Genomic DNA, 114480 nt, shown 5'->3' with positions numbered 1-114480 from the left:
AAGGAGCTGCCCTCGGGTAAAGACCCCGAGCAGTTCGCCCTGCACCCCAACGACCGCTGGCTGTACGTGTCCAATGAGGACGACGCGTTGGTGACGGTGATCGACACCGTCACCGACAAGGTGCTCGGGCAGATCGACGTCGGTATCGAACCCGAAGGCATGGCGGTGAGCCCCGACGGCAAGTGGGCTGTCAACACCAGTGAAACCACCAACATGCTGCACTGGATCGACACAAGCAAGCAGACCCTGGCCGACAGCACCCTGGTCGACCAGCGGCCGCGTTTCGTCGAGTTCAACAAGGACGGTTCGCGGTTATGGGCCTCGGCGGAAATCGGTGGCACGGTGACCATCCTCGACGTGGCCACCCGCCAGGTGCTGAAAACCCTGAACTTCCAGATCAAGGGCGTTCACCCGGACAAGGTCCAGCCGGTGGGCATCAAGCTCAGCTCCGATGGCAAGTACGCCTTCGTCGCCCTGGGCCCGGCCAACCATGTGGCGGTGATTGATGCCAAGACTTACGAGGTACTCGACTACCTGCTGGTCGGGCGGCGGGTCTGGCAGCTGGCGTTCACCCCGGACCAGCGCCAGTTGCTGGCCACCAACGGGGTCAGCGGCGACGTTTCGGTGATCGACGCAAAGAACCTCAAGGTGCTCAAGTCGGTGAAGGTCGGGCGCTACCCCTGGGGCGTGGTGGTAACACCATGAACGCCCTGGACGTCAGTGATGTGAGCTTCGCCTACGACTCGCGCGAAGCGCTCAAGCAGGTGGGTTTCAGCCTGGCGCCCGGGCGCTTCGCAGCGCTGCTGGGCCCCAACGGTGCCGGCAAGTCGACCTTGATCGCCCTGCTTACCCGGCTGTACGACTTGCAGCACGGCGACATCCGCGTGTGCGGCTGCTCGCTGCGTAATGCCGCACGCCCGGCGTTACGCCAGCTGGGCGTGGTGTTTCAGCAAAGCACCCTGGACCTGGACCTGAGCGTGGAACAGAACCTGCGCTACCACGCCGCGCTGCATGGCCTGTCGCGGCGTCAGAGCACCCTGCGGGTCGAAGCCGAACTGGCCCGCCAGGGCCTTGGCGAACGCCGCCGCGATCGTGTACGCGAGCTGAACATCGGCCATCGGCGCCGGGTGGAAATTGCCCGCGCGCTGCTGCATGAACCGCGCCTGCTGCTGCTCGACGAAGCCAGCGTCGGCCTCGACCCGGCTAGCCGCCTGGCGCTCAACCAGCACCTGCGCCGGTTGTGCCGCGAGCAGCAGCTCAGTGTGCTGTGGGCCACCCACCTGCTGGACGAAGTACAGCCCAGCGATGACCTGCTTATTCTGCATCAGGGGCGCCTGGTGGCCAGTGGCACCGCCGATGCGCTAAGCCTGGAGCACGGCGGCGACCTTGACAACGCCTTTGCCCGCCTGACCAGCGCCCACTCAGGAGCCAACGCCCGATGAACGCCTACTGGCAATGTTTCAACGGCATCATGCTGCGCGAATGGCTGCGCTTCGTGTTGCAGCGCACACGCCTGCTCAGTGCCCTGGTGCGCCCGCTGCTGTGGTTGCTGGTGTTCGCCGCCGGGTTTCGCGCGGCGCTGGGCATTGCCATCATCGAGCCCTACGACACCTATATCCCCTACGAGGTGTACATCATTCCGGGCCTGGCCTGCATGATCTTGCTGTTCAACGGCATGCAAGGGTCACTGTCGATGGTCTATGACCGGGAGATGGGCAGTATGCGCGTGCTACTGACCAGCCCATTGCCGCGGCCGTTCCTGCTGGGCAGCAAGCTATTGGCGACGTCGTTGATTTCCCTGCTGCAAGTCTATGCCTTCCTCGCCATCGCCTGGCTCTACGGCGTGCAGCCACCGGCTGCAGGCTTGCTGCTGGCGCTGCCGGCATTGCTGCTGGTGGCGTTCATGCTCAGCGCCCTGGGGCTGTTGCTGTCGAACGCGATCCGCCAGCTGGAGAACTTTGCCGGGGTGATGAATTTCGTGATTTTCCCGCTGTTTTTCCTGTCTTCGGCGTTGTACCCGCTGTGGAAGATGCGCGAGGCCAGCCAGTGGTTGTACTGGCTGTGTGCTGTGAACCCGTTCACCCATGCCGTGGAACTGGTGCGGTTTGCGCTTTATGAGCGGCTGAACCTGCTGGCGCTGGCGGTGTGCCTGGGGTTGACCGCATTGTTTACCCTGCTGGCGATACTTACCTTCAACCCCCAGCATGCGGCGCTGCGCAAGCCCCGCTGAACAGCCACAATCCCATTGTTCAGCAGGGAACCTGTGGGAGCGGGCACGCCCGCTCCCACAGCGTCGCGTGCGCATCGCCCCAGGCGCCCGTCATCTACTACTTTAGTACTGCCTTTGCTGGCTAATCGTCGCATTCACAACGCACCGCCACTGGCATGTAATGGGCCTATAACAAAAAGGATAAAATCATGCCACGTGCCCTGCGCCGTTTGTTGGCTGCCCTTTCGCTGAGCCTGTCGCTGGGCGTCGCCCACGCCGACACCACCCCACTGTTTTCCGCCGAAGGCTACCGCGCCACCCTCTATCGCAGCCCGACCCCGCAACAGGTCGAAGGCGGCCAGGTCATCGACACCGCCACGCTGCAACGCCTGCTGGCCCAGACGCCCAGGCCGGTGCTGGTTGACGTCTATCGCCGGCAATGGCTGCAAGGCCGTTTCATCGAAGACGAACCACACAGCAACCTGCCCGGCAGCGTATGGCTGGCCAACACCGGCGACGGCGAACTGAGCCCGGCCTGGCAGGACTACTTCGTGCGTAACCTGCAAAAAGCCACTGCCGGGCACCCGGAGCAACCGCTGGTCTTCTACTGCCGCTCCGATTGCTGGTTAAGCTGGAACGCGGTAAAACGCGCAAAAGCCCTGGGCTATGACAACCTGTACTGGTACCGCGACGGCGTGGACGCCTGGCAGCAGGCCAACCTGCCGCTGCAGCCGGCGCAACCCGTGCCCTTCCCCTGAAACACTTGCCTGCGAACGCGTGCCCATCCAATAAAAACAAGGTGAAAAGGCCATGTACAAAATTCTGATTGCCGACGATCACCCCCTGTTTCGCGAAGCCATCCACAACGTCATCAGCGATGGTTTTCAAGGCAGCGAGGTCATGGAGACGGCCGACCTGGACAGCGCCCTGGCATTGACCCAGGCGCACGATGACCTCGACCTGATCCTGCTCGACCTGAACATGCCCGGCATGCACGGGCTCAATGGCCTGATCACCCTGCGCAACGAGGCGCCGACCACCCCGGTAGTGATCGTTTCAGCCGAGCAGGAAAAGCAGATCGTGTTGCAGGCCATCACCTACGGTGCCGTGGGCTTCATCACCAAGTCCTCGCCACGCTCACAGATGATCGAGGCGATCGAGCAAATCCTCAATGGCAATGTCTACCTGCCACCGGACATCATCCGCGCGCAGAAAAGCAGCACCGGCCGGCGCCACAACGATACCCCGAGCTTTCCGCCGGAAATGCTCCAGGCCTTGACCCGCAAGCAGCTGCTGGTGCTTGAGCGCATGACCAAGGGCGAATCGAACAAGCAGATCGCCTACACGCTGGATATCGCCGAAACCACGGTCAAGGCCCATGTCTCGGCGATACTGCGCAAACTCAATGTGCATAACCGGGTGCAGGCGATCCTGAGTGCCGGCGATATCGATTTTGCTGATTACTTGCGCCGCTGACCTGTTCCGTCCTCTTCGCGGGTGAACCCGCTCCCACAGAAGCCCGCGGAGAGGCCAGCGGCTATGTCATGCTGCTGGCCAGTAAGTGGCTCATCGCAGTCTTGAGCTTCATCGGCCGCACCGGTTTGTGCATCAGGGTATGGCCCAGCTCGCGGATCTGCTGCTTGAGGTCGTTGCTGTAGTTGGCGGTGATCATCAGCGCCGGCAGCGGCCGGGCGCGGCGGGCATTGATCCGCGCCACGGCGTCGACACCATTGCAGTCGTTGTCCAGGTGGTAATCGGCAATCAGCAGGTCGGCCTCGGCGTGGTAATTGTCCACCTGGCGCGCCAGGTCTTCCTCCGACAGCGCCGTGACCACCTGGCAGCCCCAGCCCTCCAGCAAGGTGCGCATGCCGGCGCAGATCGCCGCATCGTTATCCAGCACCCACACCCGCGCCCCACGCAGGCGTTCGAGCATCGGCTCGCAGATCACCTGGCTGGGGTGGGCCTTGGGCGCGGTGGCGCTCAGCGGCACTTCGACGGCGAACACCGAGCCTTTGCCGAGCCATGAGCGCACCCGGACACGGTGGCCGAGAATACCGGCGATCTTTTCCACGATCGCCAGGCCCAGGCCCAACCCGCGGTCCTGGTCCGGGCGCTGGACATCACCGCGCTTGAACTCCAGGAACATTTCTTCCAGGTGCTCTTCGGCAATGCCGATACCGCTGTCCCACACCTCGATCCGCAGGCCGCCACGCTGGCGCCGACAGCCCAGCACCACGCGGCCACTGCGGGTGTAGCGAATGGCGTTGCTAAGCAGGTTGCGCAAGATGCGCGCCAGCAGCTGGATGTCACTGCGCACCACCGCCGAACAGCCCACAAAATGCAGTTCAAGCCCTTCGCTGCGCGCCACCTGGGCGTATTCGGCGGCAAGGTTGTCCATCAGTTCGCTGAGGGCGAACGGGGCGACATCGGCCTTGATCACGCCGGCATCGAGTTTGGAAATATCCACCAGGGTGCCCAGCAGGTTTTCCACATCCTCCAGCGAGTTGCTGACATTTCGCACCAGGTGGGCACTGTCTTGCGGCTCGCGGCGCTCAAGCAGCGCGCTGGTGAACAGCCGCGCCGCATTCAGCGGTTGCAGCAGGTCGTGGCTGACTGCAGCGAGGAATTTGGTTTTCGACAGGTTGGCCTGTTCGGCCTCGCGCTTGGCCTCGCGCAGGCGCGACTCGGCCCGGCTGCGCTCCTCGATCTCACGTAGCAACTGGTCGTTGAGACTGGTCAGTTCAGCGGTGCGTTCGCGCACCCGTTGCTCCAGGTGTTGATAGGCCTGGTGCAGCGCCTGGGCGGTATTGCGGCGCTCGGTGATGTCGCGGATCAATACGAAGATGCCCACCACGTCGCCATTGGCCAGGCGGTTCGGTACGTAGGAGCGCAGCATGTAGCGCTCCTGGCCATTGATGTTGGTTTCGGCAAATTCGAAAGTGACGCTCTCCCCCGCTAACGCCCGCGCCACATAGCCTTCCAGCCGCTGGTAATGCTGCTCGCTGTGGGCTTCTCGCAAGCTCTGGCCCAGCATTACGCCGTGCGGCCAGCAATACCACTCTTCATAAACCTTGTTGGTGAATTCGTAGACCAGATCGGCATTCAGGTAAGCGATCAGCGCCGGGACATTGTCGGTAATCAGGCGAATCTGGTGCTGGTGGGCGGTCTCGGCCCGCTGTCGGGCCTCACTGAGCAGGCGGTTGACCGCCTTGAGCTCAGCCATGGCCTGGTTCAGGGCATCGGTGCGTTCACGCACCTGCTCGGCCAGCACCACCGAATGCTGGAACGCCGCATAGGGGTCGTTGCCCCGCGTTACCCCCGACTCGATGCGTTCAATCAACGCACCGTTGATCCGCTGCAGCTTATGGTTTTCGTGCTGCAACCGGCTGACCTCGGCCTGCAGTTCAGCGCCCGACAGGAGGCCGGTTGCGGGCAATGGCGACCCCGGTGAAGGTCTGGTTGATATGCATGCCATTGAACTGTTCTCCGTAGGTGTTGAAGCCGATCACCCGCTGCTCGCGCAAGAACGCACCCACCGGCTCCAGGCCGTGATGGGCTTCCAGCTCCAGGCGCCGCAGAAAGCAATCGCAACCGATGGTCAGCAGCGGCGGGCCAAGCCGCTGCTGCAAACCGTCGAACAGCTGGTGCAGGTTCGGTAACAGCGGGCCCGGGGTCATGGCTGTGAGCACGATGCCGTTTTCTACCGCGCAGTAGAAACTCAAGCTCAGGTCCGGGTGCACTTGCTGGATCGCCCGCACGTAATACTGATCATGAATGCGCACCGCCAGCGGATGTGCGGCAAATACCCGGTAGTCGAGCGCAGCCACGGGCACGCCGATGTGCCGGGCGTACTCCTGCGCAGCAGGCTCGGCATTCAGCTCGTAGACCCGACGCTGGGCGCTGTCGCCGCCGGTTACTACCAGTTTTTCCTGCCGTGGCAGGATGTGGTGGGTGGTGAACACTTCGAAATCGAGCCAGGTATTCACCAGCACCACCACTGCAGCACCGGTGTGAAACGCGCCACCGAAGTACACATGGGTGCGCGTCAGGTAGTTGTCGTCGCCGGCCGAACCGCCGAAATGCGGGATGTCCCCCAGCGCCGCGCTGAGGGCGGCGAGCACCATTTCCTCCCGGCTGGACAGGCCGTCGAGCAGGGTCAGGGCAAAGCTGTGGCCCTTGATGGGTGCCAGGGTGTTGCTGCGGCAAGTACCGACCAGGCGCTCGACCATCTGCTGCGCGTCGATCAGGCTGAAGTGCTCCATCTCATCGATGAGCTCGGTGGCGATGGAGAAATGCCGGTGATCAAAGCCCACCGCCGTGACGCAATTGCGGCCGTAGCCCAGCGGTGTGATTTCGCCGGCGCTGGTGCAGCCGACCAGGCGGATGCCGCCGAAATCCTGTTCCAACGCTTCGCCTAAAGCCTGCAAGTCGTATTCGGCGGAACAAAAGAACAACACGAAACCCAGGTGCGGGTGCAGCAACTGCCGCGCCAGGTCCTGGGCGGCCAGCCGTGCATCGGTGGCCTGGGACATGGCACTGACCACACCGTCGTTTTGAGCCTGCTGCATCGTGGTCTCCGGCGCGGGTGGCTGAGGGGTCAGTGTACGAAGGTGGGCAAAGGGGACGAATGCTACTTGGGTAGTGGGTGGGCGGTCCCATGGGCGTAATGGCCCCCATCATTTAGGGCCGCCTTGCGGCCCATCGCCGGCAAGCCAGCTCCCACAGGTACGGTGCAGGTCTCAAGCTTTGCGCGGTCTCTGTGGGAGCTGGCTTGCCGGCGATGGGCTGCGCAGCAGCCCCAGGGATTCACCAGGTCAACACCGCACCCACCGCAAAGGTATCGGTGTCTTCGTTCTGCGCACTGGTGTCATGCCCGTCGATGGAAAACTGGTTGTACTCGGCCACCAGCTTGAGGTTGTCGTTGACATCATGGAACAGCGCCACGCCACGGGTCTCGTAGTCCGCCCCGCTGCCCACCGCGCCATTGCCATCGTCCTTGGTCTTGCCATACGACAGCGCCACGCGGTTCTTGCCGAACTTGTAGGAACCCTGCAGCAGGTAGCCGTCACTGTCCACGTTGCGCAAAACCGGTTCGCCCGCGTTGTTGGTAAAGAACGGGTTGATGCCCTTTGCCTGGAACCCCGAGCCGGTCAGCGACCACCCCCCCATCTTGGCCTGCACGCCATAGCCGACACCTTTGGAGGTAACAGTCTCCACCGTCGAATCGGTGTTGTCGGAGGTCTGGTAACTGCCGTTGACCCAGCTGTAGATCTGCGCCCCGCCCAGGTCGAACTGGTAGGTGACCTCGCTTTCGGTGCGCGGGTTTTCCTGGTATGCCTTGCCGGTCGGGCTGCTGTCGTTGGTGTCTACCGGGTCCATGATGCCCACCGCCACCCGCAGGCCGTCCATCACCGGGGTGCGGTAGGTGATCTGCGAGGTGGGGAACGGGTACGGGTAACCACTGCCGATGTTGCCGAACGACACCCCGCCGCCGTCCACCAGCCCCAGCGTGTCGCTGACCTGGCCATAACCGGCCAGCAGCTCGTCCAGCAGGATGTTGGAGCGGGCGAACAACCCGAAGTCCTTGCCGATCAGCACCTCGCCCCATTCAGGGTTGGCCACGGTGCCGTAGAACTGGCGCACGTCGATGGCGGTGTCGGTGCCATTGGTTTCACTGTCGTTGATGGTTACCCAGAACGAGGCACGCGCGCCGAGCTTGAGGTCATCCACCTGCTTGCCCATGTTGAAGCCGAGGTAGTTGGGCAAGAAGCCCATTTTCACCCGCGACTGGCGGCGGTCGAACTGTTCGCCCTCACGGTCGACCTTGCTGTTGACGTAGAAAGCGTTGATGTAACCGTCGGTGGAAAACGTTGTCTGGTCCTTGTCGTACAGCATGATCTCGGCCTCGGCGACGCCGCTCAGGCCCAGGGCAGAAAAGCTGGCGATGGCGGCTGCGAGGAAACGAGGCGGCAGGTGCTTATTGTTGTTGTGCATGGCGCGCTCCAAACGGGGACTGGATGTCGGAGGCGATTATCGGAAGTGGCCAAATGGCCAGATACGCTGCTTTGGGGCGAGCGGGTAGCGGCCTTGGGCTGGCGAATGCGGCGTGATGATTTGGTCGCGGTACCGGGTCTGGCCAGGAGGCAAGACTTAGGGTGTACGCATGGATAGCAGGCCGGTATCAGTACAACTGTACGAACTGGGGCCGCCTTGCGGCCCATCGCCGGCAAGCCAGCTCCCACAAGATCACCACCGGCCCTGAGACCTGTGCAGTACCTGTGGGAGCTGGCTTGCCGGCGATGGGCTGCGTAGCAGCCCCATTGATACCGATTGCGCTGACCACTGGCTTCAGGAAGCAAGCGCCTGCGAACGCTGGCGCACGGGCATCTCATAACGGTGCGGTTGCTGCCAGGCCAGCCGTGCCTGCACGTCCACCGCGGCGTCCATCACCTTCTGTGCCCAGTTTTGATCCTTAGGGCACACCACCACCACGCGAAAACCGTGGTCGACGCCTTCCAGCCGCACACCTTCGGAATCATCGACATGCAGGTCGATATCGAACGCCGAGGGCAACTTCGAGGGCGAATGCTCAAGGCCGTTCTGGGCCAGGATATGCTGGTGCCGGTCACTGTTGACCACACCATCGACATGGATGCCATAAAGCATCAGCCAGCGCCGAATGTAGGCCGGGGTGCGCCCCGACGAGGTATAGATCCAGATGCTGCAGCCCTGGCGGCGCAGGTCGCGGATCAGCGAGCGCGTGCCACTGCGCAGGGGCTCGCCCAACCAGCGATGGACGAAACCTGGCAACTTGCTGTCTTCGGCGGCAGCGTGCTCGGGCAGGCAGGCGAGCGTGTCGTCGATATCGAACGAAATACGCACCTGGCCACGCTTGAGCCTGCGTTCGATGGCTTGCCGACCGCGTGCGAACATGGAGTAACGTTGCATCAGCGTCGCCCCTCACAGACAGGCACGGGCGTGCCGCTGAGGAAGAACTTGCCGGGCTCAGGCGCCTTCTCTTCAAGGAAAGCGGCGTACTTTTTCTTGATCTTGGGTAGTTCGTACAAAGCCTTTACACCGTGTTTAGCGGAGTTGCGTATGACCGAGGACGGGTTGAAGTAACCCTCGGCGTTGTCCAGCGACAGCACGAAAGGCGGCAAGCCGGCACGCATCAGCAGGTAGCTGACGATGAGCGAACCTGTGCGGTTGTTGCCTTCGATGAACAGCTGCGGCTTGCTGAGGATACGTACATAAACACCGGCTGCCCGCTTCCAGATCGAATCGCTGCGGTACGAGCAGTACCAGTTGTACAAGTCCTTGATGCCACCTTCGACGTTGTTGAAAAAGTGAGCCTCGGTTGCAGCGAGATGCGGGGCATATTCCAGGCGACGGGCCGGGTCGCTACCGCACAGCACGGTGGCATTGATTTCCAGCATCAGGTTCAGCTGCTGCAGGTCGAAGAGGTCGATACCGCGTGCGACATACTCGTCAATCAGGGCATAGCCTTCAAGTACGTTCAGCAGCACCTCGTCGGTAAACGGATCCCGCGGTTCGGTGAAATGCCGGCTGAGTTCGGCAAAGCGGCCTTGCACCTCGCGCAGTGCGCGCTCTACCGCTGAAAGATCAAGACGACGTATCGCTCGCATTGGAAATCCCGGGTAACACTTTAACGGAAGGTAACGCGGCTGGGTGCTGCAACCTCCCTGGCTGCAACACCCGTCCACCTTGGACATGCCTGACTCAGCTGAACTTGCCGCTGATGTAGTCGCTGGTCAGCTGTTCACGCGGGTTCTGGAAAATCTGCGCCGTAGGGCCCATCTCGACCAGGTAGCCGGTGCGAGAACCCTGGGAAATATCGACCGAGAAGAACGCCGTGGTGTCGGCCACACGAATCGCCTGCTGCATGTTGTGGGTCACCAGGGCGATGGTGTAGTCCTTCTTCAGCTCGACCATCAGCTCTTCCACGCGACGGGTGGCAATCGGGTCGAGTGCCGAGCAGGGCTCGTCCAGCAGCAGCACTTCTGGCTCGGTGGCAATGGCGCGGGCAATGCACAGACGCTGCTGCTGGCCGCCGGACAGCGACAGGCCACTGACCTTGAGCTTGTCCTTCACTTCGTCCCACAGCGCGGCACCTTGCAAGGCGTGCTTGACGCGGTCACCCAGGTCGCCCTTGTAGCGGTTAAGGCGCAGGCCGAAGGCGACGTTGTCGAAGATGCTCATCGAGAACGGGTTGGGCTGCTGGAACACCATGCCGATGTAGCGGCGCACGACCACCGGGTCAACGCCCTTGCCGTAGACATCCTGGCCCAGGAAGTGCACATGGCCTTCGAAACGGAAGCCCTTCACCAGGTCGTTCATGCGGTTGAGGCTACGCAGCACGGTACTCTTGCCGCACCCCGATGGCCCGATGAAGCCGGTGATCTCGTTCTTCCTGATCGGCACATGGCTGTCACGCACGGCCATGAAGTTGCCGTAGAAAATCTTGTCCAGCTTGCAGTCCATGACGATCGGGGTTGCTTCGCTGACCATGGGAGCGGCTCTTTGCGCAGTGGATACGTTCAAGTTGGATGCTCCCTTTCTCAATACTTGGGCTTGCCGAAGACTCGGCTCAGAATGTTGATTACCAGCACGATCATTACCAGCACCAGCGAGGCCGCCCAGGCGAGCTCGAGCTGGTTGTCGAACGGCATGCCGGAGAAGTTGTAAATCAGTACGGCGAGCGAGGCCGTAGGGTTCATGACCGCCAGGCTGCCGTCATGGTAGATCCAGTAGTTGCTGAACAGCGCGGTGAACAGCAGTGGCGCGGTTTCGCCAGCGGCGCGGGCCACGGCCAGCATCACGCCGGTGAGGATGGCCGGCAGGCCGGTGGGCAAGACGATCTTCCAGATCACCTGGGCACGGGTGCAGCCCATGCCGTAGGCGGCGTCTTTCATGATCTTGGGCACCATCTTCATCGACTCTTCAGCGGTCAGCACCACGATCGGCAGCATCAGTACTGCCAGGGCCACACCGCCAGCCGGCGCCGAGTAGGTACCGGTGGTCATCACCACCAGGGCGTAGGCAAACACCCCGGCCAGGATCGACGGCAGGCCGGTGAGCATCTTGGCGGCAAAGCGCGCGGCGTTGGCCAGCTTGCTGTCGGGGCCAAGTTCGGCCAGGAACACCGCGGCCAGGATACCGACCGGTACCGCGATGGCGGCGGCAATACCGACCATTACGAAGGTACCGGCCATGGCGTTACCAAAACCACCGCCCATTTCGAAGCCGGTCGGCGGCAGCTCGGTGAACACTTCCAGGCTAAGGCGTGCACCGCCGCGGGTAATCAGCATGTACAGCACGGAAATCAACGGCACGCTGGCCACCAGTGCCGCCAGCCATGCCAGGGTGGTCAACACCAGGCTGCGCAGGGCCCGGCCTTCCAGCTTGCGTTGCAGGCTGGGCAAAGCGGCTACAGGGGTGGTCAAGTCAGTCATTGTTTGTTACCCCGCTGAGCGTAGAGCATGATCATCGAGCCAAGTACGTTCACCAGCAGGGTGATGAACATCAGTACCAGTGCCGCATACATCAGCACTTCGACCTCGTTCGGGCCGGCTTCCGGGAAGTTCAGCGCCAGCAGCGCCGCCAGGGTGTTGGCCGGGGCGAACAAGGAAAGGGAAATGGTGTTGGCGTTGCCGACCAGCATGGCCAGCGCCATGGTTTCACCCAATGCACGGCCCAGGCCCAGCACCAGCGAACCAAAGATGCCGGTAGCCGCGGATGGCACCATCACCTTGAGGATGGCTTCCCAGTGGGTAGTGCCCATGCCGTAGGCAGCCTGTTTGGTTTTCATCGGTACGCTGGTCAGCGCATCCTGGGAAACGGCCGCGATGGTCGGCAGGATCATGATCGCCAGTACCAGCGCAGCAGGCAGCAGGCCAGGGCCGCTCAGGGAGGTGCCGAAAAACGGGATCCAGCCCAGCTCGCTGTTCAACCAGGCGGTCAGCGGGCGAATCGCCGGGATGACCACATAGATGCCCCACAGGCCGTAGACCACACTGGGGATGGCGGCGAGGAGTTCGACGATGGTGCGAAACACCGCGGCGAGCTTGGCAGGGAGGAAATCCTGGGTCAGAAAAATGGCCATGCTGACGCCGAAGAAACCGGCAATCAACAGGGCGATGAATGCACTGTAAAGCGTGCCCCAGATTGCTGGCAGAATACCGTACTTGCCTTGGTTGACATCCCATACGCTGCCGAACAGCACGTCAAAGCCGTGCTTTTCGATGCCGGGCAGTGCCTTGCGGCCGACTTCGTAGACCAGCGCGACGACCAGCGCCAGCACCAGCACCACACCGATACGTGCAAGCGCACGGAAGGTGCGATCGACCAGAAAGTCTTTCGCAGACGGTGGCTGGCACGCGGAGTCGGGGTTATCCGGTATGGCAAAAGGTGTGTTCATTGGCGAGTTCCGGGACAAGGGACAAACACCCCCGGCATGGCTTCATGCCGATACCGGGAGCGCCTGGGTATTACTGGATGTTGGCGGACGCTTTACGCACCTGGTCGACTACCGACGCAGGCAGCGGGATGTAACCCATCGAGTCGGCGATGGTCTGGCCTTTGGTCAGGCTGTACTCGACCATTTCGCGCATGGCCTTGGCTTTTTCCGGGTTGCCGTTGTCCTTGCGGAAGATCATCCAGGTGTAGGAAGTGATCGGGTAGGACTTGGCACCGTCCGGGTCAGGCAGCCAGGCCACCAGGTTTTCCGGCATGTTCACCGCAGCCAGTGCTTCGGCACCGCTCTCTGCGTTTGGCACGACGTATTGGCCAGCCTTGTTCTGCAGCACGGCGAAGTCGACCTTGGCCAGCTTGGCGAAACCGTACTCGATGTAGCCGATGGCGCCCGGGGTCTGGCGGACGGTGGCGGTTACGCCATCGTTCTTCGGCGACTTGATGAACTTGTCGGTGGCCGGCCAGTTGACGGTGTTGCCCTCACCCAGCCCTTGCTTGAAGTCGGCGTTGATGGCCGACAGGTGCTTGGTGAAGACCGCAGTGGTACCGCTGGAGTCTGCACGCACGACCACGGTGATCGGGGTAGCTGGCAGTTTCAGCTCAGGGTTGGCCGCGGCGATTTGCGGGTCGTTCCACTGGGTGATCTTGCCCAGGAAGATGTTGGAGTACACCTCGCGCGGCAGCTTCAGCCCTTTAGGGTTGCCCGGCAGATTGTAGGCCAGGACGATTTCACCGGCGGTCATTGGCAGCAACTGCACGCCTTCGCCAACCTTGGCAATGTCTGCTTCGCTCATGGCCGAGTCGCTGGCGGCGAAGTCGACGGTCTTGTTCAGGAAGTCCTGAACGCCCGCCCCGCTGCCCTTGGACTGGTAGTCAACGGTGACGCCAGCAGTGTTCTTGCTGAAGTCCTTGAACCAGGTCAGGTAGATCGGTGCAGGGAAGCTGGCGCCGGAACCTGTCAGGCGAACGTTTTCTGCAGCAAAGGCTGCCGAAGTGGCGCAAAGGGAGACCGCAACGGCGAGTGCAGCAGACTTCATCAGGCGTTTCATCAAAAAGTGCTCCTTGTGATGGCCGGCACACTTTGCATCAGCTGTGTTACAGCTTTGTGACTGTTGAGTGGCAGGCCGCACGGTAGAGCTTTTTGCCTGTGCCATGACGCACAGACAAGCAGAAGCGCAAGGCCGAGCACATAGAGGCGAGTTAGGAAGACAGGGGTTTGTCGAAAGAAGAGGCCGAAGCCCGCGCCTGGGCCACCGTCAACAAACAGTGAAGCGCTGCGTGAACAAGGTTGAGGGCGCGATGCCTGGCACCGGCTGCGCCGGTGTTCGCGGGTGAACCCGCTCCCACAGGGGATGGTGTCGCATTCAAGACTGGCGTGATGCCTGTGCTATCAGCCGCCTTGTTCACAGAACTTGAAGCTTGCACGATCAGTGTGGGAGCGGGTTCACCCGCGAACACCGGCGTAGCCGGTGCCATCAATAAAGATATTCCGTCCCTTACCTGGGCTTCACCAGATCAGCCAATACCGACAATACCCGCTTCATCGCCTTCCTGGCCGAGGTTGCGGCATGCGCACTCGAACTCGGCCTGGGCCCGTGTGGAAAAGTTGAGGCTCAAGCGCATCTTTTCTTGTGTGTCGTAAAGGTCATAACCCTCCCCCAGTGCGGCCGGAAAGCCAAGGCGCCGAGGGTAAACCTCTCTGTTTATTGGCACTGCAGGAACCACAACGAAGCGCGTCTGCATGATCATCCCTCTTCGGCAGTGCTTAAGTATTAGTACTGCTATGCCAAAGCATCAAGATGACTCATGCAATATTTTGGTACGGCTATTGGTATTTGCGAGCACCTGATCCCCGTTGCCCCACCAACCCAGCAAGAGATGCAGGCGCCCTATCAACAGTGATCGACGGTTACAGCGTGAACGACAGCGCCTGGGAAAGGAACCTGGCGCTAACCTGATGGCCTGTTTCATTCAGGTCGAACGGCTGGCACATGGCCCCCGTGGTCACGACATCACCTGCCTTCAAGGTCTGGCCACGTTCGGCAGCATGGGCATAAAGGTGGGCCAGCGACACCAGCGGGTCGGTCGCCGCATCGCCAGACAAGCCACGTGCGCGCAATTCGCCATCTACGTACACCTCGGTGGTCTCGGCCAGGTCGGCAAGCAAGGGTACATTGATGCCTGCCCCGAGGCTGTTGCCCACTACCAGGGCTTCGAAGCCCACGTTGTCCGCCACGAAGCTTGGCCAGCCGACGCTTTTGCGATCGACGAAGCGTGAGCGCACCACTTCGAAGGTGACGCAGGTAGCGCGGATATCCTCGCTGGCCGGCCGCCGTCCGGCTTGCGGGGGGATATCACGGTCAAGCACGAAGGCGATCTCGCATCCGATGGTCACCGGCGTCACGGCCGGCAGTTCGATGTGTACACCATCAGCGTGGCAGCGCTTTGCTTCCAACTGGCCGATCAGCGGCCGGGACAAATTGGCCGCACGCATGCCGGCGGGGCTGCCAACACCCAGCTTCCACCCCGCACGCTGGCCAGCGGCGGCGGCGAAGAACTGATCCTGGCTGTCATAGCCTTGTTTCAAGGTTTCGGGCCTGAGGCTGGCAGGCAGTTCCGTCAGCAAGTCACCGCTGCGCCAGTGCTGCAGCAACAGGGCCGCGGTACGTTGGGGTACGAAAAGCGAACTGTTCATCAAGACCTCATGGAAATGGGCGATGCCGGGCAACAGATGCTAGGGCCTGGAATTGATAAGGATAAATATATTGTCATGATGCCTGGCATCACAAATTGTTATTAACTTGCCTTACGCAATCCACTTGTAGGAGCGGCCTTGCGTCGCGATGGGGCGCGTAGCGGCCCCAGGATCTTAGCAACACATTCAGATCGTCGGGGCCGCTCTGCGGCCCGATCGCGACACAAGGCCGCTCCTACACCGCTGCTACGTAGGTCAACTGTCAGCAGAAATCGGCTGCTTCAGCAGCAATACATAAGCCATCGCCGCCACCGCCGCCACCGCAGCACTGATCAGGAACGCCGAGGCAAACGACCCGGTCTGCTGGATGCTGAACCCGGTCACGATCGGTGCTACAGAGCCTGCCAGGTAGCCACCGAAGTTCTGGATCGAGCCAAACGAGGCCACGCGCTGGCTATCGACCACGGTGTTGGCAATCATCCAGGCGGTCGAGCTGGCCATGTTTACGCTGAACAGCGCGCAGCACAGCAGCGCAACGCTGAGCATCAAGCCGCTGCCGAACGACAGCGGAACGGTAAATGCCGCCGCCGCGAACAACGCACTCACCACTACCCGCTTGCGGCTACCCAACACGCTGGCGCCGTTCTTCACCAGGCGGTCGCAGATGCGGCCCGCGACAATGGTGCCCAACGCGCCGAATACGTACGCCAGCGAAACCACCCAGGCCGTCTGGTACAGGCTCAAGCCATGTTCGCGCTCGAAGTAGCCCGGCAGCCAGGTCAGGTGCAGCCACAGCATGTAGATCACCCCCATGAAGCCCAGTACGGCGCCCCAGGTGCTCTTGTGGCGAAACAGCTCGGCCCACGCCGCCAGTTGTGCCCGCAGGCTCGGCCTGGCGCTTGCCACCGGCTGTTTATGAGCCTGGGTCGCCAACAGTTGCTCACGCTCCTCGGCAGGCAGTTCGGCCAGGTAACGCGCCTTGCTTTTGTAGAAGGCAAACCAGCAGGCGGCGACCAGGATGCCGAACACCCCGGTGACAATGAACATGCCGCGCCAGCCCCAGGTGATCATCAGCAGGGTCAACAACGGTGGCGCCAGGCACGGCCCGATGCAGGTCGAGGACAGCACGATGCCCGTCGGTGTGCCGCGCTTTTCGGCCTCGAACCACTCCGCCAGCGCTTTCGCTGCCGACGGGAACATCGGTGCTTCGCCAATCCCCAGCACCACCCGCAACCCGATGAATGCGGAAAAGCTGTTGATCAGGCCGGAGGCTGTCTGCGCCACCGACCAACCCAGCAGCGCCGCCCCCAGCGAGATCTTGCTGCCCAGGCGGTCGATGATCATGCCCAGCGGCAGCTGCGAGAAGGCATACGCCAAGGAAAACGCCGACAGCAAAATGCCCATCTGTGACGGCGTGATGCCCATGTCGCGCTGGATCGAGGTATTGGCGATCGACAGCGCACTGCGGTCGACGTAATTGATGATGCCGATCACCAGCAACAGGCTGACGGTGATGACCTGGTACTTTTTGAACGGGTTGGAGCTGGCGACCGCTTCCCCTGTGGGGGCAAGCTCGGCTTGCGCGTACTTGGTATTCATGGGCGTTCACTTTTGTTGTTATTGATTGAGCAGCGGATTGGCGCCTTACATCGACGCTTCAAGCAACCACTGGTAGTCCTCGGCAGACGCCTCACGCGGGTTGGTCCGATGGCTGTGATCGGCCAACGCGCCCTGGATTATGCGTGGGAACTGCTCCTCGCTGACACCCAGTTCGCGCAGGCCGGTCGGCAGGCCCAACGCGCGGGTCATGTCGCGAATGGCCTGTTCGATCTGACTTTCGTCTGCCAGCCCCATCGCCTGCGCGATACGCGCCATCTTGTGCTCGTTCAGCACGGTGTCGGCCTTGCGGTTGAAGGTGATTACAGCAGGCAGGAAAATCGCGTTGAGGGTGCCATGGTGCAGGCGCGGGTTGATCCCGCCCAAGGCATGGCTAAGGCTGTGCACACAGCCCAGGCCCTTCTGGAAGGCCAGCGCACCTTGCAGCGAAGCGCTCATCATGTTGATACGCCCATCGAGGTTCTGCGGGTCTCGGGTCGCGCTTTCGATGAAGCGCCAGGCGCGCCACAGGCCGTCCAGGGCGATGCCGTCGGCAGGTGGGTTGAACGCAGGCGCCATGAAGGTTTCCAGGCAGTGGGCAATCGCATCCATGCCGGTGGCCGCAGTCAGTTGCGCTGGCAAACCAAGGGTCAGCGCCGGGTCGCAGATGGCGGCCTTGGGCACCACATGGGGCGAGATCACACCCACCTTGCGCCCGTCGTCAAGAATCAGAATGGCGCCTCGCCCTACTTCGCTGCCCGTCCCGGCGGTGGTTGGCACAGCAATCACCGGCGCGGTTGCCGGCGTGATTCGCGCCAGGCCGCCCTCGATCACCGCAAAGCTTTTCAATGGCCCATCGTGCCTGGCACACACGGCCACACCTTTGGCCAGGTCGATCGCCGAGCCGCCGCCAATGGCGATGATGCCGTCACAACCACACTCCTTGAACATGGCCACCGCTTCACGCACCGCGTTCTCGTTGGGGTTGGGTGGCGTACCGTCGTAGATCGGCAGCTGCGCAGTGCTGTCGGCGAAGGTGTTCAACGCCGTATCGACGATACCGGCAGCGCGCACGCCACGGTCGGTCACGATCAAAGGCCTGGTTATACCAATGCGCTCGCACTCGGCAGGCAAGAGGGCAATGGCGCCGATATCGAATTGGATCTGGGTGATGTAGTTGATCAGGGACATAAGGCTCAGCAGGCTCCTGGCATTGTTGTTCTGGGCGGTTCAGCCGCACTGGATGCGACACCGTGCAGCGCCAGTATAGGAATGCGCGCCTGGCCATGGTATTGAGAACAATCCATAGCGGTATAACCAGAGCGCATAGCCGATGACCCCATCACTTAACTCGATCATGTCCAGGCTGCACGCCCGCCACCTGCGCCTGCTCATCGAGCTGGACGAGCACCGCTCGCTGCTGGGTGCAGCAGGCAGCGTCGGGCTTACCCAGCCCGGTGCCAGCAAGGCGCTGCAGGAAATCGAAACCACCTTCGGCACGGTGCTGTTCAACCGCACCAACCGCGGGCTGGAGCCCACTGCCGCGGGGCACTGCGCCATCCGCTACGCGCGCGTGGTGCAAACCGATATTTCCAACCTGCGCCATGATCTGGATGCCATCCTGCGCGGTGTGGGCGGCCGGCTGGCGGTGGGCGCCATCATGGGCGCTGTGCCATTGCTGATGCGGGCTGTATCACAGCTGGCCAGTATCCAGCCGCAGATGTCGTTCGAGATCATCGAAGACACCAGCCAGTCGCTGCTGGCACAGATCGAAAGCGGCCGGCTGGACATTGCCCTGTGTCGCACCAGCGTCAGCAATACGCCGCAGCTGTTTGCCAGCACCTTTGTCCAGGATGAGACGCTGGCGGTCATCGCCAATGTCGACCACCCGCTCAAACACGCCCAAACCGTCAGCCTTGCCGAATTGGCCGAAAGCCGCTGGATCGTATACCGGGCCAACATGCCAATGCGCGTGCAACTGGAGCGCGAGTTCCACGATGCCGGGCTGCGGTTCCCGCTGCACCTGGTTGAAACCACCTCGATCCTGGCAACCTTGTCGCTGCTGCAGGACCGCCCCGACTTCGTGGCGTTGGTGTCGATTGACGTGGCCCGGCAATGCGCGATGAACCAGCAAGTGCGCATGCTGCCCCTGGCCATGGGCTCGGTCAGCGACCCCTACGAGCTGGTCACCCGCAAAGGCAGCCAGACGACGCCGGCCATGGACACACTCACCCAACTGCTGTTGCAAGGCGGACAGCACAACAACAGTTAGTTGTGTTTTCAGGCAGGAACAGCCCATCGCAGGCATCTAAAAGCCTGATTTTACTGGACTAAAACATTGGCACAGCAGCTGCAATGCAAGGTCATCCGACTGCATTCGAGCTGCTCATGCCTGACTTGACCGTATCTGCCACTTACGAAATCCGCCCACCGGCGGCGCACATCATTCGCGACGACGCCGAAGCGTTGGCCGTCGCTCATCAAGTCGCCGGGCTGCTGCGCGAGGGCGCCGCCGAACGCGACCGCAACCGCGAAGTACCCGCCGACATCGTCGACGCGTTTTCCAACAGCGGGCTGTGGGGCATCACCGTGCCACGGGCCTATGGTGGCGCCGAGGTGTCGTTCGCCACACTCGCCCGGGTGATCGCCATCGTCTCCGCTGCCGACCCTTCGCTTGGGCAAATTCCGCAAAACCACTACTGCCTGCTCGAAGACATCCGCCTGCAAGGCAGCCCGCAACAGCAACGCTACTTCTACGACCTGGTACTGCAGGGCCATCGCTTCGCCAATGCCCTGTCGGAAACCGGCGGCAAGACTGTGCAGGACATTCGCACGCGCCTGGTCGCCGAAGGTGACGGCTACCGCATCGACGGGCGCAAGGGCTACTGCACCGGCTCGTTGTACGCCCATTGGCTGGGCGTGCTGGCGCTGGACGAGCAGGACCGTGCCCAGCTGGCCTTCGTCCAGCGCGGCAGCGCCGGGCTGGTGATTGTCGACGACTGGAGCAGCATGGGCCAGCGCACCACCTCCAGCGGCACTGTGCTGCTCGACGGCCTGCGGGTGCCGGCGTTCAACCTGTTCCCCAGCTACCGCTCCTACGAAAGCCCGACCCTCGCCGGGCCTTTCGCCCAGTTGACCACCGCAGCCATCGACGCCGGCATCGGCCGCGCAGCGCTGGACGACACCATTGCCTTCGTGCGCGAACATGCCCGGCCGTGGATCGATGCCCAGGTCGACAAGGCCAGCGAAGACCCGCTGACCATCATCCAGGTCGGCTCGCTGGAAATTCGCCAGGAGGCCGCCGAGGCACTGCTCGAACGTGCAGGCCAGGCCCTGGATGCGGCAAGGCCCGCACCGAACGAAGAAAACGTGGCCCTGGCTTCGATTGCGGTGGCCAAGGCCAAGGTACTGACCACCGAGGCCGCCATCGAGGCCAGCAACCGCCTGTTCGAACTGGGCGGCACGCGCTCGTCGCTGACCCGCCACAACTTCGACCGCCACTGGCGCAACGCCCGCGTGCACACCCTGCACGACCCGGTCCGCTGGAAGTACCACCTGGTCGGCAACTGGGCACTGAACGGCATCAAGCCGCCTCGCCACGACTGGAACTGAGGCCACGCCAATGAACGACCTGCTGACCAACGTCGACTGGGCGGAAATCGCCCAGGCCTGCCTTGAAACACTGAGCATGCTGGGCGCCGCGCTGGGCTTTACCGTGCTGTTTGGCCTGCCCCTTGGCGTACTGCTGTACCTGACCGGGCAGCGCCAGTTGCTGGCGCACGGCCCGCTGTACCGAAGCCTGTCGGTGGTGGTCAACGTGCTGCGCTCGCTGCCGTTCATCATCCTGCTGATCGTGCTGATTCCGCTGACCACCCTGTTGACCGGCACCTCGCTGGGGGTGAAGGGCACCATCCCACCGCTGGTGGTCGGCTGCACGCCGTTCTTTGCGCGGCTGGTTGAAACCGCCCTGCGCGAGGTGGACCGCGGCCTGGTCGAGGCCAGCCAGGCCATGGGTGGCAGCATCGCGCAGATCATCCGCTACACCCTGCTGCCCGAAGCGCGCACCGGGCTGATCGCGGCGGTCACCGTCACTGCCATCGTGCTGGTCGACTACACCGCCATGGCCGGGGTGATCGGCGGTGGCGGCCTGGGCGACCTGGCGATCCGCTTTGGCTACCAACGCTTCCAGACCGATGTGATGGTGGTCACCGTGCTGCTGTTGATCCTGCTGGTGCAGGCGCTGCAGATGAGCGGTGACCGCCTGGTAAGGCATTTCACCCGCCGCTGAGCCCCTACTCTTCTCAGGTACCGACCATGAAAAAGACCCTCACTGCCCTCGCCGCTTTCCTCGCCTTCAGTGCCCAGGCCGCCGAACACCTGGTGGTCGGCGCTACGCCGGTACCGCATGCGGAAATCCTCGAATTCGTCAAACCGGCCCTGGCCAAACAAGGGGTCGACCTGGACATCAAGGTGTTCAACGACTTCATCCAGCCCAACCTGCAACTGGCGCAGAAGAACCTCGACGCCAACTACTACCAGTACCGGCCATTTCTGAACGACTTCAACAAAACCCGGCACACCGACCTGGTACCCGTGGTGGGCGTGCACATCGAACCGTTCGGCGCCTACTCGGCCAAGTACACGAACCTGGCAGAGCTGCCCGATGGTGCCAGCGTCGCCATCCCCAACGACCCGGTCAACACTGGCCGTGCCCTGGTGCTGCTGGCGGAGGCCGGGCTGCTCAAGCTGAAGGACCCGGCCAACCCGCAGTCCACCCAGCGCGACATCACCGACAACCCCCGCCACCTGAAAATCCGCGAACTGGAGGGCGCCATGCTGGCCCGCTCGGTGAAACAGGTCGACCTCGCCTTCGTCTTCGCCAACTACGCCCTGGAGGCCGGCATCGATACCAACAGCGCGCTGATCGTGGAAAAAGGCAAGGACCTGTACGTGGAATACCTGGTCGCCCGCCCCGACAACCTGCAGGACCCCGGTATCCAGAAGCTGGCCAAGGCGCTCAATTCGCCTGAAGTGCGCAACTTCATCCTGACCCGTTACAAAGGCCAGATCGCCCCTGGCTTCTGACCCCTGACGCCCTCTGGTGACAGAGGGCATGGAACCCGAACATGAGCCGTTACCAGCAGCAAATCCAGCCAACCGATGCGCAGCTGTGCCTGCGCGGCATCCACAAACACTACGGCGCGGTCAGTGCGCTGGACAATATCGACCTGCAGGTACGCCGTGGCGAGGTGTTCGGCATTATCGGCCGCAGCGGTGCGGGCAAATCCTCGCTGCTGCGCCTGCTCAATCGCCTGGAAGCCCCCAGCGCCGGCCAGGTACTGATCGACGGCCAGGACATCGCCGGGCTGCACGGCAAGCCCTTGCACGCGCTGCGGCGCAAGGTGGCGATGATCTTCCAGCACTTCAACCTGCTGGCCAACAGCACCGTGGCCGAGAACATCGAGTTGCCGATGCGCATGGCCGGGGTGCCGGAGGCACAGCGCAGCGCCCGGGTCGAGGAACTGTTGCGCCTGGTCGGCCTGGCCGGCCGTGGCGGCGCTTACCCCGCACAACTGTCCGGTGGCCAGAAGCAGCGCGTGGGCATTGCCCGGGCACTGGTGCTGGAGCCACAGATTCTGTTGTGCGACGAAGCCACGTCGGCGCTGGACCCGGAAAGCACCCAGGCGATCCTCGACCTGCTGCGCAGCATCAACCAGCGGCTGGGCCTGACCATCGTCCTGATCACCCACGAAATGCAGGTAATCCGCGACCTGTGCGACCGTGTAGCCGTGCTGGAACAAGGCCGCATCGTCGAAACCGGCGCGGTGTGGGAAGTGTTCGGCAACCCCCGGCACGCCGTCAGCCGCATTCTGCTCAGCGAGGCCGCCCCGGCCGCACAGGCCAGCACTGCCGGCAAGCGCTACCTGGACTTGCACTACACCGGCGGCAAAGGGCTGAAGCCCGACCTGACGGCCATCGGTGCCGCACTGGGCGATGGGGTGAGCCTGTTCTCGGCCTCGATCGCGCCGATCCAGGGGCGGTTTCTTGGGCAACTGCGCCTGGCCATCGCCAGTGCGACGCCGGATGACGAGCTGTTGCGCCAGGCCAGGCTGCTGGCAGACCGCGCCGAGTGGGCCTGAGTGAAACGCGCGACTACACCGGCAGCTCGGTGGTCAGCTTGATCTTTTCCATCGGCACTTCGGTCTTCACGTTCTGCACCACGCTCAGGCTGGTCAGGTGCTTGATCTGGAAGCGTCTATAGGCTTCCAGGTCTGCCGCCACCACCCGCAACAGCAAGTCGCAATCGCCCGCCATCACATGGCACTCCACCACTTCAGGCAACTGCCGCACGGCCTCGACAAACTCGTCGGTGGTGTCCTGGTCCTGGCGCTTGAGCCACACCCGCACAAACAGGGTGAGGCCCAACGCTACCTTGGCCGGGTCAACCAGTGCCACGTAGCGCTCGATCACCCCAGCCTCCTCCAACAAGCGCACCCGACGCAGGCACGGCGAAGCAGATAACCCCACCTGCTTGGCCAGCTCCTGGTTCTGCAACCTGCCGTCGCGCTGCAGCGCGCGCAGGATGCGCCGATCGATGGCATCGAGCTTGATTGGCATTGATAAACCTCTATTTCGATATTATCGGCAGCAGATGCCAAATGGTCTGCGCATCAGTGCAACTACGCAAGCCAATTCCAGCGCCAGATTGGAATAATTTACCTCCACTGGAGGTGACCATGAATACCCATGAACCTGTACTGAACGATCCCCCCACCACCCTGCCGCAAAGCGAACCGCGCCGCGGCGCCGTTGCCGCATTGCCGGCGCTGCTGGGGTTCATCCCTTTTGCCCTTGTCCTCGGCGCGCAGGTCGGGCCGCTGTTCGGCGAGCTGCGCAGCTATGGCTTTGACATCGCCTGCGCCGCAGTCTTCCTGGTGCTGCTCAAGGGTATGTGGAGGGGCGTACACGCAGCCCTGGCCTGGCTGTTCAGCCTGATCACTGCCGCACTGTTCTACCTGCTGATTCCCGGTGGCTGGTACGTACTCGCGGGTACCGTGGCCGGCCTGGTGACCGCTTACCTGTGGGCCAAGCCATGCATGGCTGTGGACACCAACCTGACCCGTGCGCTGGGCTTTTTACTGCTGCGCAACGGCACCCTGGGACCGCAGCTGACCCAGGTACTGAACGCCGCGCCCGGCTGCGTGCTGATTGCCGTGATCGCACCCAAGTTCGTTTCCGGGCACCCGGCCGACCTGATTGCGCTGGGGCTTACGGTGTACGCAGCTACGCGGTTTTCCCTCTTGCCGGTGGTGGTGTTTGCCATCGTGATGACGGGGGTGCTGCGCCTGTTGTTGCCGGCATGATCCGCTGCGGCACCTACACTCCATTGACCCAAATCAAGCCCTCGCGCCGGGTTCGCGCGACGATGGCTGCAAGCAAGGAATGACTCAAGCACCGCCAGGCGCACAGTGCACAACCCTCGAACACTGTGCGCGGCCTTGGACAAGGAGCCCCACATGAACCCGCTGAAACACATACTGGTAGCCACCGACCTGTCCCCCCATGCCCGCAACGCAGCGGAGCGCGCTGCCTACCTGAGCAACGCGCAGCAGGCCTCACTGGACCTGCTCTACGTTGCCAACCCGGCGCCCTTCGAACGCCTCAAGCAGTTGGTGGCGCCTGATGACGACCTGCTGAAGCGCGTGCTGGCTAGCGCCGGCGAGAAAACTCGCGCACTGGCAGCCCTGCTGTTCCAGCGCTATGACATTTCCGCGGGCGTGCAGGTTGCCAGCGGCTCGGTGATCACGGAAATCAACCGGTTGGTGCAGGACAAACGCAGCGACCTGCTGGTGTGCGGCGCCAAGGGCCAGAGCGTGGCGCGGCGCCTGCTGCTGGGTTCGACCGTGCAGAAAATGCTCAACCACATGCCTTGCCCTTTGCTGGTGGTCAAGCCGGCCCCTCGTGACGCCTATCGGACCGTGCTGGTGCCAGTCGACTTCTCACCCGTTTCGCTGCGCGCCATCAAACTGGCCAAGGCCATTGCCCCACAGGCCGAAATCATTCTGCTGCATGTGTACGAAGCCCCGTTCGAAGGCAGCGTGCGCTTTGCCCATATCGACCACGACACGCTCACCCATTACCGCAATGTCATCCGCAAGGATGCAGCGGCGCAACTCGCTGCGTTGAGTGAGGCTGCCGGTATGGCCGATGCACGGCAGATCCTGGTGCACGGTGACCCTGGCTGGCGCATTGCCGAACAGGAACAGGAGCTGGAGTGCGACCTGATCGTAGTCGGCAAGCAGGGTGCCAGCGCGCTGGAGGAGCTGTTGGTCGGCAGCGTTACCAAGCATGTACTGAACGAATCGCAGTGTGATGTGCTGGTGACCCCATAGGCTGCAGGAGGGCTGAGCACCGCTACTCCAGGTACTGCTGCAGTGCCCGCGTCAGCCCGTCGAATACCTGCACAACCCGCCTTACCCGGCGCAAATCATGGTGCATGGCAACCCAGATATCGACGCGGAAAGCCACTTCACCCGGCAGCACCTGCACCAGCCCGTGCTGCCTGGCCAACTGATTGGCACATACGCCAATACCGAGCCCCGCCCTAAGCGCTGCAAACTGGGCCAGATGGCAGTCGGTGCGGACAACGCTGCTCGCCAGGCTGCAGGCAAGGCCCTGCTGCCCCAGAAACGCAAGCTCTGTCAGGTTTCGGTCTGGCCCAATCAGCGGGTAGCGGCCCAGGTCATCGAGACTGCGCGGGGTGCCTTTCGCAAGCAATGCTTCGGTTGCGTACAGCCCCACCCGCAGGTCCCCCACATGCCGCGTAACGACCGTCGCCTCGGTGGGCCGACGAATGCGCACTGCTACATCGGCCTCCTGCAACGCCAGGTCTTCCATGCGATTTGAAACGCTAAGCTCCAACGCCAACCCGGGGCTCGCTTCGCGCAGCGCTCGCAGCATTGGCGGCAGCACCTCGACACCCAGCAGCTGGCTGGCAGTGACCCGTACGGTGCCGCCGGCCTCACTGGCCTGGGCGGAAGCCGCGCGGGCGAAGGCTTCGGCGGCCAGCGCCATGGACTCGGCATGGGCGACCAGATCCCTGGCCGTGTCGGTCGGCATCAACCCTGCTGGCGACCGGACAAACAGGCTGGTACCGACGCTGTGCTCCAACGCGTCGATCCGGCGCCGCGCCGTAGCCTGGGCGATCCCCAGCGCACGGGCGGCGGCAGAAAGGCTGCCAGTTCGAAGGACGGCGAGGAAAACCCGCTGGGTCTCCCACTGTAGTTGCGGGGCGTTCATACATTTCCTATGAGCAGGTAGGTAGCTTTGATCAGTTTCAATCAAGCAGGATCTACCGCATCCTTTACCGAACCTGCTCCATCAATCAAGCGCCCCAGGCGTGAACAAGGAAGAAAACAACCATGCAACTTGCCGGTGAGTGCCGCTGCGGCGCTGTTACCTACCACTCCACAACCACGCTGCAGGCGGCGGTGTATGCCTGCCATTGCCAGCATTGCCAGGCATGGAGCGGCAGCAGCTTTGCCCTGCACGCCCTGCTACCAGAAGACGCGTTCACGCTGAACGGCCCCATGGTCGAATATCAGTACGAGCAGATGGGGCAGCAATCGCGGCACTACCTGTGCGCGACCTGCCACACCCGCATCTACAACACCACCTCGGCCGCACCCGGGCTGTGGGTACTCAGGGCTGGCACACTGCATGAACGCGCTGCGTTGCAGCCTGTTGCGCATATCTGGGTCAGGCACAAGCAACCTTGGCTGGCTTTGCCTGCCGGTATACCGGCCTGGGAAGAAAGCCCTACTGCTGAAGCATTCGCGGCTGCCTTAGGCGGGCATCGCACGTAAATTCGCTATATAGTTTTATATACAGCGAACTTTGAAAGACTAGATAATGCCGTGATGTACGCCCAACTCGATGTGCCGACCACTGCCAACCCTCAAGCTGACGCCACGCACGGCGCACTGCATCACGCCTTGGGCAACCCCGGTATCCGGCGCAAGAATCACAAACTGATCCTGAAGGCTGCCAGCGAAGCGTTTGCCGTCACCGGCTTTACCGCTACCCATTCGCACGATATTGCCGCGCGCGCCGGGTTGCCCAAGGCCAATATCTATTACTACTTCCAGACAAAAGAGAATTTGTACGTCCAGGTGCTGATGAGCTTCATCGAGCCGCTGGTGAGGGCTTCGGCAGCATTGCGAAAAAGCGACGACCCGATAGTGGGCCTGCGGGCCTATATCAAGGCCCGCATTCGCATCATTCGGGAGCACCCTTCCAGCGCCGCCGCGTTCAGCCAGGAGTTGCTCTCAGGCGGCAAACGCCTACCTGAGGTTTGCAAGAACATGCTTCAGGAGGAAGCCAGGCGCAACGTCGCCTGCCTGCGCAACTGGATCGATGATGGCCGATTGGCGCCCTGTGACCCCGAGCACCTGATGATTTTCATATGGTCGGCAACGCGCACCTACACCAATCTGGCCTGGCAAATGTCGCAGCTCAGAGGCGTGGCTGTACCTGGCAAGTCGGACTTTGATCACGCCACCCGCACGGTCACCCAGATGGTGCTGGGCGGTGTCGTGCCGGTAAAGCAAACGGCTGTTACCCCGTCCTGAAACTTGGCTTGGTGGGCCCGCAACGCAGCACTTTCCGCTCTAAGCCAAGCGTTTCATCGATTACGCTGATGATTACTATCAAGCGGCCTGCCTGTCGGCCTGGCAAGGCCATCCCTATAATCGCCTGCAAATCCCTCCGCTCCTGCGCCTGCTACAGGCGACATCCCTCATGGAACCGACCCCCATGCCAAGCAACCGCCAGGCCCCTCGCGGCCTTCCCGAACACAGTCAACAGAGCGTCACACAGCAATGGCTGGCAATCCTCTCGGTCGCCGTGGGTGCCTTCGCCCTGGTCACCAGCGAGTTCCTCCCGGTGGGGGTACTCAACGATGTGGCCAGTGACCTTGGCATCAGTGCAGGCCTTGCCGGCCTGATGGTGACGCTGCCCGGTATCATGGCCGCGCTGGCCGCGCCGTTGATTTCCGTGGGGGTCGGCGCGATGGACCGGCGCTACCTGCTGATCGGCCTGACGCTGATCATGATCATCGCCAACACCATCGTGGCCTACGCCGTCGACTTCAACCTGCTGTTGGTCGGCCGCGTGCTGCTGGGTGTCAGTATCGGTGGCTTCTGGGCGACCGCCATCGCCCTCAGCGGCCGCCTGGCCCCAGACGGCATGGGCGTGGCCAAGGCCAACTCGATCATCATGGCCGGCGTAACCCTGGCGACCGTAGTGGGCGTGCCCGTGGGCACCTGGCTGAGCGGGCTGATGGGCTGGCGCATGACTTTCCTGGTTACCGCACTGGTAGGCATACCCGTGCTGCTGGCGCAGGTATTGCTGCTGCCGCGGCTGCTGCCGGAAAAGGCCATTCGCATCAGCGACCTGCCGGCCTTGTTCATCAACCCGCAAGCGCGGGTGGGGCTGATTGCCGTGCTGTTGATCGGCCTGGCGCACTTTGCCGCGTACACCTATGTTGCCCCGTTCTTCAAACAGAATGCCGGCTTTGACGGGCCTACGATTGGCTCGCTGTTGCTGCTGTATGGCGTAGCCGGGTTCATGGGTAACATTTTCGCGGGCTACGCTGCCAACCGCAGCGTGCGGCATACCCTGATGCTGGTAGCGCTCATGATTGCTGTCAGCACCGCCCTGTTCCCGCACTTCGCCACCGGCATGACCGGCGCCGCGATGCTGATCGCGCTGTGGGGCTTCGCGTTCGGTGCGTTCCCGGCCTGCGCCAACATCTGGATGTTCGTGGTGGCACCTAAGGATGTTGAACGTGGCATGCCGCTGTTCGTGGCCATGTTCCAGGTGATCATTGCACTGGGCTCGTTCTTCGGCGGGCAGGTGGTCGACCATATGGGCACCGCGGTGCTGTTGAGCCTGGCTACCGCGTTGGTGGGCTGTGGTTTTGTCACCGTGCTGGTGCTGGGGCGCAACGTCAGCAATAACCTTGCTGCTCAGCCGGGCTGAGCAGCTGCCCAAAGCGACTGCGAAAAGCTTGAGCTGTCGGCACCGAGGCGCCTGCTTCGCGGGCCCCTCTCACAAGTACAGCGCCGGCTTCGGGCCGGCGCTGTACTTGTGGCAGCAACTGTCTTGCACAAAACTTGAAAGCTGCCGCAATCACTGCGGGAGCGGGCTTGCCCCAAGTACAAACCGCAGACATCGTTTACATTTCAAACCCTGAACCGCCCCACCAATGCCGTCATCTCCCCCACCAGCCCCGACAGCGCCTTGCTCGCCTCGCTGGTCTGCTGCGCTCCCGTCGCCGAGTTGATCGACAGCTCGCGAATGTTCAGCAGGTTGCGGTCCACTTCCCGCGCCACCTGAGCTTGCTCTTCGGCCGCACTGGCGATGACCAGGTTGCGCTCGTTGATTTCGCCAATCGCACTGTAGATACCTTCCAGCACCTGCCCCGAGGCCAGGGTCACGTCCAGTGTCGACTGCGCTCGGTTGGTGCTGGCCTGCATCGAAGCCACCGCCGCTTCGGTGCCCGCCTGCACGCGGCCGATCATCTGTTCGATTTCCTGGGTCGATTGTTGCGTGCGATAGGCCAGCGTACGCACCTCATCCGCCACCACCGCAAAGCCCCGCCCGGCCTCACCGGCACGGGCCGCCTCGATGGCAGCATTGAGCGCCAGCAGGTTGGTTTGCTCGGACACCGAGCGGATCACTTCCAGTACCTTGCCGATATCCCGTACCTGCCCCACCAGTTGCTCCAGGTGCGCACTGCTGGTCTGGATCTCGCGGGTCATGGCCTCGGTGCCATCGATGTTGTCGCTGACTTGCTGGCGGCTTTGTGCGGCCAGCTGGTTGGACTCGCTGGTGGTCTGCGAAGTGGTGATGGCGTTGCGCGCAACCTCCTCCACGGCCGTGGTCATTTCGGTCACAGCGGTAGCTGCCTGTTCCAGCTCTTGCCCCTGCTGACGCAGGTTGCTGGCGCTTTCCTCGGTGACCGCGTTCAACGCAGTGGCGGCTGCGTCCAGCTGCCGGGCACAGTGGTTGATCTGCCCCAGGGTGTCGCGCTGGCTCTGCTGCATGCGCTGCAGCTCATGGAACAGCTGGCCGATCTCGTTGTTGCCCTGCCCTTGCACCGGCACGCTCAGGTCGCCACCGGCAATGCGCTGGAAATGCCGACCGGCTTCACGCAGCGGGTGCAGCACACGCTGGGCAATGAAGGCCCAGCACAGTGCAGCCAGCAGCAAGGTCACCGCCAGCAGCCCCAGGCTCAGCAATTGCGCACGCGCCAGGCGCCGGTCGGACTCCAGCATGATCTGCTGGCCACGTTCGTTCAGTGCGCCAACCAGCTGCTGGCGTAGCGCTTGCAGCCGGCCCATGGCATTGCCGGCATCGCTGTTGACCTTGAAGTACTGCTCGAGCGAGCGCTGGCGGGTCGCCTCCCGCTGCCCGGCCACCGCCCTGGCGTATTCGGCAAAGGTAGCCTGCAGCTCGGTTGCCAATATGCGCAGGGCTGGCTCGCGGGCGTTTTCGACAAATTCATCGACCAGCTTCTGGCTCTTGTCGTTCAGCTCCACCGACAGCGCCATGCGCTTGCCTGCACTCTCCTCATGGCCCCCCAACTGCTCGATGAAGCCCGAGGACACATTGGCGCTGGAACGAATTGCCATCAACAACGCATTGTTCAACCGGTCGGACTGGTGTGCGGTCTGGTCCAGCTCGGTGATCTGCTGGTCGCTGCCCACTGCTGCCCACCAGGCACTGACAGTGGAAAACAGCAGGGTCAGGCTGAAAAGCGACAGCACCCAGAACATTCCGGTACGTATTTTCAGGTTGGCAAGCATGCGGGCAGTACTCCTTGTTGGCACCACTTCTGGTCGAAATTCGACGGTGGGTGTGCTGCTATCGGAGGTGCCGGCGCAGGCTTGAGGCGCAGGGAGTCGGTTATGGGCGGTAACCGAACAGATGTTGTCGGCAGAGACCGGGGGTTGAAGATCGCGCTATTCAGGGGGGAACTTCAACCCTTGCCAACGGTCGATAGCATCCCCTCGCCCCCTATCGGCAAAGGGCTTGCCAACGACCTGCCGAGTTTACTGCCGATGCCCAGCACTTCTGTTCTGTCAGCCTTGCTCCTGTTGTTCAGCGTCGCGGCATCAGCCTATGCACAGGCTGGCGAGCGCTCGGCGCCTGCACGCAGCAACAATGCCTCGACCGTGCTGATCGAGACGGCTTCGCAGCAGTATGCCGACGGCCAGCTCGACCAGGCAGCGGCCACCCTGGAGCGAGCGCTGCACATACAGCCGAACAACCCGGCAACCTTGCACTACCTGGGCGTTCTTCGCCTGCAGCAAGGGCAGTATGAGCAGGCAGAAACCCTCGCGTTGCGCTCCAACCTGCGTGTAGGCGCAAACCGCGCCCTGCGCAATCGCAACCTGCAGCTGATAGAGGCCGCGCACAGCGCCCAGCACTCAGGCATGCTGCCAACAGCTGCACACTGACCGCCGGTCAGACGCTGCGACTTACTTGCGCCAAGGCCAACTTCAGCGATCGAGGAAGCCGACTACCGCCTCCGCGAAGGCCTGCGGTTGGTCCAGCATGACGAAGTGGAAGCTGCCATCGATACGTTTGAAGCTGATGTTTCGCGCCCCTGCGTAGGCGTTTGCGAAGGTTGCATCGACGCTGGCAGCGGGTATGCCATACAAGGGGTCATAGGCATAGACGACCTGCACCGGCGACTGGATGCTGCCAAGCTCCGGGCGCAGGTCGGTGGTCATCAGTTCATAGGTGGCATCGGCTACCGCCCTGCGGTCCGAGCGCAGCGCGGCTTCGACCAGTGCCGGCCTGGCCGCAGTGGTCTTGGCCAGCCGGTCGATGGCTGTGCGCTGCATGGCTTCGGCCTGCGCTGCCGGGGCCAGCAGCATCCCATCACGGAATGTCGCAGCCTGCGGTGCAGCCGTTTCGGCAGTTGCCGTGGGGTCGATCAATAACGTGTAAAACGGCAGCGCATCGACAACCATCAGCCGCCCTACCTGCTCGGGGTGGCGTGCGCCAAGCATCAGCGCCACCTCACCGCCCAGCGAATGGCCAATGACGGCCGGCGCCTCAAGGCGCTGGCTGCGGATATAGCCTGCAACCGCCTCGGCCACCGGCGCGGCAACGCGCCCGTCCACAGCGGGCACGGCAGGCAAACCGGCAAAGCCTGCAACCTGCACCAGATGCAGACGATGCTGCTGGCGCAGTGTGCTGGCCAGCCCCGCCCACACCTCACGGGATGAAGCCAGCCCGGGGATCAGGATGACGTCTGGCCCGGTACCCTCGACCGTTACCGAAATACGTTCGCCAGCCACAGGTACTGGCTGGCTTGGCGCGGCCAATACCGAGCCCAGTGACAAGCTGGTGCCGATTGCTGCAAGCAGGGTGCGTATGCGCATGGTCGCCATTCCTTTGACTTCGACGGAGAAAAGCCCGCCACTATAAGGGGCATGGCAGCCCATGGGAAAACTATCGTTTGCAACCCGCTGCGCTGCGCCGTTAAAGTCGGGGCCTGGGCGCCGGCTGCGCCTGCGGTCCGCGCGAAGGGGTTGCCCGAGCCACGCGTCACTACATTCCCATACCAGCTCCCGGCTTGTCGGCGGACCGAGCCCCTAAGGAGTTGGCATGCCCGCCATAAATGCTTCACGCCACCACGGCTTGCTCGACCTGCCCGCCCTGCGCGAGCGCGCCAAGCGCTTGCTGACCCAACTGAAAAACCACCAAGCCGACGACGCCCGCGAGCAATTGCGCGCGCTTGGCCTGCCCGGCCCCGACTACCGGCTTGCCGATACCCAATGGCTGGTGGCCCGCGAGGCCGGCTTTGCCAGCTGGCCCAGGCTCAAGGCCCATGCCGATGCCGTGGCGTTCGCAGCACGCCACCCCGGTTTTTCTGCCGATGACGAGGCTAACGTGCAGCACTGGCGCTGCGGCAACGACATCGCCCACAGCTTGCGCACCGCCGGGTTTGCCGGCGCTTTCCAGATGTTCGACGACCCCATGGTCATGGGGCCTGTACCGGCGCTGCCCGATGAGCAGTACTGGCAGGTTCGCAGCGCATACGTGCAGCAGGCGTTCAAGCTAAGCACCCAGGACGTTGAACAGCGTCAGGCCGCCCAGCGTAGTGCATTGGCCGGGCTTAACCGCGACAGCGAAATTGTGCTGTGGTGCGAGGCTGACGCTTACGACCAGCTGTTCCTGATTCGGGTACTCGCCAGCCTGCCGGGCCTGCCGCGCCGGCTGGAGCTGATCGAAATTGACCAGGTGCCCGGTATCGAGCGTTTCATCGGCATCGGCCAACTGGCGCCCGACCTGCTGGCCTGGTTGTGGCCGCAACGTCGTGCGCTGGGTGAGGATGCACTCGCCCTCGCCTGCGAGGCATGGGCGGCCTACACCGCACCCAATCCAAAGGCCTGGGCAAGCCTCGCCGGCCACCCGCACCCGGCCTTGCCGTTGCTGGGCGGGGCGTTGGCGCGCCAGCTACAGGAGCTGCCGGGGGCCCATGATGGCTTGAGCCTGACCGAACGCTTGCTGCTGCGCGTGCTGGCTTCACGCGGCGAGCTACCGGCCGGCCGCGTGTTTGGGCAGTTGATGATGCAGGATGACCCGCTGCCTTACCTCGGTGACCTGATGTTTCATGTGCTTCTGCAGCCGTTGATCCATGCGCCACAGCCGCTGCTGCTGGAAGGCCCGGGAGATACTTGGGCGCAGCGACCGCTGCGGCTGACGCCGCTTGCCGAGCAGGTGCTTGCAGGCAAGGCGCACTGGCTTGATCACAACCCTGCGCAGCGCTGGGTTGGCGGGGTGCTGGTGGATGCGGCTGACAGGCCTTGGGTAGTGACCGAACAAGGCGAGGTGTGGCGACGTTGATAACGTGCTCAACCCCAGGGCCGCTGTGCGGCCCATCGCCGGCAAGCCAGCTCCCACCTGGACCGCATTGACCTCAGGTCTTGTATCACTCCTGTGGGAGCTGGCTTGCCGGCGATGAGGCCAGTCCAGGCGGCACCACACATTTGAATCACAGTGACCGTGAAATCACCTTTCTGCTGCCTGCGCCAGGCGCTGTGCGGGCCATCGCCGGCGAGCCAGCTCCCACCTGGAACACATTGACCTCAGGTCTTGTATCACTCCTGTGGGAGCTGGCTTGCCGGCGATGAGGCCAGTCCAGGCGGCACCAGACAATTGAATCACCGCAGTCGTGAAATCACCTTTCTGCTGCCTGCGCCAGGCGCTGGGTGGCCTGCCGGATCTCATCCACGTCCAGCGAAGCAAAGCCCAGGCGCAAGGCATTCTCGGCATGACCAAACGGCGAGAACTGGCGACCGCTGCGCACCACCAGGTCCAGCTCCAGTGCCTTGTCGACCAACTGGTCCACATTGATCGCGTCGGCAAACCGCACCCACAGCGCCAGCCCACCTTCCGGCTCCTGCACGGTAATCTGCTCGCCAAACGCCTCGTGCAGGCACGCCAACAGGGTCTGCCGACGCCGACGGTATTCGCGGTTGACCCGGCGCAAGTGCTTCTTCAGCTCGCCATCATTGATCAAGTCCGCCAGCATCCGCTGCATCACCGCATCGCCCTGCCCCAGGGTCAGCGTGGCCCTGCGCTCCAGCACTGCTGTTACCTCCACCGGTGCGACGATATAGCTGCAACGGAACGTGCTGCCCAAGGGCTTGGACAGTGTGCCGATGTAAATCACATGCCGCTGCTGGCGATCGCTGGCCAAAGGCAGATAGGGCCGCCCGGAAAAGTGGTATTCGTAGTCGTAGTCTTCCTCGACCACGCAGAAATCGTGCAGCCGCGCCAGCTCCAGCAACTGCTGCCGGCGCCCGGCTGGCAAGCTGACCGTGGTCGGAAACTGGTGATGGGGCGTCAAATACATCATCCGCACCCTGTGCTGCCGGCACAGGGCATCGATCTGGTCCACCCGGCACCCCTCATGGTCCAGGTCCACGGTCACCAGTCGGGCCCCCAACTGGCGGAAAATCTCCCACGCCGGCGGATAACTCAGGCGCTCGACCAGCACCGCATCCCCCGGTTTGAGCAACACGCTGGCCAACAGGGTCAGCGACATCTGCACACCCTGGGTCAGGCAGATATGCTCGGCGCCAACGTTCAGGCTGCGGTTGTGCCTGAGCATGTCGGCCAAGGCGGCGCGCAGGTACAGGCTGCTGCAATCACTGCCGTGGCGCACGCTGTTGCTGGCAAAGCTGTTGCGCAGGGCATTGCGGTAATAGCGATGCAGAACAGCCTGGGGCAGCAGGCGATGGTCACAGGCACCATTGTCGAAGAACAAGGCCTCTGGCCGCCCCTGCTGCGCTGCAGCCCGTTCGTTTGCTTCGAAATAGGCAACGGCGGGCTCCTCTGGCAGCGCCAAGGCGAAGGAGCGCGAGGCGGCGGGCGCCGTGATTGTGCCAGTCGCCAGCTGCTGGCTGACGAAGGTGCCCCGGCGCTGCACGCTCTGCAGCCAGCCTTTGGTTTCGGCTTCCTCATAGGCAAGGATCACCGTCTTGCGGTTGACGTTCAGCAGTTGCGCCATCTCCCGCGTGCCCGGCAACGGCGTGCCAGGGCGCAGGCGGCCCTCGCTGATCGCGGCCACCAGGCCCTCGACGATCTGCCGGTACGAAGCCTGTGCCCCATCGAGCCTGAGCAGTGGCTGCCATTTGCGAAGCTGGACCATGTGAATTATCCAAAACTGGAGGTTCTGCTGGTCCTGGACTATAGCAACAATCGAACCTTCAATTGCCCCGAGGTGTTCATGCAAAACCGCCACGTCATCGAATTGTCGCCCTCGGGCAAAACCTTCGAAGCCAGCCACGAGCTGCTGCTCGACGCCATGCTCGCCAGCGGCCTGCCGGTACCGTTCTCCTGCCGCCGCGGCGCCTGCGGGTCCTGCAAGGTCAAGGTAGTGTCGGGGCAGTATCAGGACAAGCAGCGAGATGCGGACACCCCCGCGCCCTGCTACCCCCTGGCCGCCGACGAGATGCTGCTGTGCCAGAGCCACGCTTGCAGCGACATGCGCCTGGAGATCCCCGGCTGGTCCCTGGACGCCCCTTCGCTGGCGTTCCACGCGCAGGTTCACAGCAAGCGCGAACTGAGTGCAGATATCGTCGAACTGGTGCTGCACCCTGCTCAACCACTGGAAGTGCGGGCTGGCCAATACGTAAGGTTCCGGCTCGACAACGGTGACAGCCGCTGTTTCTCCGTCGCCAACCTGCCCGCTCAGGACCAGGGGCAACTGGTGTTTCACATCCGTAAGGTCAGCGGCGGCGTGTTCACCGAAGGCCTGCTGCCCACCCTGCAAGCCGGTGCCGTCCTTAAGCTTGAAGGGCCGGTCGGCGCCTGTACCTGGCAGCACGAAGGGCAACGCCCGCTGGTGCTGTTCGCCACCGGCACAGGTTACGCCGGTATCAAGCCATTACTGCTGACGGCCCTGGCCCACGCTGTCGAGGTCACGCTGTACTGGGGTGGATCATCGACGGCGGACTTCTATGACCGCGCGTTTCTCGAACAGGCCAGCCTTGAATACCCCCACTTTCGCTGGCACCCGGTGCTCTCGGCTGAGGCACGCGTGCAGCAGGTGGCCCTGGGCCAGGCGCATCGGTGGGCCGACACCCAGGTCTACGCCTGCGGCAATGCCACGATGATCAGCCAGGCTCGCGAGCAATGCCTCGCCGCAGGCGTGCCACCCCACCGGTTTGTCGCGGAAGCCTTTGTCGCCAGCGGCGCACTGGCACCCCAGGCTGCAACCGCCAACACCCTGCACCCAGAGCTGGAAAAGGTCGGCCCACGCTACTCGCTGGATGGCATGCTCGCTGCCCGCGAGCAGTCAGTGCGGTCCGTGGCCGCGATCGCCAGCCAACTGCGCGTCGGCATGACCACCGCCCAGGCACTGGAGATGGCGGCGCAAACCTTGCAGGCAATGGGCGCGTCCCACACCTGGCACCCCACCTATATCCGCTTCGGCGACGACACCGTGCGTACACCGCGGCAAGGCATCGACCTGCATCGTGTATTACGTACTACAGACATTGTCGTCGTCGACGTCGGCCCGGTATGGGATGGTTACGAAGGCGACTATGGCGACACCTTCGTGTTTGGCCAGCACGACCTGCACCACGCCTGCGTCAAGGCACTGCACGAGGTGTTCGACGAAACGCGCGAGGCCTGGGGCCATGGTTTGACCGGACGCGAGCTGTATGACTTCGCCGAACGCAGTGCCCAGGCCAAGGGCTGGCAGCTGGAACGCAACCTGGCCGGGCATCGCGTCGCCGACTTCCCGCATGTGCTGTATGGCCAGGACAAGCTGGCCGAGGTGGAAATCGTCCCGAGCGAGGTGGTGTGGGTACTGGAAATACAGTTGTGCCACCCCACCGAACCGATCGGGGCGTTTTTCGAAGACATTTTGATTGCTGAAGGCAAGCAGACCATGGCAAGGGTCGCTTGACCGACCCTGCAAAACCGGGGCGTGTCGATCAATCCAGGTTTACAGGCCGGGGCCGGTGTTCTTGCAAAACCGTCTGTTCCACCTGCTGCTCGAACCACTTCAGCACGGCTTGGCACGCGGGGTGGGCAACGCCGCTGTCCCTTAGCCACAGGGCATACACCCCGCCAGTCTTCAGCGCCTCGCCGAAGGGCACCACCAGGTCGCCGCGCACCAAGGCATCGTGGGCCAGCATTCGGTCAGTCATGGCGATGCCCATGCCGCGGGCTGCCGCGTCCAGCGCCAGGTCGTCCAGATTGAACAACAGCTCTTGGTACTTGTGCTCGGCCGGGGCCTGCTGGGCCTTGAGCCACAGGTTCCATTCGTAGCGCGAAGTGGAGCCGTGGATCAGCGCATGGTCGACAAGCTCCGCCGCGCACTTGGGCGGGGCGCGGCCGTCGCCCAGCACGGGCGCACAGACCGGGATGAGGTACTCGTCGAACAGCGGCGTCAACGGGCGTTCGTCCAGGCCGCCTGGTAGGTAAAGCACATACGCGTCGCAGTCGCCGCCGGTGTCTACCAGGTCGCCGCCGACCGTTTCAATCGACAACGTCAGGCCTGGGTTGAGCGCATAGAACGAGGTCAGCCGCGGCAGCAGCCAGCGTACCGCCAGCGACACGAACATGCGCACGCGAAATGGGCGGTCCAGTGGCGTCGGCGCCAGCTTTTCCTCCAGCGTGCGCAGGGTTTGCAGCATGCCCTTTGCCACCCCGTACACCTCATGCCCATGGGCGGTCAGCGCGACCTTGCGGCTGGTGCGGTCGAACAACGTTGTGTGGAAATGCTCCTCAAGTTGCTGGATCTGCCGGCTGATGGCGCTCTGGGTCAGGTGCAACTGGCGTGCAGCCTCGGTGAAGTTGCTGGTGTCGGCTACCCGGACCAGGGCCTGCAACGCCTGGAACGATGGCACACGAAGGTTTTTATCCATGCAAATTCCGAATGGATGAATGAATTATTAGCGTTAGAAATCGCGCTTTGGCCCTCGTAAATTGGAGCCAAGACGCGCTTTCGCGGGCAATAGCCAATAACGCCTGTGCATCGATACTGAAGGAGTGACACGCAATGAACAACCACTGTGGCTGGATTGCGCTGGCCGGTGAATTGCCGCAGCGGCCGAGCCTGCAAGGCATTCATAAGGCCGATTGGCTGATCATCGGCGGTGGCATAACCGGCCTGTCCGCAGCCCATGCCCTGGCCCGCCGTTTTCCGTCGCAGCGGATCGTACTGCTGGAGCGCCAGCGGGTCGCCCAGGGCGCTTCGGCACGCAACTCTGGGTTTGTGGTCAGCCACGAGCTGCCAGGTGCTGGCGAACTGATCGGTACACCTGGCTTTTCCGGCTACCAAGTCGCATCGCGCATCGGTGTCGCAGCGGGTAATGAAGTGCGCCAGCAAATCCAGGCGCTGGCTATCGACTGCGAGCTCAGCGACCACGGCTACCACTTCGCGGTACACGAGCCTGCCCATTTGCAGCAGGCCGAGAAGGCACTGGAAACCCTGCGTGCCGTGGGTGCCCAAGCAAGCTACCACGAGGGAGAAGCGCTGCAACGGCGCCTCGGTACCGCGTTCTATTCACGCGCGATCCATTGTGCGGGCGGCAACGGCCTGATGCAGCCGGCGCGCTACGTCAAAGGGCTGGCCGACGGCCTGCCAGAACAGGTGGAAATGTTCGAGCAAAGCGCTGTGACCGACTTGCGCCGTCGCCCTGGCAAGGGCTGGACTGTCCGCACCGAGGCTGGCGAGGTCGAGGCCCGGCAGGTACTGGCCTGTGTCGGTGCGTTCCTGCCCAGGGTCGGTCTCAACCGCAGCGGCACTTTCCCGCTGGAGCTGAGCGCAAGCATCACCCGCCCGTTGACCGGGGCGCACTGGCAGCAGCTGCTCAACGAACAGGGCTGGGGCGTGCTGTCTACCTTGCCGGGCGGCTGCACCCTGCGCTTGCTGCCGGGGCGCCGCCTGCTGATTCGCAACACCGTGGAATACCGTCAGCACGACATCGACCGCCGTGGCCTGGTGGTGCGCCAAGGTGCACACCTGCAGGGTTTGCAGAAGCGCTTCCCCGGCATCACCGCACAAGATCTGCAATACACCTGGACCGGCCACCTCAGCGGCACCCGCACAGGCGAGCCGTATTTCGCCCGGATCGCCGACGGCCTGCATGCCGTGGCCGGCTGCAATGGGTCCGGCGTTGCCCGCGGCACCCTGTGGGGCCGCCTGCTGGTCGAAATGGCACTCGGCATCGACTCGCCGTTGCTCGTCGACGTACTGGCCCAGGCCAGCCCTGGCTACCTGCCGCCCCGCCCGTTCTTCGACCTGGGCGCCAAGGTGCGCATGGCCTGGGAAGTACGGCGCGCGCGGCTGGAACGCTGACATTCAAACTACCTCGCAAACAAGAACAAGAGAGCTATCCCATGATCAAGCACACTTGCGTGGCCCTGTTGTCCTCAGCATTGCTGGCCGCGGCAGTGCAGGCCGAAGAGCGGGTCAACATTGCCAACTGGAGCGGCTACATCGCCGACGACACCCTGGCCGAGTTCACCCGGCGCACGGGCGTCCAGACCACCTACGACCTGATCGATAGCAACGAAACCACCGAAGCCAAGCTGATGACCGGCAACAGTGGCTACGACCTGGTGAGCCCGTCCAACCACTTCCTGCCGCGGCTGATCAAGGCGGGTGCCATCGAGGAGCTGGACCGCAGCAAGCTGCCTGGCTGGCACAACCTCGACCCGAAGCTGATGAAGATCCTGGAGGCAAGCGACCCGGGCAACCGCTATGCGATCCCGTATATGTGGGTTACCACCGGCATCGGCTACAACGCCGACAAGATCAAGGCCATCTTCGGCAGCACCGAGGTGACGCAATCCTGGAGCCTGCTGTTCAAGCCGGAGAACATCCAGAAGCTGAGCCAGTGCGGCGTGGCGTTCCTCGACAACCCGACGCAGATCATCTCGATCACGCTCAGGACCCTGGGCCTGGACCCGCACAGCGAAAAGCCAGAGGACCTGAAAAAGGCCGAAGCGGCACTGCTGGCGGTACGGCCCTACATCAGCTATTTCCACCAGTCCAAGTACGTCAGCGACCTGGCCAATGGCAACATCTGCGTAGCGATCGGCTTCAGCGGCGATGTGCTGCAGGCCATGGGCAGCGCGCAGCAGGCAGGCAACGGGGTGAACGTGGGTTACAGCATTCCGCACGAGGGCTCGACCGTGGCGGTGGACATGGTGGTAATGCCCAAGGGCGCACCGCATCGGGAGAATGGGTATGCGTACCTGAACTACCTGCTGGAGCCGAAGGTGATCGCCAGTATCAGCAATACGGTGAAATACCCCAACGGCAATGCGGCGGCGCTGGAGTACATCACGCCTGAACTGCGCAACAACCCTGCGGTGTACCCGCCTGAATCGGTACTCGATACGCTGTTCCCGATCAAGACCTTGTCGCCGGCAGGGATGCGCTCGAGTACCCGGCTGTGGACCCGAGTGACTAGCGGGAAGTGATGTAACGACCACAATTCGTCCAGCCTCTCCATGGTGTGCCGCAGCGGCGCGTTGGACATCGGCGATACAGCCCGTGCGCAGAGCCAAGGCGGGTCTGTTCGCTACCGTACAGACGCTGCCCGGGCGATCACCGCAGACTGAATGCTGAAAGGCCAGATCGGCAACCCGGCATACCATGGACAATCCTTGGCTTCTCGCACGCAGCTACCTTCGGCGCCTGTATGCCCATGCGGGGCGCTGGCGTTCGCCCCGGCATACCTTCACCTATGAAAGCCTGCTGCGCTCGGAGCTGTACAACGCCGACCAGATGGCCGAGCACGGTCTGCGGCTGGCCCATCAGCACCGCTTGAGCCAGCGGCCGGCCAACGACGCCCTGCTTGACCGCCTGGCCGACAACGAGCGCATGCTCTCTGCCAGTTGCACCGCCCTCACCGCCGCCCTGCCCGGCTCCCGCCCGGCGTTACCTGCCGCGCAGTGGCTGCTCGACAACTTTTACCTGGTCGAAACCCATATCCGCATTGCCAAGCACGACCTGCCGGCCAACTACAGCCTGCAGCTGCCGCAGCTGGACAACGGCGCCTCCACCGGCCTGCCGCGTGTCTACGACATTGCCCTGGAGACCATTTCCCACGGTGACGGGCGGATCGACGCTGAGAGCTTCAGCCGTTTCGTCGAGGCTTATCAGCAGGCCTGCACCCTGACCCTGGGTGAGCTCTGGGCCATCCCGATCATGCTGCGCCTGGCCCTGATAGAAAACCTGCGCCGTGTAGCGGCGCGGGTCATGGCCAACTGGGCTGACCGCGACCTGGCCAATGTCTGGGCCGACCGGCTTGGCGAAACCGCCGAGCGCGACGCCAAGAGCGTGGTGCTGGTGGTCGCCGACATGGCCCGGTCGCAACCGCCGATGACCGCCGCCTTCGTCGCCGAGCTGGCCAGGCGGCTGCAGGGCCACAGCGCTTCGCTGACCCAGCCGCTGCTGTGGGTGGAACAGATGCTCAGCGAGTCGGCGCGCAGCATCGAGGGCCATGTCCAGCTCGATGCCCAGCAGCAGGCCATTGACCAGGTGTCCATCAGCAACAGCATTGGCAGCCTGCGCCTGCTGTCGACCATCGACTGGAAGGCGTTCGTCGAACACCTGAGCCATGTCGAACAGGCGCTGCACCGCGACCCTGCGGCCATTTACCCCGCCATGGACTTCACCAGCCGTGACCACTACCGGCACAGCGTCGAGCGCCTGGCGCGCCATAGCGCATTCAGCGAAGTCGCGGTGGCGCGCACGGCCATCGAGCTGGCCCAGGCAGCAGGTGCCGCGCCGGGTGAACCGGCTGAGCATGTGGGTTTCTACCTGGTGGGGGGCGGCCTGCCGTTGCTGGAGCAGCGCCTGGCCGTACGGGTGCCGCTGGCCGAGCGCTGGCAACGCCTGCTGCACCGGGCGCCGCTGGCATTCTACCTGGTACCAGTGACGCTGCTGTCCTGCCTGCTGGCGTGGGGCTTCATGCGCGCCATTGGCCAGGAGGGCTGGCCTTTGGCGGTGCTGGCCGCCATGGCCCTGCCGGTTCTGCTGAGCACCAGCCGTCTGGCCATCGGCCTGGTGAACTGGCTGGTGACACTGACCGTCAAACCCTCCTTCCTGCCACGGCTGGACTACACCGGTGGTATTCCCGCAGACGCCCTCACGCTGGTGGTGGTGCCCACCCTGCTGGCCAATGCCGGCGATGTCGAAGAGCTGGTCGAAGGGCTGGAAGTACGCTTTCTGGCCAACCGTGACGAGCACCTGCACTTTGCCCTGCTCAGCGACTTATGGATGCCCGTGAGCAAAACCAGCCCGAAGACCAGGCACTGCTCGACCTGGCCAGCGAAGGTATCCGTGCCCTCAACCACAAGTACCCCAGCACGGGCGGTGCGCGCTTTTTGCTGTTTCACCGGCCTCGCGTATGGAACGCCGCCGAGCGCTGCTGGATGGGCCGCGAGCGCAAGCGCGGCAAGCTTGCCGAGCTCAATGCAGTGTTGCGCGGGCACGGCCACGCGTGCTTCATGCGGATCGTCGGCGACCTGCAAGCACTCGGCCACGTGCGCTATGTCATCACCTTGGACACCGACACCCAATTGCCTCGCGGTGCCGCCCGGCAATTCATCGGCGCCATGCAGCACCCGCTCAACCGCGCTCGCTTCGACACACACACAGGTCGCCTCGACGCTGGCTACGCGATTCTGCAACCGCGGGTGGGCATCAGCCTGCCCAGCGTGTCGCGCTCGCGCTATGCGCGCCTGTTTGGCAGTGACGCCGGTGTCGACCCCTACACGCAGGCCGTTTCGGACGTTTATCAGGACCTGTTTCTCAGTGGCTCTTTCATTGGCAAAGGCATTTATGCGGTGGATGCTTTCGAGCAGTCACTGGAGGGCCGTTTTGCCGACAACCGGGTACTCAGCCATGACCTGATCGAAGGCTGCTATGCGCATTCGGGCCTGCTCAGCGATGTGCAACTGTTCGAAACCTACCCGGCCCGCTACAGCGCCGACAGCAAACGCCGACACCGCTGGATACGCGGCGACTGGCAACTGCTGCCGTGGCTGGTGCCCTGGCTGCACACCGGCACCCATGGCCTGGCGCTAAGCCCGCTCAGCGCTTTGTCGCGCTGGAAGATTTTCGACAACCTGCGCCGCAGCCTGGAGCCGGCGGCGCTGCTGACCCTGCTGCTGTGGGGTTGGCTGGCCAGTGCCACACCGCTCGCCTGGACGCTGGCCCTGCTGGCCTTGCTGCTGACGCGCCCAATGCTGGACTCTCTGCTCGAACTGCTGGGCAAGGCCACTGATGTACCTGTGTCAGAACACCTGCTGGCAGCGTTGCACACCTCGGGCACCTGTTTCTTGCGCGCCGGCCTTTCACTGGCCTGGTTACCCTTCGAGACCTGCTACAGCCTGGATGCCATCCTTCGCACCTTGTGGCGGCTGGGCGTCAGCAAACAACGCCTGCTGCAATGGAACCCCTCACGCGAGGACGAACGCTGCAGCGCAGATACCCTGCAGGCGGTGTATCGCCAGCAATGGGGGCAACCGGCCCTGGTGTTTGTGCTGACCGGTGCCTTGGCGATGCAGCCGACGGTACTGCTGATTGCCTCGCCGGTGCTTGTCCTGTGGCTGCTCGGCCCGGCGCTGGCCTGGTGGCTCAGCCGCCCAAGTGACCGGGCCGCCCTCACGCCGGGCACCCACGACCTGGTCTTCCTGCATCGACTCGCCCGCGCCAACTGGGCCTTCTTCGACAGCTACGTCGGCCCTGCCGACAACTGGCTGCCACCCGACAACATCCAGGCGCCGCCCTTCGCCAACATCGCTCACCGCACCTCACCGACCAACATGGGCATGGCCCTGCTCTCGCACCTGGCGGCCCATGACTTTGGCTACCTCAGTGCGGGCCGCCTGTTCGAACGCCTGGCCTGCATGCTCGACAGCATGGCCCGCCTGGAGCGCTTCAAAGGGCACTTCTACAACTGGTACGACACCCAGGCGCTCAAGCCGCTGTCACCGCTGTATATCTCGAGCGTGGACAGCGGCAACCTCGCCGCCCTGCTGTTGACACTCAGGCCCGGCCTGCTGGAAATGGCCGACACGCCCCAGCTCGACCGGCGCTTGACCCAGGGTTTGCTCGACACCCTCGACACGTTGCTGGACGCCTATGCCCGCACAAGTGCGGACACCCAGCCGATCACGGCCCTGCGCGAGCAGGTGCGGCTCGCCCATGGCCAAGTGGGCGACGGATACGCCACGCTGTTGCCGGTGCTGGTCGAACAGTTGCAGCCGCTGATCACGCAACGGGCTGCCTTGGCGCCTGGCACAGAAGCTGCTGACGATTGTACTTTCTGGCTGAATGCCCTGAATGAGCAATGCCTGGACCTGAGCCGCGAACTGCAGCAGCTGCAATTGCCCCCCGGTAACGATCAGGCCCCCCACGCTCCGCTGACCTGGCGCCAGCTGGCACAGCTCGACGCAGACCAGTGGCCGCCCCCCGAGCGCCTGGCGGTGGCCAACGTCAGGGCAGTTGCCCGCCAGCGCATCGCCCAGGCACACGCCCTGGCCAGCCGCATTGAAGCGTTGGCCAGCATGGACTTCACCTTCCTGTACGACAACCACCGCGACCTGTTCGCCATCGGCTACAACGCCGACGAACACCGCCTGGACGCCGCGTTCTATGACCTGCTCGCGTCCGAGATGCGCCTGACCAACTTCGTCGTCATCGCCCAGGGCCAGGTGCCACAGGACAGCTGGTTCGCCCTGGGCCGGCTGCTCACCAGCAATGCGGGCGTGCCTGTGTTGCTGTCCTGGTCCGGCTCGATGTTCGAGTACTTGATGCCGCTGCTGGTGATGCCGAACTATGAGGGCACCCTACTCGACCAGACCTGCCACGCCGCCGTCAAACGGCAGATCGAACACGGCAAGCTGTCGGGCCTGCCCTGGGGAGTCTCGGAATCGGCCTACAATGCGCTGGACGCACATTTCAACTACCAGTACCGGGCGTTCGGCGTCCCGGGGCTGGGCCTCAAGCGTGGCCTGGGTGAAGAGCGCGTGGTGGCGCCCTATGCCAGCGCACTGGCCCTGATGGTGGCACCCGCTGCCGCCTGCCGCAACCTGCAACGGCTGGCCACGCTTGGCATGGCTGGGCGCTTCGGGCTCTACGAGGCCGTGGACTACAGCGAGGCACGCCTGCCCCCCGGGCAAGACGCCGTCGTGGTCCGCTCGTTCATGGCCCACCATCAGGGCATGAGTTTCCTGGCCCTGACCGCTTTGCTGCTGAACAAGCCCATGCAACGGCGCTTCGCCTCCGACCCGCAGTTCCAGGCCAGCATGCTGCTGTTGCAGGAGCGCGTGCCGAAAACCGCTGCGCCCTACCTGCATACCCTCCAGGCCCCGGCCGAGGACACCGCCGAGCGCGACCCCGAGGCACAGCTGCGGGTGTTCAAAGAGCCGAACCGGGCGCAACCGGCCGTACAACTGCTGTCCAACGGCCGCTATCACGTCATGGTCAACCACGTGGGCAGTGGCTACAGCCAGCGCAACACGCTGGCGGTGACCCGCTGGCGCGAAGACGCCAGCCGCGACGACCTGGGCAGCTTCTGCTACCTGCGCGATGTCGCCAGCGGCGCCTACTGGTCCACCTCCTACCAGCCGACACGGCACCGCACAAAGCTCCAGGAGGCGATCTTCAGCGACGGCCGCGCGGAGTTCCGCGTGCGCGAACGCGACTTCGACTGCCATACCGAAATTGCCGTTTCGCCCGAAGACGACATCGAACTGCGACGCCTGCACCTGACCAACCATGGCGACCTGCCCCGCACCCTGGAGCTGACCAGCTACGCCGAAGTGGTGCTGGCACCGGCCTTGAGCGATGCCCTGCACCCGGCTTTCAGCAAGCTGTTCATCCAGACCGAACTGATCCGCCCGCTGCAAGCCATCCTCTGCACGCGACGGCCGCGCTCGCAGCAGGACGCCGTACCATGGATGTGCCATGTGCTCGCGGTGCACGGAGCGGACATCGAGGCGCTGTCCTACGAAACCGATCGGGCCCGCTTTATCGGCCGAGGGCGCACCCTGGCGCGGCCGGCGGCCATGGACCCAGACAATGAGGTGTTGTCCGATAGCGCGGGGGCGGTACTGGACCCGATCGTGGCCATCCGCTGCCGCATCACCCTGATGCCCGGCCATGCGACCACGGTTGACCTGGTCACAGGCGTCGCCGACAGCCGCGACGCCTGCCTGCAGCAAGTCGCCAAGTACCGCGACCGGCACTTGGCCGATCGGGTGTTCGACCTCGCCTGGCCGCACAGCCAGGTTTTGTTGCACCAGCTCAACGGTTCGCTGGCCGACGCCCGGCTGTTCGAACAGATGGCCGCCTCGGTGCTGTACCCCAACGCCAGCCTGCGGCCCAACGCAGCGTTGCTGGCCAGCAACCGGCGCAACCAGTCCGGCCTGTGGGGCCAGGGGGTGTCGGGCGACCTGCCGATCGTGCTGGTACAGATCGGCGACCCGGCCAACATTCATCTGGTCAAGCAGATAGTGCTGGCCCATGCCTACTGGCGCCAGAAAGGGCTCGCGCTCGACCTGCTGATCTGGAACGAAGACCAGGCCGGTTACCGCCAGCAACTGCAGGACCTGATCATGGGGATCGTCACCTCCGGCAGTGAAGCGGCCCTGCTCGACCGCCCCGGCGGCATTTACGTAAGGCCTGCGCAGCAACTGTCTGCCGAAGACCGGCTGCTGACTTTGTCGGTAGCCCGGCTGGTGCTCAACGACAATCTCGGCACGCTGGAAGAGCAACTGCACCTGCGCCGGCAGCCAAAGGTCCCGGCGGCTGTTGCGGCCCACCCTGTCAGCCGCCGGCCGGCATCTGCCAGCTATTCGCCCACCGAGCAACCCACGGTGAGGCTGGGCAACCGTTATGGCGGGTTCAGCACCGACGGCCGCGAGTACGTCATTGCGCTGCTACCCGGCTCACCGCCACCAGCGCCATGGGTCAACATCCTGGCCAACCCGCAGTTCGGCAGCGTGGTCTCCGAGGCCGGCAGCGCTTACACCTGGTACGAGAACGCCCACGAGTACCGCTTGACGCCCTGGCACAACGACCCGGTTACCGACGCCAGTGGCGAAACCCTCTACCTGCGCGACGAGGACACCGGCGAGTACTGGTCACCGACGCCGCAGCCCTGCCCAGGCCCTGGCCGTTACTGCACCCGCCACGGCTTTGGCTACAGCGTGTTCGAGCATGTCGAGCAAGACCTGCGCAGCGAGCTGTGGGTGCATGTGGCGCAGGATGCGCCGGTCAAGTTCAGCCGGCTCAAACTGCACAACACATCGGCACGGGTACGCCGTTTGTCGGTGACCTGCTTCGTCGAGTGGGTGCTGGGCGACCTGCCGAGCAAAACCGCCATGCACGTTGTCAGTGAGCCCGACCCTTTCAGCGGCGCGCTGTTTGCCCGCAACAGCTACTCAGTGGAATTTTCCACGCACGTGGCGTTTCTCGATTGCGACCTGCCGATACAGGGCCTGACCTGTGATCGCGGCGAATTCCTGGGGCGCAACGGCGATTGCCAGGCGCCTTTGGGCATGCGTCAGTCACGGCTGTCGGGGCGTACCGGCGGCGGTCTGGATCCCTGCGCGGCATTGCAGGTGGCGCTGCAGCTGGAGCCCGGCGAAAGCCGGGAGGTGGTGTTCCGCCTGGGCGCCGCCCGGGACGCCCGCGCCGCTACCCGCTGCGTCCAGCAATACCGGGGGTTGCAGGCCGCCATGGACGAGTTCGACAAGGTCAGCGCCTACTGGCGGCGGACCCTCGACACCGTGCAGATCGAGACGCCGGAACCTGCACTGGATGTGCTGGCCAACGGCTGGTTGATGTATCAGGTGATCGCCTGCCGGTTCTGGGCGCGCAGCGGCTTTTACCAGTCTGGCGGTGCCATCGGTTTTCGCGACCAGCTGCAGGACAGCATGGCCATGGTCCATGCCGCGCCGGCGTCGGCGCGCCAACACCTGCTGGCCTGCGCTGCGCATCAGTATGCCGAAGGCGACGTGCAGCACTGGTGGCACCCACCGTTGCAGCGCGGGGTGCGTACCCGCTGCTCCGATGACCTGCTGTGGCTGCCGCTGGCCGCCAGCCGCTACGTAGAGGCCACCGGGGATTACGCCGTGCTGGACGAGCCAGTCGGCTATCTGGAAGGCCGCGCGCTAAACGCCGGGGAAGAGTCCTACTACGACCTGCCTGGCCACTCGGCCCTGGTCGAGAGCCTGTACCAGCACTGTCAGCGCGCCCTCGGCCACGCCTTGCAATACGGGGCTCACGGCCTGCCATTGATGGGCAGCGGCGACTGGAACGACGGCATGAACAGGGTCGGCGAACAAGGGCAAGGCGAAAGCGTGTGGCTGGGCTTCTTTGGCCATGAGGTGCTGCGGGCATTCGGCTGCGTCGCCTTGCGCCAGGGCGACAGCGCCTTTGCGTTGCGCTGCACCACCCAGGCCGCCGCACTCGCCGAAAAACTGGAAGCGCACGCCTGGGACGGCGGCTGGTATCGCCGCGCCTGGTTCGACGACGGCCAGGTACTGGGTTCGGCGAGCAACCAGGAATGCCGCATCGACTCGCTGGCGCAAAGCTGGGCGGTGCTGTCGGGCGTCGCTTCGCCCGAACGTGCCCGCCTGGCCATGGCGGCGCTGGACAGCCACCTGGTACGCCGTGACATCGGCATCGTCAAACTGCTCGACCCACCCTTCGACCAGGGCCAGCTGGACCCTGGCTACATCAAGGGGTACCTGCCAGGGGTGCGTGAAAACGGCGGGCAGTACACCCATGCGGCCATCTGGGCGAGCATGGCCTACGCGCACCTGGGCGATGCCGACAAGGCCTGGGAACTGCTGCGCCTGATCAACCCGGTGCGCCAGGGCTGCGACGCGTTGATCGATACTTACAAGGTCGAACCCTATGTGATGGCCGCCGACGTTTATGCGGTTGCCCCCCACGCCGGGCGGGGTGGCTGGAGCTGGTACACCGGCTCCGCCGGCTGGATGTACCGCTTGATCGTCGAAAGCCTGCTGGGCCTGCAACGCAGTGGCGACACCCTGCGCCTGCAGCCGCTGTTGCCGGCAGGCTGGCCGGGTTATGTCCTGCATTACCGCTTTGGCAGCACCCATTACCGCATCGAGGTACGCAACGGCAACGGCAGCGAACTGAGCCTGAGCCTGGACGGCGAACGGCTTGCCGAAGCCAAGCTTCGGCTGAAGGATGACGGGTGCGAGCACCACGTCATTGCCGAGTGTCGGGCCTGCTCGTTGCCTACCATCTGAACCGTTGGGCGCATCACGGCAGCGCTGGCGCAAGCCTTGGCCCCGCTAGGCTAATCTTGTTCCGACAGCCGCTGCCATCGATGGTCCCACGCATGCAACACACGGTAAAACCCCAAAACAACCACTTGCTGGCTGCCCTGTCGCCAGAGGCGTTCAGCAGGTTGGCGCCGGACCTGGAGCACGTCAACCTGCCCTTGGGCAAGGCGCTGTACGAGTCCGGCGACACCCTGTGCCACGTCCACTTCCCGGTCGATGCCATCGTGTCGCTGCTGTATGTGATGGAAAACGGCGCCTCGGCCGAAATTTCGGTGGTTGGTAACGAAGGGCTGGTTGGCATCGCCGTGTTCATGGGCGGCGAAAGCACCCCCAGCCGGGCCATCGTGCAAAGCGCCGGGCATGCCTACCGTCTGCCCGTGCAAAAGATCAAGGACGAGTTCAACCGCCATGGCGAGTTGATGACTTTGATGCTGCGGTACACCCAGGCACTGATCACCCAGATGGCACAAACAGCGGTGTGCAATCGCCATCACTCCATCGACCAGCAATTGTGCCGCTGGTTGCTGTTGTCACTCGACCGCCTGCCGGGCGACCGCCTGTGCATGACCCAGGAACTGATCGCCAACATGCTCGGCGTGCGCCGCGAGGGTGTGACCGACGCCGCCGGCAAGTTGCAGCGCCTGGGGGTGATCGAATACAACCGCGGGCAGATCAGGGTACTGGACCGGGTACGGCTAGAAATGCTGAGCTGCGAATGCTACGCGGTGGTGAAGAAAGAAACCGAGCGACTGCTGCCCTACCTGCCAGGCCCCCAGGGTTGAAGCATTGGTGGTTCAGGCAAAGCGACAACGCTGGCACAAGTATGGCTTACGAAGTGGAAGGGGCGCAGGCTTTGCCGCCCAAGCGCATCAGTTCATTGGAGAAGCACAGGCCGACGATCATCAGTGCCCCCCGATCGTAGCGTTCAGTGCTGCAGCGGAAAGTGCAAATATGACGCCTTTGCCGAAAGTTGATTGCATTGCTGGCGATCCCTGTCGCTAAATTATCGGTCGATAGAATTCCGTCCTGTATCGACGGCACAAAGGTTGAGAAGGCTTTCCCGCAAAAACGCCCAATCGTTATTGTGATATACGCCGCCCGCCAAACTGCCTGTCAGTCGCCTTCTTGTAGTCGCCAAGGGAGAAGGCAGCGGGCTAGCCTGTGGCGATGCAATGGGAATTTACGAACGCTGCAGTGCGCTGCAAAGACTGACGGATATCCGGTTTGGCTATTTTATGCCGGTTTGCAAATTGCTCGACCGCCGCTGTATCAAAACGCGTGGTCTGGATAAAGTCCAAGGCTTCGGGTTTTGTGTGCAAAAACGACGCGACGGGAGGAATAGCCAGTAGCAGCTTCAGTAACCGGAGTGGAATGTGATGCTTGGGAGACGTTAACCCCAACGGTTGTGCAACCTGCATCAGGAGCTCTCGCAAGTTTGGGGTGTGGTCATCAAGTGCCAGCAATTCCTGGCCCACCATGGCGGGGTCAAAAGCACAAACTGCCACCAGCTCCGCCAGATAATCGACGGTGACCAGTGGCAGCCAGTGCTTGGCGGTACCGGGTACAGCAGTGAGCTTTCCCTGCACGAGGTTGCGTATCAGCCCCACCAGTGGCTGACCCTCTAGAATATGCCCCGTGCGGCTGTGGCCACAGACCGTTGCAGGATGGACAACGGTAATCTGCCCACCCTTGGCGGACATGAGCGCCAAGGTCGCAAAATGCGCCTCCAGCTTGCTTCCCTCGTAACCACCAACACGTCGATAGACGGCAGGCCAGTTCGTCAACTCCGGACGACGAGGATCAATTCCGATGCGCTGCAGATGTTCATGATTTTTCAGCATGTAGCCGCCGATCATCAAAAAGCGGCTTTTTTGCTCTGCCGCCAGAAGCGCCACGCGCTTTGCTCCTTCCACATTTACCGCACGAGAATGCTCCATTGAAAGCCCCCAGGCAAAGTGGGCGCCTAGATGGAATATGACGCTGGCGTGCCTTAGCACTTCTCGGTTAGCAGGACTCAGCCCGAGGTTGTCCTGTTCCAAGTCGCCAGCTACGGCAAACACCCGGCTGGCGCACCCTCCCAGATTATCGACTTGCTCCCGCAGTGCAGCCAATTGCGCTGGGCGACGCATCAACACCCTGATGGTGTGACCTTTTGCACTCAGGTTCGCCACCAGATGTTGGCCGATAAAGCCAGTCCCGCCTGTGACAAAGCACTCCACGCTCATTTCCCTGTTCCTTGTTCAAGGTAAGGAATAAAGCGTAAACTATCGACCCAACTCTAAGGTCAAGCGGTATTGTCATGAAAATCGGCGAACTCGAGGCCCGCAGCGGCGCCAGCCGCCATACGCTGCGTTACTACGAACACATTGGCCTGATTTCACCGCTGCGGCAAACTAACAACTATCGCCTTTACACTGAGCAAACGCTGCAAGATCTGGACTTTATCCAGCGCGCGCAAAGCATGGGGTTTTCCCTTGGTGAAATTGGCGAGATTCTGAATGCACAGCGGAACAAGCTGATTGACTGTGCTGACGGCGCCAGGCTAATTGAAAAAAAAATGGCAGAGATCGAGCAGAAGATCGTCAACCTGCAAAGCATTTATCGGTACCTGGATGAAGAGCGTGCAAACCTTGAAGCCAGTGCTGCCAAGCAACTTGAACTTCAGCGGCTGAACAACGCCGCATACTGAACTGTGAGCCCGGGAAACGGAAACTGCAGCCCACGTCGCTCGTGAAGGACCGCAATGGGTCCAAAGCAGTCGGTCGCGAGGGTCGCGAAGCGGCCCCTCCATCCCGGTTAGGTGTCCGCTTCAAACCTTAAGGAAGCTAGCCGATTATTACCGACGTCAACTCAGATCCAGACGTCATTCACAGCCGTTCGCTCCCCGCCTTCATGACCGGTATTCAAAACACCTCGCGGCTCGATCATCATGAGTTTCGTCTCCGTCTCTGCCGCTGTTCTGTGCTCTACCCCACGCGGCACCACATACAGCTCGCCCGGCTTCACATGCACGCAGCCCTCTGGGAGATCGATGCGCAAGAGGCCTTCGAGTACCAGAAACGCTTCATCGGTCTCGGGGTGCGAGTGCCAAATGAATTCACCTTCGATGCGAACCACCTTGAATTGGTAGTCGTTCATTTCCGCGACCACCCGTGGACTCCACTGTTGCTCGATAAGCGAAGCTTTTTGGGTCAGGTTCACAGGCTGCGGTACGCATTGCTGATGTATGCCGGACATGGCAGATCCTCTCTAGTTGGAGCGACCAGCCTATCGAATGGGAAACACGCCTTTCTTGTACGATCCTGCAACTCAGCGAACAGCACGCAAGCGTTCCAGCCAACGCAGAGGCGGCACGCCGTAGGTGCGAGTGAAGTGCCGGGTCATGTGGCTTTGATCGTGAAAGCCTGCGGCGAGGGCGGCATCGACCAGGGTGAAGCCATCCAGGATCAGTCTGCGAAAACAATCCAGGCGCCGTAGCGTGACAAAACGGTAAGGGCTGGTGCCGTACAGGGCGCGAAAGTCCCGCGACAAGCTCCATTGCTCACGCCCGCTGGCCTGTTCGAGCATCTCCAGCGTGATGCCTACGTGCAGATGCTCCATGATGAACGCTCTGGCACGCTCGGCGCTGCGGTAGTCCAGGCGTTTGCGGCCACGTGGCTTACCGCCGACGGCACGCAGCGCCATTGCCAGGTCATACACGGCGTCCTGCTCCTCCAGTGTTTCCAGAGGATGGTCCAAGGCTTGTACGAACGCCTCGCTGGCGCGGTACAAACGCGGGTCGCAGGAGAGCCCGCCGGCGATGAAAGGCAACGGTTCGCCCCCGAGCACGTTCTGGATCAACGACGGGTCGATGTAGGCCATACGGTAGCGAAAGCCCACCTCCGTGCCGGCCATGCCGTCATGTACTTCATCCGGGTGCAGCACAAGGGTGTTGCCTGGCACGCCGTGGCACAGCGCCCCCTTGTAGTGAAAGCTCTGAACACCGGCAAGGGTACGGCCTATCGAGTATGTGTCATGACGATGCGGGTCGTAGCCATGGCCACCAAACCAGGCTTCGATGCGCTCCACGCTGCCAGGCGTAGTGCTGCGTATGACCCAGTCAGAGGTGGATGACGGGTTTGCTTTTCGATCCATGAGAATGCTTGCCGCTATCGAGCCATGTTGGATGGGATGCTTGACCCTTGGTGCTTCAGGATTCCTTTCCGCGGCGGCGTTGATCAATCTTGCGCCTCAGGCGCACGGAAGGCCTTGCTGTAGTAACCAGACGGGTCGAAACAGCAAACGTGCTTCTTGCCGGAGGCAAGCATATCGCATGCATTGGCTATTCGTTTTGCGCGCGTCTGGGCCTGCTTGGCTGACGTGATCCAGTGTATCCAGTCTACTCGTGCGAGGGTCGTCGTATTGGTCCAGACCAGACGAGCCTCAGGCGTGGCTGCAAGGGCCTCCTGGAAATCGGGAGGGATGCCAGGTTCGGGCTCCTTCAGCACAGGGCTCAACTCCAGTGTAACGATGTCGCCAATGGCAGCATTTGCAGCTTCGAGTAACGTAGAGCTGATCTGCAGCCAATGGCTCAGTTGACCATCCGGTTCAAGGGTTGCCTGGAAAGGGTATCCATTCAATGTGCCTTCAACTGTCGTTCTTCCTCGCCTGGGAAGCTGTGCACTCGCCTCTTTTGGCAGGACCACGAATGCCCATGACGACTCATTCCCAGGGTTTGCCGGACGAAGAAGCGTTGCTTCGAAGCGGGATTTCACAACGGCCTTTGTCATTGCAACGCCTCCAGTCACGATGCCAGGTTCAATCGCAGTAAAGACACTTTAACCCGGCAGGGCCGCCAGCACCGCACCCACCATACTGTTGAACGCAGCGGGCGAGTCCACGACGCGCGCAGGGGCTTTTACCTCGCCGTCGGCGCGGGTGGCGCGCCGGGCCTGATCGGCCGTTGCTGACAGCTTCACGATCACCACTTCGCGGCGGGGGTTGATATAGATTTTCTGACCGAAGCGCCCACTGGCCTCGACCGAACCGTCACCGTCGTTCTTCTGGTACCAGTAATTGCGGTAGCCGTAACCAGGGCGACCGGGGCCGAGGTTGCCGTTGGCGAACACCGCCGGGTCCGCAGGCTGGAATGTGCTGTGCACCGCCTGGTTGAAGCTGTCGCCCTTGGCATCGCGGGCCAGTTCGCGGCGCACCAGCTCGGCGAAGCGGGCGGTGTCCCGCAGGTTGCAGCTGATGCCGCCACTGGCCATTTCGGTGCCTAGCGGGTCGACCTGCACGTAGGCATCGTCCTCGGCGAAGCGTGACCACAAACGCTGCTCGACCAGTTGCGCCCAGTTGAGCCCGGTAATGCGCCGCAACGCCCATGCCAGCGCTTCCGGTGAGCCGTTCTGGTAGAAGAACGGCGCCTGGCTACCCGCGTGCGGCGCCTGCTGCACCTGCTGGAGGAAGCTGTAGATATCCCCTGGCATGCCCTCGCGCCGCGGTATCAGGCCGGTGGCTGCAAACAGGCCGAGGTCCGGCGGCATCTGTGGTGGGTACTCCACCGCCACCTGCATGTCCAGGTTGGCCTGCACCGTCGCCTCGCCGAACGGCGTGCCGCGCAGTTCCGGCACGTAATGCGCCAGTGTGCGCTGCGGGTCCAGCGCACCTTCGGCGATCAACTGGGCGGCGATCAGGCCGGTGACCGACTTGGTCATTGACGCCCAGATATGCGCCTGGCCGGGTTGGAACCCTTCCAGATAATGCTCATACACCACCTTGCCCTGATGCAGCACGATCAAGCCGTCGGTGCTGGTTTGCTGCAGGTAACCGGCCAGGGTCAACGGCTGGTCGCCGGCGCTGAAGGCCAGTTGGTCGAGCGCCGCCGCGCTGCCTTCGGCCAAAACCAGCGGCGTGGCCGAGCGGCCGATGCCACGGGTGGGCGACACCTCGCGGGCGTGGCGCATGGACCAGCGCAAGTACGGTGGCTGAAAGGCGTTGGCCTGGTTGACGCGCAATTCCGGTGCTGGTGGGAACCCCTGCATCACGCCCTGCCCGGTCGGTGCCCCGACCGCCAGCCCTGGTGCCAGCGCACCGGCCAGTATCAGGGCGATGCCGGGCAGGTTGGCGGATGATGGCTGCATGCTGCGCTTGGACATTGTCGTGCTCCTTGGTTGTACTAGAAATTGGCACCCACACTGAACGCGACATAATCGCGGTCGCCGCGGGTGCCGTAATCGCCGTCGAGGTAATCGGTGTAGGCCAGGCTTGCCCAGTACTGAGTGGCCAAGCTGACGTCCACGCCCAGGCTGATGGAGCGCGAGCCTTCGTTGAAGGCCGAGCCGTCAGCGGGTGAGTAACCTTTGACGTCATGGGCCCAGGCCAGGCTGGGGCGAATGTCCAGGCCCTGGACAAGGTTCGGGTAGCTCCAGGTCGCGCGCAGCCGGTACCCCCACGAGAAAGGCGTGACAAAACCCTCGCCGTTGCAGTCGCCCGGGCTTTTCGAAATCGCCAGGCACAGGCTGTTGTCGGCCAGTTCGCCGTTGCCATAGGCACCGGAGCGGCCATACCGGGCCCCGAAACGCCCCTCCAGCCCACCGACATAGGTGGCACCCACCTCACCCATCAGCAGCAGCTGGTTGGCGCCCATGACCTGGCTGAACGCCTGCACGGCCGACACCTGGGCCTGGGTAACCTGTTTGCGCCGGTAACCGTCGAACGGCGTGCTGTCGGTTGCCGGGCGCAGGCCATCGGCGTTCAGCGGGCTGCGGCCGGGGGCATTGAGCAACGACTGCAACACATCGTTGCCGTTGAGTTGTACCGGCATGTTCGGCCGATAGCTCACCTCCCCTTGCACGGCGGTACCGTTGCGCAGGGTGGTGGCGAAGGTGAGGCCGTACAGGCGGATGTCCTCCGGGTATTGCGCCAGGTACCGGGAAGTGCCCATGCGCAATGCACCGGCCAGGGTCTGCCCATTGCTGGAAGCCAGGAAGGCGCCGCAGTTGGCCAGCGCCACACCGACATTGCCGCACAGCTCCCTGGCAAAACCCGTATTGCCGTAGTAGCGGCTGCTGACCGTGCCCAGGTAGGGGGAGCGGCTGTGGTAGTTGGCGGCGAACAGGCCGAACTCGGTATCCAGCCGTTCGACGTACCAGTGCAGCGAAAAACCCCATTGGCCGCCATTGCGCGGATCCTGGTCGGCGCCCCGGGGCACCCGCACGCCCTCCTCCGTCAGCGTCACACCGAACGGGGCCAGGGCCTGCGAAACGGCCGGGTTGGTGACCATCTGCCCGCCGACATCCAGGCCCCGGCAGCCCTCGGGCATGAAGTCGTTGCCGGAAAAGAACGTTGCGCAGTTGTCCAGCCGGGCCTGTTCCCAGTCCAGCTGGTAAAAGGCGTCGAAAGACAGCGCCTGGTTGAGGTTTTGCGTGACATACACCAGGTTGACCGGCGCCAGGGCGTCTTTCACCTCGGAGCCTGGCCGACGCAGCGCCGCCTGGTTGAAAGGGTTGATCACGTTCAGCCCGCCCTGGATGAACAGGCTTTCCCCCCAATTGACAACCTGTTTGCCCAGGCGCAGCGAACCGGGCTCGCCGTCGATGTCGTAGAGGGCATAGGCGAAGGCATCGAGCAGCTCCGCGCCTGCGGTTTTCGCCGATACCTGGCGATCGTGGTCGTCGATATCGACTGCGCGCTGGCTGTGGTCACGCTGCGCGGTGTCGTACCAGTAGCTGCCGCGCAGGAACACACCGAGGTTGTCGCGCCGCAGCTCCAGGTCGTGTGTGCCTTTGAAAATCGCCGAGAACACATCGCCCGCCCGGTAGTTGCGTCGCCCGTCGTTGCCATTGGCCGCCTGCAACTGCTGTTTGTCGGGGTTGGCGGTGCTGACTGCGCTGCCGAACGACAGGGCCGAGTCGAAACGCCCCTGTAACGGGCCAACGTCGAATTGCACGCCCGCCACCGGGGTGGCGAGCAGGCAGCACAGTGCCGCCAGCGGCGCGCGGCGCCGGCAGAAAAGTAGGGTTGCGCTCACTCTTAACCTCTTGTTGTTTTATTAGAGAGGGAAATGATGGGTTCAGCGCGGACGCGCCGGCCGCCCAAGCCGGCGGTGTCGGTGATCAGAAGTATCAGGCAGGTTGAACGCCCCTCACAAATAGCGTCTTCGGATCAATGCCATGCCGGTTCGTTATGGCTGGATGGGTCGGGCGACGCGATCAGGCTGCCGAGAACGCTGCGCAGCCTGGCGGGGATGGCGACCGGGCGGTTGTCGCGACGGTCGACGAAAACGTGGGTGAAACGGCCGGCCGCGCAGGCTTCAGGTTCGCCCTCGACGAACACGGCCAGCGCGTAGTGCACCGAACTGTTGCCCAGACGCTCGACGGCGATGCCCACTTCGATGCGTTGCGGGAAGGCAACGGCGGCAAAATAGTCGCAGGCGGAACCGGCCACATACGCCACCACCGGGTCGTGGTGGATATCCAGGCCGGCATGTTCGATCAGCCAGGTATTCACGGCACTGTCGAAAAACCCGTAATAGACGACGTTGTTCACATGCCCATACAGGTCGTTGTCATGCCAGCGCGTGGTGATCGGCTGGAAGTGGCGGTAGGCGCCGCGCAGCGGGCGCTCCCTGGCCATGGTCAGAACGCCGCCTGGTAGAGGGCCAGGGCATCGGCAAGGGTGACCTTGCGCGGGTTGTTGACCAGCAGCCGTTGCTGTTGCAGGGCATCCTCGGCCAGCCGCGGCAGGCTGTGCCGCGGTACACCGACATCACGCAGCCGGCCGGGCAGGCCGCAGCGTGGCGCCAGCTGCGCAAGCTCATCGATGAACTGGCTGCACAGGTCATGGGGGTCGCCAGGCACCAGGCGCTCGCCCAGCAGCGCCGGCGCCAATGCCGCATAGTCGGCGAACGCCTCGCGCCGGTTGAAGCGCATCACGTGGGGCAGCACCAGCGCATTGGCCAGCCCGTGCGGCACGTGGTAGCGCGCCCCCAGCGGGTAAGCCAGCGCATGCACCGCCGCCACCGGCGCGTTGGCAAATGCCTGCCCGGCCAGGCAGGCGCCCAGCAGCATGGCCTGGCGCGCCGCCAGGTTGCCACCGTTGTGTACCGCCTGGTCGAGGTTGCCGGCCAGCAGCACCAACGCTTCGCGGGCCAACAGGCTGGACATCGGGTTGCGCTTGAACCGGCTGGTGGTGGCCTCGATGGCATGGACCATGGCATCGATACCGGTGGCGGCAGTGATCGCCGGTGGCAGGCCCAGGGTGCGCTCGGCGTCGAGCAGCGCCAGGTCGGGCAGCAACAGCGGCGAAATGACCGCCATCTTGGCCGCCTCGCCGGTGGTGATCACGGCGACCGGGGTGACCTCGGAGCCGGTCCCGGCGGTGGTCGGCACCTGGATCAGTGGCAGGCGCTGGCCCTTGGCCTGGTCGATGCCATAGACCGCCTCCAGGGTCTGGTCACAGGCGGGGTGTGCCAGCAGCGCCACCAGCTTGGCGACATCCATGGAGCTGCCGCCACCGAAACCGACGATCAGCTCGGCGCCGATATGCCGCGCCCGGCCCACCGCCGCCAGCACGCAGGCATGGCTGGGGTCGGCGCTGACCTCACCGAAGATCGCCACGCTCAGGTGAGCCTGGGTGAACCCTGGCAGTAAATCATCGAGCATGCCCAGGTTGACAATGCCCGGGTCGGTCACGATCAGCACACGGCGCACGCCGCGTTGCTGGCACAGCTGCGCCAGGCGCCCGGCGGCACCGGGTTCGCACAGCAGATGAGGGGGGGTGGCAAAACTGAAAGGCTGCATGCTCATGTTCCTCTTGTTGTTGTGGGTGAACAGCTGGGCAGGGTCAGAAGGCGAAGTGCGCTTCATCCAGGCTCATCAGGCACTGTGCGCCGCCGCGCAACGCCTCGCAGTGGGCATTTGCGCGCGGCAATACCCGCCGCCAGTAGAAGCCTGCGGCGTGCAGCTTGGCTTGGTAGAAGGCACTGTCTGCGCTGCCTGCGGCCAGTGCCGCGCTGGCCGTTACGCCAGCGCGCAGCCACAGCGCGGCCAGCAGCACGTAGCCCGAGTAGGCAAGGAAGTCCACCGACACTGCACCGATTTCCTGCGGGTCACAGCGGCAGGCATCGACCACCTCGGCGCTCAGGTTGCGCCATTCCTGCAGGCGCTGGACGACCGCCTGGGCCATCCCGGCCAGCTCGTCGGCAGCGCAGCCGCGAGCCGCTTCGAGCAACTCATCGATGAGCAGGCGCAACTGCTCGCCACCATCGCCAAGCACCTTGCGGCGGATCAGGTCCAGCGCCTGGATGCCGTTGGTGCCTTCGTACAACTGGGTGATACGGCTGTCGCGCATCAGCTGCTCCATGCCCCATTCGCGGATATAGCCATGCCCCCCGTACAGCTGCACCCCCAGGCTGGCGACCTCCTGGCCGACATCGGTGAGGAAGGCTTTGACGATGGGGATCAGCAACGCCGCCCGCCGCCCGGCGGCCGCTTGCACGTCTGACTGCGGGGCACCGTGCTCCTGATCCAGCGCTTGCGCTGCAAAGGCCGCCAGCATGCGGCAGCCCTCGCTAAGGGTTTTCTGGGTCAGCAGCATGCGCCGCACGTCCGGGTGGCAGATGATCGGGTCGGCATTGCGCTCGGGTGCCACCGGCCCAGCCAGGCTGCGCGACTGCAAGCGCTCGCGGGCATAGGCCAGGCCACCCTGGAAGGCCGCCTCGGCGATGCCCAGCCCCTGCAGGCCAACCTGAAACCGCGCATCGTTCATCATGGTGAACATGCAGGCCAGGCCCTGGTTGGCCTCACCCACCAGCCAGCCGCGGGCGCCCTCGAAGTTCATCACGCAGGTCGCTGCACCCTTGATGCCCATCTTGTGCTCGAGCGCACCGCATTCGACGGCGTTGCGCGCGCCTCGCCCACCGCTACCGGTGCATTCGAACTTGGGCACCAGAAACAGGCTGATGCCACGCACACCGGCCGGCGCATCCGGCAGGCGCGCCAGCACCAGGTGGACGATGTTGTCGGTCAGGTCCTGGTCGCCGCCGCTGATGAAGATCTTGCTGCCGCTGATGCGGTAGCTGCCATCGCCTTGCGGCTCGGCGCGGGTGCGCAGCAGCGCGAGGTCGGTGCCGGCCTGTGGCTCGGTCAGGCACATGGTGCCGGCCCATTCGCCGCTGACCAGTTTGCCGAGGTAATCGCGCTTGAGCGCTGCGCTGCCATGCCGATGCAAGGCCAGCACGGCGCCCTCGGTCAGGCCGGAATAGATCCGAAACGACAGGGACGCGCCCATCAGCATTTCGTGAAAGCACGCCGCGACCATTTGCGGCAGGCCCTGGCCATGGTGCTCCACGGGGCCGGTCATGCCACCCCAGCCCTGCTCCACATATTGCCGGTAGGCCCGGCGAAAGCCATCAGGGGTGCGCACAGTGCCTTGCTCCAGGCGGCAGCCCTGCTCATCGCCCTGGCGGTTAAGCGGCGCAACCACCTCGCCGGCAAACCGTGCGCCTTGTTCGAGGATGCCATCAATGGTTTCGCGGTCCAGCTCGTTGCCCAGGCGGGCACAGTGCGCCGTCACATCGAACAGTTCGTGCAGGACGAAGTGCATGTCACGCAGGGGGGCTCGGTAGTTCATGCGCGGCCCTCGCGCACATCGGCCAGCTGCTTGCCCCCAGCCACCAGGCGCATCAGCAGCCCGGCCGGGCGCCAATGTTCACCGAACAGGCCTTGCAGGCGTTCCAGCCGCGCCAGCAGCAGGCTCACCCCCTGCTGGTCGGCCCAGCGCATCGGCCCACCGACCTCTACCGGGAAGCCATAGCCATGCAGGTACACCCGGTCGATGTCGGCGCTGCAGCTGGCCACCGACGCCTCGAGAATCTTCGCCCCTTCGTTGACCAGGGCCAGCAGGCAGCGCTCACGGATTTCCTCGTCGTCGATCACCCGCCGGTGCACGCCCAGGTCCTGAGCGACCTTGAGCACCAGTGCATCGACCTCGGGGTCGTGCATGGCCTCGCGGCTGCCGGGGGCGTAACGGTAGTAGCCGTGGCCGGCTTTTTGCCCGAAACGCCCCAGCGCGCACAGGGCATTGTCGACCTGCAGCAATGGCGCATCCATGGCTTTACCGGCCAGCTGGCGCGCCCGCCACTCCAGGTCGACGCCCACCACGTCATACATGCGGAACGGGCCCATGGCCATGCCGAATGCCTGCAGCGCCTCGTCCACCTGCCGCGGCGTGGCGCCTTCAAGCAGCAGCTTGCGCGCCTCGGCCGCATAGGTGGCGAGCATGCGGTTGCCGATGAAGCCCGGGCAGTTGCCGGCCACCACCACTTCCTTGCCCATGCGCTGCCCCAGGGCCTGGGCCGCATCGAGCACTGCGGGCGAGGTGCGCTCCCCACGCACCACTTCCAACAACTTCATCACATGGGCCGGGCTGAAAAAATGCAGCCCCAGCACCTGTTCGGGCCGACGGGTCACGGCAGCGATGGCATCGATGTCCAGTGCCGAAGTGTTGCTGGCCAGGATGGCTTCGGCTTTGAGCGTGCTGTCCAGGGTGCGGAAGATGTCCTGCTTGAGCGCAAGGTTCTCGTACACCGCTTCGATCACCAGGTCGGCTTCGGCGAGGTCGGCATAGGCCGTAACCTGGCGCACCCGCGCCAGGCAGGCGTCGGCCCCGGCCTGGTCGATACGCCCCTTGGCCACCTGCTGTGCCCAGGTCTGCGCAAGCATCGCCAGGCCGGCTTCGGTAGCACGCGGGTCGTTGTCCAGCCACAGCACCGGAAGGCCGGCACGGGCCAGGCTGATGACTATGCCGCGGCCCATGGTGCCGGCACCGATCACCGCCGCCAGCTGAATGTTATAGGGAGTACTCACGGGTGACGCTCCTGATGACTGTTATGAAGGCATTGCCCTCACCCTAGTCAGGCGCCTACTATTTTTGAAATTCTCATTTTCCATCCCATGTATTTTTTGCATGAATATAGCCAACTTCGACCTCAACCTGCTGCGCGTACTGGACATGCTGCTGCGTGAACAGAACGTTTCCCGCGCCGCCGAGCGCCTGGCCCTGACCCAGCCGACGGTGAGCAATGCCTTGGCGCGCCTGCGCGACCTGCTCGGCGACCCGCTGCTGGTGCGCGTGGGCCGGCGCATGCGCCCCACCCCGCGCGCCTTGGCCCTGGAAGGCCCGATCCGCGCGGCGCTGCAACAGATCGAGCAAACCCTCGGCGCCGGCGACAGCTTCGACCCGCAGCTCAGCCACCGCCAGTTGCGTATCGCCCTCACCGACTTCGCCGAGCAGCTGTGCATGCCCGGGTTGCTGGCCACCTTGCAGACCCACGCGCCGCATTTGCGCGTGGACGTGCTGCACCTGACGCCCAACCTGCCGGCCGAAGCCCTGGACCGAGGCGAACTCGACCTGGTGCTGGGGCGCTTCGATGATGTCCCCGCGCGCTACGAGCGGCGCCACTGGCGCAGCGAAACCCTGCACGTGGCGGTGCGCCAGGGCCACCCCGAAGTGGATGGCGCGCTCGACCTGCAAGCCTTCCTGGGCCTGCGCCACCTGTGGGTGCACGGCGGTCAGACCCGCGGCATGGTTGACCAGTGGCTGGGTGAACAGGGCCTGGCCCGTCGCATCGTCTACACCACGCCCAATTACCTGCAGGCCGCGCACCTGGCCGCAAGCTCCGACCTGTGCGTGGTGCTGCCCACCGCACTGGCGCGCCATTTCGCCCGGCTGCTGCCGCTGCAGGTATTGGACCTGCCGTTCGCCCTGCAGCCGTTCCAGCTGGAGCTGGTGTACCTTGCCCACCGCCAGCACGACCCGGCACTGGCCTGGCTGGTGGCGCGCATCATGGAGATTGGCACCAGCTGAGCCATCGCATTTGGGCATGGGTGGCCATGCAAGAGTGGTATTGGTTCGCCAATGAGCTCTGTCCTTAGAGTGTTCGCCCTCAGAACAACAAGGATCACCCCATGCGCCTACGCACACTGCCCTGCCTGCTGGCCCTGGCCCTGCCCTACGCGGCGCTGGCCGAAGGCCCCGCCAAGGACGCCACCGACCTCACCCGCCAGAGCAATCAGCATTGGTTGCAGCGCCTGCCCTTCGCTGACCGCAGCGATTTCGACAATGCCCGCCGCGGCCTGCTTGAAGCCGCCGACCAGGCCGTGGTCAATGCTGATGGCAAAACGGTCTGGGACCTGCAGCGCTACGCCTTCCTCACGGGCGAGGCACCGGCCACGGTCAACCCGAGCCTGTGGCGCATCGCGCAGCTCAATACCATTGCCGGGTTGTTCAAGGTCACCGACGGCATCTACCAGGTGCGCGGCCTGGACCTGGCCAACATGACCCTCATCGAAGGCGAGCACGGCCTGATCGTGATGGACCCGCTGCTGTCAGTGGAAACCGCCCGGGCCGGGTTGGCGATGTACTTCCGCCATCGCCCGCAGCGGCCGGTGGTGGCGGTGATCTATACCCACCCGCACGTCGATCACTTCGGCGGTGTGCGTGGGGTGATCGACGAGGCCGAGGTCAAGGCCGGCAAGGTGCAGGTCATCGCCCCGCAGGGGTTCTTCGAGCATGCCATCAGCGAAAACGTGCTGGCCGGGCCGGCGATGAAGCGCCGTGCGCAGTACATGTACGGCGCGCCGTTGCCACGCGGGCCACGCGGCCAGGTGGATGCCGGCCTGGGCAAGGGAGTGCCGGCCAATGCCACGGTCAGCCTGATCGCCCCGACCCGGCTGATCGAAAAACCCTTCGAGACCCTGCGCATCGATGGTGTCGATATCGAGTTCCAGCTCACACCTGGCACCGAAGCACCTGCTGAAATGAACCTGTGGTTCCCCCGGTTCAAAGCCTTGTGCATGGCCGAAAACGCCTCCCACGTGCAGCACAATGTGCTGACGCTGCGCGGCGCCCAGGTGCGCGATGCCAAGGTGTGGGCGCACTACCTGGACCAGTCGCTGTTGCGCTATGGCCAGCAAGCCGAAGTGGTGTTTGCCCAGCACCACTGGCCCACCTGGGGCGGGGCTGCGATCCGCGATTACCTGGCCGATCAGCGCGACATGTATGCCTTCATCGACAGCCAGACGCTGCGCCTGATCAATCGCGGCCTTGGCCCCACCGAAATCGCCGCCGAACTGACCACCTTGCCGCCACGGCTGGCCAGCAAATGGTACAGCCGCGACTACTATGGCTCGCTCAGCCACAACGTGCGGGCGGTGTATCAACGCTATATGGGCTTTTACGACGGCAACCCGGCAACCCTCAACCCATTGCCGCCTGCCGACGCCGGGGCCCATTACGTCAAGGCCCTGGGCGGTGCCGAACGGGTGCTGACACTGGCCCGTGAGGCTTACGGCAATGGCGACTACCGCTGGGTTGCCGAGCTCACCCGGCACCTGGTGTTCGCTCAGCCCGACAACAGCGCGGCGCGCGAGCTGCAAGCCGACGCCTTGGAGCAACTGGGCTACCAGAGCGAGAACGCCACTTGGCGCAACGCCTACCTGACCGGTGCGCAAGAGCTGCGCAACGGCGTGGCCCCAGCCGCAAGCAAGGGCGGCAGCGCCGACGACCTGGTGCGCGCCCTGACCCCGACGCTGTTCTTCGACTACCTGGGGGTACGCGTGGATGCCGCCAAGGCCGCCGAGCAGGACCTGACCATCAACTGGCACTTTACCGACCTGAACGAAGACTACGCCCTCACCCTGCGCAACGGTGTGCTCACCCACCGCGACCTCACCCGCCACGGGCAGGCGGATGTCGAGGTGAACATGAGCAAGGCCACCCTCGACCGCATCGCCCTGAAGCAGACCGGCTTTCTCAAGGAAGCGACCCTTGGGGATATCAACATCAGCGGCGAGCGCCTGAAGTTCATGCGCTTCATGGCCGGGCTGGACGAGCCGGATGGGCGCTTCAATATCGTCACCCCCTGAAGCACCCGCAGCGCCGCTCTAGAACGAGCGGCGCAACCACACGCCCAGCACCAGGCCCGCCACCCCCAACGTACACAGCGGCACGCTCCAGGCGGCGGCGTGGCCCTGCTCGCGGCGCAGCATGCCCAAACCACGGCGGTAGACGCCGCGTTCACGGGCCCGGCCAAGCAGTGCCAGCAGCACCGCCATGCCAGCAACCACCGGCATTTCGCCACGCCACGCCAGGCAGGCGACCAGCAGCAATGCAACCTGCGTGCGCCGCCAGGCCAGCACCGTACGTTCGGCCTGCAGCCCGGTGTCGCCCGTGGGTTCAGCCATGCCAACGCGCCCATAGCAGGCCCACCAGCGCCACACAGGCAAGCCCGCACGCCACGCTCAGCAGCGGCACCAGGCGGGGCAGCGGCAATGGCGCCTCGCGGCGCAGTGCGCGTTCCACCGCCAGCCAGCGCCAGCCGGCGCCCAGGCTCACCAGCAAGCTGGTGGCCAGCAACGCCAGCTCCATCGCCACCCGCCCCGACGTGGGCCAGCTATGGGCGGCGAAGGTTTCGATGGCAATGGCGCCGCCGAGCAACGCCAGGGCGGTGCGGATCCAGGCAAGAAAGGTGCGTTCATTGGCCAGGGTGAAACGCGGGTCGGGCGCCTTGCCCTGCCCCAGCAACCAGCGCTCCCAAGGGCTGTGACGGTGATCGGAATTCATCGGGGGTCCTGTGTCAGCGCAGCCCTTGGCTGCGCAATGCGCCGGGTGAGAAGTACGAAGCACTGGTGCGCACATCGAAAGCGTACGGCCTTGGCTGCTCGTTGGTCAGGCCCGACAGCTGATAGCGGCCACTGCGCAGGTCATAGATCGCCTCCATGGCATTGACCAGCGCCTGCCCGGTGACGTGGTAGTAGCTGTGCGCCTGAGCAGTGCGCCACAACTGCCCCTGGTGATCGAAGAAGTCCGCCTCGACGATGGCCCAGCTGTCCTCGTCCAGGTAGTAGCGGCGGCTGGCATAGATATGCTTCGCCCCAGGCTTGAGGGTGCCCACCACTTCCCACACCCGGTGCAGCTCGTAGCGGGTGGGTTGCGGGTTGACGTGGCCCGGCCCGATCAGCGCGGCATAACCGAGCAGTGGCGATGCCAGGCGATAGCTGTTGTACGGCACGTGCAGGGCCTTCTTGCCCACCAGGGTCCACTGGTAGAGGTCTGGTGCACCATTGAACATGTCGCGGCTGTCGGCGGTGCGCAGGCCGGCCGTGCCCGGGGTGATGCTGTCATAGGCCAGCGCCGGGGCGCGCCGCACCCGCCGCTGGCTGCTGCTGTACAGCCACGACAGGCGCGGCTGCGCAACCTGATCCAGGGTTTCGTGCAGCACCACGGCATCGCCCGCCAGGCGCGACGGCGAGGTCATGCGGTAGCTCAGGTAGTACAGCACGTTACCCGTCTGGCCATCGTCAAGCACATCGGGACGGGCAAACGTCTGTTGCAGGCTCATCGTGGCAAAGCGCCCATCGCCACGCGGCGTGATGCTGTCCGAAGCCAGGCTGAAACTGCCGTTGCGTGGCCGGGTGAGGTGGTTCCACAGCACCTGCAGGCCGTTGTCGGGCCTGGGGAATGCCAGCACGCCGTTAAAGCCTTCCACGCCGTTGCCGTCATTGACCAGGCGAGCGCTGGCAGCATTGTGCCGGGCCCATTCGCCCACCTGAGGCGGTACCGCGACACTGCGGTGCGACGGATACACCGGCAGGCGAAACGTCTTGGGGTAGCGCTGGATCAAGGCCACCTGCCCCGCCGTCAGTTGCTCACGGTACTGCCCGTAGTTCTGCGCCGTGATGACGTACAGCGGCTGCTCATCGGCGTACGGGTCCAGCGGCGTGCCGTTGACCGCCAGCGACACCTGCCCCGCTTGCAAGCCCCCCGCGCCAGGCCGGAATGCGGCCGTCGCTGCTGGGCCCGCGTTCAGCCCCCACCGGCGTCAGGTCTGGAAGCAGCGGCGTGGCCGCGACATGCAGGGCCAGCAGGCTGGCGTTGATAAGCAGAATACTGCGTAGCAGGGCGACAGGTTTCATCGGGCTTGGCCTCTTGTTGTTGTGTTGTCCTGGCCGGGCTTGCCTTGGCCCGCCCTTTCGGGGTGATACTAGGAGCCGCGCTTCGAACCCCACAAATAACGTGTTCGGATACGTGCCATATCAGTTCGGCATACCCTTGGAACCGCTCCGATGACCCTGAAACAGCTCCGCTACCTGATCGCCATCGTCGAAGCCGGCAGCTTCTCTTCGGCTTCACGCCGCGCCTACATTGCCCAGCCGGCGCTGAGCAGGCAGATCAGCCTGCTGGAAAGTGAACTGGAAATGCAGCTGCTTGACCGCCAGCACGACGGCATTGCCCTGACCGATGCCGGGCGCCAGCTTTACGAGGTGGCCCGCCAGGTGGTGCAGAAACTGGACTCGGTGAAGGACGAGCTGAAATCCAGCCGCGGCGACCCCAAGGGCCACGTAGCCATTTCCATTCCGGCCACCGCGGCCGACCTGCTGCTGCCGGAAATCGTCAGGCGCGCCGAACAGCGCTTCCCGGGCGTGACCCTGACGGTGTGGGACGGCCTCAGCCGCGAAGGCGGCCAGGCCATCGAACTGGGCAAGGTGGACTTTGGCGTGGTGCCCAATGCCGAGGAACTCGACCATGTCGAGGCCGAGCCGATCTTCACCGAGGCGCTGTACTGGGTCGGCGCATCAGCAGCGGGCACACCCGACACCATCACCCTGGCCGAAGCCGCCGCCACCCGGCTGGTGCTGCCGCCCCGCGCGCTGCACCTGCGCCGGCGCATCGAGCAAGCCGCCATGGAGGCCGGGGTGCCATTGACCGCAGCTTACGAACAACAATCGGCGCCCGGCATCGCCAGCCTGGTGCGTGCCGGCCTGGCGGCGACCATCAGCAACTGGCCGCCGCTGAGCGAACTGCTCGAACCCACGGCGGCGCGGCGCATCGTCGAACCGCGCATCAGCCGCACCATCGCCCTGGCGCACTCCCAGCACAAACCCTTGTCGTTCGCCGCCGGTTGCCTGCGCGACCTGGTGCGCGGCGTGCTGATCGACCTGGTCAACAGCGGCCGCTGGCGCGGCGAACTGATCGGCAAAGAGCCCGAACCGCTGGAGGCCGTCCTGGGCGTTCAGCTGGCAGTCTGAGCGCGCACCTGCCCGTCCCTTGCAGCCGACTCGCGCAGGCGTTGTCGGGTGCGCTGCGGGTTCAAGGTGGCCAGGCCGACCAGCCCGGCCACCACCAGCACCGCGCCGCATACCAGGAACCCCTGGGCATAGCCCGCCGGGTGTTCGGCACCCGCGCCCTGCACCAGCAAGCCGGTCACCACCGGCGCTGCCAGCCCGGCCAGCGAGGCGATGCCGTTGCCCATGGCGAGGATGCCGCCGCGCTGGGCCGCTGGGGTGAACTCCGCAAGCATCGCCGGCCCCACGGAATACATGACCAACGCTAGCCCACCACTCAAGGTCAGCGAGGCAACCCGCACGGCGGTGCTCAGCCCAGGCAGGATCAGCGACGCCGACAACAGCCCGCCCAGCACCAGGCACACTGAAACGAACACACCGCGTGCCACCCGTGAAGGCAGGCCGCGACGCATCAGGCGCTGGGAGAACCAGGCCAGCAGCAAGCTCAGCGGTGTGGTCACGACCACGAACATGACGAAGATGCGCCCGGTCTGCAGCGGGTCGATACCCAGGCCCACTTGCAGGTAACTGGGTACCCAGGTAAGGGTCAGCGCCAACGACCAATTGGCAGCGAAGTGGCACAGGTAGTTGCCCAGCACACTGGCGTCGCCCAGCAGCCGGCGATAAGGGATTGCCGGCTCATCGGCCTTGAGCTGGCTGCTGCGCAGGCGCTCCAGGGTGCCCTCCTGGCCCAGCCGCCACCACAGCAGGCACCAGACCAGGCCGATCAGCGCAAGGATGATGAAATTGCTGCGCCAGCCGTAATGCAGGCTGACCCAGGGGATCATCGCACCGGCCACCAGCAGCCCCATGGCACTGCCAGCATGCAGCAGGGCCACCGGCAGGTTGCGCCGATCGTTGGGGAACCACTTGTACAGCGCATGGGTGGCCACAGGCGATGCCGGCCCCTCGCCGATGCCCAACAACACCCGGCACGCCACGATGGCCCACAGTGAGGTGGCAAACAGCATCGGCAGCTGGATCAGCGCCCAGAACAGGCCCATGCCCAACAGCAAGGTGCGGGTGGGGCGCCGGTTGGCCATGAAGCCACCGACCACGGCGGAGATCGCGAAAAACCAGTGCAGGGCACCGCCGATCAGGCCGAACTGGGTGGCCGTCAGGCCCAACTCGGCGCTCATCGGCACCGCCACCAGGCCGATCACCACCTTGTCGAGAAAGTTGACCAGCATCAGCAGGGCCAGCAGCGCCGCCACCAGCCAGGCAGTACGGGGGTTGGGCAGGGAAGAATCCGCAGTCATGGCGAGTACTCTTGTTATTGTTGTAGGTGTTGCCAAAAGGCCGCCGCAGGGGCGGCCCGATGGTCATGCAGGCATCAGCACGCCTTTGGCGATGGTGTTGCGCTGGATCTCGCTGGTGCCGGTGAGGATACGCATCATCCGCGTAGCGCGGAAAACCCACTCCACCGGGTGGCCCTGCATCAGCCCGGCGCCGCCATGCACCTGCACCGCCTTGTCAGCGATGCGGAAGGCCGCCTCGGAGACGAACAGCTTGCACATCGGCGCCTGGGTACGGATATCGCCGCCGGCGTCGCTCACCTGGGCCGTGGCGTAGACCATGCTGCGCGCAGCGTGCAGCTCGGTGGCCATGTCGGCGATCATGTGGTTCACCGCCTGGAACATGGCGATTGGCTGGCCGAACTGCTTGCGGCTGCGCGCATGCTCGATCGACAGGTTCAGGGCCAGGCCGGCCATCCCCAGCAGGGTCGGGCAATGCAGCAGGCGGTTGAGGGTGATGCGCCCCATGGCCAGCTTGAACCCCTGCCCTTCTTCACCAATCAGGTTGGCCGCTGGCACGCGTACATTGTCGAGCACGATATCGCCATGGGCACCCCCGCCGGACATCACCGAATAATCGCTCTCGATACGTACGCCCGGGGCCTTGAGGTCGACGAAGAACGCCGAAATACCCGGGGCGCCCTGCCCTGGCCCGGTCACTGCCAGCAGCACCGCCAAGTCGGCGTAGGTGGCCCCGGAGATATAGCGCTTGCTGCCGCTGAGCACATAGTGGTCACCGTCACGGCGCGCCTGGGTACGAATGGCGGTCGCATCCGAACCGGCCTCGGCTTCGGTCAGCGCAAAGCACACGGCTTTTTCAGCGCGGCACACGGGCTTCAGGAAGGTCTCGACCTGGTAGGGGCTGGCCACCTTGAACAGGTGGCCGACCCGCGGCGGCCCAGACAGCTCCCCCAGCACATGCGGGGCCAGCATGGAGCCTGTCAGCACCGTCGCTTCTTTCACCGCGCACAGGTCGGCCACGTTCAGGCCGGCCCCACCCATGCTCTCGGGCAACATGATGGTGTACAGGCCTTGTTCGCTTGAACGCTTCCATACCTGCCGCAGCACCGCCTGCGGGTGCGGGCGCGCCCAGTCCAGGTTCGCCTGCTGCTCCAGCGGGCGAACCTGGTCACGGACGAAACCCTCGATCGCTTCGATGATCTGCGCAGCCTTTGCACTTGGTTGATACATGGTGATGCTCCCTGGTCAGATACGACGTTCGCTGTGTTGCCAGTAGGTGTCCCGGACGAGGCGGCGCACCACCTTGCCGTTGGGGTTTTTCGGCAGTTCGCTGACAAAGTCCACGCCGCGCGGCTTCTTGAACCCGGCCAGCGCACGCCCGCAACGCTCGATCAGCTCGGCGGCCTCCAGCTGCGCCCCGGGCTTGAGCACCACCACCGCGCGTACCGCTTCGCCCCACTGCGCATCGGGCACGCCGACCACTGCTGCTTCGAACACTTCGGGGAAGCTGTAGATGACTTGCTCCACTTCGCTGGGGTATACGTTGAACCCGCCGGAAATGATCATTTCCTTCTTGCGATCGACGATGAACACGTAACCCTGCGCATCCACCTTTGCCAGGTCGCCGGTGAGGTAGTAGCCGTCACGCATGACTTCGGCGGTGAGCGCCGGGGCGCGCCAATAGCCCTGCATCACGTCCGGGCCCTTGACCACGATCTCGCCGACTTCGCCGGGGGCGACATCCTCGAACGCCTCGTTGACCACCCGCAGGTCGGTCTCGAAGTAGCACCGCCCGCAGGAGGCCAGGCGTTGATAGTCGCCGTCTTCCACCAGGTGGTCCTGCTCGGTCAGCACCGTGACCAGCGAGCAGGTTTCACCAGCGCCGTACCCTTGCACCAGAATCGGCCCGAACAGTTCGATGGCCTTCTTCACCAAGGCTGGCGCCATGGGCGCGGCACCGTACATGACCAGCTTCAGGCTGGACAGGTCGAAGCGCTCCACGCCAGGGTAATTGACCAGCCGGTTGATCATCGCCGGCACCAGGAACAGCCGCGTCACCCGTTCGCGCTGGATGGTCTCCAGCAACAGGCGGTCGTCGTAACGATCGAGCAGCAAGTTGCAGGCGCCCACCGCCAGAAGCGGCATGATCTGCATGCCGCTGGCATGGGTGATGGGCCCCACGTGAGCCATGACGTCGCCTGGCCCGGAGCGCCGTGTGGGGCTGGCGATGCTCTTGCGCACCAGCGCCTTGCGGTTGCCGAACGACAACATGGCGGCCTTGAGCACGCCTGAGCTGCCGGAGGTGTAGTGCAGCACGGCCAGCGCATCGTCGGCCGGGTCCAGGCCCAGCGCTGCTTCGCTGCCGCGCTCAAGCAACGCGGCATAACCCAGGTCACCGCCTTCGCCCTCCAGCACGATCAACTGGCGCAGCAGCGGCAACTCCGCACGCCGCGTCGCCAGCGCCTGGGCAAAGCTGGCGTCGGTGATCAGTGCAACGCTGCAGGAGTCTTCCAGCACCCGCACCACTTCATCCAGTGACAGCCGCGCATTGATCGGCACCTTGACCATCGCCGCCTTGTACAGCGCCACTTCCGCTTCCACCAGCTCCACGCGGTTGGCGGCGAGGATCGCCACATGCTCGCCGACGGCCACGCCCAGCGAGCCCAGCCCTGAGGCCAGGCGGTTGCTGCGGCGCTCCAGCTGGGCGTAGGTGACACGTGTCTGGCTGTCCGCCACGGCAATGTGGTCCGGCCAGTAGCGGGCACTTCGGGTAATGATCGTTCCAAGGTTCACGTTGTTGTTCTCGTCGACAGGAAGACATCGACGATGCTAAACAGCCATGCGCGGGGAGATGTAATACAAGATTCAGATGCCGGCCATAACGTTATTAGCTGGCGCAATGCATGAGACGTGCTCGAACTGCCGCTCGGTGTGCGTGCTGGAATACGTCGACCACCCGCTAGGCCGTATGATCGAAGGCGATGGCCAGCGCAAGGGCCATTTCAAGGAAGCTGAGCTAAGACCTCAGATCATCATTAGTAATCAATCAGATAGAGATCTTGCAACATGGGGCCGTCATGTGACGGTCATACCTGATGGACACCCATTCAAGGTTCGATCGTCTGTGCTGGCCTCATCGCCGGCAAGCCAGCTCCCACAGCAATATCACCAGCCTTCAGGCGAGTGCTGGACTTGTGGGAGCCGCGTTTGCCGGCGATGGACCGCTCATTGTCGATGGATTTCAACCTGAAGTCCTTCCTCCTCACGTGGCGCGCGAAAGTAGCTTGTGATCAGATCGAACTCCGCATCGCTCGCCGCAAATTCATGTTCGCCACGGTGGTTGCGAAGATGCAACCTGCCACGACAAGTATCATCGTCCACTTCAAGGTAGTGGACGCAGTGTGCAGCCTCGGCTGCATCAGCCAAGCTGCGCAGCCATTGTCGATCTTGAGGTGTATTCGCAGGAAAATCCAAAACCACAGTCGCTCCAGCCCCTAGCATATCGATGACAAGCGGGCCAACCACCTCCCGAATCTGATGTGCAAGGCGCACATAATCGCTGATCGATTTGATCTGATCAGGGTACAGCCGTGAGAGCCAATGATCCTCGCTCAGCAGAATCGCTGATTCTTCAGCTGCCAAGCTTTTGGCCAGCGTTGACTTGCCGGATGCAATCTTCCCTGAGATCAGATGTAGCACGGGTTTAGGCATAGAGACGTCTCCTTGTCGAAGTCTGATGATGCTCATTGAAACGCGCCGAAGCAATCATCCGCTAGAACTGCACGACCACTCCCCAGGCCTGAGCCCTCAGACGGCTATCTGCCTTTGAGCATGGGCAGCGTCGCATGCCGTGCTGAAGGTGTTCGCCCAGAGCATGATGGAAACCGTTGAATCCGCCTAACCTGCCAGCCTGCCTATGGCGTAATCCTTGAAAACCAGGTACCCGATCCCTTGGGAGCACTGTACATGCTTATCGACTTCAGACCCGCTCAAGCCTCGGATGCGCAAGATATTGCGCGCTTCTTTAAACTGACGTCGGAGGGCATGGCCGATTACATATGGAGCAAGCTTGCAACACCGGGAGAAGCATTGCTGAGTGTCGGCACGTCTCGCTATGCCAGGGAACAGGGCGACTTTTCCTACAAGAACTGCCTGATGGCCATTTTCGAAGGGCGCGTCATCGGCATGATGCATAGCTATGCCTTGCGCGAGACCCCTGACAGGCCTGTCGAGACAGACCCGGTCCTCGCGCCGTATTCCGACATGGAAATACCCGACACCTTATACATATCCAGCCTGGCCCTGGATGAAGCCTGGCGCAGCCAAGGGCTGGGCGTCCAGTTTCTTCGCCACGCTCAGCAACGCGCTGAGGACTCTGGCCTGGATGGGCTATGCCTGATTGATTATGCAGAAAACCACGGTGCACGACGCTTCTACGAACGTCACGGTTTTCAAATTGTTAAAACCTGCCAGATCGTTCCGCATCCGATGCTGAGCGTAACCGGTGAAGCCTATTTGATGTATCGCCCTACCCACAACGTGCTCGAGGAAAAACCATGAACAAGAAGCTGACCGTCTTCCGCGAACTGGATATCCAACCGGTGCGCGACCTTCCTTTTTTTGAAGAGGTCGTGGAAGGCACTCCTCATACGCTGACCTCCAAGTATTATCACGATGAACAGCAAGGTCGCATTTCCGGAGAATGGGAAGCCAGCACCGGAGCGTGGCGCATCGACTACAAAGTTTGGGAGTTCTGCCATGTCTTGAGTGGATGCTGCGTCATCGAGCTTGAGGGTTGCGCCCCCATCACACTGGCCGCTGGCGACACGTTCATTATCGAACCGGGCGCCAAGGGCAAATGGACCGTACTGGAAGACATGAAAAAGAACTTCGTGATCCTCTTGCCCGCGAACTAGGCACCGGGTGGCGGTTCATCGAGCGCAGCGCAAAGCCAGTGTGCATGCTGGCCTGCTGGCGGCGCTCGAATGTTCTTCGGCAGGCCACAGCAGCCCTTTACCTCATGGCTGCGCTGTCGCGCATAGAACCAAGCGTTCGGCGAAGCCACCTATCAACTGAGACCCACATCTAGTGCTCTTTCGCCCACTCCAAGGTGCCAGGGAACCTCGCGACGAAGCGCGTGCCGTCCTCGGGCGTAGAGGTTACTGACAGCGTCCCGTTGTGACCCGTTACGATCTGAGATGCAATATACAAACCTAGCCCCAGCCCCTCCCCGCGACCACCACCTGCTGACCGTTTGAAGGGCTGGAACAGTAGCGGTAACAAAACGTCGGGGATTTCTGGGCCATGGTTCATCACTGACAGAACTACATGATTTTCTTGCATGCTTGCGATCACCTCTATCGGGAGATCACGCGCCCCATGAGCAACGGCATTGCCCAATAGGTTTGAAAGCAATTGCCCCATTCTCCCAGCATCACAGAAGACCCCAGGTGAAATGATCACCTCTTGACGGATTTTGACGTGGGGGTGACTCGTCATGATTTCATTGATGACAGCAATAAAAATGTCACCCAGATTGTCCACCAAAGTCCGTTTGACCGGAATGCCTCCCCCCAACTTTCCTCGAGAAAAATCCAGGACATCTTCAATCAAGTTATTCATCCGCTGCGAGCTTTGTCGTATTGCAATGGCAAGCTGCTGCTCGCGACCAGCGGGCAGCTTGGCCTCCAGCAGATCAGCGCTCATTCTGATAGCGCTCAGTGGCGAACGGAGGTCATGCCCCAGTACGGCAATGAACTGCTCCCGGACAATGCCGGTCTCAGCCGCATTGGCCAGTTCAATCGTTTTGGCCTCAAGGTCCGCCAAGACGTCGAGTTGAACAGCTATTAACTGGGCGAAAAGCGTTAGTGTGTTGCACACTGCATCTTCATCAAAATGTGCTGGCACCTGATCAATGGCACAGAGCGTTCCGAAAAAATCTCCGTTTGTCCTGGTGATCGGAATGGAGACATAGCTTTCCAAGCCGTATGTCTTAGGGGTGTGGTGGGTTGAGTACACCGGATGCTCACTGGCATTCTTGAAAATAACGGGTTTGCGGTGCTGCCGAATTTCGTGGCAAATCGTCGTTTCCAGCACCAACTCGCCGCCAGGTATGAGCCCAAAATCAATAGAATCATCGACGGCGCAAGCCACCCATTTCGTCTCGGTGACACGCGCAATTGCCGCAAAGCGCATGCCGGTAACATGCTTCACCATATTGAGAATAAGCGGGACGGCCTCGATCTTGGCAATCGTGCTGATGTCATGTGAAAGGTCATACGGATAAAGCATCAAGGCGCCGATTGTGTGAATGGCAATTGGGCATTAAAGCGTACGCCCCTGCGTTTGACAATGAACCCGCGCAGGGGACGCGGGCGTCAACATGGGCATGCGGTTACGATCGATCTAGGTGGCTGAATGGCAGCTCCATTTATGTGGAAGGCGTTGGTCGATTCAGGTGCCCGCGGGGTTGGCAGGGATGCGAGAAATGACAATTTGGCGTGCCATCCACCAACGGCAGCTCTGGGTCGGTCACCCCTGGCCGCTAACGACCCATAGCTGCCCTTCGCGAAAGGCAGCTACCGGCCAATAGCGGCCGTTCTGGAATGGCAGGAAACGACCGATAACTGCCTTCGATACGCGACTTTCGCCCGCCAGCGGCTCGATTGTAAGAATATAGCGGAGAGCTGCAAAACCGCCTACGCTTATAGAATGATTCCTCGAACGCCTTGCCCATCTGGTGGTATAGAGCCGAGAGATCTGACTTCCTTTGACCGTCCGCTTAACACCCACCCGGACCAACCCGCGCCTATCGCCAGCAACTGCCCCCTGAGTCCGGTCCACACGACCAGCAGTACGGCGCAACGGGTAAAAGCCAGACCCAGTCCCCCCACCTGCCGTTCAAAAGCGACCGATGCCGCAGCACCTCTGGAAACGGGGGCGCTGTTCACGTTCTGCCATGAGGTCAATCCGTATGTATCGGCCGAGCACGATTCCTTACCAGCAGCATCGAGGGTTCAGCCGAACCTTCACTCAGGGGCATTTGAGCCTTGGATTATTCTTTCCCATGGAGGCGTTCGACGGGGACACTCCGAGCATGCTCAACCAGGTCACACTGGCTAAACAAGCCGAGGCGCTGGGCTTCTGCGCGCTCTGGTTTCGCGACGTGCCGCTTCGCGACCCAGGCTTCGGCGATGTCGGCCAAGTCTTCGACCCCTGGGTTTACCTGGGTTATATGGCCGCCCATACCTCGGAGATTGCACTTGGCACCGCCTCCATCGCCATCCCGCTGCACCATCCCCTGCACACGGCCAAGGCGTCAGCCAGCGTAGATCAGTTGAGTACTGGTCGCTTGATTCTGGGGGTTGCTTCGGGAGATCGGCCAGTGGAGTTTTCGGCGTTTGGCGTCGATCCCGAAAGGCGTGGAGAGATCTTTCGAGAACACTACGAAGTGATTCGCCGCGCCCACAGCACCAGTTTTGAGCCCATCCACTGGAGCACTGGTGAAATGCAAGGCGCAGACCTGATTCCGAAACCGACCACCCAATTCATTCCAATGCTCGTGACCGGCAACAGTCGCCAGTCACTGGATTGGATCGCGCGTGAGAGCAACGGATGGATCAACTATCCACGCATTCCGAACATGCAGCGGCTGATCGTGGAAGATTGGCGACTGGAGGTCACGAAACAATGTGGTTCTGTGTATAAGCCCTTTACTCAGTCGCTGTACATCGATCTCGATGAGAATCCGTCAACGCCACCCACACGTATCCATTTGGGGTTCAGACTTGGACGTTACCATCTACGTTTTTTGCTGGAGTCGCTTGAGGAAATCGGCGTGGACCACGTAATTCTCAATCTCAAATACGGCAAGCGCCCTGCGGTGGAAGTTATTGAGGAATTGGGTACGCACATCGTTGCGCAGTTCGGAGTGCAGCCGCGTCAGGCAGCTCATTGAACATCGGTCACTGCTACGCCGACGAATGCTCACTTGACGAAACCATAAGGTGTCACGGCGCGGATGACCTCCGGTTCTATATCAATGATGGAGATCTTCGCGCCATGAGCGGAGCGACCGGTGCCCGGCAAACAATCTACCCTACCCAGCCTAAACCCGTGATGAGCACGTTGCCTTGCAGATTCTGTGCGGCTTCCACGCCGTCCCTGGAAACGATTTGCGCGCGTATCCTTTCACTTATACCGAGCGCGCAAGCATGGCATGAATCCTGGACACGGCACTTTAGCCATGACATTTATCTTCAATACAAGTGTTTTGATTGATCCACCGCCCGGAACAGCAGCAGGCCCAGGCTATCCTCATTTTCACAAAATACATCGTGGGCCTCCCAGTACTGACTGGAGCTTCCTATTGGGTTTGCTTAGCCGGGTAGCTTGGCAGCAAGGACGTCAACCTTCTCGATTGATGGCGGTTCGGCAAATAGCTCGGCAGCGTGTGCCATAAGCGCCGCCGCGACCTTGCCCGAAAGATGAGCCTGCCGGCCCGCTTCATCCGGGAATGCGTCAAAGATGCCAAAGGTGGACGGCCCCAAGCGGATTCCAAACCAGGCTGTAGTGGCTGGCTCCTCCTCCACTAACGGAAGGCCACCCAAAAGAAAGCTCTCTACATCCTTTTCTTTCCCGGGTTTTGCTTCTAGGCGAACGAACAACGCTACTTTGACCATGATGTGGCTCCTGTTGTTACGATGCGGCTGGCGCTATCAGATCGCGATAGCTAAGAGGGGCATCCGAGACTCTTAACTATGGTCGACGATACCAGGATTACAAACCCAAATAGACCAAGGGTAGCGGCGAGTAGCGCACGAGCAGTGAGAACGACGTAGTGGGCAGCATGTAACCGCAAGTCAGCCACTTGCTCACTTGGTCCCACCCTCTGGTCTGATAATGATGATTCAACGATATCTGAAATTTAGAAAAACATAAGAGATCATGGTTGCTGTCAGGCCGACCAATATGTACTCGACGCGGGGTAAAAACACGACTAACCCGCCCAAAGAAAACACTATCAACGTGTTTTGTAGGATGTATTTTCTTATTCTACTCACGGCTATGAAATAGCCATATTGCTTACCTAGGAAAAATAAGGCCATGCCGGTGATCGACATAATCTGGAAATCGCGTATCGCAATGTCGTTCAGGATCGCATGCCTAATCAAATTTGCCAGAAGTGCCAGCCCCATAAAAAGAAAAAGGTGCGAGTAGATTAAGGCGTGCCCACTCATACTGCTTTGATGTTTGTTCAGCAAGTAAAAACTATCAAAATAGATCCACCAGATACTGCAAATCATGATAAATCCGGTGATGGCCGCCATCACATTATCATAACCCCATTGAATGTTAGATAAGCCTCCGGAAAGGCTAATAATTGACTCCCCCAATAAGATTAGGGTGACTAGGCCTATGCGCTCAACCAAGTGCTCTGTGTGTGCTGGCAACGGTTTTAGTTTAGTCCAGAAAAATACAGGAAACAGAATATCAAGAACAATCCCAATATAAGCAACAAGGTAACGCAAGGGCGGGTCAAAAATAACGGATGAAAGGCTAATAACTGCGCTAACTAATAGGGCGAAGCCAAGCCTTGAGGAAAGTTCGCCGCGAGAATCGAGTTTACTAATGGATGAAATATACATAACACTGATGATTGCACGTATACCAAAATAGCAGGCAATAATGAGCGGGTAGTTCACTTCCAAGTCTTCCCCGATCCGTGCCGATAGCACAATGAGCAGGAGCATTATGAATAATGTTGCCAAACGGTGAAGATTGCTGTCTGTATCGAACCTGTTGGAGTAAATCGTGTGACTGGACCAGATCCACCACAACGGCACAAAAAGCAGTAAGAATGTCCATAATTGCTTATGTTCAAAGCGCCCATCATGAACATGTCCGAGAGTGTGCGTAACTTGGCCTATCGTAACAACGAAAGTCAGGTCAAAAAACAACTCCAACCATGTGGCGTGTCGATTTTCTTCATAATACTTCAAAGATTTCATTAGTTGCCGGCTCCGTGCCCACCTCTTTAATGTAAAAGGAAGCTAACGTTGGTTTTTCCTCGGCTCCGATGTGGGTGATGCCAAGCCGATTTGGCTCTCTAGCGATTTCGTCCACGCACTAACAAAAGCTCAATCATCTGACTCACCCCGATGAACTCTGGAACTCCGTCATAGCGAAGCCCGTCAATGTAAAACGCTGGGGTGCCATTCACGCCGCTGCGTACACCGCCATTGAAATCGGCTTGTATTTTGGGAATGTAAGTATCCTCTTGCATTGCAAGATCGAATTCCTCCCTGGAAAGGCCGTGTTTGAGAACGATGGCGCGATACAGCGGCAGGCCCAATCGATCCTGATTTTCGTACAATTCGTCGTGGGCCTCCCAGAAGAATCCTCGACTCCCGGCATACTCAGCGGTGACCGCTGCACCCAATGCATGGGGGTGAGCGGTGGTCAGAGGGAAGTTACGGAACACAAACAGCAAGTCATCGCGAAAATGCTGTTGCAGATTCTTGACCATCCAATAAGCTTCACCGCAATAGGGACATTCATAGTCGCCAAATTCGACCAAGGTGACCTTGGCATGCGCACTTCCCTGGCGATGGTCGTTGGCACTTACCGGGACTTTGAGAGTGGCCATCTAATCACCTGTTAATTTGTGGTTGGCGTGCTTTGTGGCGAATTCGCCAAAGCATCCAGCGCATCCAGAATACCGTCCGCACCAGGGTTGATTGCCATCGGGGAGACGTAGCTCCAGGCAACCACCCCGTCCTTGTCAATCACGAACAGCGCACGCTTACAAACCCCGAGCTGGGACTCGTACGCTCCATACTGTCGTGCCACAGCCCCTTTGGGCTCGAAATCGGCCAGCAGGCTGAAGTGAAAATTCCGATCTTTGGCAAAGGCCTGATGACACCAGGCGCTGTCAACCGAGATACCCAGTAGCGCCGCACCGTATTCTCTGAATGTGGGTAGCAACTGGTTGTACAAAGTCAGTTGGTCACCACACACCGAAGTCCAGTCAGCGGGATAAAACGCCAATATCACGGGATTTCCCTTTAGCTCACGCAGCGACAACTGTTGATCAGGGGTTGCGTGAAGAGTGAAGTCGGGCGCGACAGTGCCGGCCGGCAGCGGCCCCTGAACCAGGTCGCCATTGGTTTTTTGTGCATCATCGAACTCTAAAGTATTCATAGCTTGAACCTTGATAGATGGGTGGTTGGGACGTGCTCAGTGGGATGCGACGTGCCCGGCGGGATAACTCCATCCACCATCAAGGGGTTCAAAAAAAGACAACGCTGCCTCGATCTCAGCCTGAGCCTGAGTGATTTCGGCAGCGAAACGTTCACGTTCCGCATCAAGGAACACAAGAAGATCCGCCGTGTAATCGCGGAATTGGATTAGGCCAGGTTGGCAGGGGAATGGTCAGATTCGCTCTGGCTCACCAATGACTATAGTCGTTGATGACGCTTACCGTAGTAGCTGAACGATTTTTCGCTACCCTCCAGTGCCAACAACACTCACGCGCTTATCTTGCTGCCATTTCAGGCGACGTTTTAACACGATGATTTTGGCAGCTATTTCGCCACTTCAGACAAATTTACATCTGCTTTCTGGACGACAACTGCTACCCCTTACGACAAGCAGAAATCGACCAGAGGCAGACACTGAAACCGCCTTCAGGTCTACAGAGTGAAGGTTGATATGGGAAATGCTCTGGACAAACGAGTCGTTGTCATTAGTGCCGGCATCGTGGGCGCTTCGCTGGCGTAACACCTGGCTGATAAAGGCGCGAATATCACCTTGGTTGAGGCTGAAGGTATCGCGTCGGGAGTGTTTGGAGATTCACTCGCATGGAGCAACCTCCTATACGGATAACGTGACCCCATTGCAGCACTGCGCGGAGCAGCAGTCAAAGATGCGGCTCGCGCAGCGATGGTGCTGTACCTAACGAATAGTCGAGATCGGTCTTCGGGAAGCTGAGCGGTAGACTTTGCGAATATTGTCACTGACCGCTTTTGGCCGTTAGCTGCCCTCCGCCAAGGGCAGCTATGGGTCGAAAGCGGTCACCTCGATCAGCACCCCCATTTCAGGCTCGGCTGCAAGTTGATCCGCCATTGCGGCAGGCGCCCGCCGCCATCTAACGACCTTGCACAACCCCATCAGGCTGCGTGCCCATGCTTGCGAGAAAAATCTCGGTCTCCCGATTGGACCGCAGGCAGACCACGCGACACCCCGACGGCACCGTCGCCACGAATCGCTTCATCGCCTTGCGAGACGAGGTTTTTGTCCGCCACATGAACCTGAAAAACTCCGGCAGGTTGGCCAGCAGTTCCGGGCAGTCATCCGGCAAGTCTGGCCGGGACCGACCGCGGTTCAGCATCGTTCTGAGGAGCACGCGCCAGAATCGAAGCGGCGCCGAGCGATCGATCCATATCACCATGTCAGCGCGGGCCAGGCGGTTGCGCCAGGTAGCCGAATGGCCGCCTTCGAAGATCCAGCGCTCACGAGCCTCGACCTCGTGGCATAGACGCGTCTTCTCGTCCCGGCTCCGCTCGACCCAGCCTGGCTGCCAATGAATCGTGTCGATATGCACGACCGGCAAGCCTGTGCGCTCGCCCAGCTTGCGCGCCAGGGTACTTTTCCCAGAGCCCGGCTGACCAATGATCATCACCCGTTGCATTGAAGCTCCCTCTCGCCATGCTTGTTGAATTTGGGGCGCGCGATTCTACGGCAATGGGCGATGCGGTCAACTGCACCGCCCTGGTCAGCTGACAGGTTGAATGACGCGCCCTCATCTGCAAGGAAGCGCCCGTCGCCATACGCTTCAGCGCCCCGTCTGCTACTTCTTGGGGGCAGTCCACTTCGTGGGAGCGGGTTCACCCGCGAACACCGACCCGCAGCCACAGGTATTGCCAGTCCTCACGCTCACAAACAATAATAAGAGCAATTCCTATTTGAGATAGCCTCCATGTCGGCCGACTCGTCTGTTTCTGCCTCCGTCGGCACGCTCTACGTCGAACACAGCCCTTGGCTGCTCGGCTGGTTGCGCAAGCGTATGGGCAACCACTGCGATGCCGCGGACCTGGTGCAGGATACGTTCCTCAAGGTACTCAAGGCGCGTACCGCCGATGAGATCCGCGCCCCCCGGCACTACCTGTCGAAGGTGGCCAAAGGTTTGATGATCGACCTGTATCGCCGTCGCTCGTTGGAGCAGGCTTACCTCGAAGCACTGGCCGCTTTGCCTGAGACCCACGTGCCCAGCTCCGAAGCCCAGGTGATGATGTTCGAAACCCTGGTCGAGCTCGACCGCATGCTCACCGGCCTCGGCGCCAAAGTGCGCGAGGTGTTCGTGCTGGCGCAACTCGAGGGCCTGCCCTATGCGCAGATCGCCCAGCGCCTGGGCATCTCGTTGCGCACGGTAAACAACCATATGGCCAAGGCCATGGAGCATGTCTGCCTGATGCAGTGGGAGCATGACCAGTGAGCAGCGCGCCAAGCGCGGCCCAGCGCCAGGCCGTTCGCGAGGCGGCACGCTGGTATGCGCAGTTGTCCACCCAGTCGGCCAGCACAGCGGAGCAAGCGCGCTGGCAGGGCTGGTACGACAGCGACCCGCTGCACCGTGAGGCGTGGCAGAGGATGCTGGCGGTCAGCGACCGCTTTGCCGGCTTGCCTGGGCGCCTTGCCGCTTCGACCTTGCTCGGCGCAGGGCAGGCCCGCCGCCAGGTATTGTATGGGCTGGCCGTGCTGTTGGGTGGTGGCGTGCTCGGTGGTGTCGGCTGGCGCAGCGAAACCCGGCAGGCCTGGGCCGCCGACTACCGTACGGGTGTCGGTGAGCAGCGCACGGTGCAACTCGCCGATGGCAGCCGGATGCTGATGGACACCGACACGGCGGTGGACGCGTTTTTCGATGGCCAGCAACGGCGTTTGCTGTTGCGGCGCGGCCAGGTGCTGATCACCACTGCACGCGATCACGCTGCCCGGCCGTTCATGGTCGACACCCGCGATGGCCGTGTGCTCGCCCTGGGTACGCAGTTTCAAGTCAGTGTCGACGACCACCGCAGCGAAGTGGCCGTGCTGGAGAAAGCTGTCGAGGTTTCCGTCGCCAGGTTTTACGAAATGCGCCTGGTAGCCGGCCAGCGGGCAACGTTCAACGCCCAAGGCATCGGCCCGCTGCGTGCCAATGACGCCAGCGTCGCTGCCTGGGCGCAAGGCAGCGTCGTGGCCATCGACACCCCGCTGGTTGAACTGTTGGCGGATTTGTCGCGCTACCGGCCCGGCTTGTTGAGCTGCGACCCTGGCGTAGCGCGCATGAAGGTCTCCGGCGCGTTCCCGATCGCCGACACCGACCTGGCGCTGACCGCGCTGGAAAGTGCATTTCCGCTCAAGGTGCATCGGCGCACGCGTTACTGGGTGACCGTGTTGCCAGGCAGCTGACCGCCGCACGCGGAAAAAAATGTTCTCCACCTTGCACTTTGCTGGCAGCTCGTTCGGCTTTTCCTCCCACATGTTCAATCGAATGTTACTGGGGAGGGAAACATGAGCAACACGCGACAGTCGCAGCCAGCATTGGCATTGGCCGTACACCTGGCCTTGGGCGCAATGTACATGGCAGGGGGCAATGCCGTTGCCGCATCGGCGGCCCAGGAGCAAACCCGCAGCTACGATATTGCGCCGGGTTCGCTGACCGAAACCTTAGGTCAATTCGCCAGCGCCGCGGGGGTTACACTGTCGTTCGACGGTGCCAGTACCGAGGGCCGCCGCTCCGCTGGGCTCAGGGGCAGCTACAGCGTCGCAGGCGGTTTTGCCACGCTGCTTGCTGGTAGCAACATGCAGGCAGTGGGCCAGGCCAATGGCATCTATTTGCTGGTTGACGGTGGCGATGGCGCGGTGGTGCTGGGGGCCACCAGCATCACCGGGCAGGCTCTGGGCAGCACCACCGAAGGCACTGGTTCCTACACCACCAGCGCCATGCAGAGCGCCACCAAGCTGCCTTTGTCCATACGCGAAACGCCGCAGTCGGTAACGGTCATCACCCGCCAACGGATGGACGACCAGGCCATGCGCAGCCTCGATGACGTGGTGCAGGCCACCCCCGGCCTGCGGATGTCGGCAGCACGCCCAGCCAACAGCGAGTATTTCTCGCGTGGTTTTCCCGTCACCAACCTGATGTTCGATGGCTTGCCGACCACCTACAACGCCGACTGGGTCGCCGCAGCCGACATGGCCCCGTATGACAGGGTCGAAATCGTGCGCGGTGCCACGGGCCTGATGCAGGGCGCAGGCAACCCGTCGGCGGCGATCAACATGGTGCGCAAACGGCCCACCCAGCAGTTCCAGGGCAGCATCACAGGTTCCGCGGGCAGTTGGGACAACTACCGCGGCGAGCTGGACCTCAGTGGCCCGCTCAATGACAGCGCCAGCGTGCGCGGGCGCTTCGTGGGCGCCTACCACGACAAGGACAGCTACCAGGACTACGCCGGTCGCGAGCGTGGCCTGTTCTATGGCATCACCGAGTTCGACCTGACCGACAGCACCACCCTGACCCTGGGTGCCTCCAACCAGAACGACAATAACAATATCAACTGGGGTGGCCTGCCGGTCAACCGTGATGGCAGCCATGTCGGTTACTCCCGCTCCACCAACGTTGGTTACGACTGGAGCTATCAGGACATCGACAACACCACGGCTTTCGCCGAGCTCGACCACCGCTTTGGCAACGACTGGCGCCTGCACCTGGCCGCTTCCAAGAGCTGGTCCGACTTTGCCATGCAAGGGGCGGTGTTCGAGCGCACCGGCACGCCGGCTGCAGAAGTTCTCCGCCAGCGGGTGTTCAACCAGCGGCGTGACTATGACCAGTCCACCTACGATGTGTACGCCAGTGGCCCGTTCAAGTTGTTCGAGCGCCAGCATGAGCTGGTGGTCGGTGCCAGCAAGCGTGAAGTCAAGACCAGCGCCCACGGCGGTACCGTGTTCCTGCCGGTCGACGATCTGTTCAGCGTCAACCCAAGTGGTGTGAGCAAACCTTCTGTGGCCGACATCTACACCCTCAGCGAGCACGTCGAGCAGGAAGGGGTCTATGCCACCACCCGGATCAACTTGGCCGACCCGCTCAAGCTGATCGTTGGCGCGCGTCTGGACTGGTATGACAACCAGTCGGTGTACAGTGAGATCAATGACGGCTACTACACCAATGCCGACTACAAGGTGACCCGTAACGTCACCCGTTACGCCGGCGTGATCTACGACCTCGATGACCATCACTCGGTCTACGCAAGCTACACCGATATCTTCATGCCCCAGTCGGAACTGGCCCGGGATGCCTCGATCATCCGCCCGATCGAAGGCAAGAACTACGAAATCGGTATCAAGGGTGAGTACTTCGACGGCGCGCTCAATGCCAGCGTGGCCGTCTTCCAGATTGATCAGGAAAATCGCGCGGCGGAAACTTCCGACCAGGCCGGTTGTACCAACTTCACCTGCTACGAAGCCTCCGGCAAGGTGCGTACCCAGGGTATCGACCTGGAGTTGATGGGGGCGTTGACCCCGAACTGGCAGGTGGGCGCTGGCTACACCTACTCGCAGACCCAATACCGCAAGGACGCCGACAAAACCAAGGAGGGCACCAAGTTCGACACCGACCTGCCCGAGCACCTGTTCAAGCTCAGCACCACCTACACCTTGCCGGGCGAGTTGCACAAATGGCGTGTCGGCGGCAACGTCTATGCCCAGAGCAGCATCTTCAACAAAGGCTCCAATGCGTTCGGCAATTATCACATCGACCAGGGTGCTTACGCGGTATACGGGTTGATGGTGGGCTACAAGGTGAGCGAGAAGCTCGACACGCGGTTGAACGTGAACAACGTGTTTGACAAGAAGTACTACCAGGGAATCGCCAGCAACAACACCTGGAGCCCGTACGACGTCTATGGTGATCCGCGTAACTTCACTGTCACTGCCCGGTACAGCTTCTGAAATAGACGCGACAATGGATGCATGACTGGCATGCCTGGTCCACGGCTGCCAGTTACGGCGCCCCGCGCAACCTGCCGGCGTCGGTGACCTGGAAGTACTGAGCAGGCCTCCGGCTTTCGCAGACGTGTCACCAGCCTTCAGGCCTGCACCTGTGGGAGCCGGGCTTGCCGGCGATGGGCCGCGAAGCGGCCCCGGTTACAGATGTCTGCTTTGGGTCGAAAGCGGACGCTCAGTCCAAATGTCCTTGCACTAAACATATGGAAATTCGTATATTCGGATTTCCATATGTATTGGTGCAGTCATGATTACACCGCCTGATGTATTCAAAAGCCTGTCCGACGAGACCCGTGCTCGCGCCACCCTGCTGATCGCCAGTCTCGGTGAGCTATGTGTCTGCGAACTGATGTGCGCGCTGAACGACAGCCAACCCAAGATCAGCCGTCACCTCGCACAGCTGCGCAGCAATGGCATGCTGTTGGATCGCCGCCAGGGGCAATGGGTGTATTACCGTCTAAACCCCGAGCTGCCAGCCTGGGTGCATGAAATGTTGCAGGTGACCTTGCAGGCAAACTCGCAATGGTTGGCCGACAACTCTATTCGGCTGAAGAACATGGACGGCCGCCCCGTCCGTGACGCTGCCTGCTGCTGATCAACATCGAGCGAGATCTTCATGCTGGTCGCCATTGCAGTCTTTGTTTTCACTCTCATCCTGGTCATCTGGCAACCGAAGGGGCTTGGCGTTGGCTGGAGTGCCGCGCTGGGTGCCCTCATTGCCCTGGCGGCGGGTGCCGTCTCGCTGCACGACATCCCGACCGTGTGGGCCATTGTCTGGAATGCCACCGCCACCTTCATCGCCATCATCATCATCAGCCTGCTGCTGGACGAGGCCGGTTTCTTCGAGTGGGCCGCGCTGCATGTGGCCCGCTGGGCAGGCGGTAGCGGCTACCGCCTGTTCGCCTTCTGCGTCCTGCTCGGTGCTGCCGTGTCGGCGCTGTTCGCCAACGATGGTGCGGCGCTGATCCTCACACCCATCGTCATGTCGATGCTGCTCGCGCTAAGGTTCTCGCCCGCCGCAACGCTGGCCTTCGTCATGGCCGCTGGCTTCATCGCCGACACGGCGAGCCTGCCGCTGGTAGTCTCGAACCTGGTGAACATTGTTTCGGCCGACTACTTCAGGCTGGGCTTCAGCGAATACGCCTCGGTGATGGTGCCGGTGAATTTCGCCAGCGTGGCTGCAACCCTGCTGGTGCTGTTCGTATTCTTCCGTCGTGATATCCCGAGGCAGTACACGGTCGCGGCCCTGAAGACGCCAAGCGAGGCGATTCATGACCGCGCTACCTTCAATGTCGGTGGCTGGGTGCTGCTGGTGTTGCTGATAGGCCTGTTCGTCCTGGAACCACTGGGTATCCCGATCAGTGCGGTCGCTGCAACTTGTGCGGCAATCCTTTTTGCCGTCGCCGCTCGCGGGCACCGCATCTCCACCCGTCGTGTGCTGCGCGAAGCGCCTTGGCAGGTGGTGATCTTTTCTCTTGGGATGTACCTGGTGGTCTACGGGCTGAAGAACGCCGGCCTCACCGATATGCTCACCCACTTGCTCAACCGACTTGCGCAGCAAGGGCTGTGGGCTGCCGCCATCGGCACCGGGTTGATCGCTGCATTGCTGTCCTCGGTCATGAACAACATGCCCAGCGTGCTGGTCGGCGCCTTGTCGATCCAGGCCAGCGAGGCGCAAGGGCTGGTGCGCGAGGCGATGATCTACGCCAACGTCATCGGCTGCGACCTCGGCCCGAAAATCACACCCATCGGCAGCCTCGCCACCCTGCTCTGGCTGCATGTGCTGGAGCGCAAAGGCATGCGCATCACTTGGGGTTACTACTTCAAGGTCGGCATCCTGCTGACGCTACCGGTGCTGTTGATCACCCTTTCGGCCCTGGCATTGCGCCTGAGCCTCTGACATCCGCCACGAAGCGGAGGAGCCCCCATGCGAGTCCTGTTCATGTGCACGGCCAACAGCTGCCGCAGCATCCTTTCCGAGGCCATGTTCAATCACCTGGCGCCTCACGGATTTGAAGCCGTCAGCGCCGGCAGTTTCCCGAAAGGCCAGGTGTTGCCTCGCAGTCTGATCACCTTGCAGCATGCCGGCATCTCTATTGAAGGGCTGAGCAGCAAGGGCAATGACGCGTTCGAGGGTTGCCCTCCTGACATCGTCATCACCGTTTGCGACAAGGCTGCCGGCGAAGCTTGCCCGGTGTATTTCGGCCCCGCACTGAAGTCGCACTGGGGACTGGAGGACCCGTCCGATGTCGTGGGTGATATGGCGTCGGTAGACGCTGCGTTCCGCGCAACGCTGGGCCGAATCGAGTCACGCTGCCAAGCATTCTTCGCACTGCCTTTCGATCACCTCGACCATGAGCAGCTCAAGCATGAGCTGGATCGCATCGGAACCCTTTAAGCAGGAGGAAACATGTCCGAGCAACTGCCTAATCTCGACCTTGCCCTGTTCGATGTATCGCCAGCGGCAACCCGTGCCAGCGAGCACAAACCGCGCATCCTGCTGCTGTATGGGTCGACCCGCGAACGCTCTTTCAGTCGCTTGCTGGTGGAAGAAGCCGCACGCCTGCTGGAGCACTTCGGTGCAGAAACGCGGGTGTTCAATCCGTCGGGCCTACCGCTGCCTGACGATGTACCTGTCGACCACCCCAAGGTGCAGGAACTGCGTGATCTGGTGCAGTGGTCGGAAGGCCAGGTGTGGTGCTCTCCAGAGCGTCATGGTGCGATGTCTGCAGTTTTCAAGGCACAGATCGACTGGATCCCCCTGGCGCTGGGAGCGCTTCGCCCCACCCAAGGCAAGACCCTGGCAGTCATGCAGGTGTGTGGTGGCTCGCAGTCGTTCAACGTAGTCAACCAACTGCGCGTGCTCGGGCGCTGGATGCGGATGTTCACCATCCCGAACCAGTCCTCGGTACCCAAGGCCTACCTGGAGTTCGACGACGCCGGGCGTATGAAGCCTTCGCCGTACTACGATCGCGTTGTGGATGTGATGGAGGAACTGGTGAAGTTCACCGTCCTGCTGCGTGACCGCCAGGAATTCCTGGCGGATCGCTATTCGGAACGCAAGGAAAACGCCGAGCAGCTCTCTGCCCGTGTGAACCAGCGCTCGATCTGAGGGTGTGCCCGGAATGTCCGCTATGGGTCCAGGCTGTGTGAAAATGCACTGAATAGGTCGAAAGTTGAGAGCTACGGGCGTTGCCTGCGAAACCAGCAGACTGAAGCGCGAATTGCCCTCGTCAGCTACATAGGCGTTCGTAAATGCTGTTTGGGCCGCGTCAGCGGCCCAAACAGCCACTCACGGACGATCAAACGGCTGGATTCCCGCCCTGATCGCTTCAAGCAGTCCTGAGATGCCGAAGACACTCATCATCCGTTTGAGGTTGTAGGCGAGCACGTGAAGGCTCATTTCGGTGCTTACCCTTGGTAGGGTTTTGGTCAGGAAGTGGGTACTTCCCATCCAGTATTTGAGCGTTCCAAAAGGATGTTCAACGGTCTGTCGGCGACGCCTCATCATCGTTGGATCATTTTCCAGCCGTACCTGCATCGCATCGACTACGGCTTCATGTTCCCAGCGCTTTACCCGGCGCTCCTTACAGGTCGTACACTGCTTCTGCATTGCGCAGGACTGGCAGCTCGAGAACCAATAACAGTGCAAAAGCATGCCGTCTTCCACCGAAGAATGCCGCCTCCGAGTCTCACCTTCGCCCTTCAATGATGGCGGTCAAGGTGCAAAAGTGGGGCCCGATCATTGCCTGATCAGCAGCCTGTCACCATCGCCAAGCGATATGCTCGACATTCTCAAGTGCACTCAAAGCCCATTTAATAATGCTTCTCAGTTAGTGTAGTATTCGCTGCTCTCCGGCGGAGCCGGTTTACCGACGTAGGGCTGAGCATGTCGCGCATTGGCACCTCTGATTTGCTGACCAACTTCCATGAGCACTACGCGGAACTGATGGCGTTCCTGGCTCGGCGGCTGGGCAACGTCGAGCAGGCTGCCGATGTAGCGCAAGACACTTACCTGCGGTTGGTCAACCTCCCTGCTGGCGAACCGATCCAGGAGCCGCGCGCGTTCCTGTTCCGGATCGCGGGCAACCTGGCCATCGATCGTATGCGGCGCGAGGGGCGGCTCAATGCCTTGCATGCCGACGAGTCGCAAGCCTTGGAGGTATGCGATCCACGCCCTTCACCCGAGTCTGCGCTGATGACCGACGAGGCCTTGGCGCAACTCGATGTCGCGATGGACCAGTTGCCCACCAACGCGCGCCTGGCGCTGCTGCTCAATCGTCTCGAAGGGCTGACACATGCTGAGATCGCCATAAGGCTCGGCGTTTCCGAGAGCACGGTGGGCAAGTACATCGTTCAAGCGGTACGGCATTGTCGCGACTCCTTGAGCAAGAAGGAGTGGATATGAACCGCTTGCCTTATCCGGACACCGCCCCCCAGACTCCTACGTCTCCTCGCGCTGCTCAGCTTGCAGAAACCATGACCGATACCGTTGATCCTTTCGAGCTGGAAGACCAGGCCATCGAAATGCTGGTGCATCTTCAGTCCGGCCGTGCCACTGCGGCCGACCATCTGGCCTATGAACACTGGCGCCAGCGCTCTGAAGCCCATGCCCTCGCCGCAAGAAAGTCCGAGGCGTTGTGGGGGGCATTTGTGCACACGCCGAAAGCCCAACAGTTCGTCGCACCTAGCCCTCGCAAGGGTCGCAGACCCGCACGCGCTTTGTGGGCTGCGGGCATGGCAGCGTGTCTTGCGTTGGTGATGTTCAGTGCGGGGCTGCTCCGGCCCTGGTCGGCCCTGTATGCCGATCATGTGACCTACGCTGGCGAGCGGCGGGAAGTGCGCCTGCAGGACGGCAGCGTTGTCTGGATGAACGCAGACACCGTGTTGTCTGTGGACTACAGCCGAAGCCGTCGCGGTATCAAGCTGTATCAGGGGGAGGCGCTTTTCGAAGTGGCCAAGGACCCATCGCGGCCTTTCATCGTGCACGCGGTGCAAGGAGATGTGCAGGCCGTCGGCACCCGCTTCGATCTATACCAGCGGGGTGACGAGGTGACCGTACAGGTGAGCGAAGGCATCGTGCAGCTCAGTTCGGGCGGGCAGACCTTGCGCCTGCTGGCCGGGCAATCCTCGGCCTATCGGCGCGGTGTGGCGCCGCAGCCGGGCAAAGAAGTCGATGTGCAGAACGTCGCCACCTGGCAACGCGGCAAATTGATCTTCAACGCGCGCCCGCTGGGGGACGTGCTCGCCGAGCTCGACCGGTACATCCCCGGCATTGTGTACCTCACCGATAAGACGCTGGCGGCCCGGCGCATCAGCGGCATATTCGAGGTGGATGATCCACAGGCTGCCCTGGCGGCGCTTGAACAGACGCAGCCCCTGCGTATCACCCGGTTGCCGTTGATCACCCTGGTGCGGCCGAAAGACTGACGCCGCACCCTCTCTCTTCCGGGCAGCGCCTTGCAAAAAAAAATGAAAAATCTTTGGCAAGGTCCTGTAGGTCGCTTCGTCGTAAAGAGGAAGCGCGAATCATTCACATAAAAGTCGCGCAGCCAACTCTAGGGAAAGGTTGCTGTCATGCTGCATATCTGCGTACGTACCCGCGCACAGTCGTTGCGCCAAGCGGTGGCATTCGCCGCCTTGTTCGGGCTCCTGGCACCGGTCGATGCCCAGGCCAGGGCTTTGGAAAACGCCGCTGTCACCCAGGTCTTCACCATCGCTTCCCAGCCACTGGACAGCGCACTAACCCGCCTGGCCGACCAGGCCGGCTTGCGCATCATTTTCAATTCTGACGAGATAAGCGGAATGCGCAGCGCTGGGCTGCGTGGGGCCTACACGATCAACGAGGCCCTTGAGCAACTGCTCAGAGGCAGTGGTTACGGCTACGAGTACGTGAATGACAAGACGCTGACCTTGCGCAAGATAGCGACGGATTCATCAGCGCTGGAGCTGGGCGCTACCGATGTGAATGCACTTGGGCTGGGGGCGACGACCGAAGGGACTGGCTCCTACACCACTGGCCTCACCAGTACCGCAACCCGGTTGGGGCTTTCGCCGCGAGAGACGCCCCAGTCCGTCAGTGTCGTCACGCGCCAGCAGATGGACGATCAGAACATGCAGTCGCTGGAAGACGTTGCCAAGGCCGCGACGGGCATCAGCACGGTCAAAGGGTTCGGCACAGAGCGCCCGCTGTACTACTCACGCGGGTTCCAGGTCGACGACCTGCAGTTCGATGGCCTGCCGAGCAGTGTCACCGAAAGTTTCTCGATGGACGTCATGTCGGTGAACAACATGGCCATGTACGACCGGGTGGAAATCGTCCGCGGCGCCAACGGCCTGATGCAAGGCGCAGGTAACCCGTCTGCGGCGATCAACATGGTGCGCAAGCGACCCACGCGTGAATACCAGCTCAAGGCGGAAATCGGCGCCGGCTCGTGGGACAACTACCGCACCCAGCTCGATGTCGGCGGCCCGCTGAATGCAGAGGGCACCCTGCGCGGCCGCACGGTGCTGATGTACAACACGAAAAACAGCTACCAGGACTACGCCGGCAAGGACAATCAGCTGTTCTACGCCATCGGCGAAGCCGACCTGAGTGACGCGACCACGGTCGCGCTGGGGGCGTCCTTCCAGCAGGACAACAACAACGGCTACGACTGGGGTGGTTTGCCTACCCACCTGGACGGCAGCTCGTACAACTTCTCGCGCTCGAAGTCGCTCGCCGGAAAGTGGGCCTACCTGGACAAGATCAACCGCAACGTCTTCGCCGATATCAAGCACCGCTTCAACGAGGACTGGAACCTCACCGTCGCCACCAACCTGATCTGGTCCAACGCCGACTTTCTCGCCCAGGTTGGCTATCACACCTACGAGACGGATTCGACGATGCAGTATTGGCCTAACAGCGCCCGTTACGATGACGAGCAGGTCAACCTCGACGCGGCGCTCAACGGCGCATTCACCTTGCTGGGGCGCAAGCATGAAGTGGTGATAGGGACCAACATGCGGCGCGACAGGCTGCAGTACGTCACCGGCTCGGCCAGTGAGAACCCCACCGTCGACATCCTCGACTTCGACACCTCCACGTTCCCCAAGCCGCAGATAGTCGGCAGCCTGACGCCCAGCCGGCATGTGCGCAAGGACAAGGGGGTCTACGTCGCCACGCGCCTCAATCCGTTGGATGATCTGCACGTCATTCTTGGCAGCCGCTTGAGCTGGGTCGACTATGACACCCAAGGCCCGTGGGAAACCGACCGGTTCAAGGAAGATCGCAAGGTCATTCCCTACGGCGGCATCGTCTACGACCTCACGGACAACACCTCGGTCTACGCCAGCTACACCGAGATCTACAAGATGCAAAGCACCTACAGTGTCGACAACAAGTTGCTGGAGCCCACTACCGGCAGCAACTACGAGGTTGGCGTGAAGAGCGAGCTGTTCGATGGCCGTTTGAATACCGCCGTCGCACTGTTCCAGGTGGATCAGACCGGCCTTCCACAGGTAGTGCCCGAGGCCGGGCGCGTGTGCGGGCCGACGCGTGATGCGCGGTGCTACGCCGAGGGTGCCAAGGTGCGCAATCGCGGGTTCGATGCAGAGGTTTCAGGCGAATTGATGCCCGGTTGGAACGCGTCGATTGGCTACACCTACAGCCACCCGAAATACGTGGCCGGCGCCAGCAAGGGCGACACCTATGGCACCGAGAACTCGCCACAGCGCCTGTTCAAGGCCGCCACCACCTATCAACTGCCCGGTGGGTTCGACCAATGGCGAATGGGTGCAAACCTGTATCATCAGAGCAAGCTGTACCTGAATGATATTTCCCAGAGCGCCTACAATCTGGTGGACTTGAACGCCAACTTCCGGATTGACCAGAACTTGAGTGTTCAACTGAACCTCAACAACGTTTTCGACGAAAAGTACTACACCGCGATTTTCAGCCAAGACACTGGCAACTATTACGGCGAACCCCGTAACTTTGCCGTTACGCTGCGCTACGAGAACTAGTCTCCAGTCGCATGCTTCAGAACGCTTTGAATCGCCCCCTCGGCAGATACTGCTAAGGGGCGACGCTTGGCTTTTAGCCGATCTAAACCAACGGCCGCTATGGGGCCAGGCTGTGTGAAAACCCCGAGGCCAATTCGAAGAGCGCGTTCCTATGCGAATTCTGGAAAAGCTTGGCGATTCAACCGACCCAGAATTCACGTACAAGCGCGATTTTTAGGTTGTTTTTTAACCAGCCAGAGCGCCGTCGAAGTTTTCACACAGCCTGGGTCAAAAGCGACCTGTCGTGAATTGCAGATTTCGACCCATTAGCGATCGTCAGGCCGCCTGCTGGATCAGTGCCTGACGCAGGACGTCCGCCAAACGCTTAAGGCCTTCATCCAGCTTGTCGGGAGCTACATGGCTGAAGTTCAGCCTCAGGTGCCCTGGATGTTTGTCAGGCTCTGGGAAGAAGGGCTCTCCGGGCATGAACGCCACATTGGCCGCCAATGCCGGTTCGAGCAATGCCCGGGTATCGATGGGGTGCTTGAGCGTCAGCCAGAAGAACAACCCTCCCTCTGGCATCTGCCACTCGGCCAGGTCGGCGAAGTGCGTCTCCAACGCGGCCTGGAAAGCGTCTCGACGAGCCCGGTAATAGCGGCGTAACGCTTCAAGATGACGCTCAAGCCTTTCTGTTTCCAACCATTGAAGCACCTGCCATTGCCCAACCCGACTGGTGTGCAGGTCCGCCGATTGCTTGAGCCGCAGCAAGTGCGGGAACAGGTCGGGGCTGGCAATCAGATACCCAACTCGCAAGCCGGGCAGCAAGGTCTTGGACACGGTACCGGTATAAATCCAGCTGGTGCTGTTCAGGCGGCTGACAACCGGCATGGCCGCGACGCCGTCGAAACTCAGCTCCCGATACGGCTCATCTTCGATCAATGTGACGTTGAACTCATCGAGAAGCGCCGCGACTTCGTCCCTTTTTCTGTCGCTGTAGCGCAGCCCCGACGGGTTCTGGAACGTTGGAATCAGATAGATGAACGCCGGGCGGTTCTGGCTCAGCAGTTCGCGCAACGACTCCAGATCCGGGCCATCGCGCTCCATCGGCAGCGAAAGGCAGTGCGCACCGAAGAACTGGAAGCTTTGCAACGCAGCCAGATAAGTGGGGGCTTCCAGCAGCACCGGCGTTCCTTTGTCGATATACAGTTTTGATGTCAGGTCCAGAGCCTGCTGCGAGCCGCTGAGAATCAGTACTTGGCTAGCCTCGCACTTGATTCCCAACGCCCGGGCTTCCCTGGCCAGCGCCTCACGCAACATCGGCTCACCCTCGCTCATCCCGTACTGGCCCATGCTGGTGGGCATTTCAGCCCAGTCCACAGAGGGCAGCATCTCCTCAGCCGGCAGGCCCCCTGCAAAAGACATCATCCCTGGGCGCTGCGCGGCGGCCAGAATTTCACGAATCAAAGAGCTTTTAAGGCGCGAAACACGTTCAGAAAATGCCATGGATCACCTCTGGCCAAGCGCGAACAATATAGGTCAAACTCCTTTACCTAAAGTAGAACGCTCGTCGAGAATAAGTCAACATGATTGACCTAAAAAACCAGGAAGCACAGCAACAGGCCATGGAAGCGTTTTTCTTTGGCTATCAGGCGTTCACCACCAAGGCCGACGAGATGCTTGAGCGCCGGGGCTTGGGCCGTGTGCATCAGAGGATCGTTTTTTTCATAGCCCGGCACCCGCACCTCAGCGTCAAAGAGCTGCTGGCCCTGCTCGGCGTGACCAAGCAGGCGCTGAACATACCGCTACGGCAATTGGCAGAGATGGGATTAGTGGACAGCGCGGCATCGCACACCGACAAACGGATGCGTTTGCTTCAGCTGACCAAAGAAGGCTCGCGACTTGAACAAATGCTGCGACGTGAACAAGTAAAGCTGCTTGAACGGGCATTCGGTGAGGCCGGAGAGGCGGCGGTAGCGGGATGGCTGGCTGTTAATGCGGCATTGGGCAAGATACAGCATCCAACGTGAACCCGGATGCACGGAACATGCGCATAATGCCAAAGCCGCCCATTATGGCCCTTCCACTAATAGCACTCAGCTTCAGATGGCTGCCGACTGCCGCAACCTCCGACTCAACCCAGGCGTCTTACCCGTAACACGCTTGAACGCCCGACTGAACGCCGCCTGAGACGTATAGCCCAAACGCTGCGCGACCTCTTCAATAGGCAACCTTTCCAGCGTCAACCACTGGCTGGCAAGCCGCATTCGCACTTCGGTTACGTAGCGCAGCGGGGTCATGCCAATCGTCACTTGAAAACGCTCCGCAAAGACCGAGCGGGACGTATTGCATTGCTCCGCCAACTGCTCGACGGTCCAGTCGCGGCCCGGTTGTTGATGCAGCGCCAAAAGTGCACCTGCCAGCCGCGGATCGCGCAGGGCCGCAACCAGGCCGGAGGCGTTACCGCAGGCGCACTCGACCCAACCTCGAACGACCATGGCGGCGACCACGTCGGCCAATCGCGCGAGGATGCCGGCGAAACCGACGCGTGCGGCGCTGACTTCGCGCTCCATGGTGGTGAGAATAGGCACCAGCCCGGGGTACCGCTGGCCGCCTGCATCAATCAGCATCAGGCCCGGCATCAGCTTGCCAAGGCCATGGAGGCTGCCTAATTCGAACTCCATGCATCCACTAAAAAAAAGCGTGGTCGGCATGGGGCCGGCATCGGTCCCGGTATTCACCGCGCTGACGGCGTCGCCGAGAGGCTCGCCGTCCAGAAGGTCAATTTCCTGCACGGGCACGTGCGTATGCGAGAGCAATTGATGGGCCGCACCATGGGAGATGAAGACGGCGTTACCGGCGGACAGCGCATAGGTTGTCCCGTCTTCCATGCGCAGCACCGCGTTGCCGACCGCCAGGAAGTGGAACCAGGCATGCCCGGGTTTGGCAGCGAAGCCCAAGCCGAAGGCCGGGCCCGCTTGGATACGCCGGTAGTCGACACCGCGCAGGCGCATGCCGCGCAACAGCTCGTTGATGAGATCGGAAGAGAGGGCAAATGGGTCTTTCGGCATTATCCAGGTGTTTTGGTCAAAAAATTGAGTTTTTAGATCATAGATCATCCAAATTCTCGCGCCTAGACTACGGGTCAATTGAAGATTGGGAGATCCGTGCAATGACTGACCTTGTATGCAATGCCGTACCCGACAGCCGTCCCGGCGCCGGGCCGGATGCAGAACCTGCAACCCCCGCGTGGATGGCCGTATTCTCGTTGGCCATGGACGTGTTTGGCTTGCTGACCGCTGAGTACCTTCCGGCCAGCCTGTTGACGCCGATGGCGACCGAGTTGGGGGTATCCGAAGCGCTGGCTGGCCAAGCGGTAACGGTGACAGCCGTGGTGGCGCTGTTCGCCGGCCTGTTGGTGCCAGGCCTGACTCGCAGTATCGATCGCCGCTGGGTGTTGCTGGGTTTTTCCACGTTGATGATCGCTTCCAATCTGTTGGTTGCCGTTGCCTCCAGTTTCACGGTGCTGTTGTTGATGCGTATCTTGCTGGGCATCGCGCTTGGCGGGTTTTGGAGCATGGCGGCGGCGGTGGCGATGCGTTTGGTGCCGGGGGCTTTGTTGCCCAGAGCGCTCTCGATCATTTTCAGTGGCATCGCCATCGGGACGGTGGTTGCGGTCCCGCTGGGCAGTTATCTGGGTGGGCTATATGGCTGGCGCAGCGCGTTCTTTGCAGCGACGGCGGTGGGTGTGGTGACCCTGGCTTTCCAGGCACTCACGCTGCCGAGCCTTGCGCCGCGTCGGCCGGCACGCCTGCGCACGGTGCTTGAGGTGTTGCAGCGTCCAGGGATTGCTATGGGGATGTTCGGTTGTGTGCTGGTGCACAGCGGCCACTTCGCGATGTTCACCTATATTCGGCCATTCCTCGAAGGTACGACCGGCATTGGCCCGCAGGGGCTGTCGCTGATGTTGCTGGGTTTTGGTGTGGCGAACTTTGTCGGCACATTGGTGGCCGGGTGGATGCTTACTCGTCACCCGTTGGCCACCCTGGTGTTGATGCCCGCGCTGGTGGGCGTTGCGGCACTGGCGCTGGTCCTGTTGCCGGCGTCGGTGCCAGGGCAGGCCTTACTGCTGGCGGTCTGGGGCCTGGCCTTTGGGGGTGTGCCGGTGGCGTGGTCGAACTGGGTCGCCAGCGCGGTCCCTGACCAGGCGGAAAGCGCCGGGGGCATGGTGGTAGCGTCTGTACAGTCGGCCATCGCCACAGGCGCAGCCGCTGGTGGGGCAATGTTCAGCCTCGGTGGCAGCGCAGGCGTATTCATGGCAGCGGCCGTGCTGATGCTGCTGGCCGCGTTGCTTATTGCACTGCGTGTGCAAGTTCCTTCGGTAGATGGCGCTTTGCTGAACGGGTCCGCCCTCCATTGAGAACTTAGCTCTCCAAGCGGCTTTTCAGGCGCAGGCCCTTGGCTTGCCCCAACGGCTGGTGCAGCGAGTCTAGCTCGGTCAACAGCGCGTTCAGGGAAAACGGCTCGGTGGCCGGTTGCGACTCGCCACTGGTAAACACTTCGCGCAGGCCGGTGAACAGGGCGCTGATTTCCCGCCCGGACACTTCGATATCGTGGAAGATCTCCATCAGGCGTTCATGCTGGCCCTGTTCGGCCATACGCTCGCCGACGTACGCCAGGGAGGCAATCGAGGCCAAGGGTTGCATGGTGTCGTGGTAGGCAGCACAAGCTCGCCTGTGGGGCAATGACGCGGTCGAGCAGAAACCGCAGATCGCCCAGGTACAGGCCAAACAACAGCAGCAACAAGCCCACCCACTAACGGCAGTAAGCAAAGACTTCTGATAGTAAAAACTGCCCAGCATTATTGGGGCTGCTTTGCAGCCCTTCGCGGGCTTGCCCGCAAAGCGTAATTGCGCACCGAGCGCACAACCTGTGGGAGCGGGCGAGCCCGCGAAGGGCCGCAACGCGGCCCCAATTGCTTAACTGACTGGTATCAGGCTGATGCCTGGCTTTTTCGTGGGAGCCAAAGGCTGGGCCATCGCCTACAGGGCATCGGGTAGCGCCAGCACAGCCAGCAGTTTGTCTCTGGTCGTTTGAGTGCAAGGCTGCATCGGCTCGCGCAGCTCGTCAGTCATCAAGCCCTGTAACTGCAATGCCGCCTTGACCACGGCCGGGTTGGGCTCGGCAAAGGCCATCCTGATCCAGGGCAGCAACTGGTAGAACGTGCCACGCGCAGCCGCCCAGTCGCCGCTATCCACCTGCCGCAGCATCCGCACGTAAAGGTGCGTATGCACATGGGCCGAAGCCGAAATGGCCCCTGCACCGCCCAGGCACAGGTTGTTGAATATCTGCAGGTCTTCACCGGCCAGCACTTGGGCATGACCGTCCTGGATCAAGGCCATGGTGGTTTCGCTGTCGCCGCTGCAGTCCTTGACTGCCGCGATACGGGGGTGGCGCACGATCCGGCGCAAGGTTTCGCGCTCGATGCGCACGCCGGTGCGATAAGGGATGTCGTATACGATCAACGGCACGCTGGCGGCATCCGCTACGGTATTGAAGAAGGCCTCTATGCCGGCCTGCGAAGGGCGGATGTAGCAAGGCGCCGGTACCAGAAGCCCAGCAATGTCACGCCGCTGGATTTCGGCCTGGAAGGCCAGCAACTCACGCAGATTGTAACCCGACAGGCCCATCACCACCTGGCCTGGCGCCACCCAGGCCAGCACGGCATCCAGCACAGCCAGCTGCTCGGCCTTGGACAGTGCCGCCGCCTCACCCGTGGTACCGCACACCACAAAACCGGCCACGCCGTCTTCGAGCCGCTTCTTCACCAGCTTTTCCAGTGCGGCGAAGTCCACTTCATTGGCGCGCATGGGCGTGACAAGGGCAATCCAGATACCACGGAAATTCGACATGCAAAAACTCCTGATGTTGACCGAAAGTCAGCGTCAGCGGGTGAGGAGTCGAAGTGGTCTGGCAGGGATACCTGGCGCCTTCTGTCTCGTCAGCCCACCTGACGAGACAGCGCGCCTCGGTCAGATGAGCGGCTGTTTCTTGGATTTCTTGGCAACGGCAACGCACGCCTCTGCCTGGGCAATGAAGCCCGAAGCGGAAATGGCGTGGTTGGACATGGACATGCTGGTAAACCCGTTGCGTAGGTATGGCTGGATAATGGTGGGGCGGCGGACCAGATGTCAACCTTCTGTAGCGCAGGTAGAGCATGCCGATGTGCGGTAAGGTTACCTGTCAGGCAGATGCTGATTTTCCGGAGACACGCATGCTTCGCATTTTTGAACGTTGGCTAGACCCCTTCCCCCCTGACGAAGTACCGCCGCCACCAGTTGGCCTGCTGCGCTTCATGTGGGCCTGCACCCGAGGCGCCCGCGGCTACATTCTTGCCTTGGCGCTGCTCAGTGCCGGGGTGTCGATTTACGAAGCCTGGCTGTTTGCCTTTCTCGGCCAGGTGGTCGACCTGCTCTCGGCCTGGCAGGCCGGTGGCGCCGCAAGTACACAGGAAAGCCACGTGCTGTGGGGGATTGGCCTCGTTCTGGTGACCAGCATCGGGCTGGTGGCGCTGCGCACCCTGGTGCAGCATCAAGTGTTGGCAATCAATCTGCCGTTGCGCCTGCGCTGGGACTTCCATCGCCTGATGCTGCGCCAGAGCCTGTCGTTCTTCTCCGACGAATTCTCTGGCCGGGTTACCACCAAGGTGATGCAAACAGCGCTGGCGGTGCGCGAGGTCTTGTTCACGCTCATCGAAATCCTGCCCGGCATCGGCGTGTACTTTATTGCAATCATCGCCCTGGCCGGCGGCTTTGCGCTGAAGCTGATGCTGCCGTTCATTGCCTGGCTCGTGCTGTTCGGGTTGGCCATGCTGTATTTCGTGCCCCGCCTGGGCAAGGTTGGGCAAGAACAGGCCAACGCACGGTCGTCGATGACCGGGCGAATCTCCGACGCCTACACCAACATCACCACGGTAAAGCTGTTTTCGCACTCCAAACGCGAAGCGCACTTCGCCCGCGCGGCCATGGAGGACTTCAAGCAAACCGGCTTTCGCCAGATGCGGCTGGTGAGCCAGTTCGAAATCGTCAACCAGGCACTGGTAGTGGGCTTGATCTTTGGTGCAGGCGGCTATGCGTTGTGGCTGTGGCACCAAGGCCAGGTTGGCACCGGGGCGGTCGCGGCCATTACCGCCATGGCCCTGCGTATCAATGGCATGTCGCACTGGATCATGTGGCAGATGACCTCGCTGTTCGAGAACATCGGCACCGTGCAGGACGGTATAGCCACCCTCACCCGCGGCCCCAAGGTACAGGATGCACCGGGTGCCACCGAATTGGTCACCCGCGGCGGCGCGGTCAGCTTCGACAAGGTCAGCTTCAACTACAACGGCGAGCGCCAGGTGCTCAACGACTTGAGCCTGCACATTCACCCTGGCGAAAAGGTCGGGCTGGTCGGCCGCTCCGGCGCTGGCAAGTCCACCTTGATCAACCTGTTGCTGCGCTTCTATGACGTGGACAGTGGCGAAATCCGCATCGATGGGCAGAACGTCGCCAAGGTCACGCAAGACAGCCTGCGCAGCGCCATCGGCATGGTCACCCAGGATACCTCGCTGTTGCACCGCTCGATTCGGGATAACATCGCCTATGGGCGCCCGGACGCAACCGACGCACAAATCCGCGCCGCTGCGGCCAATGCCCAGGCCGATGGTTTCATCAGCCAGCTCAGCGACCGCCAGGGCCACAACGGTTACGACACTCTGGTGGGCGAGCGCGGTATCAAGCTGTCTGGCGGCCAGCGCCAGCGCATCGCCATTGCCCGGGTAATGCTGAAGAACGCACCGATCCTGCTGCTGGACGAAGCCACCAGTGCGCTGGACTCGGAAGTGGAAGTGGCCATTCAGGAAAGCCTGGACGAAATGATGCAGGGCAAGACCGTCATCGCCATCGCCCACCGGCTGTCGACGATTGCCGCCATGGACCGCCTGATCGTGATGGATGAGGGGCGCATCATCGAGCAAGGTACACACGCCGAACTGCTGGCGAAGAATGGTACTTATGCCCTGTTGTGGCAGCACCAAAGTGGTGGGTTCCTGGGTGAAGACCAGGGCGTGGCCGAGGCGGTTGAATAGGTTCACCTGAATCTGACACGGGCATTGTGGGAGTGACCTTGCCGGGGCGCTCCCACAGAAATCGCGCCTACCTGAATCTGGTACTTCAGCCAAACACATGCGAGGGCCGACGCAGCACCGGGTCGAACGGGTTGACCCGTTCGCCAATCGCCGCCGCCTCGCGCTTGAGCAATGCCACCACGGTCGGCATGCGGTTGGGCCCCAGGCGGTCGCTGATGGTCGCCACGCTCAACGCTGCCACCGCATGGCCGTTCCGGTCCAGGATCGGCACTGCCAGGCCGGCCATGCCGTCGAGCACTCCGGTGTTGCGCCCGGCGTAGCCGAGGTTGCGCACGTTGTCGATTTCGGCACGCAGCAACACTTCGTCGTAATGGTGAAAGTCCTTCAACCGCGGCAGGTTGTAGCGGATCACCTCGTCCCGCTCCTCCTCAGGCAGGAAGGCCAGGATCGCCAGGCTGCCCTGCCCCACGCCCAACGCCACGCGGCCGCCGATGTCGCCGGTAAAGGTACGGATCGGGTACGGCCCTTCGCTGCGGTCCAGGCACACGGCATCGAACCCCGAGCGCGCCAGCAGAAACAGCGAATCGCCCAGCGAAGCCGACAACCGCAGCAGGCTGGGGCGCACCACATCGCGCAGGTTGCCCGCCTGCCCGGCCTTGGCCGCCAGGGCAAAGAAATCCAGGCTCAGGCGATAACGCTTGCTGGTGGCGCACTGGTCGACCATGCCCTCCTCGATCAGGCTACGCAACAGCCGATGGGTGGTGGGCTGCGCCAGGCCAACCCGCAGCGCCAGCTGGCTGACCTTCTCGCCCTCCCCCCCGCAATCACCTAGCGCGCGCAGCACGGCGAACAAACGCGACACTGCGCTTACGCCAACTTCCTTGGCGTGTTCATTTCGTTTATCGGAATCCATTTTTCGTTAAACCCATAGGAATTTCATTGAGTGGAATAATTTCAAAATAGCTGTCACTCAGTGAAATTACCCTTTGTCGCCATCCTAATCATTGCCCTACTCTCCGGTCCATAGGGCGATATCACAACATCGGCCGCCGCCATAGAAGCGAGCGCCAACGTCCGTAAAAGCATTGCTTTTCGCCGCTGGCGCTCTGCCCACCCTGAAACTGCCGGGTTACCCCGGTTCCGTTTGCGATGGAGCACAGCCATGACCTTTCTGTTGATCGACAAGCTTTGCAAGCGCTATGGCGCTACTGAGGCAGTGGCCAGTTCGTCACTGGCCATCGAAAAAGGCGAGTTTGTCTCCCTGCTCGGCCCTTCTGGCTGCGGCAAGACCACCACCCTGCAGATGATTGCTGGCTTCGTCGAGGTCACCAGTGGCCGCATCGTCCTCGACGGCCGCGACATCACCCACGCCAAGCCGGCCAGCCGGGGCCTGGGCGTGGTGTTCCAGAGCTACGCGCTGTTCCCGCACATGACCGTGCGCGACAACGTTGCCTTCGGCCTGCGCATGCGCAAGGTGGCCAACGCCGAGATCGCTCGGCGCGTCGACCAGGCGTTGGCGTTGGTACGCCTGGACAAGCACGCCGAACGTTACCCGCGTGAACTGTCCGGCGGCCAACGCCAGCGTGTAGCCCTGGCCCGCGCACTGGTGATCGAACCGCCGGTGCTGCTGCTGGACGAGCCGCTGTCCAACCTGGACGCACACCTGCGCGAAGAGATGCAGTTCGAGATCTGCCGTATCCAGAACGAAGTAGGCATCACCACCCTGATGGTCACCCACGACCAGGCCGAAGCCCTGTCGATCAGCGACCGGGTGGTGGTGATGGAAGCCGGGCGCATCACCCAGATCGATGACCCTTATCGCCTCTACGAGCACCCTGGCACGCCGTTCATTTCCGACTTTGTCGGCAAGGCCAACCGCCTGCATGGCGTCACCGGCCCCGGCGGGTTACCGCAGGCAGCCGCCCAGGGCCCGCTGACCCTCAGCCTGCGCCCGGAAAAGATCAGCCTTGGTGCAGCCGGCAGCGGCAAGCTGGCAGGCCGCGTCAGCTGCCGTTACTTCCTTGGCAGCCAGTGGCTGTACCGCGTCGATACCGCCTTGGGCAACCTGGCGGTGGTCCGCGCCAACGATGGCAGCGCGCCGCTGGACGAAGGTACCCAGGTCGGCCTGGACTGGAACGATACCCTGCTGCGGGTGCTGAACACGGCCGAGGTGGCCGCATGAGTACGGCAAAACTGCGCAGCAACAGCTGGGGCTACGGCCTTAGCAGCCCGGCCCTGCTGTTGTTCCTGGCGTTGCTGGTGATGCCGCTGGGGCTGACTGTGCTGTTGTCGTTCAACGCGTTCGACTACACCAGTGGTATCCAGGCCGGCCAGTACACCTTCAGCCATTACCTGAGCCTGGTGACCGACACCTATTACTACGAGATCTTTTTCCGCACCTTCTGGATCAGTGCCCTGGTCACCTTGTTGTGTGTGCTGATCGGCATCCCCGAAGCCATGGTCCTCAGCCGCATGGGCGCGCCGTGGCGCTCGATCTTCCTGATCCTGGTGCTGACCCCGCTGCTGATTTCGGTGGTGGTGCGCGCCTTCGGCTGGAGCCTGCTGCTGGGGTCTGACGGCCTGATCAACCAAGGCATCAGCGCCCTCGGCGGGCAGCCGGTGAAGCTGCTGTACACCCCGTTTGCGGTGATCATCGGCCTGGTCCACGTGATGCTGCCGTTCATGATCATCCCGGTGTGGACCTCGCTGCAAAAGCTTGACCCGGCCGCCGAACAGGCCGCGCTGTCGCTGGGCGCCAGCCAGTGGACGGTATTCCGCCGCATCGTGCTGCCACAGATCATGCCCGGTGTGCTGTCGGGCACGCTGATCGTGTTCGGCCTGGCCGCCAGCTCGTTCGCCATCCCGGGCCTTCTGGGCGGGCGGCGGCTGAAGATGGTCGCCACCATGATCTACGACCAGTACCTGGCGGAACTGAACTGGCCCATGGGCGCCACCATCGCCGTCGCCCTGCTGCTGATCAACCTGCTGGTGATGCTCAGCTGGAACCGGCTGGTCGAACGCCGCTACAAACGCGCACTTGGAGTGTGAACCGATGACCCGTAACGGCCCGCTGGCCCTGTCCTTTCATGCCTTGGTGATGCTGTTCATGCTCGCCCCATTGGTGGTGGTGTGCCTGGTGGCATTCACCCCGGAAAACACCCTGAGCCTGCCCACTGCCGGCTTCTCGCTGCGCTGGTTCAGCGCTGTGTTCGAGCGTGCCGACTTCCTCGACGCGTTTTACAACAGCCTGAAACTCGCCGCCCTGGCGGCCTCGCTGGCTACCCTGATCGCCGTGCCGGCAGGCCTGGCGCTGACCCGCTACAGCTTCCCTGGCCAAGGCTTTGTCAACGGCCTGCTGCTGTCGCCGATCATCATCCCGCACCTGGTGCTGGGTGTGGCCTTGCTGAGGTTGTTCGCCCTGCTTGGGGTCAATGGCAGCTTCACCTGGCTGGTGTTCGCCCACGTGGTGGTCATTACTCCGTACGTGCTGCGCCTGGTACTGGCTGCCGCCATCGGCATCGACCGCAGCGCCGAACAGGCCGCGCAAAGCCTGGGCGCCGGGCGCATCACGCTGTTCTGCAAGGTCACCCTGCCAATGATTCTGCCTGGCGTGGCCGGTGGCTGGCTGCTGGCGTTCATCAACAGCTTCGACGAAGTCACCCTGTCGATCTTCGTCACCTCGCCTGCCACCCAGACCCTGCCGGTGCGCATGTACGTATACGCCACCGAGTCCATTGACCCGATGATGGCAGCCGTCTCGGCGCTGGTGATTGCCGTCACCGCCCTGACCATGATCGCCCTGGACCGCGTGTATGGCCTGGACCGCGTACTGGTGGGCAAGCAATGACAAGGAATGCCCCTATGCCGCTGTTCAAGCGCGTGGCCGAACACGACCGCGAGCCGCTGCCTTTCCTGCTCGATGGCCAACCGGCTCAAGGCATGAACGGCGACACCCTGCTGACCGCCATCCTGACCAACGCCACCCACCTGCGTGGCAGCGACTTCAGCGCCGAACCGCGCGCCGGTTTCTGCCTGATGGGCGCCTGCCAGGACTGCTGGGTACGCCTGCAGGACGGCCGCCGGGTGCGCGCCTGCTCGACCTTTCTTGAACCGGGCCAATGTGTCACCCGCGAACCGGGGCGCCAGCCATGAGTGCAACCGTCATCATCGGCGCAGGCCCCGCCGGCATCCGCGCCGCGCAAACCCTCGTGGCCCATGGCGTGCGCCCAGTGCTGCTGGACGAAGCCAGCCGTGGCGGCGGGCAAATCTACCGCCAGCAGCCGGCCAACTTTCGCCGCTCGGGCAAAGCGTTGTACGGCTTCGAGGCGGGCAAGGCCCAGGCCCTGCACAACACCCTTGAACAGCTGCGCGAGCAGATCGACTACCGCCCGGAAACCTTGGTGTGGAATGCCGAGCAGCAAGTGCTGGACACCTTGCAGCAGGGCCAGTTGGCCGACCGCCTGGCATTCGACCGGGTGATCGTCGCCACTGGCGCTACCGACCGCGTGTTGCCGATCCCCGGCTGGACCTTGCCCGGGGTGTATACCCTGGGCGCGGCGCAGATCGCGCTGAAGTTTCAGGGCTGCGCCATCGGCGAGCGGGTGGTGCTGGCTGGCAGCGGGCCGCTGTTGTACCTGGTGGCCTACCAGTACGCCAAGGCCGGCGCCACTGTCAGCGCAGTGCTCGACACCTCGCCGTTCAGCGCCCAGGTACGCGCCCTGCCGCGCCTGTTGCTGCAGCCGGGCACCTTTGCCAAGGGCCTGTACTACCGCGCCTGGCTCACCCGCAAAGGCGTGCCGGTGCATCAGGGGGTGACCCTGCTGGGCATCGAAGGCGAGCAACGCGCCAGCGCCGTACGCTGGTCGCGCAATGGCCAGCAACATACCTTGCCGTGCGACGCCGTGGCATTCGCCCACGCCCTGCGCAGCGAAACCCAGCTGGCGGACCTGCTGGGCTGCCAGTTTGCCTGGAACACCCTCAACCGCGCCTGGCTACCGGTACGTGACGCCCAGGGCCGCGCCAGCAGCCCCGGTGTGTACCTGGCTGGCGACGGCGCCGGCATCCTCGGTGCCGACGGCGCCGAAATGACCGGTGAACTGGCCGCCCTGACGCTGCTGGCCGACCTCGGCAAACCTGGCAACCCGCAACGCCAGCAACAGCTGGAAAAACGCCTGGCCACCCTGCAGCGCTTTCGCCAGGGCCTGGAACAGGCCTTTCCGTTCCCCGAGCAGTGGGCCCGGCAAGCACCGGACCCGTTGACCGTGTGCCGCTGCGAGCAGGTCAGCGCTGGCGAAATCCGCGCCACGGTGCGCGCCGGGCACTGGGAAATCAACCGGGTCAAAGCCATGTGCCGGGTCGGCATGGGCCGTTGTCAGGGCCGCGTGTGCGGGGCCGCCGCCGCCGAACTGATTGCCTGCGAAAGCGGCCGGCCCATTGACCAGGTCGGGCGCCTGCGTGGCCAGGCACCGGTCAAGCCCCTGCCCTTCGGCCTGGAGATCAAGCCATGAAGCTGATCGAGGTGGACGCCATTGTTGTCGGCGGTGGCATCGTCGGCAGCAGCGCTGCATTGACCCTGGCCCGCGGTGGCAAACAGGTGGCGCTGCTTGAACGTGACTTCTGTGGCTCGCACTCCAGCGGGGTGAACTATGGCGGGGTCCGCCGCCAGGGCCGCTCGCTGGCCCAGCTGCCGTTGTCGATGCGTGCCCATGCCATCTGGGGGCAGTTGCGCGAGTGGATCGGCATCGACGGCGAGTACGCCCGCAGCGGCCATCTGAAGCTGGCGCGCAGCCAAACCGACTTCGACGCCTTGAAGGCTTATGCCCGTCGGACCCAGGCCTTTGACCTGCGCCTGCAACTGCTGGAGCACCGCGAACTGCGCCAGCGCTTCCCTTGGGTGGGCGATATCGCCGTCGGCGCGTCATATTGCCCCGAGGACGGCCATGCCAACCCGCGCCTGGTGTCACCCGCCTTCGCCCAGGCGGCCCGGCACAACGGCGCCCAGTTGCACGAGCAATGCAAAGTGCTGGCGGTAGACCACGACGGCCAGCGCTTCACCGTGCGCACCAGCACAGGCCAGTGCTTCAGGGCACCCTGGCTGCTGAACTGCGCCGGCGCCTGGTCGGCGCAACTGGCCGAGTACTTCGGCGAAGCGGTGCCGTTGACGGCGGCCCACCCGGCCATGCTGGTGACCGAGCCACTGCCGCTGTTCATGACCGCCAGCACCGGGGTCGAAGGCGGCGGTATCTACGCCCGCCAGGTGGCGCGCGGCAACTGCGTGCTGGGCGGTGGGCGCGGCTTCGCCCTGACCCCGACCACCGCCCGCCCGGGGCAAGCCGCAGTGCTCGACATCCTGCGCAATGCCACCGAGCTGTACCCGGCATTGGCGGGCGCCCAGGCGATTCGCACCTGGAGCGGCACCGAAGGCTACCTGCCCGATGACGAACCGGTGATCGGCCCCAGCCTGCGCCAACCCGGCCTGCTGCATGGCTTCGGCTTTGCCGGCGCTGGCTTTCAGATTGGCCCAGCAGCCGGTGAAGCCCTGGCGCAATGCGTCCTTCATGGCGCGCCGGCCATCAGCCTGGCGGCCTTTTCCATCAACCGTTTTCAGCCCAACCACCACTACAAGGAAAACCTGTCATGACGCACAAGCAACGTTTGCTCGCCCTGTTCTGCGCCGTACCTGGCCTGTTCGCCTGCCTGCCCGCCATGGCGCAACCCACGCTATACCTGGGCATGAACGGCGGCACCATGGAGCGGCTGTTCAGCGACAACATCCTGCCCCCGTTCGAGAAGGCCAACGGGGTGAAAGTGGTGATCGTCCCTGGCACCTCGGCCGACATCCTGGCCAAGGTCCAGGCCACGCCGAACAAGCCGTCGATCCACGTGATGGTGCTGGATGACGGCATCATGTATCGCGCCATCGGCATGGGCCTGTGCAGCACCCTCAAGCCCAACCCGACGCTGGCCCAGCTGCCGGAAAAGGCCCTGATCAAGGACAAGGCCGCCGCCGTCAGCCTGGGGGTGACCGGGCTTGCCTACAACAGCCGCCTGTTCAAGGAAAAAGGCTGGGCAACACCCACCTCGTGGAACGACCTGGCCGACCCGCGCTTTAAGGACAAAGTGGTGTTCCAGTCAATGGCGTCGTCCACCTTCGGCTTGCACGGTTTCCTCATGTACAACCGCCTGCACGGTGGCAGCGATACCGACGTCAACCCGGGCTTCACGGCGTGGAAGAAGAACGTTGGCCCGAACGTGCTGGAGTACATCCCCAACTCGGCCAAGCTTTCGGAAATGGTGCAAACCGATGAGGCCGCGTTGTTCCCGCTCACCCCTACCCAGGTGACGGCGCTGAAGCTCAAGGGCATCCCGGTGGAATACGCCGCGCCCAAAGAAGGCGCCGTGGTGCTCAACCAGGCCGAATGCGTCACCGCCAACAACGACCAGCCGGAGCTGGCGCAAAAGCTTGCCGAGTTCCTGCTCAGCCCTGAGGCGCAGGCACCGGCACTGGAGCTGGGTGACCAGATCCCGTCCAACCCCAACACGCCGACCAGCGACAAGACCCGTGGCCAGGTCGAAGCCATGCAGACCTACCTGCAAACTGCCGTGACCATCGACTGGGACCAGGTCAACACCCAGCGCCCGGAATGGAACGCCCGCTGGAATCGCCAGATCGAGCGATAGGCCGAGGCCCTGGCCCGCTGCCGGCCCTCAGGTGCCGGCTAGCGGGCGCTGCCACGTGGCCTACATGGCGCCTCAATCCAGCACTGGCCGCAACAACGCCTGCGCCTCGTACAACGGCGGCAAATAACGCATGCGAATTTCATCAACACTCAACCGCGAAGCATGGGTGGTGATGGTCAGCGTCGCTTTCAGCTGCCCGGCACGGTCCAGCAACGGTACACCCAGCACCCGCATACCGATTTCATATTCCTGATCAACAATACAGAAGCCCTGCCCCTTCACCCGGTGCAATTCCGCCTCCAGCTGTGCCCGGTCTGTGAGCGTATAAGGCGTCAACGCCCGCAATGGGTTGCGTGCAAAGTACTCATCCCGCTCCCCGTCACCCAGCCAGGCCAGCCAGATCCGCCCGCCGGCCGTGCAATACATTGGCACCCGCGAACCGGGCCTGATCGACAACGAAGCCACATGGCTATAGCGGCTGCGCACCAGGTGGATGATCTCGTCACCATCGCGGGTACCCACCGACACATGCTCCTGGGTCTGGCGCGCCACCTGCTCGACAATCGGCCGCAGCATGCGCGGCAGTTGCGCCGAGTCCACGTACGCCTGGCCGATCCGCAAAGCCTTGGGCGTCAGCCAGTACTCGCGGCTGTCGGTTTCGGCAAAGCCCTCGTGCACCAAGGTCAGCAAAAAACGCCGTGCGGCGCTGGGCGTAAGGCCAGACAACCTGGCTGCCTGCGGCACGCTCAGGCGCGGTTGCTCGGCGCTGAACAATTGCATCAGGGCCAGGCCTTTCTGCAAGCCGGCGATCAAATCGCGGGGGTGGATGGCGGGCGTGTTCATCTTTACGACTCGCAAGTGGGCAAAAACAGCCGATTACTGCGATAACCGGATCATGATTGCGATTATCGCATCAAAAGCCCGATCAACGCATTGTTGCTCTCCCGCCTCTGCATCACGCTTGCCTCCACAACAACATCAATAAGGAGGTCAGCATGATTAGTGGTTCCACTGAACTGGTTGCTATCGTCGGTTCGCCCATTGCCCAGGTGAAGTCCCCCGAGAACTTCAACACCTGGTTCGCCAACAACAACTGCAACGTCGCCATGCTGCCCATAGACCTGCACGAAGCCGCGCTGGGCAGCTTTGCCGACAGCCTGCGCGGCTGGCAAAACCTGCGCGGTTGCGTGGTCACCGTCCCATACAAACAGACCCTGGCCAGCAACCTGGACGGCTTGAGCGAACGCGCGGCCGCCCTGGGCTCGGTCAATGTGATTCGCCGCGAGCCTGGCGGGCACCTGCTGGGCGACAACGTGGACGGCGCCGGCTTCCTGGGCGCTGCGCGCAAGCATGGCTTCAAGCCGGCGGGCAAGCGGGCCTTGGTGATTGGTTGCGGCGGTGTTGGCAGTGCCATCAGCTATGCGCTGGGTGAGGCCGGCATTGCCAGCATCACCCTCCATGACCCCAGTGCTGCACGCTTGGGCGCGTTATGCGAACTGCTTGGCAAAGCCTTCCCCGGGCTCAGCATCAGCACGCAGTTCAGCGGGCTGGAAGACTTCGACCTGGTGGCCAATGCCTCCCCTGTCGGTATGGGTGCAAACGCAGAGCTGCCATTGTCTGCCGCGCTCCTGGCAACCCTGCAGCCCCGCACCCTGGTCGCCGACGTGGTCACCTCGCCCGAGATCACCCCGCTGTTGAACCGGGCTCGGCAGGTTGGCTGTGCGATCCAGACCGGCCCGGAAATGGCCTTTGCCCAGCTGGGCCACCTGGGCGCCTTCATGGGCGTGACGCCACTGGAGATCTAGCACCATGGCTGACTTCGAACACACACAACAACACTTTGATCTGGTTGTGCTGGGCAGCGGCGCCGGAGGTTTTGCCGCTGCGGCCACGGCGGCTCGCCGCGGGCTGAAGGTGCTGGTAGTGGAAAAGGCCGAACGCTTTGGCGGCACCTCGGCGATATCCGGCGGCGCGGTATGGCTGTACGGCACCGATCAAGCCCGCGTCGCGGGGGCCAAGGATTCACCCGAGGCCATGCGCACCTACCTCAAACATGTTATCGGCGACGGCTACGACCCTGCCCTGGCAGACGCCTTCATCGAGCACGGGCACCAGGCGCTGCGTTGGCTGGAACAGCACACCGAGCTGCGCTACGCCCTGCGCCCGCACTCACCGGATTATTACCCCGATGCCCCCGGCGCTACCCAGTTTGGTCGGGCACTGGAAATGGTCGAATACGACGGCAAGCACCTCGGCCCCCGTTTCAAGGACCTGCAAATGCCACCGCCCGGCATGCTGTTGTTCGGCGGCATGATGGTCAACCGGGTGGATATCCAGCATTTTCTCAGCATTCGTCGCTCACCCCAGTCGCTGTGGCACTGCCTGAAACTGATGGCACGTTACGCGCGAGACCGCCTGCAGCATCCGCGTGGCACACGGCTTACTACCGGCAACGCACTGATCGCCCGCCTGGCCACCAGCGCCTTTGCCCATGGCACACAGCTGTGGTTGCGCAGCGAGGCCCTGGAACTGATCGTTGAACAGGGCGCGGTCACGGGCGTGGTGATACAGCACGAGGGGCGCCGCGAGCGGGTACTGACCCGCGGCGGTGTGGTGTGCGCCATGGGCGGGTTCGCGGCAGGCGCGCTCGCCGCCGGCTACCGGCCAGCCCAGCAAGCACCGCACCTGACCATGTCACCCGCTGCCAACGACGGCGCTGCCCTGCGCCTTGGCCAGGCCGTGTCGGCGGCCCAGGGCGAGGGCCTGGCGGCCAACTTCTTCTGGGCACCGGTTTCGGAGCTGCGCCATGCCAGTGGCGAGCGTGAGCGCTTCCCGCATCTGGTTACCGACCGCGCCAAACCTGGCGTGATCGCGGTAAACCCGGCCGGGCGGCGCTTCGTCAACGAGTCCGACTCCTACCACCACTTCGTGCAGACCATGTTCGCCAACGGTATTGCCAGTTGCTGGCTGGTCTGCGATGCCGAGGCCATGAACCGCTATGGCCTGGGCCTGGCGCGGCCAAAACCAGTGAACAACCAGGCGTTGATCGATGCCGGCTACCTGTACCAGGCCGCAACACCACAGGCCTTGGCCCAAGCCATCGGCGTTGACCCAGAGGTGCTTGCGCAAACCCTTGAGCAGTTCAACGCAGATGCCCGCAATGGCATCGACCGCGCGTTCGGCAAGGGCGGCAACAGCTACAACCGCTACATGGGCGACCCACAGCACACGCCCAACCCCTGCCTGGCGCCACTGGCAAACGGGCCGTTCTATGCCATTCGCATTCACACCGGCGACCTCGGGTCGGCCTGCGGCCTGGTCACCAACGCCAATGCCAACGTGCTGAACCGCAGCGGCCAGCCGATTGCCGGGCTGTACGCGGTCGGCAACGACATGAACTCACTGATGAAGGG

At 62.7% G+C, this 114480-nt stretch carries 97 protein-coding genes and 7 pseudogenes (2 of these 104 cut by a window edge); 54 read left to right on the top strand and 50 right to left on the bottom strand.

The features are described from left to right. From JOY50_RS02885 to JOY50_RS02865, 5 genes are all read left to right on the top strand, one after another. A protein-coding gene (locus tag JOY50_RS02885; protein ID WP_138736533.1) for a YVTN family beta-propeller repeat protein crosses the window boundary here: on the top strand, positions 1–705 show its 3' portion. It extends 285 nt beyond the left edge of the window; only the last 705 of its 990 coding nucleotides appear in the window; its start codon lies beyond the left edge, outside the window; the stop codon is at positions 703–705. Next, on the top strand, positions 702–1442 hold the full coding sequence (locus JOY50_RS02880) for an ABC transporter ATP-binding protein (RefSeq protein WP_243054738.1): 741 nt from the start codon (positions 702–704) through the stop codon (positions 1440–1442). The genes JOY50_RS02885 and JOY50_RS02880 overlap by 4 nt, the downstream gene beginning before the upstream one ends. Next, positions 1439–2230, top strand: a complete 792-nt coding sequence (locus JOY50_RS02875; protein WP_132840085.1) for an ABC transporter permease — start codon at positions 1439–1441, stop codon at positions 2228–2230. The genes JOY50_RS02880 and JOY50_RS02875 overlap by 4 nt, the downstream gene beginning before the upstream one ends. 188 nt (positions 2231–2418) lie before the next feature. Beyond that, complete coding sequence (locus JOY50_RS02870) at positions 2419–2967, top strand: PQQ-dependent catabolism-associated CXXCW motif protein (protein WP_132840083.1); 549 nt, start codon at positions 2419–2421, stop codon at positions 2965–2967. 52 nt (positions 2968–3019) lie between these two features. Beyond that, positions 3020–3685: a response regulator transcription factor gene (locus JOY50_RS02865; protein ID WP_028613640.1), complete on the top strand. Its 666-nt coding sequence runs from the start codon at positions 3020–3022 to the stop codon at positions 3683–3685. 61 nt (positions 3686–3746) lie between these two features. Here JOY50_RS02865 and JOY50_RS02860 read toward each other — a convergent pair whose 3' ends face one another. The 9 genes from JOY50_RS02860 to pstS form a co-directional block, all read right to left on the bottom strand. After that, positions 3747–5684, bottom strand: a complete 1938-nt coding sequence (locus JOY50_RS02860; protein WP_405045960.1) for a NahK/ErcS family hybrid sensor histidine kinase/response regulator — start codon at positions 5682–5684, stop codon at positions 3747–3749. Continuing rightward, positions 5614–6777 carry a nitric oxide-sensing protein NosP gene (gene nosP, locus JOY50_RS02855; RefSeq protein ID WP_132840078.1) on the bottom strand — a complete coding sequence of 388 codons (1164 nt, stop codon included), beginning with the start codon at positions 6775–6777 and terminating at the stop codon, positions 5614–5616. The genes JOY50_RS02860 and nosP overlap by 71 nt, the downstream gene beginning before the upstream one ends. 238 nt (positions 6778–7015) lie before the next feature. Then, on the bottom strand, positions 7016–8203 hold the full coding sequence (locus JOY50_RS02850; protein WP_132840076.1) for a porin: 1188 nt from the start codon (positions 8201–8203) through the stop codon (positions 7016–7018). A gap of 354 nt (positions 8204–8557) precedes the next feature. After that, positions 8558–9157 carry a hypothetical protein gene (locus JOY50_RS02845; RefSeq protein ID WP_028613636.1) on the bottom strand — a complete coding sequence of 200 codons (600 nt, stop codon included), beginning with the start codon at positions 9155–9157 and terminating at the stop codon, positions 8558–8560. Then, on the bottom strand, positions 9157–9855 hold the full coding sequence (locus JOY50_RS02840) for a hypothetical protein (protein WP_243054736.1): 699 nt from the start codon (positions 9853–9855) through the stop codon (positions 9157–9159). The genes JOY50_RS02845 and JOY50_RS02840 overlap by 1 nt, the downstream gene beginning before the upstream one ends. Positions 9856–9949: 94 nt before the next feature. Next, positions 9950–10738, bottom strand: coding sequence for a phosphate ABC transporter ATP-binding protein PstB (gene pstB / locus JOY50_RS02835; RefSeq protein WP_016500238.1), 789 nt, complete (start codon positions 10736–10738; stop codon positions 9950–9952). 50 nt (positions 10739–10788) lie between these two features. Beyond that, positions 10789–11682, bottom strand: a complete 894-nt coding sequence (gene pstA / locus JOY50_RS02830) for a phosphate ABC transporter permease PstA (RefSeq protein ID WP_132840071.1) — start codon at positions 11680–11682, stop codon at positions 10789–10791. Then, complete coding sequence (pstC, locus tag JOY50_RS02825; protein WP_028613633.1) at positions 11679–12647, bottom strand: phosphate ABC transporter permease subunit PstC; 969 nt, start codon at positions 12645–12647, stop codon at positions 11679–11681. Before pstC ends, pstA begins: the two co-directional genes overlap by 4 nt. Before the next feature lie 70 nt (positions 12648–12717). Further along, on the bottom strand, positions 12718–13749 hold the full coding sequence (gene pstS, locus JOY50_RS02820; RefSeq protein ID WP_028613632.1) for a phosphate ABC transporter substrate-binding protein PstS: 1032 nt from the start codon (positions 13747–13749) through the stop codon (positions 12718–12720). Positions 13750–13889: 140 nt separating this feature from the next. Between pstS and JOY50_RS02815 the strand changes: the two are divergent. Then, positions 13890–13967: pseudogene (locus JOY50_RS02815) on the top strand (termination factor Rho); the annotation flags it as partial. Positions 13968–14215: 248 nt separating this feature from the next. Here JOY50_RS02815 and JOY50_RS02810 read toward each other — a convergent pair. From JOY50_RS02810 to JOY50_RS02795, 4 genes are all read right to left on the bottom strand, one after another. Then, on the bottom strand, positions 14216–14449 hold the full coding sequence (locus tag JOY50_RS02810; RefSeq protein ID WP_132840068.1) for a hypothetical protein: 234 nt from the start codon (positions 14447–14449) through the stop codon (positions 14216–14218). Positions 14450–14609: 160 nt separating this feature from the next. Continuing rightward, positions 14610–15395: a 2-keto-4-pentenoate hydratase gene (locus JOY50_RS02805; protein ID WP_243054735.1), complete on the bottom strand. Its 786-nt coding sequence runs from the start codon at positions 15393–15395 to the stop codon at positions 14610–14612. Between the two features lie 255 nt (positions 15396–15650). Next, on the bottom strand, positions 15651–16994 hold the full coding sequence (locus JOY50_RS02800; protein WP_132840063.1) for an MFS transporter: 1344 nt from the start codon (positions 16992–16994) through the stop codon (positions 15651–15653). Positions 16995–17039: 45 nt separating this feature from the next. Continuing rightward, entirely contained in the window at positions 17040–18182 is a 1143-nt protein-coding gene (locus JOY50_RS02795) for an iron-containing alcohol dehydrogenase (protein ID WP_132840060.1), read from the bottom strand. Between the two features lie 142 nt (positions 18183–18324). On the opposite strand from JOY50_RS02795, the gene JOY50_RS02790 reads away from it, so the two are divergent. From JOY50_RS02790 to JOY50_RS02770, 5 genes are all read left to right on the top strand, one after another. Further along, entirely contained in the window at positions 18325–19263 is a 939-nt protein-coding gene (locus JOY50_RS02790) for a LysR family transcriptional regulator (protein ID WP_026034535.1), read from the top strand. A gap of 116 nt (positions 19264–19379) precedes the next feature. Then, positions 19380–20603, top strand: coding sequence for an SfnB family sulfur acquisition oxidoreductase (locus JOY50_RS02785; RefSeq protein ID WP_026034536.1), 1224 nt, complete (start codon positions 19380–19382; stop codon positions 20601–20603). Positions 20604–20613: 10 nt separating this feature from the next. Further along, a complete protein-coding gene (locus tag JOY50_RS02780; protein WP_019472129.1) occupies positions 20614–21279 on the top strand; it encodes a methionine ABC transporter permease in 666 nt (221 codons plus the stop codon). Between the two features lie 26 nt (positions 21280–21305). Continuing rightward, positions 21306–22076, top strand: coding sequence for a MetQ/NlpA family ABC transporter substrate-binding protein (locus JOY50_RS02775; RefSeq protein WP_138736527.1), 771 nt, complete (start codon positions 21306–21308; stop codon positions 22074–22076). 41 nt (positions 22077–22117) lie between these two features. After that, positions 22118–23131 carry a methionine ABC transporter ATP-binding protein gene (locus JOY50_RS02770; RefSeq protein ID WP_138736526.1) on the top strand — a complete coding sequence of 338 codons (1014 nt, stop codon included), beginning with the start codon at positions 22118–22120 and terminating at the stop codon, positions 23129–23131. A 13-nt stretch (positions 23132–23144) separates the two neighbouring features. On the opposite strand, the gene JOY50_RS02765 is transcribed toward JOY50_RS02770, so the two are convergent. After that, complete coding sequence (locus tag JOY50_RS02765; protein ID WP_080956794.1) at positions 23145–23609, bottom strand: Lrp/AsnC family transcriptional regulator; 465 nt, start codon at positions 23607–23609, stop codon at positions 23145–23147. Positions 23610–24088: 479 nt separating this feature from the next. On the opposite strand from JOY50_RS02765, the gene JOY50_RS02760 reads away from it, so the two are divergent. Next, positions 24089–24355 (top strand): AzlD family protein, encoded by a 267-nt coding sequence (locus JOY50_RS02760; protein WP_046811367.1) that lies wholly within the window; start codon positions 24089–24091, stop codon positions 24353–24355. A gap of 153 nt (positions 24356–24508) precedes the next feature. Beyond that, positions 24509–25384 (top strand): universal stress protein, encoded by an 876-nt coding sequence (locus JOY50_RS02755; protein ID WP_132840053.1) that lies wholly within the window; start codon positions 24509–24511, stop codon positions 25382–25384. Between the two features lie 22 nt (positions 25385–25406). Here JOY50_RS02755 and JOY50_RS02750 read toward each other — a convergent pair whose 3' ends face one another. Continuing rightward, positions 25407–26291 carry a LysR family transcriptional regulator gene (locus JOY50_RS02750; RefSeq protein WP_132840051.1) on the bottom strand — a complete coding sequence of 295 codons (885 nt, stop codon included), beginning with the start codon at positions 26289–26291 and terminating at the stop codon, positions 25407–25409. Between the two features lie 122 nt (positions 26292–26413). On the opposite strand from JOY50_RS02750, the gene JOY50_RS02745 reads away from it, so the two are divergent. From JOY50_RS02745 to JOY50_RS02735, 3 genes are all read left to right on the top strand, one after another. After that, on the top strand, positions 26414–26857 hold the full coding sequence (locus JOY50_RS02745) for a GFA family protein (RefSeq protein WP_019472135.1): 444 nt from the start codon (positions 26414–26416) through the stop codon (positions 26855–26857). 54 nt (positions 26858–26911) lie between these two features. Further along, positions 26912–27622: a TetR/AcrR family transcriptional regulator gene (locus JOY50_RS02740; RefSeq protein WP_138736651.1), complete on the top strand. Its 711-nt coding sequence runs from the start codon at positions 26912–26914 to the stop codon at positions 27620–27622. A 184-nt stretch (positions 27623–27806) separates the two neighbouring features. Further along, entirely contained in the window at positions 27807–29033 is a 1227-nt protein-coding gene (locus JOY50_RS02735; RefSeq protein ID WP_132840937.1) for an MFS transporter, read from the top strand. Between the two features lie 203 nt (positions 29034–29236). Here the strand turns inward: JOY50_RS02735 and JOY50_RS02730 are convergent, their stop codons facing one another. Further along, on the bottom strand, positions 29237–30862 hold the full coding sequence (locus JOY50_RS02730; RefSeq protein WP_138736524.1) for a methyl-accepting chemotaxis protein: 1626 nt from the start codon (positions 30860–30862) through the stop codon (positions 29237–29239). Positions 30863–31117: 255 nt separating this feature from the next. Here JOY50_RS02730 and JOY50_RS02725 point away from each other — a divergent pair, with 255 nt between their 5' ends. Continuing rightward, positions 31118–31516: a tetratricopeptide repeat protein gene (locus JOY50_RS02725; protein ID WP_063425789.1), complete on the top strand. Its 399-nt coding sequence runs from the start codon at positions 31118–31120 to the stop codon at positions 31514–31516. Between the two features lie 42 nt (positions 31517–31558). On the opposite strand, the gene JOY50_RS02720 is transcribed toward JOY50_RS02725, so the two are convergent. Continuing rightward, positions 31559–32449: an alpha/beta fold hydrolase gene (locus JOY50_RS02720; RefSeq protein ID WP_243054734.1), complete on the bottom strand. Its 891-nt coding sequence runs from the start codon at positions 32447–32449 to the stop codon at positions 31559–31561. A gap of 226 nt (positions 32450–32675) precedes the next feature. Here JOY50_RS02720 and JOY50_RS02715 point away from each other — a divergent pair, with 226 nt between their 5' ends. Beyond that, entirely contained in the window at positions 32676–33917 is a 1242-nt protein-coding gene (locus JOY50_RS02715; RefSeq protein ID WP_243054733.1) for a DUF1835 domain-containing protein, read from the top strand. Positions 33918–34251: 334 nt separating this feature from the next. Here JOY50_RS02715 and JOY50_RS02710 read toward each other — a convergent pair whose 3' ends face one another. Then, on the bottom strand, positions 34252–35727 hold the full coding sequence (locus tag JOY50_RS02710) for a PLP-dependent aminotransferase family protein (RefSeq protein WP_243054732.1): 1476 nt from the start codon (positions 35725–35727) through the stop codon (positions 34252–34254). On the opposite strand from JOY50_RS02710, the gene JOY50_RS02705 reads away from it, so the two are divergent. Next, positions 35728–37494, top strand: a complete 1767-nt coding sequence (locus tag JOY50_RS02705) for an NAD(P)H dependent flavin oxidoreductase family protein (protein ID WP_243054731.1) — start codon at positions 35728–35730, stop codon at positions 37492–37494. Positions 37495–37522: 28 nt separating this feature from the next. Here the strand turns inward: JOY50_RS02705 and JOY50_RS02700 are convergent, their stop codons facing one another. Further along, complete coding sequence (locus JOY50_RS02700) at positions 37523–38458, bottom strand: LysR substrate-binding domain-containing protein (RefSeq protein ID WP_132840041.1); 936 nt, start codon at positions 38456–38458, stop codon at positions 37523–37525. Positions 38459–38592: 134 nt separating this feature from the next. Here JOY50_RS02700 and JOY50_RS02695 point away from each other — a divergent pair, with 134 nt between their 5' ends. The 4 genes and pseudogenes from JOY50_RS02695 (at position 38593) to JOY50_RS02680 (ending at position 50662) form a co-directional block, all read left to right on the top strand. After that, on the top strand, positions 38593–39894 hold the full coding sequence (locus JOY50_RS02695; protein WP_243054730.1) for an FAD-binding oxidoreductase: 1302 nt from the start codon (positions 38593–38595) through the stop codon (positions 39892–39894). Between the two features lie 41 nt (positions 39895–39935). Next, entirely contained in the window at positions 39936–41024 is a 1089-nt protein-coding gene (locus tag JOY50_RS02690; RefSeq protein ID WP_132840036.1) for a polyamine ABC transporter substrate-binding protein, read from the top strand. Positions 41025–41199: 175 nt separating this feature from the next. After that, positions 41200–49844 (top strand): annotated as a pseudogene (locus tag JOY50_RS02685) (GH36-type glycosyl hydrolase domain-containing protein). A gap of 92 nt (positions 49845–49936) precedes the next feature. Further along, complete coding sequence (locus JOY50_RS02680; RefSeq protein WP_243054729.1) at positions 49937–50662, top strand: Crp/Fnr family transcriptional regulator; 726 nt, start codon at positions 49937–49939, stop codon at positions 50660–50662. 372 nt (positions 50663–51034) lie between these two features. Here JOY50_RS02680 and JOY50_RS02675 read toward each other — a convergent pair whose 3' ends face one another. Further along, positions 51035–52105 (bottom strand): SDR family oxidoreductase, encoded by a 1071-nt coding sequence (locus JOY50_RS02675; RefSeq protein ID WP_243054728.1) that lies wholly within the window; start codon positions 52103–52105, stop codon positions 51035–51037. 74 nt (positions 52106–52179) lie between these two features. Here JOY50_RS02675 and JOY50_RS02670 point away from each other — a divergent pair, with 74 nt between their 5' ends. Continuing rightward, positions 52180–52569: a MerR family transcriptional regulator gene (locus JOY50_RS02670; protein ID WP_243054727.1), complete on the top strand. Its 390-nt coding sequence runs from the start codon at positions 52180–52182 to the stop codon at positions 52567–52569. Between the two features lie 161 nt (positions 52570–52730). On the opposite strand, the gene JOY50_RS02665 is transcribed toward JOY50_RS02670, so the two are convergent. The 9 genes from JOY50_RS02665 to JOY50_RS02625 all read right to left on the bottom strand — a co-directional run bounded on the left by JOY50_RS02665 (position 52731) and on the right by JOY50_RS02625 (position 62728). After that, a complete protein-coding gene (locus JOY50_RS02665) occupies positions 52731–53117 on the bottom strand; it encodes a cupin domain-containing protein (protein ID WP_016486135.1) in 387 nt (128 codons plus the stop codon). Between the two features lie 72 nt (positions 53118–53189). Then, positions 53190–54014 (bottom strand): AraC family transcriptional regulator, encoded by an 825-nt coding sequence (locus JOY50_RS02660; RefSeq protein WP_243054726.1) that lies wholly within the window; start codon positions 54012–54014, stop codon positions 53190–53192. A gap of 83 nt (positions 54015–54097) precedes the next feature. Beyond that, complete coding sequence (locus tag JOY50_RS02655) at positions 54098–54649, bottom strand: YdeI/OmpD-associated family protein (protein WP_243054725.1); 552 nt, start codon at positions 54647–54649, stop codon at positions 54098–54100. Positions 54650–54697: 48 nt separating this feature from the next. After that, positions 54698–56017 (bottom strand): serine hydrolase, encoded by a 1320-nt coding sequence (locus JOY50_RS02650; protein WP_243054724.1) that lies wholly within the window; start codon positions 56015–56017, stop codon positions 54698–54700. 20 nt (positions 56018–56037) lie between these two features. Next, positions 56038–57891: a DUF1302 domain-containing protein gene (locus JOY50_RS02645; protein ID WP_243054723.1), complete on the bottom strand. Its 1854-nt coding sequence runs from the start codon at positions 57889–57891 to the stop codon at positions 56038–56040. Positions 57892–58025: 134 nt separating this feature from the next. Continuing rightward, positions 58026–58496, bottom strand: coding sequence for a thioesterase family protein (locus JOY50_RS02640; RefSeq protein WP_243054722.1), 471 nt, complete (start codon positions 58494–58496; stop codon positions 58026–58028). Positions 58497–58498: 2 nt separating this feature from the next. Further along, the gene (locus JOY50_RS02635; RefSeq protein ID WP_243054721.1) at positions 58499–59662 is read right to left on the bottom strand and encodes an iron-containing alcohol dehydrogenase; all 1164 of its coding nucleotides are present in this window, start codon (positions 59660–59662) and stop codon (positions 58499–58501) included. Positions 59663–59705: 43 nt separating this feature from the next. Continuing rightward, positions 59706–61493 (bottom strand): acyl-CoA dehydrogenase C-terminal domain-containing protein, encoded by a 1788-nt coding sequence (locus JOY50_RS02630; protein WP_243054720.1) that lies wholly within the window; start codon positions 61491–61493, stop codon positions 59706–59708. Next, positions 61490–62728, bottom strand: coding sequence for a 3-hydroxyacyl-CoA dehydrogenase (locus JOY50_RS02625; RefSeq protein ID WP_243054719.1), 1239 nt, complete (start codon positions 62726–62728; stop codon positions 61490–61492). The genes JOY50_RS02630 and JOY50_RS02625 overlap by 4 nt, the downstream gene beginning before the upstream one ends. A gap of 100 nt (positions 62729–62828) precedes the next feature. Between JOY50_RS02625 and JOY50_RS02620 the strand changes: the two genes are divergently transcribed. Together JOY50_RS02620 and JOY50_RS02615 are read left to right on the top strand one after the other, a co-directional pair. Then, the gene (locus JOY50_RS02620) at positions 62829–63728 is read left to right on the top strand and encodes a LysR family transcriptional regulator (RefSeq protein ID WP_243054718.1); all 900 of its coding nucleotides are present in this window, start codon (positions 62829–62831) and stop codon (positions 63726–63728) included. Positions 63729–63829: 101 nt separating this feature from the next. Further along, positions 63830–65788, top strand: coding sequence for an alkyl/aryl-sulfatase (locus tag JOY50_RS02615; RefSeq protein ID WP_243054717.1), 1959 nt, complete (start codon positions 63830–63832; stop codon positions 65786–65788). 18 nt (positions 65789–65806) lie between these two features. On the opposite strand, the gene JOY50_RS02610 is transcribed toward JOY50_RS02615, so the two are convergent. The 3 genes and pseudogenes from JOY50_RS02610 to JOY50_RS02600 all read right to left on the bottom strand — a co-directional run bounded on the left by JOY50_RS02610 (position 65807) and on the right by JOY50_RS02600 (position 67837). Next, positions 65807–66106 carry a DUF202 domain-containing protein gene (locus JOY50_RS02610; protein WP_019472163.1) on the bottom strand — a complete coding sequence of 100 codons (300 nt, stop codon included), beginning with the start codon at positions 66104–66106 and terminating at the stop codon, positions 65807–65809. Beyond that, entirely contained in the window at positions 66099–66485 is a 387-nt protein-coding gene (locus JOY50_RS02605) for a YidH family protein (RefSeq protein WP_243054716.1), read from the bottom strand. Before JOY50_RS02605 ends, JOY50_RS02610 begins: the two co-directional genes overlap by 8 nt. A 13-nt stretch (positions 66486–66498) precedes the next feature. After that, positions 66499–67837, bottom strand: a pseudogene (locus tag JOY50_RS02600) (DUF1329 domain-containing protein). Between the two features lie 150 nt (positions 67838–67987). On the opposite strand from JOY50_RS02600, the gene JOY50_RS02595 reads away from it, so the two are divergent. Continuing rightward, entirely contained in the window at positions 67988–68950 is a 963-nt protein-coding gene (locus tag JOY50_RS02595) for a LysR family transcriptional regulator (protein ID WP_019472166.1), read from the top strand. Here JOY50_RS02595 and JOY50_RS02590 read toward each other — a convergent pair. The 3 genes from JOY50_RS02590 to JOY50_RS02580 form a co-directional block, all read right to left on the bottom strand. Beyond that, positions 68935–70245 (bottom strand): MFS transporter, encoded by a 1311-nt coding sequence (locus JOY50_RS02590; RefSeq protein WP_243054715.1) that lies wholly within the window; start codon positions 70243–70245, stop codon positions 68935–68937. The genes JOY50_RS02595 and JOY50_RS02590 overlap by 16 nt on opposite strands. 63 nt (positions 70246–70308) lie before the next feature. Beyond that, on the bottom strand, positions 70309–71472 hold the full coding sequence (locus tag JOY50_RS02585; protein ID WP_243054714.1) for an acyl-CoA dehydrogenase family protein: 1164 nt from the start codon (positions 71470–71472) through the stop codon (positions 70309–70311). A gap of 15 nt (positions 71473–71487) precedes the next feature. After that, positions 71488–73035 carry an AMP-binding protein gene (locus JOY50_RS02580; protein ID WP_243054713.1) on the bottom strand — a complete coding sequence of 516 codons (1548 nt, stop codon included), beginning with the start codon at positions 73033–73035 and terminating at the stop codon, positions 71488–71490. Positions 73036–73168: 133 nt separating this feature from the next. On the opposite strand from JOY50_RS02580, the pseudogene JOY50_RS29075 reads away from it, so the two are divergent. Then, positions 73169–73306, top strand: a pseudogene (locus JOY50_RS29075) (OsmC family peroxiredoxin); the annotation flags it as partial. 161 nt (positions 73307–73467) lie between these two features. Here the strand turns inward: JOY50_RS29075 and JOY50_RS02575 are convergent. Then, entirely contained in the window at positions 73468–73953 is a 486-nt protein-coding gene (locus tag JOY50_RS02575) for an ATP-binding protein (RefSeq protein ID WP_243054712.1), read from the bottom strand. A 255-nt stretch (positions 73954–74208) separates the two neighbouring features. Here JOY50_RS02575 and JOY50_RS02570 point away from each other — a divergent pair, with 255 nt between their 5' ends. Both JOY50_RS02570 and JOY50_RS02565 read left to right on the top strand, forming a co-directional pair. Further along, positions 74209–74802: a GNAT family N-acetyltransferase gene (locus tag JOY50_RS02570; protein ID WP_243054711.1), complete on the top strand. Its 594-nt coding sequence runs from the start codon at positions 74209–74211 to the stop codon at positions 74800–74802. Then, complete coding sequence (locus JOY50_RS02565; RefSeq protein WP_019472176.1) at positions 74799–75158, top strand: cupin domain-containing protein; 360 nt, start codon at positions 74799–74801, stop codon at positions 75156–75158. The genes JOY50_RS02570 and JOY50_RS02565 overlap by 4 nt, the downstream gene beginning before the upstream one ends. A gap of 169 nt (positions 75159–75327) precedes the next feature. Here JOY50_RS02565 and JOY50_RS02560 read toward each other — a convergent pair whose 3' ends face one another. After that, complete coding sequence (locus JOY50_RS02560) at positions 75328–76533, bottom strand: GAF domain-containing sensor histidine kinase (RefSeq protein ID WP_243054710.1); 1206 nt, start codon at positions 76531–76533, stop codon at positions 75328–75330. 682 nt (positions 76534–77215) lie between these two features. Between JOY50_RS02560 and JOY50_RS02555 the strand changes: the two genes are divergently transcribed. Next, the gene (locus JOY50_RS02555) at positions 77216–78199 is read left to right on the top strand and encodes an LLM class oxidoreductase (RefSeq protein WP_012051933.1); all 984 of its coding nucleotides are present in this window, start codon (positions 77216–77218) and stop codon (positions 78197–78199) included. Positions 78200–78237: 38 nt separating this feature from the next. Here the strand turns inward: JOY50_RS02555 and JOY50_RS02550 are convergent. From JOY50_RS02550 to JOY50_RS02530, 5 genes and pseudogenes are all read right to left on the bottom strand, one after another. Next, positions 78238–78425, bottom strand: a pseudogene (locus tag JOY50_RS02550) (potassium transporter); the annotation flags it as partial. Between the two features lie 195 nt (positions 78426–78620). After that, positions 78621–78923: a putative quinol monooxygenase gene (locus JOY50_RS02545; RefSeq protein WP_243054709.1), complete on the bottom strand. Its 303-nt coding sequence runs from the start codon at positions 78921–78923 to the stop codon at positions 78621–78623. A 228-nt stretch (positions 78924–79151) separates the two neighbouring features. Next, positions 79152–80252 carry a low temperature requirement protein A gene (locus JOY50_RS02540; protein WP_243054708.1) on the bottom strand — a complete coding sequence of 367 codons (1101 nt, stop codon included), beginning with the start codon at positions 80250–80252 and terminating at the stop codon, positions 79152–79154. A gap of 98 nt (positions 80253–80350) precedes the next feature. Further along, the gene (locus JOY50_RS02535; RefSeq protein WP_243054707.1) at positions 80351–80890 is read right to left on the bottom strand and encodes a thioredoxin domain-containing protein; all 540 of its coding nucleotides are present in this window, start codon (positions 80888–80890) and stop codon (positions 80351–80353) included. 11 nt (positions 80891–80901) lie between these two features. Beyond that, complete coding sequence (locus tag JOY50_RS02530) at positions 80902–81444, bottom strand: redoxin domain-containing protein (protein WP_243054706.1); 543 nt, start codon at positions 81442–81444, stop codon at positions 80902–80904. Between the two features lie 510 nt (positions 81445–81954). Between JOY50_RS02530 and JOY50_RS02525 the strand changes: the two are divergent. Beyond that, positions 81955–82125, top strand: a pseudogene (locus JOY50_RS02525) (FAD-dependent oxidoreductase); the annotation flags it as partial. Between the two features lie 265 nt (positions 82126–82390). Here JOY50_RS02525 and JOY50_RS02520 read toward each other — a convergent pair. Then, on the bottom strand, positions 82391–82933 hold the full coding sequence (locus JOY50_RS02520) for an AAA family ATPase (RefSeq protein WP_243054705.1): 543 nt from the start codon (positions 82931–82933) through the stop codon (positions 82391–82393). Between the two features lie 288 nt (positions 82934–83221). On the opposite strand from JOY50_RS02520, the gene JOY50_RS02515 reads away from it, so the two are divergent. The 7 genes from JOY50_RS02515 to arsH all read left to right on the top strand — a co-directional run bounded on the left by JOY50_RS02515 (position 83222) and on the right by arsH (position 90391). Next, complete coding sequence (locus JOY50_RS02515; RefSeq protein ID WP_243054704.1) at positions 83222–83737, top strand: sigma-70 family RNA polymerase sigma factor; 516 nt, start codon at positions 83222–83224, stop codon at positions 83735–83737. Beyond that, a complete protein-coding gene (locus JOY50_RS02510) occupies positions 83734–84687 on the top strand; it encodes a FecR domain-containing protein (protein ID WP_243054703.1) in 954 nt (317 codons plus the stop codon). Before JOY50_RS02515 ends, JOY50_RS02510 begins: the two co-directional genes overlap by 4 nt. A gap of 102 nt (positions 84688–84789) precedes the next feature. Beyond that, a complete protein-coding gene (locus JOY50_RS02505; RefSeq protein WP_243054702.1) occupies positions 84790–87225 on the top strand; it encodes a TonB-dependent receptor in 2436 nt (811 codons plus the stop codon). A gap of 301 nt (positions 87226–87526) precedes the next feature. Then, positions 87527–87874 (top strand): metalloregulator ArsR/SmtB family transcription factor, encoded by a 348-nt coding sequence (locus tag JOY50_RS02500; protein ID WP_132839994.1) that lies wholly within the window; start codon positions 87527–87529, stop codon positions 87872–87874. A 21-nt stretch (positions 87875–87895) separates the two neighbouring features. Further along, entirely contained in the window at positions 87896–89179 is a 1284-nt protein-coding gene (locus JOY50_RS02495) for an arsenic transporter (RefSeq protein ID WP_243054701.1), read from the top strand. 27 nt (positions 89180–89206) lie between these two features. Beyond that, positions 89207–89677 (top strand): arsenate reductase ArsC, encoded by a 471-nt coding sequence (locus JOY50_RS02490; protein WP_132839990.1) that lies wholly within the window; start codon positions 89207–89209, stop codon positions 89675–89677. Positions 89678–89689: 12 nt separating this feature from the next. Then, positions 89690–90391 (top strand): arsenical resistance protein ArsH, encoded by a 702-nt coding sequence (arsH, locus tag JOY50_RS02485; protein ID WP_132839987.1) that lies wholly within the window; start codon positions 89690–89692, stop codon positions 90389–90391. Between the two features lie 180 nt (positions 90392–90571). Here arsH and JOY50_RS02480 read toward each other — a convergent pair. After that, positions 90572–90961: pseudogene (locus JOY50_RS02480) on the bottom strand (transposase); the annotation flags it as partial. A 207-nt stretch (positions 90962–91168) separates the two neighbouring features. Here JOY50_RS02480 and JOY50_RS02475 point away from each other — a divergent pair. From JOY50_RS02475 to JOY50_RS02465, 3 genes are all read left to right on the top strand, one after another. Further along, positions 91169–91687 carry a sigma-70 family RNA polymerase sigma factor gene (locus JOY50_RS02475; protein WP_132839985.1) on the top strand — a complete coding sequence of 173 codons (519 nt, stop codon included), beginning with the start codon at positions 91169–91171 and terminating at the stop codon, positions 91685–91687. Continuing rightward, positions 91684–92709: a FecR family protein gene (locus JOY50_RS02470; protein ID WP_238342574.1), complete on the top strand. Its 1026-nt coding sequence runs from the start codon at positions 91684–91686 to the stop codon at positions 92707–92709. Before JOY50_RS02475 ends, JOY50_RS02470 begins: the two co-directional genes overlap by 4 nt. A gap of 147 nt (positions 92710–92856) precedes the next feature. Next, on the top strand, positions 92857–95283 hold the full coding sequence (locus JOY50_RS02465; protein ID WP_132839983.1) for a TonB-dependent siderophore receptor: 2427 nt from the start codon (positions 92857–92859) through the stop codon (positions 95281–95283). A 315-nt stretch (positions 95284–95598) separates the two neighbouring features. Here the strand turns inward: JOY50_RS02465 and JOY50_RS02460 are convergent, their stop codons facing one another. After that, on the bottom strand, positions 95599–96765 hold the full coding sequence (locus tag JOY50_RS02460) for a PLP-dependent aminotransferase family protein (protein ID WP_132839980.1): 1167 nt from the start codon (positions 96763–96765) through the stop codon (positions 95599–95601). Positions 96766–96845: 80 nt separating this feature from the next. Here JOY50_RS02460 and JOY50_RS02455 point away from each other — a divergent pair, with 80 nt between their 5' ends. Next, entirely contained in the window at positions 96846–97289 is a 444-nt protein-coding gene (locus JOY50_RS02455) for a MarR family winged helix-turn-helix transcriptional regulator (RefSeq protein WP_132839978.1), read from the top strand. Positions 97290–97361: 72 nt separating this feature from the next. Here JOY50_RS02455 and JOY50_RS02450 read toward each other — a convergent pair whose 3' ends face one another. After that, complete coding sequence (locus JOY50_RS02450; protein WP_132840932.1) at positions 97362–98330, bottom strand: AraC family transcriptional regulator; 969 nt, start codon at positions 98328–98330, stop codon at positions 97362–97364. A 101-nt stretch (positions 98331–98431) separates the two neighbouring features. Here JOY50_RS02450 and JOY50_RS02445 point away from each other — a divergent pair, with 101 nt between their 5' ends. Continuing rightward, positions 98432–99679: an MFS transporter gene (locus JOY50_RS02445; protein WP_243054700.1), complete on the top strand. Its 1248-nt coding sequence runs from the start codon at positions 98432–98434 to the stop codon at positions 99677–99679. Between the two features lie 4 nt (positions 99680–99683). Here the strand turns inward: JOY50_RS02445 and JOY50_RS02440 are convergent, their stop codons facing one another. Both JOY50_RS02440 and dapA read right to left on the bottom strand, forming a co-directional pair. Continuing rightward, positions 99684–99965 carry a hypothetical protein gene (locus JOY50_RS02440; RefSeq protein ID WP_132839974.1) on the bottom strand — a complete coding sequence of 94 codons (282 nt, stop codon included), beginning with the start codon at positions 99963–99965 and terminating at the stop codon, positions 99684–99686. A 336-nt stretch (positions 99966–100301) separates the two neighbouring features. Then, complete coding sequence (gene dapA / locus JOY50_RS02435) at positions 100302–101171, bottom strand: 4-hydroxy-tetrahydrodipicolinate synthase (RefSeq protein ID WP_132839972.1); 870 nt, start codon at positions 101169–101171, stop codon at positions 100302–100304. A gap of 362 nt (positions 101172–101533) precedes the next feature. On the opposite strand from dapA, the gene JOY50_RS02430 reads away from it, so the two are divergent. After that, on the top strand, positions 101534–103387 hold the full coding sequence (locus tag JOY50_RS02430; protein WP_132839970.1) for an ABC transporter ATP-binding protein: 1854 nt from the start codon (positions 101534–101536) through the stop codon (positions 103385–103387). A gap of 85 nt (positions 103388–103472) precedes the next feature. On the opposite strand, the gene JOY50_RS02425 is transcribed toward JOY50_RS02430, so the two are convergent. Beyond that, the gene (locus JOY50_RS02425) at positions 103473–104300 is read right to left on the bottom strand and encodes an IclR family transcriptional regulator (protein ID WP_132839968.1); all 828 of its coding nucleotides are present in this window, start codon (positions 104298–104300) and stop codon (positions 103473–103475) included. A 249-nt stretch (positions 104301–104549) separates the two neighbouring features. Here JOY50_RS02425 and JOY50_RS02420 point away from each other — a divergent pair, with 249 nt between their 5' ends. The 7 genes from JOY50_RS02420 to JOY50_RS02390 are packed head-to-tail and all read left to right on the top strand — an operon-like array spanning position 104550 to position 111067. Then, complete coding sequence (locus JOY50_RS02420) at positions 104550–105569, top strand: ABC transporter ATP-binding protein (protein ID WP_132839965.1); 1020 nt, start codon at positions 104550–104552, stop codon at positions 105567–105569. Continuing rightward, positions 105566–106435 carry an ABC transporter permease gene (locus JOY50_RS02415; RefSeq protein WP_049275572.1) on the top strand — a complete coding sequence of 290 codons (870 nt, stop codon included), beginning with the start codon at positions 105566–105568 and terminating at the stop codon, positions 106433–106435. The genes JOY50_RS02420 and JOY50_RS02415 overlap by 4 nt, the downstream gene beginning before the upstream one ends. Before the next feature lie 4 nt (positions 106436–106439). Next, positions 106440–107234 carry an ABC transporter permease gene (locus JOY50_RS02410; RefSeq protein WP_043201537.1) on the top strand — a complete coding sequence of 265 codons (795 nt, stop codon included), beginning with the start codon at positions 106440–106442 and terminating at the stop codon, positions 107232–107234. Positions 107235–107248: 14 nt separating this feature from the next. After that, positions 107249–107539, top strand: a complete 291-nt coding sequence (locus tag JOY50_RS02405) for a (2Fe-2S)-binding protein (protein ID WP_043201539.1) — start codon at positions 107249–107251, stop codon at positions 107537–107539. Further along, positions 107536–108894, top strand: coding sequence for an NAD(P)/FAD-dependent oxidoreductase (locus JOY50_RS02400; RefSeq protein ID WP_132839962.1), 1359 nt, complete (start codon positions 107536–107538; stop codon positions 108892–108894). Before JOY50_RS02405 ends, JOY50_RS02400 begins: the two co-directional genes overlap by 4 nt. Continuing rightward, the gene (locus JOY50_RS02395) at positions 108891–110027 is read left to right on the top strand and encodes an FAD-binding oxidoreductase (RefSeq protein ID WP_132839960.1); all 1137 of its coding nucleotides are present in this window, start codon (positions 108891–108893) and stop codon (positions 110025–110027) included. Before JOY50_RS02400 ends, JOY50_RS02395 begins: the two co-directional genes overlap by 4 nt. After that, a complete protein-coding gene (locus tag JOY50_RS02390; protein ID WP_192902498.1) occupies positions 110024–111067 on the top strand; it encodes an ABC transporter substrate-binding protein in 1044 nt (347 codons plus the stop codon). The genes JOY50_RS02395 and JOY50_RS02390 overlap by 4 nt, the downstream gene beginning before the upstream one ends. A 72-nt stretch (positions 111068–111139) precedes the next feature. On the opposite strand, the gene JOY50_RS02385 is transcribed toward JOY50_RS02390, so the two are convergent. Next, positions 111140–111910, bottom strand: coding sequence for an IclR family transcriptional regulator (locus JOY50_RS02385; protein ID WP_132839957.1), 771 nt, complete (start codon positions 111908–111910; stop codon positions 111140–111142). Positions 111911–112062: 152 nt separating this feature from the next. Between JOY50_RS02385 and JOY50_RS02380 the strand changes: the two genes are divergently transcribed. Next, entirely contained in the window at positions 112063–112872 is an 810-nt protein-coding gene (locus JOY50_RS02380; protein WP_132839954.1) for a shikimate dehydrogenase, read from the top strand. 4 nt (positions 112873–112876) lie between these two features. Then, positions 112877–114480, top strand: the 5' portion of a protein-coding gene (locus JOY50_RS02375; RefSeq protein WP_132839951.1) for an FAD-dependent oxidoreductase. Its footprint extends 130 nt past the window's final position; only the first 1604 of its 1734 coding nucleotides appear in the window; it begins with the start codon at positions 112877–112879; the stop codon falls past the right edge of the window.

The organism is Pseudomonas sp. BP01, from assembly GCF_022760795.1.
Lineage (GTDB): Bacteria > Pseudomonadota > Gammaproteobacteria > Pseudomonadales > Pseudomonadaceae > Aquipseudomonas > Aquipseudomonas putida_Q.
This window is presented reverse-complemented; position numbering and strand designations above follow the sequence as displayed.

Bases quoted from the DNA above. Each gene is read 5' to 3' on its own strand.
- pstC (WP_028613633.1), bottom strand. From the start codon at position 12,647: ATGAACACACCTTTTGCCATACCGGATAACCCCGACTCCGCGTGCCAG.
- JOY50_RS02660 (WP_243054726.1), bottom strand. From the start codon at position 54,014: ATGGATCGAAAAGCAAACCCGTCATCCACCTCTGACTGGGTCATACGC.
- JOY50_RS02650 (WP_243054724.1), bottom strand. From the start codon at position 56,017: ATGTCCAAGCGCAGCATGCAGCCATCATCCGCCAACCTGCCCGGCATC.
- JOY50_RS02535 (WP_243054707.1), bottom strand. From the start codon at position 80,890: ATGGCCACTCTCAAAGTCCCGGTAAGTGCCAACGACCATCGCCAGGGA.
- JOY50_RS02575 (WP_243054712.1), bottom strand. From the start codon at position 73,953: ATGCCTAAACCCGTGCTACATCTGATCTCAGGGAAGATTGCATCCGGC.
- JOY50_RS02465 (WP_132839983.1), top strand. From the start codon at position 92,857: ATGCTGCATATCTGCGTACGTACCCGCGCACAGTCGTTGCGCCAAGCG.
- JOY50_RS02810 (WP_132840068.1), bottom strand. From the start codon at position 14,449: ATGATCATGCAGACGCGCTTCGTTGTGGTTCCTGCAGTGCCAATAAAC.
- JOY50_RS02445 (WP_243054700.1), top strand. From the start codon at position 98,432: ATGACTGACCTTGTATGCAATGCCGTACCCGACAGCCGTCCCGGCGCC.
- JOY50_RS02780 (WP_019472129.1), top strand. From the start codon at position 20,614: ATGAACGACCTGCTGACCAACGTCGACTGGGCGGAAATCGCCCAGGCC.
- JOY50_RS02560 (WP_243054710.1), bottom strand. From the start codon at position 76,533: ATGCTTTATCCGTATGACCTTTCACATGACATCAGCACGATTGCCAAG.
- JOY50_RS02735 (WP_132840937.1), top strand. From the start codon at position 27,807: ATGCCAAGCAACCGCCAGGCCCCTCGCGGCCTTCCCGAACACAGTCAA.
- JOY50_RS02745 (WP_019472135.1), top strand. From the start codon at position 26,414: ATGCAACTTGCCGGTGAGTGCCGCTGCGGCGCTGTTACCTACCACTCC.
- JOY50_RS02460 (WP_132839980.1), bottom strand. From the start codon at position 96,765: ATGGCATTTTCTGAACGTGTTTCGCGCCTTAAAAGCTCTTTGATTCGT.
- arsH (WP_132839987.1), top strand. From the start codon at position 89,690: ATGTCCGAGCAACTGCCTAATCTCGACCTTGCCCTGTTCGATGTATCG.
- dapA (WP_132839972.1), bottom strand. From the start codon at position 101,171: ATGTCGAATTTCCGTGGTATCTGGATTGCCCTTGTCACGCCCATGCGC.
- JOY50_RS02845 (WP_028613636.1), bottom strand. From the start codon at position 9,157: ATGCAACGTTACTCCATGTTCGCACGCGGTCGGCAAGCCATCGAACGC.
- JOY50_RS02790 (WP_026034535.1), top strand. From the start codon at position 18,325: ATGACCCCATCACTTAACTCGATCATGTCCAGGCTGCACGCCCGCCAC.
- JOY50_RS02495 (WP_243054701.1), top strand. From the start codon at position 87,896: ATGCTGGTCGCCATTGCAGTCTTTGTTTTCACTCTCATCCTGGTCATC.
- JOY50_RS02380 (WP_132839954.1), top strand. From the start codon at position 112,063: ATGATTAGTGGTTCCACTGAACTGGTTGCTATCGTCGGTTCGCCCATT.
- JOY50_RS02590 (WP_243054715.1), bottom strand. From the start codon at position 70,245: ATGACTGCGGATTCTTCCCTGCCCAACCCCCGTACTGCCTGGCTGGTG.
- JOY50_RS02555 (WP_012051933.1), top strand. From the start codon at position 77,216: ATGTATCGGCCGAGCACGATTCCTTACCAGCAGCATCGAGGGTTCAGC.
- JOY50_RS02615 (WP_243054717.1), top strand. From the start codon at position 63,830: ATGCGCCTACGCACACTGCCCTGCCTGCTGGCCCTGGCCCTGCCCTAC.
- JOY50_RS02455 (WP_132839978.1), top strand. From the start codon at position 96,846: ATGATTGACCTAAAAAACCAGGAAGCACAGCAACAGGCCATGGAAGCG.
- JOY50_RS02425 (WP_132839968.1), bottom strand. From the start codon at position 104,300: ATGGATTCCGATAAACGAAATGAACACGCCAAGGAAGTTGGCGTAAGC.
- JOY50_RS02710 (WP_243054732.1), bottom strand. From the start codon at position 35,727: ATGGTCCAGCTTCGCAAATGGCAGCCACTGCTCAGGCTCGATGGGGCA.
- pstA (WP_132840071.1), bottom strand. From the start codon at position 11,682: ATGACTGACTTGACCACCCCTGTAGCCGCTTTGCCCAGCCTGCAACGC.
- JOY50_RS02875 (WP_132840085.1), top strand. From the start codon at position 1,439: ATGAACGCCTACTGGCAATGTTTCAACGGCATCATGCTGCGCGAATGG.
- JOY50_RS02840 (WP_243054736.1), bottom strand. From the start codon at position 9,855: ATGCGAGCGATACGTCGTCTTGATCTTTCAGCGGTAGAGCGCGCACTG.
- JOY50_RS02880 (WP_243054738.1), top strand. From the start codon at position 702: ATGAACGCCCTGGACGTCAGTGATGTGAGCTTCGCCTACGACTCGCGC.
- JOY50_RS02775 (WP_138736527.1), top strand. From the start codon at position 21,306: ATGAAAAAGACCCTCACTGCCCTCGCCGCTTTCCTCGCCTTCAGTGCC.
- JOY50_RS02720 (WP_243054734.1), bottom strand. From the start codon at position 32,449: ATGCGCATACGCACCCTGCTTGCAGCAATCGGCACCAGCTTGTCACTG.
- JOY50_RS02770 (WP_138736526.1), top strand. From the start codon at position 22,118: ATGAGCCGTTACCAGCAGCAAATCCAGCCAACCGATGCGCAGCTGTGC.
- JOY50_RS02730 (WP_138736524.1), bottom strand. From the start codon at position 30,862: ATGCTTGCCAACCTGAAAATACGTACCGGAATGTTCTGGGTGCTGTCG.
- JOY50_RS02585 (WP_243054714.1), bottom strand. From the start codon at position 71,472: ATGTATCAACCAAGTGCAAAGGCTGCGCAGATCATCGAAGCGATCGAG.
- JOY50_RS02640 (WP_243054722.1), bottom strand. From the start codon at position 58,496: ATGGCCAGGGAGCGCCCGCTGCGCGGCGCCTACCGCCACTTCCAGCCG.
- JOY50_RS02760 (WP_046811367.1), top strand. From the start codon at position 24,089: ATGGCTGTGGACACCAACCTGACCCGTGCGCTGGGCTTTTTACTGCTG.
- JOY50_RS02430 (WP_132839970.1), top strand. From the start codon at position 101,534: ATGCTTCGCATTTTTGAACGTTGGCTAGACCCCTTCCCCCCTGACGAA.
- JOY50_RS02715 (WP_243054733.1), top strand. From the start codon at position 32,676: ATGCCCGCCATAAATGCTTCACGCCACCACGGCTTGCTCGACCTGCCC.
- JOY50_RS02805 (WP_243054735.1), bottom strand. From the start codon at position 15,395: ATGAACAGTTCGCTTTTCGTACCCCAACGTACCGCGGCCCTGTTGCTG.
- JOY50_RS02385 (WP_132839957.1), bottom strand. From the start codon at position 111,910: ATGAACACGCCCGCCATCCACCCCCGCGATTTGATCGCCGGCTTGCAG.
- JOY50_RS02415 (WP_049275572.1), top strand. From the start codon at position 105,566: ATGAGTACGGCAAAACTGCGCAGCAACAGCTGGGGCTACGGCCTTAGC.
- JOY50_RS02700 (WP_132840041.1), bottom strand. From the start codon at position 38,458: ATGGATAAAAACCTTCGTGTGCCATCGTTCCAGGCGTTGCAGGCCCTG.
- JOY50_RS02395 (WP_132839960.1), top strand. From the start codon at position 108,891: ATGAAGCTGATCGAGGTGGACGCCATTGTTGTCGGCGGTGGCATCGTC.
- JOY50_RS02400 (WP_132839962.1), top strand. From the start codon at position 107,536: ATGAGTGCAACCGTCATCATCGGCGCAGGCCCCGCCGGCATCCGCGCC.
- JOY50_RS02410 (WP_043201537.1), top strand. From the start codon at position 106,440: ATGACCCGTAACGGCCCGCTGGCCCTGTCCTTTCATGCCTTGGTGATG.
- JOY50_RS02520 (WP_243054705.1), bottom strand. From the start codon at position 82,933: ATGCAACGGGTGATGATCATTGGTCAGCCGGGCTCTGGGAAAAGTACC.
- JOY50_RS02765 (WP_080956794.1), bottom strand. From the start codon at position 23,609: ATGCCAATCAAGCTCGATGCCATCGATCGGCGCATCCTGCGCGCGCTG.
- JOY50_RS02570 (WP_243054711.1), top strand. From the start codon at position 74,209: ATGCTTATCGACTTCAGACCCGCTCAAGCCTCGGATGCGCAAGATATT.
- JOY50_RS02420 (WP_132839965.1), top strand. From the start codon at position 104,550: ATGACCTTTCTGTTGATCGACAAGCTTTGCAAGCGCTATGGCGCTACT.
- JOY50_RS02540 (WP_243054708.1), bottom strand. From the start codon at position 80,252: ATGAAATCTTTGAAGTATTATGAAGAAAATCGACACGCCACATGGTTG.
- JOY50_RS02870 (WP_132840083.1), top strand. From the start codon at position 2,419: ATGCCACGTGCCCTGCGCCGTTTGTTGGCTGCCCTTTCGCTGAGCCTG.
- JOY50_RS02695 (WP_243054730.1), top strand. From the start codon at position 38,593: ATGAACAACCACTGTGGCTGGATTGCGCTGGCCGGTGAATTGCCGCAG.
- JOY50_RS02785 (WP_026034536.1), top strand. From the start codon at position 19,380: ATGCCTGACTTGACCGTATCTGCCACTTACGAAATCCGCCCACCGGCG.
- JOY50_RS02390 (WP_192902498.1), top strand. From the start codon at position 110,024: ATGACGCACAAGCAACGTTTGCTCGCCCTGTTCTGCGCCGTACCTGGC.
- JOY50_RS02405 (WP_043201539.1), top strand. From the start codon at position 107,249: ATGCCGCTGTTCAAGCGCGTGGCCGAACACGACCGCGAGCCGCTGCCT.
- JOY50_RS02850 (WP_132840076.1), bottom strand. From the start codon at position 8,203: ATGCACAACAACAATAAGCACCTGCCGCCTCGTTTCCTCGCAGCCGCC.
- JOY50_RS02865 (WP_028613640.1), top strand. From the start codon at position 3,020: ATGTACAAAATTCTGATTGCCGACGATCACCCCCTGTTTCGCGAAGCC.
- JOY50_RS02755 (WP_132840053.1), top strand. From the start codon at position 24,509: ATGAACCCGCTGAAACACATACTGGTAGCCACCGACCTGTCCCCCCAT.
- pstB (WP_016500238.1), bottom strand. From the start codon at position 10,738: ATGGTCAGCGAAGCAACCCCGATCGTCATGGACTGCAAGCTGGACAAG.
- JOY50_RS02630 (WP_243054720.1), bottom strand. From the start codon at position 61,493: ATGAACTACCGAGCCCCCCTGCGTGACATGCACTTCGTCCTGCACGAA.
- JOY50_RS02470 (WP_238342574.1), top strand. From the start codon at position 91,684: ATGAACCGCTTGCCTTATCCGGACACCGCCCCCCAGACTCCTACGTCT.
- JOY50_RS02475 (WP_132839985.1), top strand. From the start codon at position 91,169: ATGTCGCGCATTGGCACCTCTGATTTGCTGACCAACTTCCATGAGCAC.
- JOY50_RS02740 (WP_138736651.1), top strand. From the start codon at position 26,912: ATGTACGCCCAACTCGATGTGCCGACCACTGCCAACCCTCAAGCTGAC.
- JOY50_RS02795 (WP_132840060.1), bottom strand. From the start codon at position 18,182: ATGTCCCTGATCAACTACATCACCCAGATCCAATTCGATATCGGCGCC.
- JOY50_RS02610 (WP_019472163.1), bottom strand. From the start codon at position 66,106: ATGGCTGAACCCACGGGCGACACCGGGCTGCAGGCCGAACGTACGGTG.
- JOY50_RS02620 (WP_243054718.1), top strand. From the start codon at position 62,829: ATGAATATAGCCAACTTCGACCTCAACCTGCTGCGCGTACTGGACATG.
- pstS (WP_028613632.1), bottom strand. From the start codon at position 13,749: ATGAAACGCCTGATGAAGTCTGCTGCACTCGCCGTTGCGGTCTCCCTT.
- JOY50_RS02690 (WP_132840036.1), top strand. From the start codon at position 39,936: ATGATCAAGCACACTTGCGTGGCCCTGTTGTCCTCAGCATTGCTGGCC.
- JOY50_RS02670 (WP_243054727.1), top strand. From the start codon at position 52,180: ATGAAAATCGGCGAACTCGAGGCCCGCAGCGGCGCCAGCCGCCATACG.
- JOY50_RS02500 (WP_132839994.1), top strand. From the start codon at position 87,527: ATGATTACACCGCCTGATGTATTCAAAAGCCTGTCCGACGAGACCCGT.
- JOY50_RS02515 (WP_243054704.1), top strand. From the start codon at position 83,222: ATGTCGGCCGACTCGTCTGTTTCTGCCTCCGTCGGCACGCTCTACGTC.
- JOY50_RS02530 (WP_243054706.1), bottom strand. From the start codon at position 81,444: ATGAATACTTTAGAGTTCGATGATGCACAAAAAACCAATGGCGACCTG.
- JOY50_RS02565 (WP_019472176.1), top strand. From the start codon at position 74,799: ATGAACAAGAAGCTGACCGTCTTCCGCGAACTGGATATCCAACCGGTG.
- JOY50_RS02860 (WP_405045960.1), bottom strand. From the start codon at position 5,684: ATGGCATGCATATCAACCAGACCTTCACCGGGGTCGCCATTGCCCGCA.
- nosP (WP_132840078.1), bottom strand. From the start codon at position 6,777: ATGCAGCAGGCTCAAAACGACGGTGTGGTCAGTGCCATGTCCCAGGCC.
- JOY50_RS02725 (WP_063425789.1), top strand. From the start codon at position 31,118: ATGCCCAGCACTTCTGTTCTGTCAGCCTTGCTCCTGTTGTTCAGCGTC.
- JOY50_RS02605 (WP_243054716.1), bottom strand. From the start codon at position 66,485: ATGAATTCCGATCACCGTCACAGCCCTTGGGAGCGCTGGTTGCTGGGG.
- JOY50_RS02800 (WP_132840063.1), bottom strand. From the start codon at position 16,994: ATGAATACCAAGTACGCGCAAGCCGAGCTTGCCCCCACAGGGGAAGCG.
- JOY50_RS02635 (WP_243054721.1), bottom strand. From the start codon at position 59,662: ATGCAGCCTTTCAGTTTTGCCACCCCCCCTCATCTGCTGTGCGAACCC.
- JOY50_RS02490 (WP_132839990.1), top strand. From the start codon at position 89,207: ATGCGAGTCCTGTTCATGTGCACGGCCAACAGCTGCCGCAGCATCCTT.
- JOY50_RS02440 (WP_132839974.1), bottom strand. From the start codon at position 99,965: ATGCAACCCTTGGCCTCGATTGCCTCCCTGGCGTACGTCGGCGAGCGT.
- JOY50_RS02545 (WP_243054709.1), bottom strand. From the start codon at position 78,923: ATGGTCAAAGTAGCGTTGTTCGTTCGCCTAGAAGCAAAACCCGGGAAA.
- JOY50_RS02655 (WP_243054725.1), bottom strand. From the start codon at position 54,649: ATGACAAAGGCCGTTGTGAAATCCCGCTTCGAAGCAACGCTTCTTCGT.
- JOY50_RS02450 (WP_132840932.1), bottom strand. From the start codon at position 98,330: ATGCCGAAAGACCCATTTGCCCTCTCTTCCGATCTCATCAACGAGCTG.
- JOY50_RS02750 (WP_132840051.1), bottom strand. From the start codon at position 26,291: ATGAACGCCCCGCAACTACAGTGGGAGACCCAGCGGGTTTTCCTCGCC.
- JOY50_RS02665 (WP_016486135.1), bottom strand. From the start codon at position 53,117: ATGTCCGGCATACATCAGCAATGCGTACCGCAGCCTGTGAACCTGACC.
- JOY50_RS02595 (WP_019472166.1), top strand. From the start codon at position 67,988: ATGACCCTGAAACAGCTCCGCTACCTGATCGCCATCGTCGAAGCCGGC.
- JOY50_RS02505 (WP_243054702.1), top strand. From the start codon at position 84,790: ATGAGCAACACGCGACAGTCGCAGCCAGCATTGGCATTGGCCGTACAC.
- JOY50_RS02680 (WP_243054729.1), top strand. From the start codon at position 49,937: ATGCAACACACGGTAAAACCCCAAAACAACCACTTGCTGGCTGCCCTG.
- JOY50_RS02675 (WP_243054728.1), bottom strand. From the start codon at position 52,105: ATGAGCGTGGAGTGCTTTGTCACAGGCGGGACTGGCTTTATCGGCCAA.